The sequence below is a fragment of the Massilia sp. 01N410 genome (genome assembly GCF_056399665.1).
Window position 1 is genome coordinate 1 of record NZ_JBFTRV010000010.1, and the last position, 111,490, is coordinate 111,490.

A 111,490-nucleotide genomic window follows, 5' to 3' on the forward strand; every position below is an offset into this window, starting at 1 on the left:
ACAAGGCGCACTGGCTCGACTACCTCGGCTGCATGCTCGACTCCCGCAGCGTGCGCCGCTCGGCGCGCGAGATCGGCGTGGCCAGCGCGACCAGCTTTCGATGGCGTCACCGTTTCCTGGCCTTGAGCAAGGATGACCGCCCGCAACGACTGAGTGGCATCGCCGAAGCCGATGAGATGTATGTGCTCGAATCGCACAAGGGGTCCAGACATCTCGATCGTCCGCCACGAAGACGCGGCGGCAAGGCGACAAAGCGCGGGATCTCGAATGAACAAGTGTGCATCCTGGTGGCGCGCGATCGCAGCGGCCAGACCATCGATGCCGTGACCGGCAAGGGCAGCGTCAGCAAGCGGCAACTGGTGGAACACCTGGGGCCACGCCTGGCGCGCGACGTGCTGCTGGTGACCGATAGCCATGCGGCCTACCCGGCATTCGCGCGGGAGGTCGGGATTTCACATGAGGCCATCAATACGAGGGCCGGCGAAAGAAAGCGCGGTGCGCTTCACATCCAGAACGTGAACGCCTATCACAGCCGGATGCGCACCTGGCTGCTGCCGTTCCGCGGCGTCGCCAGCCGTTACCTGGGCCACTACTTCGGCTGGCGCTGGGCGCTGGATGGGCAGCGCATTGCCAGTCCAGATGCCTTTTTGAGAGCGGCGCTCGGCAGATTCAACACTTAGCGCGAACAGCGCCAAGTACTTAGACCAGCGACTCCCAGCTCGGCAAATCATGCTTCCTGCGCTGGTGGGCATAGTAGCCGGCCATCGACAAGCCGAAGAACAGCCCGGCACCGCAGGCGCTGAGCAGGGCCGAGGGCATCTCCGTGTTGTGGCGGGACCAGAATCCGACCCACATGACCAGGCCCCAGCCGACGGCGAACCAGCTGCCCGACAACAGGGCGGCGGCTGCGAAACCCATGAAATGCGGCGGCCGCACCTGCACCCCGCAGCGCCACAGCAGACGCATCAAGGGCGGCGCGTAGCTGCTGCATTCGATGCCGCTCTGTTCCAGCAACTCGATGGCCCTGTCTCGTCTTGCCTGGAATTCCATTCTTTCCCTCATCGAAAACGTTTCCCGATGATATCAGCCGACGATGGCCGGGAAATGCGTCAATTCTCACGCACGTATTTCGGCAAGGATCTTGTGCAGCTCTAATACGCAGTACCGGGCCCGGCAGAGAATCGCCGTAAAACCACGCTTCCCGGAGCTCGCATGGTCCTTACCCTCCTGGCCAGGCACTGGCTGGCGCGGCGCCACTATCCTCTACCGTCCTGGCTGGCCTGCGTCGCGCGCAGCCTGCGGGTGCTGCTGTTTCGGCACGCGCACCGGCAACTGCTGGCGCTGGACATCCATCGCCGCTACGTGGCCCTGGCGCACGACGACGTCTTCCACCACCTGAGCCACCGCCACTACCTGGCGAAAGGGCTGTCGCTGCGCCAGCGGGTGCATTGCGTACTCGCCCATTACCGTTTCGAAGAAGGCGCCTTCGACGCCGCCTACAAGCGCGCCGTCTACCGCAACGGCGGCCTGCTCCTGTGGCGGCATGCGGATGCGGCCGGCGGCGGGCGTTTCGAGATCCGGCTGGAGATGGCGCCGCGCCTGAGCGCGGAAGGCGACCTGACGATCGCCATGCGCGCCGGCGGTGTTTGCCTGCACCGCCTGTCCTTCAGCTGGGTCGAGGGCGCCTTCGCCGGGGTCGCCGCGCCCGTCGTCCCATTCATCGCACGCAACCAGGGCCACCGTCTCGATGCCGGCGCCGCCTTTGCCGCCTTCGAGCAGGCTTTTCCGCACAACTCGCCCGGCTTCTTCTGTTTCGCCGCCCTGCAGGGCATCGCGCTGGCCCTCGGCATGCGGCAGGCCGTGGCCGTCAAGGCCGCATGCCAGAGCGCCTGGAAGCCGGCCGACGCCAGGCATTTCGCGAACGCCTACGACGGCTTCTGGGAAAGCCTCGGCGGCGTGCCGATGGCGGGCCGGTGCTGGCGCATCGCCCTGCCCTTTTACCTCAAGCCGCTGTCCGGCGTGCCCGCCAGGCACCGCAAGCGGGCCGCGCTGCGGCGCGGGTGCTGGCAGGCGATCGAGCGGTCGGCGCGGCTGGCGCTGCAGCGGCACCTGGCCGGCAGCGCCGCGCACTGATCCTCAGGCAGCGAAGCCGCCGTCGATCAGCAGGTCGGCGCCGGTCACGAAGCCCGCTTCCGGGCCGGCCAGGTAGGCCACCATCGCCGCCACTTCGTCGGCATGGCCATGGCGCGGCAAGGCCATCAGGCCGTGCAGGCTCTCGGCGAACTCGCCTTCGGCCGGGTTCATGTCGGTGTCGATCGGACCCGGCTGCACATTGTTGACGGTGATCCCGCGCGGCCCGAGGTCGCGCGCCATCCCCTTGACCAATCCGGTGAGCGCCGACTTGCTCATCGCATAGGCGGCGCCGCCCGCGAACGGCATGCGCACGGCATTCGTGCTGCTGATGTTGATGATGCGCCCGCCATCCCGCATGTGGGCGGCGGCGGCCTTCGAGGCCACGAACACGGCGCGCACATTCACCGCCAGGGTCTGGTCGAAGTCGGCCAGCGAGAACTCTTCCACGGAACCCAGCCGCAGCACGCCGGCGCTGTTGACGAGGATGTCGAGGCGGCCGAAGTGGTCGGCGGCGCGGTCGATGGCGCGGGTCAGGGCGTCGGCATCGGCGGCGTCGGCGCGGATCGCGATCGCTTCGCCGCCGCCGGCTTCGATCTCCGCCACCAGGGCTTCGGCGGCGATGGCGGACGACTGGTAGCCGATCGCGACCCTGGCGCCTTCGCGGGCCAGGCGGCGCGCGGTGGCGGCGCCGATGCCGCGCGAACCGCCGTTGATGAAGGCAACCTGATTGTTCAGTCTGGAGTCCATGATGCTTTCCTTTCGTGTGGGTGCTTGGTGAGGAAAGTATGGTCCGGACCACTTGTTCCCGGTAGTCGGCAATCCGGTATTACACTTTCAACCATTGGTATAAGATGAAAGCATGCAAACCGATCTTTCCCCCCACCTCGACTGCTTCGTCGCCGCCGCCGACGAGGCCAGCTTTTCCGCCGCCGCCAGGCGCCTGGGCCTGACCCCGGCGGCCGTCAGCAAGAGCGTGGCGCGGCTCGAAGCCGGCGTCGGCGTGCGCCTGTTCCAGCGCAGCACGCGCAGCCTCAGCCTGACGGCGGAAGGCGAGCGGCTCTACCGCCAGGTGCGCCTGCCCTGGACCGAGATCGCCGATGCCCTGGCCGACCTGCGCCAGGACGCCGGCAAGCCGGCCGGCACCCTGAAGATCGCGATGGCGCCGGCGGTCGGCCGCATGTATTTCGTGCCGCTGCTGGAGGGCTTCCTGGAACGCTATCCGGACGTGGTGCCCGACCTGCATTTCGATAACCGCCAGGTCGACCTGATCGGTGAAGGCTTCGACGTCGCCATCGGCGGCGGCGTGGAACTGACGGACGCCCTGGTGGCGCGCGAACTGGCGCAGGCCAGGTCGGTGCTGGTGGCGGCGCCCGGCTATCTGCGGCGCTTCCCGGCGCCGGAAGAGCCGGAGCAGCTGTCGCGCCATCGCGGCCTGCTGCGGCGCGCGCTCGGGTCGGGCCGCCTGATGCCGTGGACCTTGAAGAGCGGTGCGGGACGGGAAGTCGTGGCGAACGTGCGGCCGGTTGCGGTGCTGGACGATCCGGAAGCGATCGCGCGCGCGGCCGCCATCGGCCTGGGCATCGCGATGCTGCCGATGCCGCATGCCCTGCCCTTGCTGGAGACCGGAGAACTGCTGCGGGTGCTGCCCGACTGGCACGGGCTGAACCGCCCGCTGGCCATCTACTACTCGAGCCGCAAGCTGCTGCCGGCCAAGGTGCGGGTCTTCGTGGAGTATGTGGTGGAAGCGTTCCGCACCGGCGGTGGCGCGGAACGCTTTTCAAGCCGCTGACCCGGTGTCAGGCCGCCTTTGCAGCCGCCTCGCCGGCTGCGCGCCGCTGCAGCACGAAGATCGGCTGCGCCCACTGCACGTCCTTCTTCTTCTTGCTGGTGATGAGGGTCAGGTCCGAAGGATCGTAGACGTCCGTGTTGTGGGTCAGCGGGGTCGTCATCAGGTACTGGGCGTCGGTGTTCTTCAGGAACTCGCCGACCAGCTGGATGTTGCGGATGTCCAGGTGGGCGAAGGGTTCGTCGATGAACACGAAGCCGCCCGAGCCCTCTTCCGACTTGAGCAAACCGATCAGCAGCACCAGCGACTTCATGACCTGCTGGCCGCCGGACGCTTCGCCGTCGTTCATGCCGATCTGGCCCTTGCCGTCGAACTTGAAGCGCACGTGCAGGCCGGCCTGGGCCAGCTGCAGGTCGTCGTTCTCCAGGCGCACCGGATCGACCGTGACCTCGATATTCGCCAGCTCGCCCAGCTCCCTGATGTTCTTCGAGTAGGTCTTGATCGTGTAACGCAGGCGCTCGATGTAGGCGCCGCGCGCATTGTCGGTGGCTTCGATCGCGCGGTTGTTCTGGTAGCGCCGCTCCTCGGTCTCGTTCTGGCGGTTCGACAGCTGGTCGTTCAGGCGCTCGTACTGGTCGATCACGGTCGGATCGTGTTCCCAGTCGCTGCGCGCCAGCGAGGTGTCGAGCGAACCCACGCGCAGCTTCACCTGGTGGGTGTTCTGGTGCGCGGCCACCAGGGCGGCGCGGCGTTCCGGCTGACGCCAGGCCTTCGGCACGTGGCGCCAGTTGCGGCGCAGCTCCAGCAGGGCGCGCGCATGATCGCTGCGCTGCTCGATCTGGCGGCGGTGGTTCAGGCGCATGCCGGCTTCCGCTTCCGACAGCGCCATGCGGGCGTTCTGCCACACGGTGTCGGCGCGGGTGCGGGTGACGGTCGCGTTCTTGGTCAGCACCTGCAGCTCGCCCAGGCGCGCGCCGACTTCCAGGCGCTCGGTCTTGAGCGGCTCGATGGCGCGCGTGGCTTCCTCGAACTCGGCCTGGCGCGCGCTCAGTTCCTTGACGGCGTCGACGCCGGCGATGCGCACGCGCAGCGCCGACACCTCGGTCGCCAGCTTGCTGATCTCCAGCGTCAGCTTGTCTTCCTGGGCCTCCAGGGCCGGCAGCGCTTTCTGGATCGCTTCCAGGCGCTGGGTCTTGCCGGCCGCGCCGAAGCGGTAGCGCGAGGGCTCAACAAATAACGAGCGCCCGCCGCGGCGTTCGCGGTGATACGCGTCCGGCGTGATCCACTCGTCGGCATCGCTCTTGAAGCCGGCGTCGACGGATTCGACGCGCTCGATGCGCTCGAGCTGGTCGATCAGCCAGGACGGCGCCTTCGAGCTGAAACGCACCACCGACAGCAGGGTGTCGTCCTTGACCACCGGCGCGCTGACGCAATCCGGCACGATGAAGTGGCGGTAGCGCTCCTTTTCGGCCAGCTTGTACGCCGCCGGCGCATCCTTGGCATTCTCCAGCAGCACCACCGAGGCGTAACCGCCCAGCACGCCCTCGACGGCGCCCTGCCATTTCGGGTCCGTCACTTCGACGATATCGGACAGCATCGCATGCCGGATGTTCGCGTCGTTCAGCGCGCGGCGCATCAGGCGCTGGGCTTCCGGTTCCGGCATCGAGCTCTTGCCCTGCAGGGCCGAGATGGTCGACAGCTCGCCGGCGATGCGTGCCGCCAGGTTGTCGCGCTCGGTCTTCTTCTTCGCCAGCTGCGCTTCTTTGGCTTCCAGCTGGGTGGTCACTTCGGCGATGTCGGCGCCGGAATCCGCGGCCAGCTTCTGCAGGCGCTCCTTCTGTTCCAGCAGGCTTTCCAGGGGTTTGAGCTTGCGGTTGACTTCCGTGAGGCGGCCGGCCAGGGTGTTCGCTTCCTGCTCCAGCTGCACTTCCTGCTGCTGGGCTTCGGTCAGCGCGCGCTGCTGGGCCGCCAGCGCGTGGCGCTTCTCGGCCAGCTGGCTGTCGGCCTGCATCAGCGGCTTCTTCGCTTCGCGCAGGGCGCGGCTGGTCTGGGCCGCCTTTTCGCGCGCCTCGTGGTATTCCAGGCTGGGCAGCGCTTCCTCGACCAGGGCGCGGCGTTCCTTGTTCAGGTCTTCCCACTGGTGATAATTCGCGACGCGCAGGCGCAGGCCTTCGAGGTTGATGCGCGAGGTTTCCAGCTCGGCCTCGAAGCGCTTCAGCTCCGTTTCGGTATCGCGCTGGTGGCGCTTGGCTTCGTCGTAGGCGTCCAGCACTTCCTTGTCGCCGAAGACCTGGAACACCAGGTCCAGCAGCTGGCGCGGCGAGTATTCGCACAGCTTATCGGTCTCGCCCTGCTCCAGCGCCAGCACCTTCGACATCGCCGGCGACAGGCCGGCCGAGGCCAGGCGCTTGCGGTAGTTCTCGACGCCCAGCCAGTCGCTGGCCTCGGTCACTTCCTCGATGTCGATATTCCCCGGCCGCATCAGGTACTGGCGCTTCCAGTCGCCGCCGTTCTTCTGCACCTGGCAGAACAGCGTGACTTCGTCGTCGCTGAAGAAGCCGCTGTGGCGGAACGGACGGTTCGACAGCTGGCGGCCGGACGGCTTGTTGTCGACCACGGCGCGGATCCAGGCGCTCTGCTGGCCCGAGTGGCGCGCATAGTGTTTATAGGTGCGGCCCATCGAGCAGTCGAGGCCGAACAGGGTGCGCAGCGCGTCGAGCAGCGTGGTCTTGCCGGAGCCGTTCTGGCCGGCGATGGTGATGATCTTGGCGTCCAGCGGGATGTTCTTGATCCGCTGCCAGTAGTCCCAGTGGACCAGCTCGAGAGATTTAATGTGGAACATGCGCTTTACTCCTGGGATTCGGGGGCGGCTTCGGCGGGAGCCTCGGCGGGAGCCTCGGCGGCGACAGGCTCCGCCGATGCGGCTTCCGTGGCACCCGCATCGTTGGCCGCTTCGCTGACCGGGCGGCGTACCGCCCTCAGCGGCGCGCGCTTGAACACCTCGGCCAGGGCGCCGTTGATGATGCGCTCCTTCAGCAGGTCGGTGTCCATCAGCAGGTCGAGCAGCGGGCCTTCGAGGATCACGTCGCCGCGGCGCTCGATGAAGCCGAGCTTCGACAGCAGGCCCAGGTTCATGTCCATGCGGGTCTTCTTGCCCAGCTTGTCGCCGAAGTCGGCCAGCAGCGCGGTGTAGGAGATGCCGATCGAGGTGTCCTCGGCGCGCGGGATCGGATTGTCCTTGTCGAACATGTCCGACTGGTCGACGTCGATGGCCTGGTGGGTCTCCTGGCGCTGGCGCTTGGGCAGGATGATCTGCGCCCACAGCACCACCAGCAGGGCCACGCCGTCGCGGGTCAGGCCGAAGTTATTGTTCTGCCAGATGTCCTTGGCGCCGAAGATCTTCGGCTCGACGTTGCGGTGCAGGGCCAGGGTGACGTGGTCGGCATACACGTTGTCGATCAGCTTCAGGCCGGATTCCAGCAGGCGCTTGTCGATCTCGGCGCGGAAGGTATCGTCGGACAGCGCGCGCTTGACCATCTTGTCGTCGCGGCGCAGGGTCTGGTGCGTGAGCAGCCGCGCAATCAGGATCTGTGCATCGTCATTCATCGTCTTTTCTGTCCAAATCTAGCTCAGTTTCCATAATCAAGGAGAGGGTCGCGAGCGACATCGCCGCCACGTGGGGGTCGTCCAGCTGGACCATTTCATCCTCGGAATTGAAGCGTACCGGCAGGCGCGCCAGTTCGGCGGTCCGGCCCTGCAGGCTGGCCTCGGCGGGGTCGCCCAGCAGCGGCAGCAGCGAGGCGCGGTAGGACGCCACCGCGAAGCTGGCCGGCAGCAGCGAATCCTGGATCGGTACGCTCTTCGGCGCGCCTTCGGCCATGACGGGGAAGTTGTCGAGGTTGGCGAAGTCGGCCAGGCGCTTGATCCAGTCGTCGAGCTCGCCCTGCATGGCCGGGTTGTCGTTGATGGTCAGCGGCGCGTCCTCGCCGCTCGGCAGGCCGCCCGGCGCCACGTTGACCGCGCGCTCCATCATCAGCTCGGTCTCGGCGACGTCGATCATCTCGGCCGGCGTGACGAACAGCGGCAGGACCGGACGCTCGATCGCGCCCTCGGCCAGGCTGGCCAGGTCGTCGTGGGCCAGCAGCCAGCGCTTGATGTCGGTGGTCGACAGGCCGGACTGGCCCAGGTGCACGCGCTGGCGCTCGATCTGGTTCAGGGCGCGCGAGAACATGCCCTGCATGTTCAGCAGCGAAGACTGGGCGCGGCCGATCGCCTGCGCCGCCTTGTGTGTGGCCGCATCCGCCTGCTCGCTCGAGGTGATCGCGCGCAGGATCGCCGAGCCCTTCTCGACCCAGTCGCAGGCCATGTGCCACTTCGCCTGCGAGGCGCGCAGGCGGAATTCGGAGCCGGAGGCGATCGCGTCGCGGAACTCCTCGTGCAGCTCGACCAGGCGGCCCAGCAGGTGCTTGAGCTGCTCGACGGTGACGCCGCCGACGGCCTGGGCGCCGGCCACCTGCGACAGCAGGAAACCCATCTCGGCCTCGTCCTCTTCCGGGCGGCCGAGCGCCAGCAGGGTGTCGAGGGCGGCCAGGACATTGCGCGCCAGCGGCGTGATGCGGTAGACCGCGGCCGGATTGTCCCAGGCCAGCAGGCCGTGCGAACGCAGGCGGCCCAGCACCGTCTCCAGGCTTTCCGGGATCAGGTAGGCGAACTTCTGGTTGATGTCGGCGCGCGAAAAGGCGGACTCGCCCGTTTCGGCGGCCAGCTCGCGCAGCACCAGCAGGCGCACGATCACGCCGTCCTGGCCGCCGTGGAACAGGGCCGTGAACGCCTGCAGCATGGGCTGGGCGCGCTTGAGGTGATAGACCTGCTCGATCTCGTCCGGCGCCACTCCCTCGTGGAAGTGGGCCTGCAAGGGATCCAGTTCGTCTTGCGCTATGGAATGGAGGTCGGCGGCGGCGGCGCCTGCCAGGTTGTCGATCATCGTAAGGCTTACCAGTTGCCGGTTTCGTAACGCGTGCGGCGGCCAAGGCGGCGTGCGCGGGGGCGTCAGTATAACAGTTCAAACGAGCAGTTAAGACCAAGCAACTTTTAAGAACTGGCTAATACGCAACGGAATGAAGGCAAAAATACCTTGCACTGAATGCAATATTTTGCTTTCGCACTATGGAGAACCGAGCCGCGCGCTCTTCATCTCTCAGCCGCCAGATAATGGCTATCATGACAACGATTGAAGGAGAAATGCCATGCAACGAACACTTGCCACCGCAGCCTTCACCCTGGCCGTCTGCCTGATGCAGCCCGCCGTGCTGGCCGCCCAGCCGAAGGAGCAGAACGGCGTCAGCTACATCAACGGCGGCGTCGGCCAGGACGAGCAGAACGCGATGCGCGCCCTGCGCGCCGACTACAACCTGCAACTGACTTTCGCCACCCGGCAGACCGGCGCCTACCGCTCCGACGTCCAGCTCGACATCACGGACGCCAGGGGAGGCAATGTGCTGAGCGTGGCGAATACCGGGCCGATGTTCTTTGCCAAACTGCCGCCCGGCGTGTATCACATCAGCGCCTCGGCCGAAGGCAAGACCTTCAAGCGCAGCGTGCGGATGGGGAATGCGCCGAAGGAGATCGTGTTGCACTGGGAGAATGATTCGCTGGAAGATCCGGGGGTGCAGGACTAGTTGTCGTCGCCCTGCGCCGTCAAATGGATTGGTTTACTTGCGAGTGATCTTCTCCAGCGTCTGCTCCACATAATCGCGGTCGTTGTCGACGAACTTCAACTTGACCGGATACCACTCCAGCGACGGCGCCAGCCAGATGTCGAGGGTCTGGTCCTTCGAGCCCGGCGGCGGTTCGCGCAGCACGTGGATGGTGTCGACCGTGCCGATGGCGGCGCCGGCCTGCACTTTTTCGCGGCCGATCACGCGGAAGGTCCAGGGATCGGCATCGTGGGGGCCGACCACGAAGAAGTCCCAGTCCGAGCCCGGCTTGAACTTGTCCTTGGCCGCACGCGCCACCCCGATCAGCTGCCACGAGATCGACACCCGGTCCTGCTCGCCGCCCTTGATCGGGTAGCTCTTCTTGCCGTCGCTGAAGCCGATGGTCCTGGCCTCGCGGTCGAAATTCGCCGTGACCGGGTCCTTGCGGAAGCGCTTGTCGTAGTACTCGTTCGGCGCAAGGCCGTAGCTGTCGATCGTGCCGGTGCTGCGGTTCTCGGTCAGCTTGCCCAGCAGGGCCACGCGCGAATCGGTGTTGATCGTGTACTTGCCGTCGCCCTGGCGCCAGCTCAGCGTGGCTTCGCCGTTCAGCGTGAAGCCGCGCTGGCGGGCGCTGATCGAGTACGACAGGTCGGCCGAGGGCGGCAGGTTAAAGGGACGCATCTGCGCCGGATGCTCGTCCGCCGCGGGCGCGCCCCGGGCCGTCATCGCCACCGCCAGCAGTCCACCCGCAGCGGCCAGTTTCCACATCTTGTTCATATCAGCTTCCTGAATTCTTCATCACGATTTTGTTCGCGGTCTGGGTCGTCACCGCCCCGCTCGCTTCGAGGTTACGGATCTGCACCGGAACCCAGCCGTAGTCGGGCGCCAGCCACAGGTCCAGGCGCGAGTTGTACGAGCCGGGCTTGGGTGGACGCGTCAGGTGCCAGGTGGCGATCCTGCCCATGCCCGTGTCGATCTGTTCCTGGCCGAGCACCACAAAGCTGAAAACGCTCGCATCGCGGTCTTCGCCGACAAGGATGTCGATATTTCCCGACAATTGCTGCGGATCGCCGCGCGCGATCGCGGCCAACTGCAGCGGCACGCTGGCCTTGTCCTGGGCGCCCCAGACCAGCGGATATGTTGCTTCCGACGCCGAAAAACTGAGCCTGCCGTCCTTGCGGTTGAAATGGGTGGCCGTCATCGACCGCCCGCGCCGCTTTTCCGTCATCAGGGTCGGCATGAAGCCTTCCTCGCCAACCGTACCTTCGCTGATCACGGTCAGCAGGTTCACGTGGGCGAACACCACCGTGATGCCGGCTTCGACACGGATCTTGTACGAGGTCGGCGTGATCGTCCACGACAGCTGGGAATCACCGTTCCATTGCGTGCCGTTGGCGTCGGTGCGCGCGACGTCCAGTTGGATCTCGGCGGCGGGCGGCAGGTCGACCTTGTAGTGACGCGCTTCAGGGGCGGGCTTGGGCGGCGCCGGTTCCGCTGCCGGCTGCGCCTGCGCGGCGGCCTGGGAGGATTGTACGTCGGCCGCGGCGGTCGGGGCGCTCCCCTGCCCGGCTGCAAGTACTCCGGCGGCGGCATCGGGCGCCGCTGCCTGCGCGCCATCGCCGGATCCGGGACCGGCCGCGGCGCCCTGGCCGGCCTCGTCCACCTCCACCGGCTCGGGCGGCAAGCGCGGCAGCGGCGGCGGTTCGAGCGCGGGCCGGAGAGGCAGCGGCAGCGGCTGGGGCGGCGGCGTGGCCGGCGTCTCCACCAGTTCCGCCACCACCAGCGGCGCCTCGCGCCGCACGCTGTCCCCGCGCGGCCGTCCGACCTGGGCGCTGAACCAGTCCAGCACGGCCAGGTGCAGCAGGACCGTGACCGCACCCAGCACGATTTTCCGGCGGCGGTTCGGGGCGAAAGCGAGGCTCATCCGGCTAGTGTAACGTCTATGAGCGCCATAAGTATTCTGATACGCTAGGAGCGCTCCACGTCCCGACCTCTAACAGGAGAAGACCACCATGCTGAAACCACCTGCAGCCAATATGCCCGGGATGACGGATACGCTGGACTTCGTCAAGAACCTCTGGGGTTCGATGAACCTTCCGGGCACGAACATGTCGGGCATGAGCGCGCCGCCGCTCTCGCCCGAGGACCTCGACAAGCGGATCGCCGACCTGAAGGCCGTCGAATCCTGGCTCAACATGAACCTCACCATGCTGCGCGGGACCATCCAGACCATGGAAGTGCAGCGCGCCACCCTGTCGACCCTCAAGACCATGGGCGCCTCGATGGCCGAGGCGATGCGCCAGTCGGGCGTGAGCGCCGAGAAGATGGCGGGCATGCCCTTCGCTTCTTTCTTCGGCCAGCCGGGGGCATCCGCGGCCGGGCATGCCGGCGGTGGCGGTTCGGCCCAGCCCGGTGCGGCTGCGCCGGCGCAGGACCCGGCCGCGGCCACGGGCATGCCGGCTGCGTTGGCGTGGTGGAATATGCTTCAGGAACAGTTCACTCAGGCAGTAGCGACGGCGATGGCGCCTGGCGATGGCGCCGCCAAGGCCGAGCCGCAGGGCGAGGCGCCGGCTGCGCCGTCATCGCAGACGGAACCCGCACCCGACGCAGCGCCGAACGGCAGTGGCCGTGCACGCGGCGGCAAGCCGAAGGCCGATAAACCCTAGGGTGGGCGCGGCCGGCGCAGGCACGCCGTGCCCACGCGAGCGCTAACGTAAGGCTGGTTTCACGCAGCTTCCTCCGCCGGCTGCGGCTGCAACTGCGCCAGCTGTTCCATCAGCTGCGCGAAGCGCTGCTGCCCCGGCAGCAGGTGGTCGACGTGGTGCAGCACCTCGTAGGCTTCGGCGGACAGCTTGTCGTCGTAGCCGTGCTGCTGCATGTGCGACAGCATGATCTGGGCCGTGTTGAACAGGATCCGCTGGTTGTTCGGCACCGCCTTGCGCGCGTTGCGCATCCACTCCACCGCTTCGGCCAGCTTGCCGGTCTTCCATAGCAGCACGCCCTGGTTCATCAGGTCCGCCGCTTCCTTCTTCGAGCTGCGGATCAGGTCCAGGCCCTCGTCGCCCATGCGCGCCTTCTCGAAGATCGCCTGCACTTCGTCCAGCAGCAGCGGGTTGTCGTGGTTATTGCGGATCACGTAGCACAGCAGCTCGGCCGGCGCATCCTTCACGCCCACCGCGAACAGCAGGGTCGCCAGTTCCAGGCAGGTGGCGGTGTCGGGGCGTTCGGCGCTCTGCTTCAGCATCTCTTCGAGCTCGTCGCCGGCCTTGCGCGCGCGCCGGTAGTCGCCGCTCTCGTGATAGACCAGGCCTTCGGTGATCTTCGTGCGCAGCAGCATGTCCGGATGCTCGTGGCCGAATTCGCGCTGGGCCGCCTGCAGCAGCTGCAGGGCTTCCTTCGGATCGTTCTTCTGGCCGCACACGCGCGCCAGGCCAAGGTAGGCGTCCGGCGTCTTCATGATCGAGTACTCGCCGATCGCGATGCACTTGCGGAAGGCCTTCTCGGCCATCTGCACATTGCCCAGCTTGAGCGCGATATTCCCCAGGTTGCGCTGGCGCGGCACCGAGTTCGGCGACAGCCTGGCGGCGCGCTCCAGGATCGCGCAGGCTTCCTCCGCCTTGCCCATGTTCTGGTAGGACGCGGCCAGCTGGTCGTAGGCGTCGATGTAGTAGCGGTTTTCCGCGATCACGCTCTGGAACATCTGGCGCGCCTGCTCGAACTCGCCGTTCGCCATGCGGATCTTGGCCAGGCCGGCGCGCGCCCACTGGTATTCGCGCTGTTCCAGCACCTGTTCGTAGACTTCGCGCGCCTTGGCCGGCTGGCCGCTCTTTTCCATCAGCCTGGCCTTCATGCGCAGCAGGTCGAGGGCGTGGATCTTGTCGTTCCCGATCTGGGCGTCGCACAGCCTGGCCGCGCGCAAATAATCCTTTTCCGCATACGCCTGGTCGATCATGCGGAACACCTGCTTCTTGTGCCACACGCGGTTCAGGCGGGTCAGCAGCACACCCTCGGTGATCGGCTTGATCAGGTAGGCGTCCGGCTGGTGCTCGGCCGCGCCCATCACCGATTCCACGCTCTTTTCGGCCGACACCATCAGCCACACGGTGCTCGGGTTGAGCAGGTTGCGCACCCGCGCTTCTTCCAGAACCTGCTGGCCGTTCTTGCCTTCGCCGAGGTTGTAATCGCACAGCACCACGTCGTAGCGGATGCGCGACAGCAGGCCCATCGCCTCGCCGCCGCTCGAGGCCTGGTCGATGTTCTTCGCGCCCAGGCTGCGCAGGCTCTCGCGCAGCAGCTGGCGCACGCCGACGAAGTCGTCGACCACCAGGTAGTTCTTGTCGGCCCAGTCGATCTGGTCGGCCGCGGCGGCGACAACGCCCGGATTCGCGAGGTTCATGGCAGTCTCAGGATGAAGCAGCCGCCGCCATAGGCCCCACCGTTCTCCAGGCGCAGGCTGCCGCGGCGGCCGCGGTGACGATGCATCTTCGCGACTTCGCTGGAAAAATACAGGCCCAGGCCGGCGCTGTTGGTCAGGAAGTTGACCCCGCTGCCCTGCTCGCGGGTCGCGATCGCGCCGGCTTTCAGCAGGGCCGGCGGGTAGCCGGGGCCATTGTCCTCGACGCGCAGTTCGAGCCAGCCGTCCAGCTCGCGGATCGCCAGGCGCACGGTGTCGCAGGTGTAGTGGATGGCGTTGTTGATCGCATGCGAGAGCACGCCGACCACCAGGTCTTCGTCGAAGTGCCAGATCAGGGCCGGGTCATAGTCGAGTTCCAGCCGGATGCCGCGCGACTTCAGCAGCACGCGCTCGATCGCCACCACCTGCTCGACCAGCTGGCCGAGCGCGAGCGGCTGCACGTCGAAGGGGTATTCCGGCTTGCCGACCTGCTTGTACAGGGCCAGCAACTGCATCAGGTTGTCGTTCAGGCGCTTGGTCTGGTACAGCATGTGCGCCATCTGCGGATAGGCCGATTCCGTCTTGGGGGACGCGTCGACGAGCAGGCGCTCCAGCGTGCCGGACAGGACGCTGATCGAGTTCTTCATGTCGTGCGCGGTCGATGCAAGGAACAGGAACAGGTCGTGCGAGTCGGGCGCGGGGGTCGGGTGGTCTGCCGTCAGGTCGTCCATCTCAACCTTTCAGATGTGAAATGTTGCTGGACGTTAATTATACCTTTAGTCGGTGTAATTACTTACAGGAAATCAACTCTCCTCGGCCTGTGGCCCCCGGCTGGTGCGGCGCGCGCGCAACACGAAACGGGCCGGATCGAGGGCGTCGACCAGCGCCGATTCCAGCGGCAGGGGCTCGCCTTCGAGCTGGGCGGCGAGCAGCTCGGCGGCCCAGCCGGCCCAGATCAGGCCGCGCGAGGCATAGCCCAGCAGCGCGTACAGGCCGGGGTGGCGCGGCACGTCGCGCAGGCGTTCGGTACTGCCGGCCGCGTCGAAGTCCGGCACGCGGCCGACCAGCGGCAGGCGGTCCGGGGCGATGCAGCGGAAGCCGACCCGGCCCTGCAGCGGCGCGCCCTGCGCCGCCTGCGGATCGGACAGCAGGCCGCGCAGGCGTTCCAGGTTTTCCTCGTGGCTGGCGGGCGAGAGTTCGGGATTGTCGTCGAGGTCGTAGGTGGCACCGGCGCTGACGACGCCGTTCGACGGCGGGGTCAGGTAGGCTTCGCGGCACAGCACCACCGGCAGGGCCGGCAGCATGTCCGCCGGCAGGTGGCTGACCTGGCCGCGCATGGTCGTCAGCGGCAGCGGCGCCGCATGCGGAAGCTGGATCGCGCCGGCGCCGTTGGCCAGGATCAGGTTGGGCGCGCGCGCCACCAAGGCGCCCTGCTCGTCATGCACCAGCCAGTGCCCGTCCTCGCGGGCAATGCGCACGCTGCCGACGCCAAAGCGCTGCTGCAGCCGTCCGCCGCAGGCCGCCAGCATGGCTTCGCAGACGCTGCCGGGCCGGGCCCAGCCGCCCTGGCGGAACAGCCAGCCGCCATCCGGTGCGGGCAAGCCCAGCAGGGCCTCGGCCTGCGGCTGCTCGAGCCATTCGGCAAAGCCGGCCGGCAACGCGCCGCTGGCGGCGATGGCGCGCTGCACCTCGGCGTGGCCGGGATCGCGCGCCAGCTGCAGCACGCCGCAGGCATCGCCTTCGATGCTGCGGCCGGGACCGATGCCGCCCAGGCGCTCCCAGTGGCGCAGCGCGTACAGGTAGGCGGCGCGGGTCAGGCGGGTCGGGATGTTGTCGTCGCGCGAGACCAGCGGCATGAAGATGCCGGCGCGGTTGCCGGAGGCTTCCATGGCGGGCTTCTCGTGGCGCTCGACCAGGGTCACTTCCCAGCCGCGCGCGCACAGGCGCTCGCAGGCGGCGGAGCCGGCGATGCCGGCGCCGAGCACGATGGCGCGCCGCTCCGGCGCCGGCGGCTGCGGCGGCCGCGGCTTGCGGCTGGCGAAGCGCGCCTTCTGCTTGCCGGCCAGCCGGTCCGCTTCGCTGCAGGGCTCGAACACGAAGCCCTGGACTTCCAGCGCGGCCACCTGCTCAGCCGTCAGGCCCTGGCCCAGCAGGCGGGCCTGGGGCGCGGCCACCCGCGCCAGCGCGCGCGCAAACTCCGCGCCGGCGTTCTCGAGGCCGTGCAGGCGGAACAGGTCGACCCGCGCCGCCAGCTGGCCGAGGGCCGTATCGATGGGGGCATTCAGCAGGTCCAGCGTCAGGCCGGGCTCGGGCTGGGGAATGCGGTGGAAGCCCGGCAGCAGGCAGTCGGGCTCGGATTGCGTGCACAGGGCGATCACGTGCAGGTGCGGCGAGCGGTGCGGATCGGTGCGCCAGACGTCGGCGAGCACCCGGAACGAGGCGCCGTCGCCATAGTCGCTGTCGAAGACCGTATAGTGCGCCTGGGTGCACCATGCATCCCGGTAGTCCATGTTCAGCTCCTGCCGTGGGCCCCGCTGCGTTGGCGGCACATGCAGCCGCGGTCGTGGTCGTCCACCATGCCGATCCCCTGCATGTAGGCGTAGACGATGGTCGAGCCGACGAACTTGAAGCCGCGCTTGCCGAGGTCCTTCGAAATGCGGTCGGACAGTTCGGTGCGCGCCGGCCGTGCGCCGTCCGGCCAGTCGTTGACGATCGCTTGATGGTCGACGAAGGTCCACAGGTAGCGGTCGAGCGTCAGCCCCTGCTCGCGCATGGCCAGGTAGGCCTTCGCATTGTTGATGGCGGCCGCGACCTTCAGGCGGTTGCGCACGATGCCGGGATTGGCCAGCAGCTCGGCCACCTTGGCGTCGTCGTAGCGGGCGATCTTGGCGGCGTCCCAGCCGTCGAAGGCGCTGCGGTAGCTGTCGCGCTTGTTCAGGATCGTCTCCCAGGACAGGCCGGCCTGCGCCCCTTCGAGATTCAGCATCTCGAACAGCGTGGTCTCGTCATGGCAGGGCACGCCCCACTCGTGATCGTGATAGGCGATGTAGCGCGGATTGGCCATATTGGCCCAGGTGCAGCGGGTGGTATCCATATCGGAAGTATAAACCCGGCGGACGCTCGATGAATGGGAAGCTGCCGGCGCCTGCTTGTATCAAAATGTCTACATTGAAACAGGAATTTCTTAAAGAATATGGAATTGTTAATTACAAACAGTTACCCTGTAGGATCTCTCCTACTTTAACCTCCGGACATGCACAGCCGTCGAGCCTACCTGCGGCAAACCATGAAGCAGGCGCGCCTGCAGAAGCGGCTGGCCGTGGCGGCCACGCTGGCTGCCGCCGGCTGCGCGCTCGTCCTGTTGCAACAGGACGCGCATCCGGAGCAGCGCCGCGCGGCAGCGCTCACGCCGGCCGTGCAGGCGGCGCCGGCGCCGTTGCGCGTTGCCGCCCAGGCCGCGCCGGCACCGGCGCGGCATGTGTATCCGTATTCGATCGTCCCCGGCGGCGTGACCAGCCGCACCGAGCTGGCTCGCGCCGTCCTCGCCGACAAGACCGTGGCCGCGCATTACGCGGGATTCGGCACCGACAAGGCGGAGCTGCGCACGGTGCCGAAGGCGCGCGCCGTGTACGTGTCCTACCGCAAGGGCGACCAGGTGTACTGGACCGCGAAGAAGGTGATGCTGGCCGAGGGCGAGGCCGTGCTGTCCGACGGCCGGAGCGATATCCGCGCACGCTGCGGCAACCGCATTTCGGACACGCCCCAGCTGCCGGTCGAGGTCAAGGGCCCGTCCGAGCAGGAACTCGATACCCCGGTCGAGCAAGCCCAGGCGGCCGGGGACGGCGCCCTGCGCGAGATCGCCTTCGATCCGGACGAGGACGGGGGTGAAGGCCAGTCCTTCGTGGCGCAATCCTTCGCGAACGGGGCCGGCCTGCTGACAGCCGCCCAGGCGCAGGCCCGCTTCGACCAGGCCGGCGTCGCCGGCGGCGGCGCGGGCTATCTCGATTCCCTGGCCGATACCGGGCGCAGGAATACCATGCTCGCCATGCTGGCGAATTCGGCTTCCGGCCTCGGCGGCAGGACACCGAACGGCGGCAACGGCGGCGTCGCTAACGGCGGCGCAGGGAACACGTCCGGCGGATCGACCAGCGGCGGCGGCATCGCGACCGGGGGTCTCGGCAGTCACAACACCGGCGATACCGCGCCGGCCGGTTCCGATGGCGAAAGCGCGGGCAGCGGCGGCGGCGGCGGCGGAGGCGGCGGCGGCGGAGGCACGGGCGGCTCCGGCGGCAAGCCGGCCGCGCCGCCCCCGGGTCCCGATCCGGTTACCGATCCACGTCCCGATCCGGGTTCCAATCCACTGCCGGGCCGCGACAATCCGCCCAAGGACCATCCCTTGCCCGAGCCGGGCAGCCTGTGGCTGAGCGGCATGGCCGGCGCTGCCCTTTTCCTGCAGCGCCGCCTGCACCGCCGTTCACGCTAGGCGCAGCCGCTTACCAGTAACAAAGGCAAGCCCGCCCACGCAATCGCCACCAGCGCCAGTATGGCCAGCAGCGCACACAGCGCCAGTGCCGCCATCGTCACCCCACCAATGATCAGGCGGACAGTGCCTGCTCCAGCCGCCTCACCCCGGCGCGGATCTGGGCCGGCGTGAAGGCCGAAAAGCCCAGCAGCATCCCCGGCGGCACCGCGCAGTCCGGGCCGGCGGCCGGGTTCACGTAGTAGGACAGGGACCGCACATCGACCCCGGCGGCGGATGCGCGGGCGACGGCTTCCTCCTCGCCGAGACCATTCATGAGTCCCACGCACAAATCCAGGCCGGCATCCGACGGACCGCAGGCCAGTAGCCCCCGCATGCGGCTGTCCAGCGCCTCCAGCATGGCGATGCGCCGCTCGCCGTAGGCATCGCGGGTGCGCCGGATATGGCGCGCGAAGTGTCCTTCCTGGATGAAGTCGGCCAGCACCGCCTGCGGCACGATGGGGCTGTGGCGGTCGACCACCGCCTTGGCGCGCGCCAGCGGCGCCGCCAGCGCCGGCGGCGCCACCACGTAGCCCAGGCGCAGTCCCGGAAACAGCACTTTCGACAGGGTGCCGACGTAGATCACGCAGTTCGCGCGGTCGAGGCCCTGCAGCGAGGCCAGCGGCGGGCCGGTATAGCGGTACTCGCTGTCGTAGTCGTCCTCGACGATCCAGGCGCGCTTGGCCTCGGCCCAGCGCAGCAGCTCCAGGCGCCGCGCCAGGCTCATGGTGGCGCCCAGCGGCAGCTGGTGCGAGGGAGTGGCGAAGGCCATGCGCGCATCCGGATAGCGGGCCGCGGCGTAGGCGACGTCCATGCCTTCGGCATCGACCGGCACCGGGCAGATCTTCGCGCCGGCCACCGCGAACGGCGCCAGCGCGCCCTGGTAGCCGGGCGACTCCAGCCAGACGCCCTCGCCCGGCGCCAGCAGCAGCTGGGCCAGCAGATACAGGGCCTGCTGCGAACCGTTGGTGATGACGATCTGCTCCGGCATGCAGCGCACCCCGCGCGAGGCTTTCAGGTAGGCGCACAGCAGTTCGCGCAGCGGCGGATGGCCGGCCGCGCCGCCATAGCCCAGCGGGACCTCGCGGCGGCGCCAGTGGCGCGCCTCGAGCTTGCGCCAGACCTCGAAGGGGAACAGGTCCAGGCCCGGCATGCTCATGCGGAAGGTGCGCAAGGGCCCGTCGTGGTGGCGTACGCGCGCCATCGCCGAGGCCATCGCTTCGCCCCGCGCGGACAGCGGCCGCACCAGCGGCGGCGCGGCGTCCGGCGACGCGCTCCGGCGTGCCGCCGCCGGCAGCGAGGCGCTCACGAACGTTCCCTTCCCCACCGCCCCTTCCAGGTAGCCCTCGGCCATCAGCTGCTCGTAGGCGGCCAGCACGGTCTGGCGCGAGACCTTCAATAGCCGGCCCAGTTCGCGGGTGGCGGGCAGCCGCACCGTGGGCTGTACCGCGCCGGACAGGATCGCTTCCTTCATCCGCAGATACAGCTGGCGGAACAGCGGCGTGGCCGCATCGCGCTCGAGCGGAATGGCGGCGAGGATGGCGTGGACGTGCATGGGCATCTCACAAAATTGGTACGCCCATCTTCGTCCTTATTGGTTATTTCGGCAAGCCACTTGCCATCCTAAGATGGAGGCATGAAAACATTCGACGCCAGCCTGTCCTGGGAACGCGGCGCCCAGGCCTTCACCGACCAGCGCTACAGCCGCGCGCATACCTGGACCTTCGACGGCGGCCTGTCGGTGCCTGCCTCGTCCTCGCCTTTGTCTGTGCCGCTGCCGATGTCCGATGCGGCCGCGGTCGATCCGGAAGAGGCGCTGGTGGCCGCCGCCAGCAGCTGCCACATGCTGTTCTTCCTGTCGCTGGCGGCAGCGCGCGGCCTGGTGGTCGACAGCTACCGCGACGATGCCACCGGCTTCCTCGGCAGCGACGAGCTGGGCCGGCTGGCAATGACCCGCATCGTGCTGCGCCCGCGCATCGCCTTCGCCGGCGGGCCGCCGGATGCCGCCGTGCTGGCCGCCCTGCACCACGAGGCGCACGCCCGCTGCTACATCGCCAGCTCGCTGCGCGGCGAGGTCGTGGTCGAGGGAGAAGGCTGATGTACCTGCCTTCCCACTTCCGCGAAGAGCGCATCGAGGTCCTGCACGGCCTGATCGACGCCCATCCGCTGGGCGCCCTGGTGCGCCTCGGCGAGGATGGCCTGGCCGCCGACCACATCCCCTTCGAGCTGGTGCCGGCATCCGGCGAAGCGCCCCGCGGCATCCTGCGCGCCCACGTGGCGCGCGCGAACCCGCTGTGGCGCCAGGACGGCGCGCCGGTGCTGGCGATCTTCCAGGGAGCATCCGGCTACGTCTCGCCCGAACTCTACGATGCGAAGGCCATCGACGGACGCGTGGTCCCGACCTGGAACTACGCGGTCGTGCATGCGCACGGGCGGCTGCGCACCATCGACGACACCGAATGGCTGCTGGCCCACATGCGCCGCATGACGCAGCGCCAGGAGCACCGGCAAGGCCGCGGCTGGGCCGTCGACGATGCGCCGCGCGACTATATCGACAAGCTGGTGCGGGCGACGGTCGGCATCGAGATCGTCATCGACGGCCTGCAGGGCAAGTGGAAAGCCAGCCAGAACCGCGGCGAAGAGGAGCGCATGCGCATCGCCCATGCGACCGGCATGGCGCCCTGAACATCCCAATCTTCACTGGACATTGCGGCGGATTGCAGCGCACAATGGGATGCACCTGGGAGCGAAGAGTCCATGTCCATACAAAGCCGCAATCATGTCCATGTCTCCGGCAAAGGCGCCTCCACCATGGTGTTCATCCACGGCTACGGCTGCGACCAGACCATGTGGCGCTTCCTGGCGCCGGCCTACGAGGACCGCTTCCGCGTGGTCACCTACGATCTGACCGGCTGCGGCCAGTCCGAGCTTTCCGCCTACGACCGCAGCAAGTACGGCAGCCTGCACGGCCACGCCGCCGACCTGCTGGAGATTGTCGACAGCGTCGCCGGCGGACCGGTGGTGATCGTCGGGCATTCGGTCGGCGCCACCATCGGCATGCTGGCCGCGATCGCCGCGCCGCAGCGCTTTGCCGCCCAGGTCATGGTCGGGCCCTCGCCCTGCTTCATCAACGACGGCGACTACGTGGGCGGCTTCAGCCGCTCCGACATCGACGAGCTGCTCGAAACCATGGACGCCAACTACCTCGGCTGGTCGCGCAGCGTGGCGCCGATGATCATGGGCGCGCCCAACCAGCCGCAGCTGCGCGACGAACTCACCGAGCGCTTCTGCCGCAACGATCCCGCGATCGCCCGCCACTTCGGCCGCGTCACCTTCCTCTCGGACCACCGCGCCGACGTCCCGCGCTCGACGGTGCCGGCCCTGATCCTGCAATGCAGCGACGACCTGATCGCACCGAGCGTGGTCGGCGACTGGCTGCATCGCCACCTGCCGGCCAGCACCCTGCGCGTGATCCGCAACGTCGGCCATTGCCCGCACATGAGCGCGCCCACCGAGAGTTCGCGCGCGATCGACGCCTTCCTCGCGCAGACCCTGCGCTGACGATGTGAATGCGAGCCTGCCCGGCGCCTAAAAACATCGTCCCCGCGAAGGCGGGGACGATGTTCACAAGCTATGGGGCGACGTTTGTGAAGATTACTTCCCAGCAGTCGTACCCGTCTTAGCCGTATTCATCTGCTCAGCCGACTTCAAATGCTGCGCCACCACCGGTTCGGTCTTCTCGACCAGGGCCTTCACTTCCGCATCCTTGGCCTTCTTGGCGTCGGCCATCAGCTTGGCGTGGACGGTCTTGTGGTCCTGCACCCCGGCCTGCTTCATGTAGGCCTTGTCGAAGTCGGCGCCGCTCATCTTTTCCAGCTTGGCGGCCATGGCCTTGTGCTTGGCGTCCGGTTCGCTCGGCAGGGTCACGCCGCGGGCGTCGGCCAGGGTTTTCACTTCGTTCAGGTTGGCGGTGTGATCGTCGATCATCTGCTGGCCGAAGGCTTTCACTTCGCTGCTCTGGCCCTTGCTCTGGGCCAGCTTGCCGCCCGCGACTTCGGCCATGTCGGCCATCGCGATGTCCTTGAGGATCTTCGTGTCGCCTGCGCTCAGTTTGGCGCCCGAAGCCGTCGCACCTGCGGCGCCGCTGGCGCCCGACGCGCTCATGCCGCTGCTGCTGGAACCCGAGGAATGCATGCCGGACGACTTCGAGGTCGAGCTGCTCGAGCTGCCCATGCTCTTGGTCGACTGCTTGGCGCGGTTTTCCATGCCGGTGCTGTTGCTGTTGTCCATCGTCCCTTCCTTGGTCGTCTTGCCGGCCTGGTTGGGATTGGTGGAGCTGGTGCCGGTCTGGGACGGGCTGGAGCCGACCGAGGTCTGGGCGTGGACGCCAACTGCGCCGAACATGGCTGCCACTGCCGACACGGCCAGCAGTCCCTTCAAGGTTTTATTCTTGTGCATGTCGTTCTCCTGATCTCTTATGGTGAAGTTTGACCCGTGTTCAAATGACAACGGTGGCACAAAGTGTATCGCCGTGCTTTACCGCACAGCGCGCGTTAGCCCATAGGAAATTTGCGATCAGCGGAAGCTGAGCGCCGCCGTCAGGTCGCCCGGCGGACGCGCCCCGCGCGACTCGAAGGCGGCGTTGCGTGCGGCCAGGCCTTCCAGCAGTGGCAGGCCGTGCAGGCGGGAGATGAAGCGCAGGACCGAGGTCGTGTCGTAGAAGTTGTGATCGACGGCGCCCTTCTTCGCGAACGGCGAGACGACGATGGCCGGAATGCGCGAACCCGGGCCCCAGCGGTCGCCCTTGGGCGGCGCCACGTGGTCCCACCAGCCGCCGTTCTCGTCGAAGGTGATGACCACCACCATATTGTTCCACTGCGGCGATTTCTTGAGGTGCTCGATCACGTTGGCGACGTGGGCGTCGCCCGATTCGATGTCCGAGTAGCCGGCATGCAGGTTCAGGTTGCCCTGCGGCTTGTAGAAGGCCACGGCAGGCAGGCGGCCGGCCACCGCGTCGGCGATGAACTTGTTCGATATCGGGCTGTCGCCCAGGCCGCCGTCGCGCAGGTGTTGTTCGCGCGCGGCCGTACCTGGCGCAAATTGCTTGAAGTAATTGAAGGGCTGATGATGGTGCTGGAAGTTCGGGCGCGAACCTTCGCCGCGGCCGTCCAGCGCCGCCTGCCAGGCGCCGCCGTACCAGGCCCAGCTGATGGAACGCCGGGACAGCAGGTCGCCGATCGTGTCGTAGCTTTGCGGCGGCAGCACCGAAGCATCCATCGGGTCGGCCGCGTTCGCATCGCCGCCCGGCGCCGGACGCACCCAGCTCGGCTGGTAAGGCGGGGCCATGGTGTTGACCGCATAGCCGTCCGGCGTGATGGCGCCATGGTTGACGAATTTCGGCTTGCCGTCCAAAGCCGACTTCGGCGAGTCCGGCGCCACCGCCAGGCGCATGCCCTGCGGACCGTCTTCGAGCACCGCGATCTTCTTCTTCGCCGGGGTCTCGGCGGCGTTGAAGAATTCCGGCGTGCGGCCGCTGATCAGGAACTGGTGGTTCAGGTAGGAACCGCCGAAGGCCGCCATGAAGAAGTTGTCGCACAGCGTGAACTCGCGCGCAATCTGAACCAGGCCCAGGTTCTTCGAGGTCTCGCCGTAATGGCCCATCACCATCGCGCCGCTGTCGCCCCAGGCGACGAAACCGTCGTTCTTGCCGCCGTTGATCTGCATCTGGTTGTGATAGAACTGGTGGGTCAGATCGCGCGTGACCAGCCCTTCCGGCAGCGGCTTGCCTTGCGCGTCGGCGAGTGCGAACGGCGCGTTGGGCAGGTGCTGGATATCGTCTTCCTTGATGATGTAATCCTTGCCGCCCAGGTTCTGGCGCGCCGGCACCATGCCGCCCCAGATCTTCGGCAGTTCCGGCAGCACCGAGCCGTCGCGGTCCTTCTGCGCGGTGGCGGACGCGGGCAGGCTGGCGAGGGGCTGGGCCAGGCCGGGGAAATCGGCGAACAGGTTGTTGAAGCTGCGGTTCTCGAGATAGATCACCACCACGTTCTTGACGTGTTCCTTCAGCTTGGCGTCGAGCGAGCCCTTGACGGGCTTGTGGGCCTTCGCCGTTTTCGTGGCCGCTTCGCTGGCGGCCGGCAGGGTGGTCGACAGGCCGACCGCAGCCGCCGCCTGGAAGATCTTGCGGCGCGAAGGATTGGCGGGCTGGCCGGCTTCCGGCTGCTCGTGGTCGTGATGCTTTTCTTGCACGGTTCTCTCCTGGACGGGCATCGGGTCGGCCCGCAAAAACACCGATTATGGGCGTTTTTTGCCAGGTGGAAAAGATCTCAGCGGCAATACCGACTATTGACGCGCGCGTGCCTCGACACGTTTCAGCAGCAGGCCGATCTCGTCGAGCACCAGCCAGGGGTCCTGTTCGTCGAACAGATGGGCCGTGTAGCGCATGCGCATGTGGCGGGTGTCGGTAGACACTTTCGCCAGCTCGAACTGGGCGGCGTCCCAGGTCGTGTTGAAGGCGTCGACGTCGTCGTAGCTCATCTTCGCCTGCCGGATATTCGTGTACGGCAGGCCGCGGCTGAGCACCGTCACCGGCAGGTCCAGCGTGCGGGCGCCGGCCAGGGCCTGTATCGCCTCGACGTAATCTTCGTGGGAATTCTTGTCCCGTTCCCAGCTGATGACCATGTCCATGATGCGCCAGCCGTCCGGCGACATCGTCCGCTTCATGGCCGGGTACCAGGATTCGTGCACGCTGTCGACGAAGACGATGCCCTTGACGGTATCCGGATGCGCCTGCACATAAGCGCGGGCGATCATGCCGCCGAAGGAGTGGGCGACCAGCACCACGTCGCGCCAGCCGCGCTCGCGGATCAGGCCGTCGAGCTCGTCCGTGAGCGCGCGCATGGGCCGGGGCGCGTTCTGCGGCGTGCTCTTGCCGACGCCGGCGCGGTCGTACAGGCAGACCCGGTAACCCGGCACCGAGAAATTGCGGAAGGTATTCTTGTAAGTCGCGTGGGCATCGAGTCCCATGCCGGCGATCAGCACCACCGTCTTGCCGCCTTCGCCGCGGCATTCCCAGGCCAGGCGGTTGGGGCCGACCTGGGCGAACTGTTCGCCCGGCGCTTCGGCGGCCACGGCATGCAGCGACAGGGTGAAAAGCAAGCCGGCCAGCAGTGTCTTCATCGACGATCCTTTCGCGCAAGAATTCTGTCGAATGTAAGACGCGGGTTGCAAGACGTCAATTCATCACGCATGAAGACCGGGAGGTCGATTGCGTCAAACGCCTGTCACATTCCAGGGCCAGAATACGCATCGCTCCTGGGAAAAGAGCACGGCGGCCCTGCCGCCCTACCGGCGCCGGCGGTCGGGAAATATACCGGCACCAATTCAACGTATCGTCTCAGAAGCCCGCCCGCGCGCGCAGCTTGCGGCGCACGTGCTTGCCGGCGCGCGGCAGGTTTTCCACGGCGCGCTCGGCCAGCACGCCTTCGATGAAGCCGAGCAGCGCAATCTCCTGCGGCACCCGTTCGCGCAACTGGGCGACCAGTTCGCGCGCGACCACGCCATCGTTCAGCAGCCCCAGCTCATCCTGCATGTCGGACAGCAGATCGTGGCGGCGCACTTCCTTCCTGCCGTGGCTGAGCGCTTCGAAGAACTCGCGCGCATAGCGCTCCTTCTTGGCGGCGATGCGCACCTTGTGCAGGGTTTCCGGGTGCTTCAGGTCGATCACGCGGGCACGCTTGCGCACGCGCGCGGCGGCATGCTGCACCAGGCGCGGCGCGGCCTTGCTCACCTTCTGTTCCAGCGCATCGGTCGGCGCATCCCCGGGGCGCGGATCGGCCTGGCGCCCGCTTTGCTTCCATCCCTGACCGGCAATCCACGCGCCCAGCCCCAGCATCAGGCCCGTATAGCGCGGGCTGCCGACCGCCGCGCGCACGCGGGCGCGATGCCGCTCCGCTTCTTCGCGCGCCGCCACCGCGACCCGCGCCAGCGCCGGCTTGTGTTCTTCCGGCAGTGGCAGGCCAGGCAGCAGCGATTCGATGAAGACGTCCCAGTTGCGGGCGTCGCCCAGCTCGCCCGCCAGCCATTCGACGTCGGCCGCCAGCGGCGCCGGCAGCTGCACCATGTCCTTCACCATCGCCATCGCCGCGCGCAGGCGGCGCAGGCCGACGCGCATCTGGTGCAGGCTCTCGACCTCGCCCGCCAGCAGGCCTTGCTCGTTGGCCTGCATCTGCGCCAGGCAGTTCTGCAGGATGCCGCCCAAGGCCTCGCCCAGGCTGGCCTTGCGCCTGAGCGCCACCGCGCTCGCCTTCACGGCGTGCGGCGTCAAGCCGCCAGCCAGCGCATAGCCGCGCTCGGCCTTGCTGACGTTCTCGATCCGCACCGGCACCGCCTCGTGCACCTGGCGCGCCAGGTCGTACAGGCGCGCGGGGTCGCCCTCCTTCATTTCGAGTTCCAGTTCGCGCACCGGCACCGTACGGTCGCCGCGCTGCAGCTCGCCGGTATCGAGGGCGCATTCGACCTGCACGCCATCGTCCAGTTCCAGCAACCAGGCGGCGCGCTTGACCTTGTTGACGAACACCGGTTCGAGCGCCAGCTCATGCCGGCCGAGCTGTTTGGCCAGGGCCGGCACGGCGTCGCGCAGCTGGCGCGCGAACAGCTCGCGGTCCGGCTCGGCCGACGGCACCTCGGCTTCCAGCTCGACGCGCCGGTGCAGGCCGGCGACCACCGTGCCGCCGCCCTTCAGCGTCTGCACGTGGCGCGTACCCTCGCTGCGCACCCGCAGTGCGAAACCGTGCTGCCACAGGGTGAAGTCGGCGGTGTCGAAATAGCGGTCGACGTGTTCGCGCTCTTCCGGCTTGTTGCCGCCCCGGGGGCGCAGCAGCGGGATCTTCCTGACCTGGCTGACGCTGGCGTTATCGAGGGCCAGCTTGATTTCGCATTCCATCGTTTGTCCTCCTGACAGCGTTACTGTAGCGCTTTCGGTGCGAGACGGGCACACCGGTCGCCCCGCCATGGCAACGGGCTCGCATGTCAGGAGGAGGTCAGACGGAGATTCCGGCAGGCAAGGAATGAAGGTCCAGGCGCCGGCCGGCCTTGACGATCTGGCTGGGCAGCTCGTGGCCCAGCAGTTCCTGCAGGCGCCGCGCAGCCTGCAGCAGCAGGGCCAGGTCGACGCCGGTATCGTAGCCCATCAGTTCAAGCGCGTGCACGATTTCCTCGGTGCAGACGTTGCCGGTGGCGCCCGGTGCGTAGGGGCAGCCGCCGATGCCGCCCAGCGACGCGTCGAAGCGCTCGGCGCCGGCATCGATCCCGGCCAGCACATTCGCCAGGCCCATCCCGCGCGTGTTATGGAAGTGCAGGGTCAGCTCGAGACCGGGCCAGCGTTCCCGCACTTTTCCGGTCAGTTCACGCACCTGGGTCGGATAGGCCATGCCGGTGGTATCGCACAGGGTGATGCCCTGCACCTGCAGCTCGTCGACGAAGCGCGCGCACCAGTCCAGTACCGCCTCCTGCGCCACTTCCCCTTCCATCGGGCAGCCGAAGCTGCAGGACAGCGAGATGTTGACGCGTACGCCATGCGCTTGCGCCAGCGCCGCCACGTCCCGCAAGCCGGCGAAGGACTGCGCGCGTGTCATGCGCAGGTTGCTCAGGTTGTGGCTTTCGCTGGCCGACATCACCAGGTTCATCTCGTCGACGCCGGCGGCGATGGCGCGTTCGGCGCCGCGCAGGTTGGGCACCAGGGCGCTGTAGACGACGCCAGGCCGACGGGCGATCCCCTCGAACACCTCGACCGCATCGGCCAGCACCGGCACCGCTTTCGGCGACACGAAGGAACTGGCTTCCAGTTTGGCCAGGCCGGTCTTCGAGAGCGCATCGGCCAGTGCGATCTTCTCTAGCGTCGGCACGAAGCGTGTTTCGGCCTGCAGGCCGTCGCGCAGGCCGACTTCCTGGATGTGGATGCGGCGTCCCTTGCCGCTCCACGCATTCATGTTCGCATTCATGCCACCACCTTGCGCTCGCGCAGCGCCGCGATCTGCTCTTCGGTGAGGCCGATCTCGCGCAATACCGCGTCGGTGTCCTCGCCCAGGCGCGGCGCGGCCGAACGCACCGCGCCCGGCGTGCCCATCAGCTTGGGCACGATGCCCGGCACCTCGACCTGGTAGCCCTCGCGCGTCTGCTGGGTCAGGATCATGTCGCGCGCACGGTAATGCGGGTCTTCGGCGATGTCCTGCGCGGTATAGACCTTGCCGGCCGGGACCCGGGCCCCATTCAGGACCTCGAGCACTTCGGCCACGCCGCGGGTCGCGGTCCAGACACCGATGGCGGCGTCGATCTCGGCCACCCTGGCGACGCGGCCGGCATTGTTCGCCAGGTCCGGCGCTTCGGCCAGGTCGGGGCGGCCGATCGCCGCCATCAGGCGCTTGAAGATGCTGTCGCCGTTGCCGGCCACGAGTACGTAGCCGTCATTGCAGCGGTAGGCGTTGGACGGGGCGATGCCCGGCAAGGCGCTGCCCGCCGCCTCGCGCACCGCGCCGAAGGCGCTGTATTCGGGGATCAGGCTTTCCATCACGTTGAACACGGCTTCGTGCAGGGCGACGTCGATCACCTGGCCGCGTCCGCCGTTGACCTTGCGGTGATACAGCGCGGTCAGCACGCCGATGGTGCCGTGCAGGGCGGCCAGGGTGTCGCCGATCGAAATCCCGCAGCGCACCGGCACGCGGCCCGGTTCGCCGGTCAGGTGGCGCAGGCCGCCCATCGCCTCGCCGATCGCGCCGAAGCCCGGCAAGTCGCGGTAGGGACCGGTCTGACCATAGCCGGAAATGCGCAGCATGACCAGGCCCGGATTCAGTTCGGACAGCACATCCCAGCCCATGCCCCAGCTTTCCAGGGTGCCGGGGCGGAAGTTCTCGACCAGCACGTCGGCCTCCGCGATCAGCTTGCGCGCGATCTCCTGCCCCTCTTCGCTGCGCAGGTCGAGCGCGAGCGAGCGCTTGTTGCGCGACTGGACCTGCCACCACACCGAGGTCCCGTCCTTCATCATGCGCCAGTTGCGCAGCGGGTCGCCGGCGCCCGGCGCCTCGATCTTGATCACGTCGGCGCCGAATTCCCCCAGCGTCTTGCCGGCGAAGGGCCCGGCGATCAGTTGTCCCATCTCGATCACGCGCACGCCCTTCAGCGCCTGGTCGGAAAAATTCGCGTGGATCATGTTCGATGCCGTCATGTGCTTGCCCCTTCAATGTTCGGATTGTTCGCGCCGGCGCAGCCGCTCGGGCATGCCGAAGGCCAGGATGGCCGCGCACACCAGGCTCAGGCCGGCGATCGCATACAGCGCCGGCGTGGTGCTGCCGGTGACGTCCTTGATGCGCCCGACCATCACCGGGCTGACGATGCCGCCCAGCTGGCCCAGCGTGTTGATCAGTGCGATGCCGCCCGCCGCGCCGGCGCCGCTCACCAGCTTGGGCGGCAAGGCCCAGAACGCCGGGATCGACGCTACCACGCCGGCGCCCATCACGGCCAGCGCCGCCAGCAGCAGGGCCGGCTGGTGGTCGAACAGGCCGGCGCAGCAGAAGCCGGCGGCGCCCAGCAGCACCAGGCCGATCACGAATTTTCGGCGCTCGCCGCTGGCGTCCGAGATCCGGCCGACCAGCACCATCGCGATCGCGCCGCACAGGTAGGGCACGGCGGTGAGCAGGCCGATCATGGTCGGGTTGGTGGTGCCGGCGCTGCGGATCATGTGCGGCGCCCAGAAATTCAGGCCGTAGGAACTCACCTGGATCAGAAAGTAGACCAGGCCCAGGGTCAGGAAACCGGGCGTCTTGAGCGCGCCCAGCAGCGAATGGCTGCCGATCTGGCGGTTCTGCTCGGCGATGCGCGCGGCCAGCAGGCTGCGCTCCTGGGGAGTGAGCCATTGCGCATCCTCGATCCTGTCCTTCAGCGACAGGAACACGACGGCGCCCAGCGCCACGCACGGCAGGCCGCCCACCAAAAACAGCCAATGCCAGCCGGCCATGCCCAGTGCGCCGTCCATGTGGCCCAGCACCAGGCCGGCGGCAGGCGCGCCGACCAGGCCGGAAAAGGTCGAGGCCAGGAACAGCATCGAGGTGATGCGGCCGCGGTAGGCGGCCGGGAACCACAGCGTCAGGAAATACAGCACGCCAGGCGCGAAGCCGGCCTCCATGACGCCGATGAGGAAGCGCAGCACATAGAACTGCCACTCGGTCTGTACCAGCGCCATCAGGGCGGTGGCGATGCCCCAGGACACCATGATGCGGGCGATCCAGCGGCGCGCCCCGACCTTGTACAGCATCATGTTGCTGGGCACCTCGAACAGGACGTAGCCGACCGAGAACAGGCCCGCGCCCAGGCCGTAGGCGGTGTCGGACAGCGACAGGCTGTTCTGCAGCGCGAACTTGGCGAAACTGATGTTGATGCGGTCGAAGAAGGCGAAGAGATAGCAGACCATGATCAGCGGCATGATGCGCCATGCCACTTTTGCCACGATCTGCGCTTCGCCCGGAACGGCCACGGAGGCCGCGCCGGCGGGGGCGGACAGGATTTTGCTCATGATGTCTCCGGATAGGGTGTCGTCGAATGACCCGGCGCGCTCATGCGGGATGGCGCGCTTTTGGTGTTGTGGGTCGATTCTGGCACTCCGGGTCCAAATGGCGGAATGACCAAGACGGGAACCCGGCTTTCGCGTTTCGCGAAAGCTCGAGCACTCAGCGTCCGGGCTGGGGCGCAGCGGCGAGGTGCTCGACCAGCATCCGCGCATGGCGCGGCAGGGTCTCCAGGTCGCGCACGCCAATCAAGAGCTGGCGCCGCGCCCATGCGTCCTGGAGCGGGATCTGGCGCAGGTTCAGTGAACGCACCAGCGCCCGCACCGCGTCCGCCGGCAGCACCGCCACGCCCAGCCCGGCGGCCACCATCTGGCACATGGCGTCGAAGCTGCGCACCTGGATCCGCAACTTGAGGCGCTGGCCCATGGCCTCGGTCTCGGCCTGCAGGCGCTGCGCCAGCGAGGTGCCCTGCGACAGGCTGACGAAGTCGAATTCGGCGGCTTCCTCGAAACGCAGCGAGCGCCGCCGCGCCAGCGCATGCCCGCTTGGTGCCACCAGCACCAGCCGGTCCTCCCGGTAGGGCATCAGCTGCAGGCCGAGGGCCGGGGTGCGGTCGGCAAAGATGCCGATATCGGCCCTGCCCTCGAGCACGCCGAGCACGATCTCGCCACTGTTGAGTTCCGCCAGTTCGATGCGGATCGCCGGCGTGGCGCGCGCAAAGGCGGCGATGTCGGCCGGCAGGAACTGGGTGATGGCCGAGGTATTCGCCCACAGGCGCGCCACGCCGACGATGCCGTTCGCGTGGTCGCGCAGCTCGGCCGCCAGCAAGTTGACGTCGCCGAGGATGCGCAGGGCATGGCGGGCCAGCGCCTCGCCGGCGGCGGTGATGGTGATACCGCGCGAATGCCGCTCCAGCAGCCCCGCGCCGACCGCCGCCTCGAGGTCGGAAATGCGCTTGCTGGCCGCCCCGACCGCCAGGTTGGCCAGCTGCGCGCCCTTGCTGATGCTGCCGGAGCGCACCACGTGCATGAACAGGGAAAGCGAGACGAGATCGAGGCGGTGCAGGTTCATGCCGACATGCTACACTGAACGCATGTTCAATCGATCCTTCCACCACGGAGTGTGTTACCGCAGGCCATAGAAGCCTGCCGATTGCATTGTCATATCCACAGATTCCATGGCCACAGCGAGAACCGTCTCCTGTGGCCTTTTTCATTTCCGGAGACCCGATGACACTCAAGCTGTACGACACCTGGGAGCGGCGCCTGCGTCCTTTCGACCCCCTCGAACCCGGCCGCGCCGGCCTGTACGCCTGCGGCCCGACGGTCTACGACTACGCCCACATCGGCAACCTGCGCACCTACCTGTTCGGCGACCTGCTCCGCCGCGTGCTGCAGCTGAACGGCATCGAGGTGAGGCACGTCGTCAACATCACCGACGTCGGCCACCTGACCTCGGACGCGGACCTGGGCGAGGACAAGATGGAAAAGGGCAGCCGGCGCACCGGCCGCAGCGCCTGGGACATCGCCGCCTTCTACACGGATGCCTTCCAGCGCGACCTGGAGCGCCTGCGCATCCTGCCGCCGACCGTCTGGGCGCGCGCCACCGACCACATCCCCGAGCAGATCGCCTTCATCCTGGACATCGAGCGGGCCGGCTTTACCTACCGTACCGCCGATGGCATCTATTTCGACACGACACGCCTGGAACGCTATGGTCACCTGGCCCGGCTCGACATCGCCGGACTGCAGGCAGGCCACCGCGTCGATCCGGGCGACAAGCGCTCGCCCACCGATTTCGCGCTGTGGAAGTTCAGCGGCGCCGAACAAAGGCAGATGGAATGGGACAGCCCCTGGGGCCGCGGCTTCCCTGGCTGGCACATCGAGTGCTCGGCGATGTCGACGCGCTACCTGGGCGCCCTGTTCGACATCCACATCGGCGGCGAAGACCACGTGCCGGTCCACCATTCGAACGAAATCGCCCAGCACGAGGCCTGCCACGGCCACCCGCCGGCGCGCTACTGGCTGCACGGCGCGTTTTTGCGGCTGCAAGACAGCGACAAGATGTCGAAGTCGGACGGCAGCTTCATCCGTCTCGATTCGCTGGTCGAGCGCGGCTTCGATCCCTTGGCCTATCGCTATCTTGCCCTGACCGCGCATTACCGCTCGAAGCTGGTGTTTTCGTGGACGGCGCTGGAGGCGGCGCAGACGGCGCTCGGGCGGCTGCGGCGGGCGTATGTCGAACTGCCTTCCGGTGGCGTGGCCGATCCCGCTTATCGCGAGCGCATGCTGGCTGAGCTGAACGACGACCTGAATACGCCGAGGGCACTGGCACTGGCATGGGAGGTATTGAAATCCGGGCTGCCGGGTGCGGTGCAGAAAGCGACGCTGGGCTGGCTGGACGAAGTGCTCGGGTTGGGATTGGATACCTGGCGGCCCGAGACGCACGCCGTGCCGGACGCGGTGCTGGCGCTGGTCGAAGCGCGCCGGCAAGCACGCCTCGATAAGCGCTGGGCCGATGCCGACGCCTTGCGGACCGCGATCGAGGACCAGGGTTTCGTTGTGCGCGACACGGCCGAGGGTTCCGTCGCGGCGCCGAAAACGGCCACTCTCCCGGTTACCGATTGATACGCCTCTTACAGACTCGCCGGCAGGATCTGCGGGCGCCGGATGACATACTGTACGTACGGATGCGCACAGAACTGTCCAGCTCAGCGCGCTAGCATTCGTCATCGATAGAACGGGAGGAAAATATGAAAATCGCACACCGACACATCGTCCGCATTGCCGCCGTGCTGGCCTTGACCGCCGCGTCCACCGGCGCATTCGCCCAGAGCGCGGAATACCGCCGCGGCTACGACGACGGTTACGCAGCAGGCCAGCGCGACGCCCGCAACGGTCCGGACGTCGCGGACGGTTCGATGTCCTGGGGACGCCTGCACATCGAGGAGGCCGAGTATGGCGTGCGCGACGCAAGCTGCAACGCGCGTCGCAGCGTGCGCGACCAGGTCGAGCGCAATCGCGGCTTCGTCATCGCCAACGACCAATTGTGCGGCGACCCGGCGCCGAACCAGAGGAAGCGCCTGCGCGTGATCTACCGTTGCGGCGACAGCGCACCGGCACGCGCCTACGCAAACCAAGGCGAAAGACTGCGCCTGAGCTGCAGCCGCTGAAGCCCCGCCGCTGAAGCCCATAGGCAGGGCTGCGGCGAAGCGGGCCGGCCTCGGCTTCAGGTTGATCCCAGGCGCGTAAAACCGTCGGCGCTCCAGTCTTCGCTGCCGACGCCGTGGTGCACACAGAACAGTCCTTCGGGATCGTATGCCGATTTTATGGCCCGCAATCTCGGATAGTTCTCGCCCCAGTACTCGCGTTGCCAGTCGCGGTTGAAGTAGTTGCTTTCCGAAACATAGGAACCCGAATGCGGCGCGATCCTGCGCAGTTCGGCGGCGGCCCGGTCGATGTCGCGGGCGTTCCTGCGGGCCGCCGCCAGGTCGATGGCGGGCCGCGCATAGCCCGGATAGGCGGGCGGCCTTTCTCCTTCGGCGATGATGAGCAGGGTGAATGCATCGGCGACCGCGGGATTGGTCGCGGTCTGCCGGGCCGCGGTACGGACCTCGGCCGGCGCGCCCGCCAGGCCCTTGCCGATGTGCAGCCGCAGCATCTGGTGGCGGCTCGCCGCGAACAGCGCGTCCGCGAGCGCCTGCCGTCGTTCCGCCTGCAACAGGGCCGCCGGCAGCCACAGCGAATCGTAACCGTGCAGGAAGACGCCAACCTCGCCCTGGTCGCCCTTCCCCCACACATGATGCCGCGGCGCGCCATCGCGCATGTCCCGCGAATAGGTTGATGCGCGCTTGGCCGGGTCCCACCAGCTGCGTGCCTCCCAGGCCCAGGCGCCGGGCGAGACGAGTTCGTAATCCCGCGGCGCCGCCCCGATCCAGTCGAAGAAGGGTTGCCATGCATCGCGCGTCTGCTCGGGACTGAGGCCCTGGCTGACCATGTCGATTTCCAGCACGTTGTCCGGCCTGAAGTGCACGTGTTCGCCCCAGTGCGGATTGAACAGGGTCTCGCGGTAGAAGTCGATGAAGCGGGCGATCAGGCGCGCGAAGGCGTCGTTCGAACGCGCCCTCACCTCGCCCCAGGCGCCGCCGAAGAAGCGCGGCAGTTCGTGGGTGCGCAGGGTGACCCGGGTGACCACGCCGAAGGTCCCGCCACCGCCGCCCTTGAGCGCCCAGAACAGGTCGGGATCCTTGCACGCGTTGACGACACGCACGCGGCCGTCGGCGGTGACGATTTCGGCTTCGAGCAGGCTGGAGGCCGCCGTGCCGAAGCCTTTCGAGAACGCATTGAAGCCGCCGCTCTGCACCAGGCCGGCCACGCCCACCGTGGTGCAGCTGCCGCCCTGGACGTAGCGGCCGCCTTCCGTCGTCACGGCGTGATACAGATCCATCCACATGGCGCCGGCGCCCGCGCTGACCGCCGGGACGGGGGCGGCATGGCCCGCACAGCCCTCGGCGACGAAGGCATCGTGCAGCGTGACCTGGTTCATCGCACGCGTCCAGATCAGTAGGGAATCGGGCGCGTTCGAGGTCCCCAGGTAGCTGTGGCCGCCGCCCTTGACCGCCAGGCGCAGCCGGTTCTTGCGCGCGAAGACGACGCCGGCGGCGACGTCCCCGGCATGGCGCGCTGCGATCGCATACGCGCTCGGCGCCGGCGTCCAGGCATCTAACCAGCCCGAGTTCTCGGTGCCGCCGGGCTGGTCGCCGATCCAGTAGGGGTTGCCGATGTTCTTGTGCGCATCGAGGCAGGCGGCGCCGTCCGGATCGGCCACGCAGCCTTGAAACAGCGCGTGAGCCTTGATCAGGTTGCCGCCTACGGCCTCGTTGAGCCTGGCCCAGCTGGCGGCGTTCGGCCATGCGGCGTCCAGGGGCCGTACGCGCCGATAGACGGCCTTGGCCGGCGCGCCGCCCGCCGATGCAGCGCTCAGGGTCGGCAGCGTCCCGGCGGCGGCCACTGCCAGCGACGACAGGAAATCTCTTCGTTTCAAGGGTGCCTCGCATTCGGATGGCGAATGCCGGCAAGCTTAGCGAAGGGATGTCCTCGGCGACAAAGCAATTGTGGCGAAGCGGGCGCCGCCTGGGGTGAACCGGATCCGGTTCACCGCGAGGATACGCTCAGTCGAACTTGCTGAAATCCGGCTTGCGCTTCTCGAAGAAGGCCGTGAACGCCTCCTTCGCCTCGGCGCCCACCAGCATCGCGCTGAAGCGCTCGTTCTCGGCCGCGATGGTTTCCTTGACCAGCGCCGCGCGCGAACGCTTCATCAGCGCCTTGGTGGTGCGGATCGAGGCGGCCGGCAGCTTGACCAGCTTGGCGGCCTGGCCCTGGGCGAATGCCAGCAGCTCGCCAGACGGCAGCACTTTCGCGACGATGCCCATTTCGAGGGCTTCCTGGGCCAGGAAGGCTTCGCCCAGCATCAGCTTCTCGGCGGCGCGGGTGTAGCCGGCCGCTTGCTGGACCAGCAGCGACGATGCGAATTCCGGGCACAGGCCCAACTGGCTGAAGGGCATCGAGAACTTGGCGGTGTCGGCGGCATAGACCAGGTCGCAGTGCATCAGCATGGTGGTGCCGATGCCGACGGCGGCGCCGCTGACTGCCGCGATTACCGGCTTGCTGCAGCCCTCCAGCGCCTGCATGAACTGGAAGACCGGGCGGGTTTCGGTCATCGCGCCTTCGCCGACGTTGTTGAGGAAGTCGTCGAGGTCGTTACCGGCGGTGAAGATCTCGGGCTTGCCGGTGATGAGGACGACGCGGATCTGCGCGTCGGTCTCGGCGGCGCGCAGGGCTTCGGCCATGGCGGTGTACATGGCGCCGGTGATGGCGTTCTTGCGCTCCGGGCGGTTGAATTCGATGGTCAGGATGCCGTTGGCGGTGGTGGTCTGGATGTCCATTCAGGAGGTCTCCGGTATTGTTTGTTCGCGTATTGCGCGGGCACGGCGTGCCCACCCTACGAAAAAAGGGTGGGGACGGTTTTCCGTGCCCACCCTCCTCGACTTGCTGCGTGTGGATTACACGCGCTCGATGATACCCGCAGCGCCCATGCCGGCGCCGACGCACATGGTGACCATGCCGTACTTCAGCTTGTTGCGGCGCAGGGCGTGGACCACGGTGGCGGCGCGGATGGCGCCGGTCGCGCCCAGCGGGTGGCCGAGGGCGATCGCGCCGCCCATCGGGTTGACCTTGCTGGTGTCCAGGTTCAGGTCGCGGATCACGGCCAGCGCCTGGGCGGCGAAGGCTTCGTTCAGCTCGATCCAGTCCAGCTGGTCCTGGGTGATACCTGCCGCCGCCAGGGCGGCCGGGATGGCGACCTTCGGGCCGATGCCCATGATCTCCGGCGGCACGCCGCGCACGGCAAAGGACGAGAACTTGGCCAGCGGCGTCAGGTTGTGCTCTTTCAGGATCTTCTCGCTGACGACGATCAGCGCACCGGCGCCGTCCGACATCTGCGACGAGGTCGCCGCGGTGACCGAGCCCTTGGCGGCGAACACCGGCTTCAGCTTGGCCATGCCTTCCATGCTGGCGTCGGCGCGCGGGCCTTCGTCCAGGTCGACGGTGCGGCGCTTGACGGTGATCTCGCCGGTCGCCAGGTTCGGCGTGCGGGTCACGATCTCGACCGGGGTGATCTCGTCCTTGAAGAAGCCTGCCTGCTGGGCGGCGATGGCCTTGCGGTGCGATTCCAGGCCGAAGGCGTCCTGGTCTTCGCGGCTCACCTTCCACTGCGCGGCGACCTTCTCGGCGGTCAGGCCCATGCCGTAGGCCAGGCCGACGTTCTCGTCGTCGAACACGCGCATATTGATCGACGGGTGGTGGCCCATCATCGGCACCATCGACATCGATTCGACGCCGCCGGCGATCATGACGTCGGCTTCACCGACGCGGATGCGGTCCGCAGCCATCGCCAGGGCGGTGATGCCCGAGGCGCAGTAGCGGTTGACGGTGACGCCGCCGACGGTGTTCGGCAGGCCGGCCATGACGACGGCCTGGCGCGCCACGTTGAAGCCCTGTTCCGCTTCCGGGAAGGAGCAGCCGACGATGGCGTCGACGATCAGGGCCGGGTCCAGGTTCGGCACGGCGGCCATGGCGCCCTTGATCGCGGCGATCAGCAGGTCGTCCGGACGGGTCTTGTTGAAGAAGCCGCGCGGCGCCTTGCCGATCGGGGTGCGGGTCGCTGCGACGATGTATGCGTCTTGAAGTTGTTTGCTCATGTCATTAAGTCCTTATGTCCGCTGACTAGGTTACGCACCGCTTAGTTCCGTACTGGTTTACCGGTCTGCATCATGCCCATGATGCGTTCCTGGGTCTTCGGATTGTTCAGCAGCGAGATGAAGGCTTTGCGCTCCATGTCCAGCAGCCACTGCTCGGAGACGTAGCTGCCCTGGTCGATGTCGCCGCCGGTGACGATCTCGGCGATGGTGTCGCCCAGGTGGTAGTCATAGGCCGAGATGAAGCCACCGTCGCGCATGTTGACCAGCTGGCCGCGGATGGTCGCCCAGCCGTAGCGGCCGGTGACCGGGACCGGGCGACGCAGCGGTGCACGGTAGCCGGCGTCGAACATCGAGCGCGCGGTGACTTTCGCCACGTGCAGCAGTTCGTAGGGGTTGAAGACGATGACGTCGTCTTCCTTCAGGTAGCCCATGGCCTTCGCTTCGAGGGCGGATTTCGATACCTGCGCGGTGGCCGCGTTGGTGAAGCCGGTCTTCAGGAATTGCAGGATGTCGTTGCCCTTGGCTTCGTTGGCGGCGCGTACAGCCGCTTCCTTCAGGCCGCCGCCGGCCGGCACCAGGCCGACGCCGACTTCGACCAGGCCGATATAGGACTCGATCGAGGCCACGCGCTTCGACGCGTGCAGCGCCATCTCGCAGCCGCCGCCCAGGGCCAGGCCGCTTACTGCCGCCACCACCGGGATGTTCGAATACTTCATGGCCATGAAGGTGTCCTGCAGCTCGCGCACGATCGGCTCCATCGCCTTCGCGCCGCCGGTCATGAAGGCCGGCAGGGCCGATTGCAGGTCGGCGCCGGCCGAGAAGGCGCCGCCTTCGGCTGCGTCGGTATTCCAGATCACCAGGCCCTTGTAGCCCTTCTCGGCCTCTTCCAGGCCGCGCTTGATGCCCTTGATGACGCCGTCGCCGATCACGTGCATCTTGGTCTTCAGCGAGATCACCAGCACTTCATCGTCCGAGTGCCACAGGCGTACCGAGTCGTCCTCGAACACGGTGGTGCCGGCAGTCTTCGGATCGACCGTGGTGCTGCCGACGACCGGCGCGCGGAATTGCTGGCGCTGGTAGACCGGCAGGTCCGATACCGGCACATAGGCGTTCTTCGAGACCGAGTAGGAACCCTCGGCGGTGTGCACGCCTTTCTCCGACACCGGGGCGCTGAACACCCAGGCCGGGAGCGGTGCGTTCGACAGGGCCTTGCCGGCCTCGATGTCTTCCTTCACCCACTGGGCGATGGTGTTCCAGCCGGCGGCCTGCCAGGTCTCGAACGGGCCGACACTCCAGCCGAAGCCCCAGCGCATCGCGAAGTCGACGTCGCGCGCGTTGTCGGCAATCGTATCCAGGTGGAAGGCGATGTAGTGGAACGCGTCGCGGAAGATCGCCCACAGGAACTGCGCCTGCGGGTTAGTCGATTCGCGCATCGCCTTGAATTTCTTGACCGGGTCCTTCTCTTTCAGGATGCGCGCGACGATGTCGGCCGCCTTGGCGCCGCTCGGCACGTATTCGCCGGTGGCGAAGTCCAGGCGCATGATGTCCTTGCCGACCTTTTTATAGAAGCCGGCGCCGGCCTTCTGGCCCAGCGCGCCCTTCTCGATCAGCTTGGACAGCACGGCCGGGGTCTGGTAGACGCTGAAGAAAGGATCGTCCTTCAGGTTGTCCTGCATGGTCTTGATCACGTGGCCCATGGTGTCCAGGCCGACCACGTCCGCGGTGCGGAAGGTGCCCGACTTGGCGCGCCCCAATTTTGCGCCGGTCAGGTCGTCGACCACGTCCACCGACAGGCCGAACTTCTCGGCTTCATGGATGGTGGCCAGCATGCCGAAGATGCCGACGCGGTTGGCGATGAAGTTCGGGGTGTCCTTGGCGCGCACCACGCCCTTGCCCAGGGTCGAGGTCAGGAAGGTTTCGAGCTGGTCGAGGATTGCCAAGCGGGTGGCCGCGGTCGGGATCAGCTCGACCAGGTGCATGTAGCGCGGCGGGTTGAAGAAGTGGACGCCGCAGAAGCGCGCCTTCAGGTTGTCGTCGAAGCCTTCGGCCAGCTTCTCGATCGACAGGCCCGAGGTGTTCGAGGCGAAGATGGCGTTGGCGCCGATGTGCGGCGCGACTTTTTTATACAGGTCGTGCTTCCAGTCCATGCGCTCGGCGATGGCTTCGATGATCAGGTCGCAGCCGGCCAGCACGTCGAGGTTGTCCTCGTAGTTGGCGACTTCGATCAGGGCCGCGTCTTCCTTGTTGCCCAGCGGAGCCGGCGACAGTTTTTTCAGGTTCTCGATGGCCTTCAGGACGATGCCGTTTTTATTTCCCTCTTTTGCCGGCAGGTCGAACAGCACGACCGGGACCTTGGCGTTGACGCAGTGCGCGGCAATCTGCGCGCCCATCACGCCGGCGCCCAGCACGGCGACTTTCTTGACGATGAAATTAGTCATCTCTCGTAATCCTTAGTTAGCGTCGTTCCCGCGAAGGCGGGAACCCAAGTTCGTCGATCTGCAGGCAAACTTGGGTCCCCACCTGCGCGGGGACGACGGGTCTATGTAGCGGGTGTACGCGTTGGTACGTGATGGTGTTACTTAGAACAGATCTGCATCCAGCGCCAGCAGGTTCGCCGAACCCGAACGCGCCTGACGGATCAGCATCGCGGTTTCCGGGTACAGGCGGCCGAAGTAGAAGCGCGCCGTTGCCAGCTTGGCTTCGTAGAACTTGTCGCTTGAATCCTTCTTCTCCAGTGCGATCTTCGCCATCTGCGCGAAGAAGTAGCTGAACACCAGGTGGCCGACCACGCGCAGGTAAGGCACGGCGGCGGCGCCGACTTCGTCCTGGTTCTGGAAGGCCTTCATGCCGATTTCCATGGTCAGCTTGGTGACCTTCTCGCCCAGTTCGCCCAGCGGGGTGACGAATTCGCTCAGCGACTCGTCCAGGCCGTTGTCTTCCACGAAGGCCTTGATCTTCTCGCCGAAGGCGCGCAGCTTGGCGCCGTTGTCCATCAGGATCTTACGGCCCAGCAGGTCCAGCGACTGGATGGTGTTGGTGCCTTCGTAGATCATGTTGATGCGGGCGTCGCGCACGTACTGCTCCATGCCCCACTCGCTGATGTAGCCGTGGCCGCCGTACACCTGCATCGCTTCCGAGGTGGCGATCCAGCCGTTGTCGGTGATGAATGCCTTGACGATCGGGGTCAGCAGCGCGACTTCGCCGGCGGCTTCCTTGCGCACTTCTTCGTCCGGATGGTTCAGTTCGCGGTCGATCTGCAGCGCCACGTAGGAGGTCAGCGCGCGCGCGCCTTCGGCATAGGCCTTCGCGGTCAGCAGCATGCGGCGCACGTCCGGGTGCACGATGATCGGGTCGGCCGGCTTGTCCGGTGCCTTCGGGCCCGACAGCGAACGCATCTGGATGCGGTCTTTCGCATACACCAGCGCGTTCTGGTAGGCGACTTCGGTCAGGCCCAGCGACTGCATGCCGACGCCCAGGCGGGCGGCGTTCATGAACACGAACATCGCGTTCAGGCCCTTGTGCGGCTGGCCGATCAGGGTGCCGACCGCGCCGTCCAGGTTCATCTGGCAGGTGGCGTTGCCGTGGATGCCCATCTTCTCTTCGATGGCGCCGCAGAAGATCGGGTTGCGCTCGCCCGGCTGGCCGTCGGCGTTCGGCAGGAATTTCGGCACCAGGAACAGCGAGATGCCCTTGCTGCCTTCCGGTGCGTCCGGCAGGCGCGCCAGCACCAGGTGGACGATGTTTTCCGACATGTCGTGCTCGCCGGCCGAGATGAAGATCTTCGAGCCGGTGATTTTATAGGTGCCGTCGGCTTGCGGCTCGGCCTTCGAGCGCAGCAGGCCCAGGTCGGTGCCGCAGTGGGCTTCGGTCAGGCACATGGTGCCGGTCCACTCGCCCGAGGCCAGCTTCGGCAGGTAGAACTTCTTCTGGTCTTCGGTGCCGTGCTCCTTCAGGCACTCGTAGGCGCCGTGCGACAGGCCCGGGTACATCGACCAGGCCTGGTTCGACGAGTTCAGCATCTCGTAGAAGGAGTTGTTCAGCGCCACCGGCAGGCCCTGGCCGCCGTATTCCGGATCGCAGGCCAGCGCGGCCCAGCCGCCTTCCACGTACTGCTTGTAGGCTTCCTTGAAGCCCTTCGGCGTGGTGACGGTCCTGGTCGCGGCGTCGTAGTGGCAGCCTTCGCGGTCGCCGGAGTGATTCAGGGGGAACAGCACTTCCTGCGTGAACTTCGCGCCTTCTTCGAGCACCTGGTTGATGATGTCGGCGTCGATCTCCTGGTACGCCGGCAGGCTCTTGAACTCTTCGGCGACGTTCAGGAATTCATGCAGAACGAACTGCATATCCCGGATTGGCGCGACGTACTGACCCATGTTGTTCTCCTGACGAAGGTAATGATTGGTGTGTGGTGATTACTTTGCGGGATTGCGGTAGTTCTCGATCAGGCGCGCGAAGCCGCGATGAGCGCGGTCGGGGGCGCCGGGAATGCGCAGGAAGCGGGCATCGTGGTGCACCGCCAGCACCAGACCGTACATCTCGTACACCAGCTGCTGGGGGTCGGTGTCGGCCTTCAGGTCGCCGCAGTCGACGGCCTGCCGGGCGCAGCGTACCAGGGCGTTCTGCCAGATCTGCACCATGCCGACCAGCTCGTCGCGGATCGGTCCCGGACGGTCGTCGTACTCGACGGCGCCGCTGATATAGATGCAGCCCGACGCGATCTCGACCGAGACGCGCTTGAGCCAGTGCTTGAACATCGCCTCCAGGCGCGGCAGGCCTCGCGGCTCCTTCACGCTGGGGAAGAAGATTTCCTGTTCGAAGCGGCGGTGATAAAGTTTCAGCACTTCGATCTGCAGGTCTTCCCGCGAACCGAAGTGGGCGAACACGCCCGATTTGCTCATGTTCATGCGATCGGCCAGCAGGCCGATCGTGAGGCCCTCGAGGCCGTCGCGGCTGGCGAGTTCGAGCGCAACGTCGAGAATCGCTGCACGCGTCATCTCGCCCTTGCGCATGACCATGGATTTGGCTGAAGTATTGATACGATGCTCCCAGTGGATCGAGAAAAATCCGAACGCTCGTACTATTATCTACCAGCCTTGAAATGTCAAACGGGAAGTTTAGAGGCGCGGTTCTAGTAGGGTGGGCGCGGCCGGCGTGGACACGAAGTGTGCACCCTACGAGTCACCGGCCCGTTCGATCGCCCGGCGGTCGCGCTTGGTCGGCCTTCCCTTGATCGTGCTGCTGGGCTCGGGGAACAGGCGACGCGCTTCCTGGTCGTTCGCGCGCTTCTGGATGCTGACCTCCGTTTCGCGGTAGAGCGCCTGCGCAACCGGGGCCGGGCCGCGGGTGCCGGACAGGCCCTGCACGATGACTTCCCAGCGGGTCGAACCGTTGTCAATGAGGAGCTTGTCGCCTACTTTCACGGCGCGCGCCGGCTTGACGTTCTCGGCGTTGATCTTGATCCGTCCACGGTCGACCGCTTCCGCCGCCAGCGAGCGCGTCTTGAAGAAGCGCGCCGCCCACAGCCATTTGTCGATCCGTACGTTCTCGTTTTCGCTCATAAATCCGGGTGTCTGTTCAGGCATAGCCGATCGTAAAGATCCGCATCGTCAGTTTATACAAAAGATAGGCCATTTCATGGCCGGTGCGGCGCACCCAACCAAGTTGCCTCAAATCATCGAGCCCGACCGGCACACCTTCGGCGATGCCGCGCTCGATCTGCTTCGCCATGCTGGAGGCGAAGGCGGCGTCGCGCACCACCACATTGGCTTCCTGGTTCACGAACAGCGACAGGGCATCGCAATTGCTCGATCCCACGGTGGCCCAGTCGTGGTCGACCACCGCCACCTTGGCGTGCAGCTGGGTCCGGCGGTACTCGACGATGCGCACCCCGGCCGCCAGCAGCTGCGGATAGAAGGACCCCGCCACCGCGTCCTGCATGCGGAATTCGCCGACGCCGATCAGGAGGCAGACGTCGACCCCGCGCCGCGCGGCCTGGGCCAGCGCCTGGCGGAACTTGAGCCCCGGCGCGAAGTACGGCGTGGCCATCAGCACGCGCTTGCGGGCGCGGCCGATCGCCTGCAGGTAGGCGCGCTGGATGGTGCGGCGATTGCGCAGGTTGTCGCGCACCACGAAGCCGGCGCGCATCGGATGCTCGCCCAGCCCCGGCGCCTGCTTGCGGGTTTCCTTGAACAGGTGGTAGCGGTGCTTGATGTTCAGGTGGCCGGCGCGGGTCCACTGGGCCTGGGATTCGCGGTGGATGCGCTCCACCAGCGGGCCGCGCACGCGCACCGCGAAATCCCAGCGCGGCGCCGGCAGCGGCTCGTAGGGTGCGTAGTCGCACAGCGAATCGTCGTTGGTATTGATGCCGCCCACGAAAGCCGTCTGGCCGTCGATCACGACGATCTTGCGGTGGCTGCGCGCCACGCCGCGCCGGAACCAGGGGTTGAACATGCGGTAGTGCACGCAGTGTTTGGCGAATTCCTCGCCGAGGCGGCAGGCGACCCGGCGCCCGGTCCCGAACCAGTCGACCAGCACCCGCACCTTGACGTCGCGCTTGGCGGCGCGGATCAGGGCGTCGGTGACGGCGCGCGCGGTGTCGTCCTCGGCGTAGATATAGGTCTCGTAGAGGACCTCGTGCTTCGCGGAATCGATCGCGGCCAGCAACTCCCTGAAATAGTTGCCGCCGCTTTCCAACAGTCTGACGTCGTTGTTGCCGACGTAGGAAACCGTTCGCATGGGCGGACTAGGCCAGGCTCAGGTTGGCAACGATGGGCGCGTGGTCCGACAGGCGCGCCCATTGCGGCCCGTGCAGGACTTCCGCCTGCTCGACCTTGAAGCCGCGTACATAGATGCGGTCGAGACGGAACCAGGGCAAGGCCGCCGGAAAGGTCCGCGCCGGCACCAGGCTGCGCTCGCGGTCGCGGACCTTGCGCACCAGCTCGCCGATCCGCGAGGAACGCCGCTCCAGTTCGTCGAACACCTCGACCACGCCCAGCTTCATGCGCAGGCAATCGCTGAGGGTATTGCGCCAGTCGTTGAAGTCGCCGGCGATGATGACCGGTTCGCCGTTCGGCGCCGACTCGTTGATGGCATTGATCAGGGCATCGGTCTGGCGCCGGCGGCTGCCTTCGAACAGGCCCAGATGGACGACATAGCAGTGCACCTTGCAGTCCGGCGTGTCCAGCACGCAATGCAGGATGCCGCGCTGCTCGTAGGCGTGATCGGAAACGTCGTGGTTATGCTGGTTGGCGATCGGGAAGCAGGACAGCAGCGCATTGCCGTGGTGGCCGTGATCGTAGACCGCGTTCATGCCATAGGCGGCATGCAGGGATTCGCCGGCGAAGAACTCGTGCTGGGCAGTGTCCGGCCAGTGGTGGTGAGGGCTGCGTACCTTTTCGCCATAGCGCGCCTGGTAGCGGTCGTGCCGGCCCTGCACTTCCTGCAGGAACACGACATCCGCACCAAAGGTACCGATGGCTTTTTTCAGCGCCAGTACGCGCGGCGTACTGCGGAAGGACGAAACGCCTTTGTGGATGTTGTAGGTCGCAACACGAATTTTCATGGGAACATTTTAACCCCATCATTCCGTGTTCTTCTGGACAGAGCGCCAATCGTGCGGCGCATCAGATTCGGCAGTGGATGCCTGGGCGGGACGCCATTCCCGGGGCACGCCGGGAATGGCCAAGGGATCAGATGCTCATTGCCGGCAGGAAGTGCTCAGCCGGTGCATTATTGTTTGATTCGCTGCTTTCACGGCGAATCGGGTTGGTGCGCAGCGGGCCTGTCAAGAGCAGACCGTTCAGCAATTCGATGCACAGATAATCTTCGTCGACGCTGACATCTTTTACTTTCTGCTCGTGCTTGCGTTCGCTCATAGTTCCTCCCAGTATCCTTGTTGGACTTGCAAAAACAAAAACTCGCCAATGGCGATTTATTGACCTTAGTCAAATCGTTTCACCCTGTCAAACGAACTAATCTATTGTGTTATCTCATCATTTCCGAATTAAATTCTGAAAACCCTATGAAACTGTAGGTTACAACTGACAGACGCGTAGGAGTTTTACTCATCAATTTTTTTATGTATGCACGTCGCTGTGACGCACATCCAACACCCTGTCGAGCACTTGTTTCTCGAGTGCACCAAAAGCCGCGCTGCCGCGTGCGCGAGGGCGCGCCAGCCCGACCGGCAAGTCCATCGCCAGCCGTCCCTGTTCCACAAGAAGGATGCGGTCGGCCAGCACCACGGCCTCCTGCACGTCGTGGGTCACCAGCACTGCCGTGAAGCCGCGCACCAGCGCCGTGGTCGAGCTGTCCAGCCGGTACGGCAGCACCGCCACCAGCGTTGAACAGCACGATTGCGGTCGCCATCTTTATGCAATACGCATAAAGATGGACTCAGCAAGCGCCAGGATCAGGAGGGAAATGCCGCGGCAACTGCAGGATCGCTTCCGCGTTCGAGCTCGAGAAGCAGCGGTCGGCGGCCTCCAGCAGCGGCAGCCAGGCGTAGTGCAGATGCTCGCGCGGCGCCAGGACGATCGGGATGTCGCGCGGCACGCAGACGGAGAAGACGTGCTCGGTATTGTGCGTTATGCCGGGTGCATAACGGTGGCGCCAGGTCTGGTAGATCTCGTAGACGTTGGACAGGTGCCAGTCCTGCAGCTTGATCCGTTCGCCATCGGCGACGATGCCGGTTTCCTCGAACAGTTCGCGGGCGGCGGTTTCCAGGAGGGGTTCGTCGACGCGGTCGAGGGAACCGGTGACGGATTGCCAGAAGCCGGGCCGGTCGGCGCGTTCGATCAGCAGGACCTCGAGGTCGGCGGTGTGGATGACGACGAGGACGGATTCGGGGATTTTGTGGGGCATGACGCTATTGTAGGGTGGGCTCGCCGTGCCCACCCTACGATGCTTTAAGCGACCTTCGGCTGCTCGTTACGCAGACGGATATGCAGCTCTTTCAGCTGCTTCTCGTCGACTTCCGACGGCGCGTTGGTCAGCAGGTCCTGGGCGCGCTGGGTCTTCGGGAAGGCGATCACGTCGCGGATCGAGGTCGAGCCGGTCATCAGGGTGATCAGGCGGTCCAGGCCGAAGGCCAGGCCACCGTGAGGCGGCGCGCCGTACTGCAGGGCGTCCAGCAGGAAGCCGAACTTCAGCTGGGCTTCTTCGGCGTCGATCTTCAGGGCACGGAACACTTTGCTCTGGACTTCTTCGCGGTGGATACGGATCGAGCCGCCGCCCAGTTCCCAGCCGTTCAGGACCATGTCGTAGGCCTTGGCGATGCAGGCGCCCGGGTTCGATTCCAGCATGTCCTCGTGGCCGTCCTTCGGCGCGGTGAACGGGTGGTGGGTCGCGGTCCAGCGGTTCGCTTCGTCGTCGTACTCGAACATCGGGAAGTCGATCACCCACAGCGGCGACCAGACGTCGTCGAACAGGCCAGCCTTCTTGCCGAATTCCGAGTGGCCGATCTTCACGCGCAGCGCGCCCATGGCGTCGTTGACGACCTTGGCCTTGTCGGCGCCGAAGAAGATCAGGTCGCCGTCTTCGGCGCCGGTCAGTTCGAGCACTTGCGCCAGCACTTCGTCCGACAGGTTTTTCACGATCGGCGACTGCAGGCCATCGCGGCCCTTGGCCTTCTCGTTGACCTTGATGTAGGCCAGGCCCTTGGCGCCGTAGATGGCGACGAATTGGGTGTAGGCGTCGATTTCCGAACGCGGCATCGAACCGCCCTGCGGCACGCGCAGGCCGACCACGCGGCCGCCCGTCATGTTGGCGGCGCTGTTGAAGACCTTGAACTCGACGGTCTTCATCAGTTCGGTCAGTTCGGTGAACTGCAGCTTGACGCGCATGTCCGGCTTGTCCGAACCGTAGGAGCCCATGGCGGTAGCGAAGTCCATCACCGGGAACGGGTTCGGCAGGTCGATGCCGGCGGCGTTCTTGAAGACCACGCGCATCATGTCTTCGAACAGGTCACGGATTTCCTGCTCGGTCAGGAAGGAGGTCTCGCAGTCGATCTGGGTGAATTCCGGCTGGCGGTCGGCGCGCAGGTCTTCGTCGCGGAAGCACTTGGTGATCTGGTAGTAGCGGTCGAAGTTGGCGACCATCAGCAGCTGCTTGAACAGCTGCGGCGACTGCGGCAGCGCGAAGAAAGTGCCCGGGTTGACGCGCGACGGCACCAGGTAGTCGCGGGCGCCTTCCGGGGTCGACTTGCCCAGCATCGGGGTTTCGATGTCGATGAAGCCCAGGTTGTCCAGGTACTTGCGGACTTCCATCGACACCTTGTAGCGCAGGCGCAGGTTGTGCTGCATCTGGTCGCGGCGCAGGTCGAGCACGCGGTGGGTCAGGCGGGTGGTTTCCGACAGGTTGTCGTCGTCCAGCTGGAACGGCACCGGCACCGAGGCGTTCAGCACTTCCAGTTGGGTGGTGTTGATCTCGATCTTGCCCGACTTCAGGTTGGCGTTGGCGGTGCCCTCCAGGCGGTTCACGACGGTGCCGGTGATGCGCAGGCAGTACTCGTTGCGCACGTGCTCGGCGCCCTTGAAGACGTCGGCATTGTCGGGGTGGCAGACAACCTGCACCAGGCCTTCACGGTCGCGCAGGTCGATGAAGATGACCCCGCCGTGGTCGCGGCGGCGGTGCACCCAGCCGCACAGGCTGACGGTTTGGCCCAGCAGCTCTTCGGTCACGAGGCCGCAGTAGTTGGTACGCATGGAGGACATAGTTTTTCGATCCAGGTTGGTTATTCGGTGCCTGCTGCCAGGCGTTTGATTTCTTGAGAATCCTTGACGGCGGCGGCGGTGTCGGCATCGCCGGCAGTGGCCGGCGCCACGACGCCCATCGACACGATGTACTTCAGGGCCGCGTCGACCGTCATGTCCAGTTCGACCACCCGGCTGCGTTCCATCATCAGGAAGAAGCCCGAGGTCGGGTTCGGGGTGGTCGGCACGTACACGCTCACGTAGTCGCCCACCAGGTGGTTCTTCACGTCGCCGCCCGGCACCCCGGTCAGGAAGGCGATCGTATAGGAGTTCTCGTGCGGGTACGGGATCAGCACGGCCTTGCGGAAGGCGTTGCCCGAGGACGAGAACAGGGTGTCGGACACCTGCTTGACGCTGCCGTAGATCGAGTTGACGACCGGGATGCGGTTCAGCAGGCGCTCCCACAGTCGCACGAACCATTTGCCGACCAGGTTATTGGTCAGCACGCCGGTCAGGAACACGATCGCCAGCGTGATGATCGCGCCCAGGCCCGGGATATAGGTGCGCGGCTGCCACTCGCTCGGCACCAGCACGAGCGACTGGTCGAGCGTGCTGATCACGAAATTGAGCACCCAGGCTGTAATCGCCAGGGGAACCAGGACCAGCGCGCCGGTGATGAAATATTTACGCATCGGAACTCGTCGACGCGGGCGCGGCGCTGGCGGTGCTGCCGCTCTCGCTGCTGGTGGTGGAACCGGAACCGGCGCTGGCGCTGGCGCCGCTGTCGGCACTGCCGGTCGCGGGTGCCGCGCCGGTCGCCGGCGCGCTGCCACCGCGGAAGTCGGTCACATACCAGCCGGTTCCTTTAAGCTGGAAACCGGCGGCGGTGACTTGCTTCTTGAACGATGACTTGCCACACGACGGGCAGACGCTCAGCACCGGATCCGAAATCTTTTGCAGTACATCCTTGGCAAAACCGCATTCATCGCAGCGGTAGGCGTAAATCGGCATCTGAATACTCCGCAAAAATCATCAAAACCCTGAATTATAAAGCTTTTGCGGAAGGTTTTGCCCGTTGGCGCCACCGCCGGGGCGAATGAATACGCTTGCAACTTGATGCTATCTGGCAACAGTGTTGTTTTTATTCCGCACGATCGATGAGTTGCGTTTGCCGAACATCAACTTACCTGTTTAAATAGCACTCCTTAGTTGCTAAGAAACAGAAGTTTGCGCGACTGGCTCTGCCGTCGCCGCCAAGCCATAAAAGAACGACTTCAAATCGGGGCCCTCTGCGGGCCCTTTTCTTTTCCTGAGCTAATGACGCGTTCCTCACCTCCCCGCCCCGGCCGCCGTCCCAAGATCGAGGGCGGCAAGGAAACCGCTCCCGTGATCCTCGACGCCGCCGAAAAACTGTTCTCGGTACATGGCTTCCATGGCGTCACGGTGCGCGCCGTCGCCGTCGAATGCGGGGTCGACTCGGCCCTGGTCCATTATTACTTCGGCACCAAGCAGGAATTGTTCGATGCCGTGTTCGCGCGCCGCGCCGGCCCGATCAACCAGGACCGCATGGAGGCGATGGCCCGCTACGAGGAAGCGCACGGCGATCGCATGACGGTCGAAGGCGTCGCTTCGGCCTTCCTGATGCCCCTGCTCGACCGGGCGCGCCACGCCGATCCGGGCTGGAAGAATTATTTCGCCCTGCTCGCCCTGGTCAACAGCTCGCGCGGCTGGGGCGCGGACACCATGACCAGCCACTTCGACCCGGTGGTGCGGCGCTTCATCGGCCTGCTGCAGCGGGTGCTGCCGCAGGCCGGCATCGACGACCTGTTCTACAGCTACCAGTTCCTCACCGGCGCCCTGACCCTGACCCTGGGCGCCACCGGCCGCCTGGACCAGCTGTCCGAAGGCCATGCCTCCTCGTCCGACATGGATGCGATCGCGCCGCGCATGATTGCGTATTGCGCGGCCGGCTTCCGCGCCGTGTGCAAGCACTAGACGCTCAGCGCCTGCGCCACACCAGCCAGCGCTCCTTGCCGGCAAAGACAGGAATCGATTCAAGCACGTCCTGGTCCACCACGCAGTCGAAATGCGGCGTCAACAGCGCGTCCAGCTGCGCGCGGGCGATGCCGAAGGGCGGGCCCTTGGGCGCATCGCCGAAGAAGAAGTAACCGGCCAGCAGGCCGCCGGGCGGCAGCAGCGCCGCCCAGCGCCTGGCGACGTCCGGCCAGCGCGCCCGCGGCAGCGCGCACAGGAAGGCCTGTTCATAGACCAGGTCGAGCGGACGCGGCGGAACATAGTCGAAGAAATCGGCCTGCACGATGTGGCCGGCCCACTGCCCCGCCAGGCTTTTGGCGCGGGCGACGGCGGCGGCCGAGAAGTCGATCGCGGTGGCGTCCCAGCCCGCTTCCAGCATCAGCGCCAGTTCGTAGCCGGAACCGCAGCCCGGCGCCAGCGCGGACATGGGCTTGTTCGCCTGCGCCACGAAGGCGCGCAGTTCGGCCGGCGCGCCGCCGCGGTCCCAGGGCGTGAACTGCTTGTCGAAGCGCTCGTCCCAGAATGCGGGCGCGAGCGGGTCGCGGCTGGAAAAGTCGGGCATGGCCTCAGGGATGAACGAAATGCACGGCGGCCAGGCCGATCACCGCGATGCTGGTGACGCAGGCCAGCGCGGCCAGCAGGCGGTTGGTGCGGCGCTGGTTCTCCACCAGCTTGTACATCAGGTCGCCCATGTCGAGGTCGCTGTGCGCGCGCTTGTGCAGCACCTGGTGCATCAGGCGCGGGAACTGCGGCAGCAGCTTGGCGTACTGCGGCGCCTCGACGCGCAGGCGCTCGAGCATGCCGCGCCAGCCGACCTGCTCGGCCATCCAGCGCTCCAGGTAAGGTTTCGCCGTCTTCCACAGGTCGAGCTCCGGATCGAGCTGGCGCCCCAGGCCTTCGATGTTCAGCATGGTCTTCTGCAGCAGCACCAGCTGCGGCTGCACCTCGACGTTGAAGCGGCGCGAGGTCTGGAACAGGCGCAGCAGCACCTGGCCGAAGGAGATGTCCTTCAGCGGGCGGTCGAAGATCGGCTCGCAAGTGGCGCGCACCGCGGCTTCCAGTTCGTCGACGCGGGTGTCGCGCGGCGCCCAGCCGGATTCGATGTGGGCCTCGGCCACGCGCTTGTAGTCGCGGCGGAAGAAGGCCAGGAAGTTCTGCGACAGGTAATCCTTGTCGAAGTCGTTCAGGGTGCCGACGATGCCGAAGTCGAGCGCGATGTAGCGTCCGAAGGTCGCCTCTTCCACCGACACCAGGATGTTCCCGGGGTGCATGTCGGCGTGGAAGAAACCGTCGCGGAAGACCTGGGTGAAGAAGATCTCGACGCCGTCGCGCGACAGCTTTTTCAGGTCGACGCCGGCGGCGATCAGGCGGTCGGTCTGCGAGATCGGGATGCCGTTCATGCGCTCCATCACGATCACGCTGCTGGAGCAGTAATCCCAGTACATCTCCGGAACCATCAGCAGGGTCGAGTTGGCGAAATTGCGGCGCAGCTGGCTGGCCTGGGCGGCTTCGCGCATCAGGTCGAGCTCGTCGTGCAGGTACTTGTCGAATTCGGCGACCACTTCGCGCGGCTTCAGGCGCCGGCTGTCCGGCCACACCTTCTCGATCAGGCCGGCCGCCATCTGCATCAGGGCCAGGTCTTCGTCGATGGTCGACTTCATTCCGGGCCGCAGCACCTTCACCGCCACTTCCTTGCCGTCCTTGAGGGTGGCGAAGTGGACCTGGGCGATCGAGGCCGAGGCCACCGGGGTGCGCTCGAAGGTGGCGAACAGCTCGCTCGGGGGCGCGCCGAGCGAGCGCGTGATCTGGGCGATGGCGAGGTCGGAATCGAAAGGCGGCACGCGGTCCTGCAGCAGCGACAGCTCGGCCACGATATCCGGCGGCATCAGGTCGGGACGGGTCGACAGCACCTGGCCGAACTTCACGAAGATCGGGCCCAGCTCTTCCAGCGCCAGGCGCAGGCGGATCGCGCGGGGCGAGGTGATGCGGCGCCAGAAGAACACCGAGTTGATGAAGCGGGCGGTACGCGGCACGTCCAGGCCGGACATCGCAATTTCGTCGAGACCGTATCTTGTGAAAACCGTCAGGATCTTGAGGAGGCGCAGGAATTTCAGAATCATCAGCTATCCGTTGGCGGGCGCTGCGCCCGCTGTTGTTCCAGTGTCTGTTCGAGTTTCTGCTCCAGCCTGGCGATCCGCTTGGCCGAGCGCTCGACGTCGTCGCGCAGGCGGTTCACCTCATCGGCGAAGGCGTCGACGCTGCTCGGGCGGATCAGGACGCGGCGCTCTTCCAGCAGGAATTCGGCGACGTTCTCGGCCAGCCGGCGTGCGCTGCCCGTGGCATGCGAGACGGCCGCGCGCGCGCCGCCCGCCAGCCGGTTCGCCGCGATCGGCCCGAACAGGCGGTCGAGATCGTGCTCGGCATCCCAGCGCAGCCCTTTCGAGAGCTGGGAGATGGTGTTGGCGAATTCCGCGTCACCCTCGATGCGCACATAGGAAAACGCGCGGTCGCGGTTCTGCAGGATCAGCGGCAGGTCGCCCGGCTTGACGTGGATGGTCACGTCGGGCACATCGTCGCCGCCGGCCACCTCCAGCATGCCGTCCCTGGCCACGCGCATGCACAGGCGCAGGTGGCCCATGTCGATGCAGGCAAGCTTGCCGGCCCGGCGCATCAGGGTGTCGCGCGCCCAGGCTTCCTGGGCCAGCAGGTGGTTGATGGTCGCTACGCTTAAGAAAGTAGGAGTCGATGACATTGAAGCTTGCGTTAAAAAAAAACCGCCCTGTGTTGGGCGGTTTCGATCTTACCAGTTCGCCGAGGCACAAACCCGGCAGCACAGATCGTTATGGCAAAAAATCTTGCAAAAATGATCTTACGTGATCTGTTGAATGCCCGCCAGGACCCAACCGCCATTGCCGTTCAGCGGCTTGGCCAGGTTCCACACCTCGACGTAAGGTTCGGCCTGGGCGCCCGGGGCGTTGCGGATCATGCCGTCGAACTGCACGCTGGCCAGGTAATCGCGCTCCGTGGTCTCGATGCCCAGCAGCTGGGCGTCGATCGAGACGACCTCGGTATAGTCCTGCTTGCCGCCGCGCTCCTGGATCTGCAGCTGCAGCTCGGCGAACACCTCGGGCGCGGTGAATTCGCGCAGGTCGGCGACGTCGCCACGGTCCCAGGCGGCCTGCATGCGGATGAACGACGCTTTCGCATGGCGCAGGAAGGCCTCGGTGTCGAAGCCGGCCGGCACGCCCCACTGCTCGTGCGCGGCCTGCTTGTTCAGCGACACGTTCGAAGTCGGCTGGTTATAGCCGCCCGAATAAGCCTGGTTCGCGTTCGGCTGCCAGCCCTGGTTCAGGCCGGAACCGATTTCCGGGGTGGCCGAGGCCGAAGCCGGCACCGGGTTCTGGTTAAAGCCCGAGAACGGCGGATTGGCCGGGGTGTCCTTGCGGCGGAACATGCGCACGATGAACATCACGGCGAACACCAGCAGCAGGATCATCAGGATCGAGGACAGCGCGCTGGCCATGGCCCCGCCGATGCCGAAGTGCGAGAACAGCGCGCCCAGGCCCAGGCCCAGCAGGGCGCCGCCCAGTACGCCCTTCCACATGCTCGGACGCTTTTGCGGAATCGGTTGCGGCGCCATCGGGGCCGGCGCCGGACGCTGGTAGCCCGGCTGCTGCGCGGGAGACGGCGCCGGCGCGGGCGCGGGCGCACGCATCCGGCTGACCGACGACGACTGCCGGCCGAAGGAACGGCCGCCACCCACCGGACGTGCGAACGCATCGGCGACGAAGGACAGTGCGGTCACCGCGATCATCGTGCTGGCCAAGAATTTCTTCATCGTGGACACCTCAAAGTTTGATGCCGGTGTGCAGTGCGGCCACACCAGCCGTCAGGTTGTAATACTGCACGCGTTCCAGGCCCACGCTTTCCATCATCGACTTCAGCGTTTCCTGGTCCGGATGCATGCGGATCGACTCGGCCAGGTAGCGGTAGCTCTCGGCATCGTTGGCGATGCGCTGGCCCAGCCACGGCAGCACCGAGAACGAATAGACGTCGTACGGCTTCTGCAGCGGCGCGGCCACCTTCGAAAACTCCAGCACCAGCAGCTTGCCGCCGGGCTTCAGCACGCGGCGCATTTCCGCCAGCGCCTGGTCCTTGTGCGTCATGTTGCGCAGGCCGAAGGCCACGCTGACCCGGTCGAAGTAGTTGTCCGGGAACGGCAGTTTCTCTGCGTCACACAGCAAGGTGGGGGTGACTAGACCTTTATTCAATAGACGATCGCGGCCGACGCGCAGCATCGACTCGTTGATGTCGGTGAGCCAGACCTCGCCGCTCGGGCCCGCCTGCTTGGCGAAGGCCTTGGACAGGTCGCCGGTGCCGCCGGCGATGTCGAGCACCTTGAAGCCGGGACGGATGCCCGCCTGGGCGATGGTGAAGGTCTTCCAGATGCGGTGCAGGCCGCCGGACATCAGGTCGTTCATCACGTCATACTTGGACGCGACCGAGTGGAATACCTTGGCGACTTCATGGACCTTCTCTTCTTCGGAGACGGTCTTGTAGCCGAAATGGGTGGTGTTGGTCATATCGTTTGCCTTTTGATCTTGTCGCATTATACAAGCGGCATGCGGACCGACGCCTATGGATGTGCGAAGGCCACATTCCTGCGCGTGTGAGTGTCCGCTTCGGCGTCGAAAACATCTCCCGGCACAAGCATTTTTCCCGTCTGGAATGATTTTGAACATCACTGTCGTAAAATTCACGACATCGTTTCAATCGTGCAGCACTTTCTTAAAATTTTGCTTATAGTGATTCAGCTTTGTTAACTCCACATGGCGGAGACCAGCGGAGACGGGCAAAGTTTTAGACAAAATCCTTTTGAGAGAGAAATAACATGGCGACTGGCACTGTGAAATGGTTCAACGATTCCAAAGGCTTCGGCTTCATCAAACCGGATGATGGCGGCGACGACCTGTTCGCGCATTTTTCGGCGATCAATGTGGCCGGCTTCAAATCGCTGGCGGAGAACCAGCGCGTCAGCTTCGAAATCACCACCGGCCCGAAGGGCAAGCAAGCTGCGAACATCCAGCCCCAGGCATGATTGCCGACCAGCCGGCCCGACCGGCTCCATAAAAAGCGCCGTGCGGTTTCGCCGGCGCTTTTTTCGTTTACCTTGGGCCCGGCCTCACCTACATTGACTGTCTGGAGTGACTTCTCTGGAGCTCGATATGGCCATCACCAATGCAGCCGCCGGCACCAATGTCCACGAAATCGCCGACGGCGTTTATCGCATCAATACCCCGGTCAATCTCGTACCGGGCGGCTTCTCCTTCAACCAATACCTGGTCGTCGACGATCAACCGCTTCTTTTTCACACCGGGCCAAGAAAGATGTTCCCGCTGGTCTGGGAAGCCGTGGAAAGCGTCATGCCGGTGAGCCATCTGCGCTTCATCGCCCTGTCGCATTTCGAAGCGGACGAGTGCGGTTCCCTGAATGAATGGCTGGGCGTTGCGCCCGAGGCCGCCCCCTTGTGCAGCCGGGTTGCGGCAATGGTGTCGGTGAACGATTTTGCGGACCGGCCAGCCCTGGCCATGGCCGACGGCGCCGAGCTCAGCCTGGGAAAACGCTCGGTCAAATGGCTCGATGCGCCACATCTGCCTCACGGCTGGGAAACAGGCTTCCTGATGGATACCCGAACCAAAACGCTGTTTTGCGGCGACCTGTTCACCCAGGGCGGCCTTGGCGAGGCCGCCCTGACCAGCGACGACATCCTGGAGAACAGCGAAGCGTTCCGGAAACCGATGGATTATTTCTCGCACTCGACCCATACCAGGGAATTGATCGAGCACCTGGCATCCGAATCGCCCGGCACCCTGGCGTGCATGCACGGCAGTGCCTGGAGGGGCGACGGCGCAAGGCTGCTGCGCGCCCTCGGCGAACGGCTGGTCAGCGCTTAGCTTAGTGATGGTGGCCGCAGGCATGCGGCTTGGATTGCGCGCCCGGCAGCACGGTGCCCGGCGCACGGCCGCTGTCGCCCTCGAAGCCGGCAGAGTGCAGGCGCTGCAGGTAGTCCTGCCACAGCGCCGCCTCTTCCTTGCCCAGCTTGTACAGGTAGTCCCAGGTATAGATGCCGGACTGGTGGCCGTCGGTGAACAGCGGCTTGATGGCATAGTTACCGACCGGCTCGACGCCTTCGATACCGACATCGCGCTTGCCGACCTGCAGCACTTCCTGGCCGGGCCCGTGGCCCTTCACTTCGGCCGAGGGCGAGTAGACGCGCATCAGCTCGAAGGGGATGGAGAAGGCGGCGCCGTCGTCGAAGGCGATTTCCAGGATTTTGGATTGCTGGCGGATGGTCAGGTTGGTGGGGGTGGGCATGATCGAAAGCTAGCGATGAATGTTGGCCGATGAGCCGTCATTCCGGCGAAGGCGGGAACGAGGGTGCGTAGGGTAAGGATTGGCGCTATTTTATCGGTTTGCGAATTTTCGCTTGATCGCTTCCGCCAACTGGGGAACCAGGGCCCGCCTCTGCGCCAGCACGTCCGCAGGAGTCTCGCGCACCGCCTGGGCCCAAACCGGCGCCGGAAAATGCGCATCGTCCGCATAACGCGGAATCACATGCCAGTGCAAATGCGGCACCACATTGCCCAGGCTGGCAACGTTGACCTTCAGCGGCTGCATCACCTCGCGCACGGCCTGCTCCAGCTTCCACACCGCCTCGTTCAGCAGCAGGCGGTCCGCGTCAGGCAGGTCGCTCACTTCGCGCACATGCTCGTTCCAGATCACGCGGGCGAAGCCTGGGTAGTTGGGCTCGTTCGCCAGGATCACCGAGAACTTGTCGTTGGCGACCACCTTGGACGAAGCCGCCAGTTCGCACAGCTCGCAGCCGGCTTGCCTCGTCATACCAGCACCCTTTCGATACCGCCGTTGTTCGCATTCGCCACGTAGTTCGGCATCCAGTTCTCGCCCAGCAGATGCCGCGCCATCTCGACCACGATGTAGTCGGCGGTCGTGCCCGAGTCGTCGTTGTAGCGCGACAGGCCCTGCAGGCAGGACGGGCAGCTGGTCAGGATCTTGACGTCGCCGCTGAAGCCGTCGGCGCGCAGCTTGTCGGCGCCCTTCTCCATCTCTTCTTCCTTCCTGAAGCGGACCTGGGTCGCGATGTCCGGGCGAGAAACGGCAAAAGTACCGGACTCGCCGCAGCAGCGATCGTTCTTCTCGATCTTCACGTTGTCCGCGGTCTGCACCAGCGCGTTCACGGTCTTCATCGAATCCTGCAGCTTCATCGGCGTGTGGCAGGGGTCGTGGTACATGTAGCGGGTACCGGTCACGCCTTCCAGCCTGACGCCCTTCTCCAGCAGGTACTCATGGATGTCCATGATGCGGCAGCCCGGGAAGATCTTCTCGAACTCGTAGGTCGCGAGCTGGTCGTAGCAGGTGCCGCAGGAGACCAGCACGGTCTTGATGTCGAGGTAGTTCAGGGTATTCGCCATGCGGTGGAACAGCACGCGGTTATCCGTCATCATCTTGTCGGCCTTGTCGTACTGGCCGGCGCCGCGCTGCGGATAGCCGCAGCACAGATAGCCCGGCGGCAGCACGGTCTGCACGCCGACTTCCCACAGCATCGCCTGGGTCGCCAGGCCCACCTGCGAGAACAGGCGCTCGGAGCCGCAGCCCGGGAAGTAGAACACGGCCTCGGTGTCGGCGTTGGTCACCTTCGGATTGCGGATGATGGGGATGACCTTGTCGTCCTCGATGTCCAGGAGTGCCCGCGCCGTCTTCTTCGGCAGGTTGCCCGGCATCTTCTTGTTCACGAAGTGGATCACCTGCTCGCGCACCGGCGCCTTGCCGGTGGTCGGCGGCGGCGCCTTGGTCTGCTCCTTCGCCACCGCCTTCAGCACGCTGGCGCCGAGGCGCTGGGCCTTGTAGCCCAGGTCGACCATGGCCTTGCGGGTCAGGTTGATGGTGGTCGGGTCGGTCGCGTTCAGGAAGAACATGGCGGCGCGGTTGGCCGGCTTGAAGCTGCGCTTGTCCATCTTGCGCAGCAGGTTACGCATGTTCATCGAAACGTCGCCGAAGTCGATGTTGACCGGGCACGGCGTCACGCACTTGTGGCACACGGTGCAGTGGTCGGAGACGTCCTCGAACTCTTCCCAGTGGCGGATCGACACGCCGCGGCGGGTCTGCTCCTCGTACAGGAAGGCTTCGATCAGGGCCGAGGTCGCGAGGATCTTGTCGCGCGGTGAGTACAGCAGGTTCGATTGCGGCACGTGGGTCGTGCAGACCGGCTTGCACTTCCCGCAGCGCAGGCAGTCCTTGATGCTGTTGGCGATCTCGCCGATGTCGCTCTGCTGCATGATCAGCGACTCGTGACCCATCAGGCCGAAGGACGGCGTATAGGCATTGCGCAGGTCGGCGTAGGCGGTGTCGGTATTCAGCAGCTTGCCCTTGTTGAAGCGGCCTTCCGGATCGACCCGCTTTTTATACTCGCGGAAGTCGTGGATCTCTTCGTCGGTCAGGAACTCGAGCTTGGTGATGCCGATGCCGTGCTCGCCCGAGATCACGCCGTCCAGGGAGCGCGCCAGCTTCATGATGCGCTCGACGGCCTTGTGCGCATCCTGCAGCATCGCGTAGTCGTCCGAGTTCACCGGCAGGTTGGTGTGGACGTTGCCGTCGCCGGCGTGCATGTGCAGTGCCACGAAGACCCGCGAACGAAGCACGCGTTTATGGATCGCAGTAGCCTCATCAAGGATCGGTTTATACGCCGCGCCGTTGAAGATCTGGCGCAGCGGCGCGCGGATGTCGTTCTTCCACGAGACGCGCACCGTGTGGTCCTGCACCACGTCGAACAAGGTCGCCTGCGGCTGGCCCGATACGCGGCGCTCGAAGGTGTCAATGAAACCGTCGAGGCCGAATTCGGCCAGCTTCGGCAGCACGTCCCACAAAGGATGGTCCAGGTTGGCCAGCAGCCAGCCCCAGCGCGCAGCGGTCTTCGCCAGCAGCTCGTCGGCCTGCTGCGGACGGTCGCCCAGGATCTCTTCCTTCGACACGCCTTCGCCGGTGGCATCGTCGGCCTTGCTCACTTCCAGCTGGCCGGAGGTGAACAGGGCGTGCAGTTCCTCGACCAGCTGCAGCTTGTTCTTGATGGACAGCTCGATGTTGATGCGCTCGATGCCGTCGGTGTACTCGCCCATGCGGTTCAGCGGGATCACCACGTCTTCGTTGATCTTGAAGGCGTTGGTGTGGCGCGCGATGGCCGCGGTACGGGCGCGGTCCAGCCAGAACTTCTTGCGCGCTTCCGCGCTGACGGCAATGAAGCCCTCGCCCACGCGGGTATTCGCGATGCGCACCACTTCGGAGGCCGCCTGCGCGACCGCGTTCTCGTCGTCGCCGACGATGTCGCCGAACAGCGCCATCTTCGGCAGCGTGCCGCGCTTGGATTTGGTCGCGTAGCCGACCGCGCGCAGGTAGCGCTCGTCCAGGTGCTCCAGGCCCGCCAGGCGCAGGGTTTCGAATTCCGGCTTGCCGTTCTTCGGCAGGCTGTCCAGGTAATCCTTGATCTCGACGATCGAGGGGATCGCATCGCGCGCCTGGCCGAAGAATTCCAGCGCCACGGTGCGCGTGAACTTCGGCATCTTGTGCAGGATCCAGCGGCCCGAGGTGATCAAGCCGTCCGTGCCCTCTTTCTGGATGCCCGGCAGGCCGGCCAGGAATTTGTCGGTCACGTCCTTGCCCAGGCCTTCCTTGCGGAAGCGGCGGCCTTCGATGGCCAATAGCTCTGTGCGGAACGGCGCGCTCCTCGAGGCGCCCTTCTCCGACGGATGCGTCCACTCCAGCCTGAAGGTCGCGACCGGGGCGTCGTGGATCTTGCCGAGGTTGTGGTCGATGCGGGTCACGTCCAGCCAGTCGCCGTTCGGGTCGACCATGCGCCAGGAAGCGAGATTGTCGAGAGCCGTCCCCCACAGCACGGCCTTCTTGCCGCCCGCATTCATGGCGATGTTCCCGCCGATGCAGGAAGCGTGGGCCGAGGTCGGATCGACCGCGAACACGAAGCCGGCCTTCTCGGCCGCCTGCGAGACGCGCTGGGTCACTACCCCCGCGCCGGTATGGATGGTCGCGTATTCGCGGTCCACGCCCGGCAGGCGGCTCATCTCGACTTCGCCCATGCCGATCAGCTTTTCGGTGTTGATCACCGCCGACATCGGGCTCAGGGGAATCGCACCGCCGGTATAGCCGGTGCCGCCGCCGCGCGGGATGATGGTCAGCCCGAGCTCGATGCAGCCTTTCACCAGGCCGGCCATCTCGTCTTCGGAATCAGGCAGCAGGACCAGGAAGGGATACTCGACGCGCCAGTCGGTGGCGTCGGTCACGTGCGAGGTGCGGTGCATGCCGTCGAAGCGGATGTTGCGCTTGTCCGTGTAGCGGCCCAGCACGGCTCTAGCTCGCTTGCGCAGGTCGTACATGTCGCTGAATTCGCGGCCGAAGTCGTCGACCGCCTTGCGGGCCGCGGCCAGCAACTGCTCGACGGCGCTGCTGCGGGCGGCGGCGGTGGCCGCATCGGCATTGTCGCCAGCATCCACGGTCAGGCGGCGCTTGTCGACTTCGGCCAGGCGGTGATGCAGGGCCTCGATCAGCTTGGCGCGCCGCTTCGGGTTGTCCAGCATGTCGTCCTGCAGATAGGGATTGCGGCGCACCACCCAGATGTCGCCCAGCACTTCGTACAGCATGCGCGCGGAACGGCCGGTCTGGCGCGCGCCGCGCAGCTCGTCAAGCAGCCGCCACGAGGATTCGCCCAGCAGCCGGATCACGATCTCGCGATCGGAAAATGAGGTGTAGTTGTAGGGAATTTCACGCAGGCGGGCCGGTGCGTTTTCTTCGAGCAGGGCGTGGATATTGGCTGGTGCGTTCATGGTGGATCGGCTAACGAACTGACGCGTAGTGGACAGTCATTCTAGCTTATTGCGATGCACCATGCTGGGTAACGAATGATTTTTACAATCCGGTTTTAGCACAAACGTCGGAAAAATCGTTACCAGTGCAAATTTTCGATGCACAAAAACGTGTTTTTGCACCGAAAACTCGGCAATCCGAACATGGTGGCATCTTATCCACGAAGCGTGGCTTCATCCTTGTTCCACGCCCGGTAGCGCCGGGTCAGGCGCATGCTGCGCAACTGGTCGAGCACCACGGTGAAAAGCGGGCTGTAGGCGGCGGCCCCCGCACCGCCCCGGCCCAGCGCATGCAGGCGCCGCCGCACCAGCGCCATCCGCGCCAGGCTGGCCAGCACCTTGTCCTTCCAGTCGACCGCCGGCATGGCCGCCACCGGCTCGCGCCCGTCCCGCCACTGGCGCGGCAGGTCGGGGATGGCCGCCAGCGCCGTCGCCATGCCGACGATGGCGACGCCGCCGTGCAGCACCTGTTCGGCGACTTCACGGCGCGCGATGCCGCCGGTCGTCATCAGCGGCATCGCCGCAACCGCCGCCAGGTCCTTGGCGAATTCCAGGAAATAGGCTTCGCGGGCGAGCGTGCGGCCATCCGCGGTGCGGCCCTGCATCGCCGGGCTCTCGTAGCTCCCGCCCGACAGCTCGACCAGGTCGACCTGTTCGCGATTCAGCATGGCCAGCACCTGGCGTGCGTCGTCCTCGGAAAAGCCGTCGCGCTGGAAGTCGGCCGAATTCAGCTTGACCGCGACGCAGAAGCCCGGCGCCACGCGGGAACGCACTGCCCGCACGACCTCCAGCAGCAGGCGCGCGCGATTGGCCAGGCTGCCGCCCCAGGCATCCTCCCGCCGGTTGCTCAGTGGCGACAGGAATTGCGAGATCAGGTAGCCATGCGCCGCATGGATCTGCACGCCGCCGAAGCCCGCCTGTTCGGCCGCATGGGCGGTCGCGGCAAAGCGTTCGATGACCTCCGCGATATCGTCTTCCCGCATCGCGACCGGCTGCGCAAACAGCTTGCTGTGCTTGCCCAGGTCCAGCGCCACCGCCGACGGCGCCCAGGCCTGTCCTCCCATGTTCGCCAGCACCTGGCGGCCCGGATGGCTGATCTGCATCCAGACCTGGGCGCCATGCGCGCGCGCCGCCCGGGCCCAGTCAGTGAAGGGCGCCAGCGGCGTGCCCGCTTCGAGCGCGATGGTGCCCGGACCGGTGAGCGCACGCCGGTCGACCATCACGTTGCCGGTGATGATCAGGCCGGTTCCGCCCTCGGCCCAGCGCTGGTAAAGGCGCTGGATGGCGGGCCCCGGCAACTGGCCGGCAGCGGCCAGGGTCTCTTCCATGGCGGCCTTGGCCAGGCGGTTGGGGACGATGGCGCCGTTCGGCAGGGTCAGCGGGGTAAACAACATGGGATGGCCTCGATTCGATGTGGATGAGGTATCCTAAGCTTGAAGTCAACTTCAAGGTCAAGCGCAAAATGAAAATCGGCGAACTGGCGGAACGCAGCGGGGTTCCGGCCTCCACCATCCGCTACTACGAGAAGGAAGGATTGTTGCCGAAGGTGCAGCGTGGGGCGAATGGGTATCGGGACTACCAGGACGGCGCGCTGGAGCGCCTGGACCTGATCCAGCTCGGCCAGAACCTCGGCTTTTCGCTGAATGCGATCCGGACGGTGGTGGCGCTGCACGGCGATGCGCTCAAGGATGCGCTGCTAGGCAAGCTGGAAGCGCGGCTGGAAGAGATCGACCGCCTGAGCGCCATCCTGGCCGCCCAGCGCAGTTCGGTGCTCGAAGCGAAGGAACGGGTGCAGGCGGCCGTGGCCAGCGGCGATTGCCGGGTGCAGGCGGCCTGGGAAATCACCCGAACACCCGGCCCGTCATCTCCCCCAGCCACTTCCACCACCCGTCCGGCACGTACAGCAAAGTCACGGTCATGAAGATATAGCGCCCGAACTTGCCGATCGCCATGTACATCACGCTGGACCAGAACGGCAGGTGCAGCCAGCCGGCCAGGGTGCACAGCGGATCGCCGATGCCGGGCACCCAGGACAGCAGCATGGTCTTGGAGCCGTAGCGCGCCAGCCAGTGGAACCAGCGCGACTTGCGCTCCTTGGCGAAGGCGACCTTGGCGCGGTAGCCGATCCAGTAGTCGACCATGCCGCCCAGCGTGTTGCCGAGGGTGGCGACCAGGATCACCGGCCAGAACATGGCGGGGTTGGCCTTCACCACCGCGAACACGGCCGGTTCCGAGCCCAGCGGCAACAGGGTGGCCGAGACGAAGGCGATCAGGAAGACGGAAGTCAGGCCGACGGTTGGCACAGCAAGGACTTTCAGCAGCCAGAGGACGGCGGACTCGATCATGGGTGGGGTTGAATGAAGAGCAGGATAGGTCCATTATAATGAGGAAAAACCCACCGCCACGACACGGTAGGCCCCGCTCCATCCCGCGCCGCCCGCCGTACTGCACGCCTCGGTTATCCGCCTTGCAAGACAGTCCTGATGTCGCCTCCGGAATCCACTATCACATCCGCCATGACTACCGACTACCTCAAGAAAATCCTGACCGCGCGCGTCTATGACGTGGCCCAAGAAACCCCGCTCGAACTCGCGCCGACGCTGTCCCAGCGCATCGGCAACCGCATCTATTTCAAGCGCGAAGACATGCAGAGCGTGTTCAGCTTCAAGCTGCGCGGGGCCTACAACAAGATGGCGCACCTGCCGCTCGAGCAGCTCAAGCGCGGCGTGATCTGCGCCTCGGCCGGCAACCATGCCCAGGGCGTGGCGCTGTCGGCGAGCCGCCTCGGCTGCCGTGCGCTGGTCGTGATGCCGACCACCACGCCGCCGGTGAAGATCAACGCCGTCAAGGAACGCGGCGGCGCCAACGTCGAAATCGTGCTGCACGGCGACTCCTATACCGACGCCTACAACCACGCCCTGCTGCTCGAGCGCGAGCAGCAGCTGACCTTCGTGCACCCCTTCGACGATCCGGACGTGATCGCCGGCCAGGGCACGATCGGCATGGAGATCCTGCGCCAGCACTCCGGCCCGATCCATGCGATCTTCGTGGCGATCGGCGGCGGCGGCCTGATCTCCGGCGTCGGCGCCTATGTGAAAGCGGTGCGCCCGGACATCAAGGTGATCGGCGTGCAGACCGTCGATTCCGATGCGATGGCGAAGAGCCTGAAGGCCGGCGAACGCGTCACCCTGCCCGACGTCGGCCTGTTCTCGGACGGCACCGCGGTGCGCCTGGTGGGCGAGGAAACCTTCCGCATCGCCAAGGAAGTGGTCGACGAGATCGTGATCGTCGATACCGACGCGATCTGCGCCGCGATCCAGGACGTGTTCCAGGATACCCGCAGCATCCTCGAGCCGGCCGGCGCGCTGGCCGTGGCCGGCGCCAAGGCCTATGTCGAGCGCTCGCTGCTGACCCGCAATCCGGTCAAGAACGAGACCCTGGTGGCGGTGGCCTGCGGCGCCAACATGAATTTCGACCGCCTGCGCTTCGTGGCCGAGCGCGCCGAAATCGGCGAGGACCGCGAAGCCGTGTTCGCCGTCACCATTCCCGAGCAGCGCGGCAGCTTCAAGCGCTTCTGCGCCCTGGTCGGCCCGCGCAACGTCACCGAGTTCAATTACCGGATCAGCGACGAGCGCGAAGCCCACATCTTCGTGGGCGTGCAGATCGGCAGCCGCAGCGAATCCGGCATGCTGGCCCGCACCTTCGAGGAGCACGGTTTCCGCACCCTCGACCTCACCCACGACGAGCTGGCCAAGCTGCACATCCGCCACCTGGTCGGCGGCAAGAGCGCGCTGGCGCACGACGAACTGCTGTACCGCTTCGAATTTCCGGAGCGTCCGGGCGCGCTGATGCGTTTCCTGGACAGCATGGCGCCGAACTGGAATATCTCGCTGTTCCACTATCGCAACCAGGGTGGCGACGTCGGGCGCATCCTGGTCGGGCTGCAGGTGCCTTCGGGGGAGATGGATGAGTTCCGGCAATTCCTGGCTAGTCTGGGGTATCGCCACTGGGATGAAACCAACAATCCCGTCTACAAGCTGTTCTTGTGATTGCGGCGTGGGCACAGGGTGTCCACGCGTAATTCAGCGCAGTAATTGGCATAAAGGTGTACGATACGCGGCTTTGCCGACGCGGCGATCCCGCGTCAAGTCCCGCACCTCGAGACTGAATATGACCAATACCCCTGATCAATCGCCGCTCGGTAAGACCTCGGCCTACCAGACCCAGTACGCGCCCGAGCTGCTGTTTCCCATTCCGCGCAAGCAGAAGCGTGACGAGCTCGGCCTGAAAGGTACGCTGCCCTTCTTCGGCGTCGACATCTGGAACGCCTATGAGCTGTCGTGGCTGAACATGCGCGGCAAGCCGCAGGTGGCGATCGCGACCATCACGGCCCCCGCCGATTCGCCCAATATCGTCGAATCGAAGTCTTTCAAGTTATACCTCAACTCCTTCAACCAGACCCGCCTGGCGAATACGGACGCCCTGCTGGCCCTGCTGCGCGAAGACCTGTCGACTGCCTTCGGCGCGCAGGTAGCCGTGACGCTCACCCAGCCGGAAGACTTCGGCAAGCTCAAGATGGGCGAGCTGGAAGGCGTGCTGCTGGACCGCCTCGACATCGAGGTCGACAATTACAGCCCGGCACCGGAACTGCTCAAGGCCAGGCACGACGAAGCCGCGGTCGAAGAGACGCTGGTATCCCACCTGCTGAAGTCGAACTGCCTGGTCACGGGCCAGCCGGACTGGGGCACCGTGCAGATCCATTACGCCGGTCCGCAGATCGACCAGGAAAGCCTGCTGCGCTACCTGATCGGCTTCCGCGAGCACAACGAATTTCACGAGCAATGTGTCGAGCGCATCTTCACCGACATCCTGCGCCAGTGTAAGCCGCACAAGCTGGCGGTCTACGCCCGCTACACGCGGCGCGGCGGGCTCGACATCAATCCCTGGCGCGCGAATTTCAGCGCCGGCAAGGCGCCCAATCTGCGCACCGCCCGGCAGTAGAAAAATCCAGGCATTGTCCCCATCTAGTGTTCGTTTCCAACGACAGAACCGTGGCATCAAAGCGACGTCAATCGTTTCGCAGTGACGAAGCGCAGACTGGGCATGCTGGCAAGTTTCGGCTAGAAAATACGGAAGATGGGTCTGAAATTCGCCTTTCAATTCGAGAAATTTGAAATTTCGTAGCGGATATTGCGTGTAGATACAAAACGATTGCGCGCGATCAAACCGATGTTTGGCCACAGGGATAAAACAGCCAGTCGTACAGACGCGAAATCGAATGTCATGGCCATGAAACAGGCCTATAATTCCCGCTCGCAAGAACCTGGGTGTACCGCAACAGAAGCGTGTTATGACTAATCTAAGCAAAATCCTCTCGCTCGAAAACGTTCAGCTCGATCTGGAAGTGTCGAGCAAGAAGCGCGCCTTTGAACAGGCCGGCCTGATCTTCGAGAACAACTGCGGCATCGCCCGCTCGACGGTCTCGGACAACCTGTTCGCGCGCGAACGCCTCGGTTCGACCGGTCTCGGTCATGGCGTGGCCGTGCCGCATGGCCGCATCAAGGGCAGCAAGAGCCTGAAGTCGCCGCTGGCCGCCTTCGTCCGCCTGGCCGAGCCGATTCCTTTCGAATCGCCGGACGGCCAGCCGGTCAGCCTGCTGTTCTTCCTCCTGATCCCGGACCACGTGACCCAGCAGCACCTGGAAATCCTGTCCGAAATCGCCGAACTGTTCTCCGACGAAGCCGTGCGTACCGCGCTGGCCACCGATCCGGACCCGCGCTCGGTGCATGAACGCATTATCAACTGGCAACCGAGCCTGCAGGCACTGGGTTAGAATAAGGCCATGCTCCAGACTCCGCTGACCATCCAGAGGCTGTACGACGACAATCGCGATAGCCTGCAACTTGGCTGGTTCGCGGGCTTCCCCGGCGGCGAGCGCCTGATCTCGGGCGACGCCGTCTCGGCCGCCGACCAGGTTGGCCACCTGAACCTGATCCACCCGGGCCGCATCCAGGTGTTCGGGCACCAGGAACTGAATTACTACCAGCGTCTCAAGTCGGGCTCGCGTAGCCACATGATCGGCGAAATGATCGCGGGCGGCCCGCCGGCCCTGATCATCGCCCAGGGCCTGGACACCCCGCCGGACATCCTCGCCATCTGCGACGAGCAGAACATTCCGCTGTTCTCGACCCCGCTGCCGGCCGCCCAGGTCATCGACTTCCTGCGGGTCTATTTATCGAAGAAACTGGCGCAGCGCGTCATCATGCACGGCGTGTTCATGGACGTGCTGGGCGTGGGCGTGCTGATCACCGGCGATTCCGGCCTCGGCAAGAGCGAGCTGGGCCTGGAACTGATCTCGCGTTCGCACGGCCTGGTGGCCGACGACGCGGTCGAATTCTCGCGCATCGCCCCGAACATGATCGAGGGCCGCTGCCCGCCGCTGCTGCAGAACCTGCTCGAAGTGCGCGGCCTGGGCCTGCTGGACATCAAGGCGATCTTCGGCGAGACCGCCGTGCGCCGCAAGATGCGGCTGAAGTTGATCGTGCATCTGGTCAAGCGCGGCGCGCTGGACGAGGAAGTCGAGCGACTGCCCTTCCACTTCCCGACCGAGGACGTGCTCGGCCTGCCGATCCGCAAGGTCGTGATTCCCGTCGCGGCCGGCCGCAACATCGCGGTGCTGCTGGAAGCCGCGGTGCGCAATACCATCCTGCAGCTGCGCGGTATCGATACGCTGCAGGAGTTCATGGAACGTCAACGCCAGGCGATGAGCGGCGATTAGGTTCTAAGTTACCACCATCGCAACTGGCCTGGCCACTGGCGACAAGGTCTTACCGTTGCGGTATGATGGACACATGCGAATCGTTCTCATCACCGGTATCTCGGGTTCCGGCAAGTCGGTAGCCCTCAATGTTCTCGAAGACGCAGGCTACTACTGCGTCGACAACCTGCCCCCCGCCCTGCTGCCTTTGCTGGTCGAGACAGTCAATGGCGCCGACAGCAAGTGCGTCGCCGTCGCCGTCGACGCCCGCAGCGCCGAGTCGCTGGCGGAACTGCCGGCCACGGTCCGCGCGCTGCGCGAGCAAGGGCATGACGTCAAGGTGATGTACCTGACTGCCAGCACCCATTCGCTGGTGGCCCGCTTTTCCGAGACCCGCCGCAGCCATCCGCTGTCGCACGAGCTGCGCCCGGGCGAGAACCCGGCTTCGCGCCGCACGCTGATCGAATGCATCTCGGAAGAGCGCGACCGCCTGGGAGCGATCGAGAAGCTGGGCCATGTGATCGACACCTCGGAAATGTCGGCGAACAAACTGCGCGCCTGGGTCAAGGAACTGGCCGAGATCGAATTCGCGAAGCTGACCCTGTATTTCGAATCCTTCGCCTTCAAGCGCGGCGTGCCGCTGGACGCCGACTTCGTGTTCGACGTGCGCGCCGTGCCGAATCCCTACTACGACCTGACCTTGCGACCGCTCACCGGCAAGGACGCGCCCGTCATCGCCTTCCTCGACGCCCAGCCCCAGGCCGTCGAAATGCTGGCCGACATCCGCGCCTTCGTGGCCAAATGGCTGCCCTCGTTCAAGACCGACAACCGCAGCTACCTGACGGTGGCGGTCGGCTGCACGGGCGGACAGCACCGCTCCGTGTACATGGCGGAACGGCTGGCGGCTTACTTCGGCGAATCCGAACGGGTGGTTGTGCGGCATCGCGAGCAGCACTGATAGCCGAACCGGGATCCCCGCCTCCGCGGGGACGACGAGCTAACACTCACACCAACCCGGTCGCGTAAAACACCCCAATCACAAAGAACACCGCCAGCGTCTTGATGACGGTAATCGCGAAGATCTCGCGATACGACTCGCGGTGCGTCAGCCCGGTCACCGCCAGCAGGGTGATCACGGCGCCGTTGTGCGGCAGCGTGTCCATGCCGCCGCTGGCCATCGCCACCACGCGGTGCAGGACTTCCATCGGAATGTGGGCCGCTTCGGCGCCCTTGATGAACAGGTCGGACATCGCGGCCAGCGCGATGCTCATGCCGCCCGAGGCCGAGCCGGTGATGCCGGCCAGCGAGCTGACCGACACCGCCGCATTCACCAGCGGGTTCGGAATCCCCTTCAGGGCATCGCTGACGACGATGAAGCCCGGCAGTGCGGCGATCACGCCGCCGAAACCGTATTCGGACGCGGTATTCATCGCCGCCAGCAGGGCGCCGCCGACGGCTTCCTTCGAACCGCTGGCAAAGCGCTGGCTGACGCGGCGGAAGGCGGTCGCGAGCACCAGCAGGATGCCGAGCAGCAGCGCGGCTTCGACCGACCAGATCGCCAGCACGCTCTTGACCGTGGCCGTCACCGGCGTGTGCACGCCCGGCAGCACGTCGGGCGGCACCGTATAGGCGCCGGCGCCGTACCAGACCGGGATCATCTTGGTGAACGCGAAGTTGGCCACGCCCACCAGCACCAGCGGCAGCACCGCGATCAGCGGATGCGGCAGCGCTTCCCGGTTCGCCTCCGCCTCGGGCACATCGGCGTGCGCGCCATAGCCCTCGCCTTTCGCCATCGCGGCGCGGCGGCGCCATTCCAGGTAGGCCAGGCCGACCACGATGATGAACACCGAACCGATGGTGCCCAGCACGGGCGCGGCCCAGCCGGTGGTCTTGAAGAAGGTGGTCGGGATGATGTTCTGGATCTGCGGCGTGCCCGGCAGCGAATCCATGGTGAACGAGAAGGCGCCCAGTGCGATCGCGCCCGGCATCAGGCGCTTCGGAATATTGCTCTGACGGTAGAGCTCAGCCGCAAACGGATACACGGCGAACACCACCACGAACAGCGACACGCCGCCATAGGTCAGCAGCGCGCACACGGCGACGATCACGGCGTTCGCGCGCGAGCGGCCGATGTAGCGGATCGCCGCCTGCACGATGGATTTCGAGAAACCGGACATCTCGATGACCTTGCCGAACACGGCGCCCAGCATGAAGACCGGGAAGTAGAGCTTGACGAAGCCGACCATCTTTTCCATGAAGATGCCGGAAAAGACCGGCGCCACGGCGGACGGGTCGGTGAACAGGACCGCGCCGAGGGCGGCGATCGGTGCGAACAGGATGACGCTATAGCCGCGGTAGGCGGCCACCATCAGGAAGGCCAGTGCGGCCAGGACGATCAGAAACGACAAATTGGACTCCTCTATTGTTGTGCTTGGCTATGCCATTATTTCATTGCCTGATGAAATCATCGCATAAATTCGTGCTTATGCTGCAACGCATTATCGGCAGGCGAAAAAAAACCCGGCGGATGCCGGGGCGGCGGAGCGGGCGCCGCTTATGCCAGGTGGCGCAACGGATGCGCATGCGCCGGCCACACCGGCTCGAAGAAGCGCGCCACCATCTCCGGCGTGACGGCATCCAGCGCGGGCGGGTTCCACTTCGGCGCATTGTCCTTGTCGATCACCAGCGCGCGCACGCCTTCCAGCACTTCGCCGTGTTCGAAGTTGCGGCGCACCAGCGAGCGCTCCATGCGCAGGCAGGCGGCCACGTCCATCGTGGCGCCGCGCACCAGCATCTCGCGCGTCACGCACATCATCAGCGGCGAGCGCTGGCGCATCGCGGCCAGGGCCTTCTGCGCGAATGGGGTGTCATCGCCCTCCAGCGAGACCATCACGGCCTGTACCGAGTCGGCGCCAAAGTGCCTGTCGACCAGCGCGCGTTGCGCTTCGAGTTCGCTGGCGCCGGCCTGCTGCGCGAACGGCGCGGCGAAGGCGCGGATCGCATCGGCCAGCTGCTTGCCCGGCGTCGCAGCGATCAGCGCATGCAGTGCCGGCAGTTCGGCGCCCGGCACGAACACGTCGGCCAGGCCGACGTAGAGCGCATCGGCGGCGCCGATGGTCAGCCCCGTCAGTCCCAGATGCATGCCGAGCGCGCCCGGCGCATGCGACAGGAAGTGGCTGCCGCCGACGTCCGGGAACAGGCCGATGTTCACCTCGGGCATGGCCATCTTCGTGCGTTCGGTCACGATGCGCAGGCCGGTCTCGGGCCCGCCCTGGGCGATACCCATGCCGCCGCCCATGACCACGCCGTCCATCAACGAGATATAGGGTTTCGGATAGAAGTGGATCAGGTGGTTCAGCGCGTATTCTTCGGTAAAGAAGTCTTCCAGCAGGGCACTGCCTCCAGTGGGCGTAGCGCGCCCGGCCTGGTGGAAGAAGCGGATGTCGCCGCCTGCGCACAGGGCTTTCTCGCTGCTGCTCTTGATAACGACGGCGTCGACGTTCGAATCGTCGCGCCAGGCCAGCAGGGTCTCCGTCAGTGCGCGCACCATCTCCAGCGACAGCGAGTTCAGGGCCTTGGGACGGTCGAGGGTAATGATGCCGGTGCCGCTGGCAACGCGGGTCTGCACGTATTCGCTCATGTTCTTTTATTTATTGAAATGGAAAACGGCATTGTAGCGCGGCCCGGAAAACGAAAAGGGCGCCAGATGCGCCCTTCCTTGCTTGTGCTGCGCCAGCGGAAGGATCACGCTGTAGCGGCAGCTTCTCCTCCATCGTTGGGTATGCGCTTGAGCGGTGTACTACTGTGATCCTGCAGCATCTGCTTGTACTTCTGCACCTGCCGGTCGAGCCGGTCCATCAGCATGTCGATCGCGGCGTACAAGTCGTGCGCGGCGCTGGCGACGTGAACGATCTTGCCGGCGAGGCGCAAGTTGATCTCGGCCTTCTGGCGTTTTTCTTTCTCGGTGAGATTGTCAATGCAGAGGATGACGTGGGAGTCGATCACTTGATCGAAATGGCGGGTGATGCGTTCGAGCTTGTTCTGTACGTATTCACGGATTGCCGGGGTTACATCGAGATGATGTCCGCTGATAGTGAGATTCATACACACTCCTTTGATGATGCGCTGCCTGTCGTACGCGCATACCACGCACCAGGGCAGCGTTGTTGCAAGAAGCTTGCTGCAAGAGCTTGCTGAAAGAGCTTGCTACAGAGATTTACGGAGGCTGACGGGAGGGATCTTCAGCGCCTCGCGGTATTTCGCTACCGTGCGGCGTGCGATAACCATTCCCTGTTCCCCTAGCATCTCCGCGATCTTGCTGTCGGATAAAGGGTTTTTGGGGTCTTCTGCTCCTGTGAGTTGTACGATGAGAGCCCGGATCGCGGTCGAGGAGGCTTCTCCTCCTGCCTCGGTCGCGACGTGACTCCCGAAAAAGTACTTCAACTCGAACATGCCGTGCGGCGTCAGCATGTATTTCTGAGTTGTGACACGAGAAATTGTGCTCTCGTGTAGACCTAGTGTATCAGCTATCTCACGTAAAACAAGGGGCCGCATGGCAACGGCGCCATGGGAGAAAAAGTTCCGCTGGCGCTCCACGATTGCTTGAGCTACCCGAAGGATAGTATCGAAGCGCTGGCGCATGTTTTTGATGAGCCATTTTGCTTCCTGCAACTGCGCCGCCAGCTGGGATTCCGATTTTCCCTGCTTCATCAAGGTGGCATACAGGCTGTTCACGCGCAGGCGCGGCATCACCTCGGGATTCAGCTGCACGCTCCAGCCGTCCTTCGCGCGGCGCACGATTACGTCCGGCACCACGAAGTCGGAAACGTCGGAAGCGAAGGCCGCGCCCGGATGCGGATTGCAATGGCGGATCACGGCCTGGGCTTCGCGCAGGTCTTCGTCGTCGCAGTCGAGGGCTTTCTTGAGCTTGTTGAATTCGCGCTGCGCGAACCAGGTCAGGTAGCGTTCGACGATGGTCAGCGCCATGCGCCGCGTGACCAGCGGCACGCCCGGCATGCGGCGGATCTGCAGCGCCAGGCATTCGGCGGCGCTGCGCGCGCCCACGCCGGGCGGGTCCATGCTTTGCACCAGCGCCAGCGCGGTGCGCAACTCCTCGAATTCCACTTCGAGTTCGGCCGGGAGGCGCGCATGCAGCTCGTCCAGGGTTTCTTCGAGGTAGCCGTTGTCGTCGAGGGTGTCGACGACGATCTCGACCAGCGCGCAATCGCGCGGCGACATGCAGGTCAGGCGTACCTGCTCCATCAAGTGTTCGCGCAGCGAGACCGGGCTGGCTTCCAGCTGCGGGCGGCCGTCCTCTTCCTCGCCGCCGCTGCCGCTGCCGGAACGGCCAGAATCGCCCCAGTCCATGTCGTGCTCGGCGCCGCCGGCATCGCCGTTGTCGCTGTCGCCGCCTTCGGCTTCGGCGCCACCGCCGCCATTGCCCTCCTCGCCCTGGCTGGACGAGGGCGGCGAGTCGGGCGTGGTGGAGGTCGACGCGCCGTTGTTGATCGCGCCGTCGGCCAGCAGGCGCACCGAGTGGTCGAGCGGATCGTCGAGGCGTTCGAGCAGCGGGTTGTCGCTGAGGACCTGTTCAATCTCCTGGTGCAGCTCGAGAGTGGACAGCTGCAGCAGCCGGATCGACTGCTGGAGTTGCGGTGTCAGCGCAAGGTGCTGTGAGGTCTTGAGTTGCAGCGTCTGTTTCATGACTACATCCGGAAATGTTCACCCAGGTAGACGCGGCGAACCGATTCATTGGCGATGATGTCGTCCGGGCGTCCCGACGCCAGCACCGCGCCCTGGTTGATGATGTAGGCACGGTCGCAGATGCCGAGCGTCTCGCGCACGTTGTGGTCGGTTATCAGGACGCCGATGCCGCGCTCCTTCAGGAAGCGCACGATGCGCTGGATCTCGATCACCGCGATCGGATCGACGCCGGCAAACGGCTCGTCCAGCAGCACGAAGCGCGGGTTGGTGGCGAGGGCGCGCGCAATCTCCACGCGGCGCCGTTCGCCGCCCGACAGCGACAGCGCCGGGTTCTCGCGCAGCTTCTCGATCTGCAGCTCGGCCAGCAGCTCGTTGAGGCGCTCCTCGATGCGGTTCTTGCCCAGCGGCTTGCCGTCCTCGCGCTGCAGTTCCAGCACGGCGCGGATGTTCTCCTCCACCGTCAGCTTGCGGAACACCGAGGCTTCCTGCGGCAGGTAGGACAGGCCCAGCATGGCGCGCCGGTGGATCGGCAGGCTGGTGATGTCGGTGCCGTTGATGACAATGGCGCCGGCGTCGGCCGGCACCAGGCCCACGATCATGTAGAACGAGGTCGTCTTGCCGGCGCCGTTCGGGCCGAGCAGGCCCACCACCTCGCCGCAGGCGACCTGCAGCGAAACGTCGCGCACCACCAGGCGCTTGCCGTAGCTTTTCTGCAGCCCCTTGGCCACCAGGGTGCTGCCGCCGCTCGCGATGGCGGCGGCGTCTGCGTGTACATCCATCATTGCTTTCCTGCTTCCGGTTGCCCGGCCGACGCAGTGCGGCGCGGATAAAAAGTAAAACTGGCGCGGGCCTTGCCGGGCCTGTCGACGCCGCTCGGGTCGTTCAGGTTCAGCAGGACTTCCTTGCGCGCATCGTAGGCGATGAATTCGCCGCCCATTTCACGCATCACGTTGCTGCCTTCCAGCTGCCTGATGGCGGCGTTCGAACTGAACTTGACGACCTCGGTGCGCTCGTCGTACTCGATGCGCTCGGCCTGGCCTTCGTCCCACTGCTCGGGGCCGCTGTCGCGCTTCTGGCGGAACGACGCCGGCTTGCCGGGCGCCGCGACCAGGACGATGGTCTTGTAACCGTCCGGCGCTTCCTTGATCTCGGCACGCTCGGCCTTCAGCAGCATGGTGCCGCGGGTGGCGGTCACGCCGCCGGTCAGGACCACGGTTTGCGTGACCTGGTCCAGGGTCCCGTTGCCCCCGACCACCTTCAGCGGCTTGAGCGCATCCGCCCGCTCCGCCTGCGCCAGCGGCGCCAGCAACAGCGCGGCAGCGGCAAGGACGGCCTTCATTTACTGCTTCCCTGCCGGCGCCGCCGGCGTGGTCGCGGGAGCCGCCGCCGGCGCGGTACGGCGCGGCGCGATGATGATGGTGCCGCGTCCGCCGCCCGGCTTGCTTTCGCCGCTGGTGTCGTTGAACACGTTGGCCTGCTCGGTGCGGTTGTCGTAGGAGATGAACGGGCCGTTCACCTCGCTGGTCATGCGCTTGCCCTCGAGCTGCTTGACGACCGCGTTCGAGAACAGCTTGACCAGCTCGGTGCGCTCGTCGTATTCGATGCGCTGGGCCTGGCCTTCGACCCACAGGTCGGGGCCGCCGTCACGCTTCTGGCGGAAGGTCGCGGGCTGGCCCGGCGCGGCGGTCAGGGTCACCGCCATATAGCCTTCCGGCGATTCCGTGAGCACGGCCTTGTCGGCCTTGATCGTCAGGGTGCCGCGGGTCAGCACGACGTTGCCGGTGAAGGTGCGGGTCTGGGTGACCTCGTCGATGTGCGCGTTGTTGAAATCGATCTTGGCCTGCTTGAGAGAATCCGCACGCTCCGCCGAGGCGGTCAGGCTTGCCAGCGACAGCGCGGCGACAGCGAGTATTTTTTTCATTGTTTTCCTTTCGGCGGGAAGATGAGTTCTCCGCGGCCGCCCAGCGTCACCTGCTGTGTGGCGTTGTTGGCGACCATGCCGACGCCGGTGACCGAGGCGGCGCCGAGCGTCATCTGGATCGGCTTGTCGGTCTTCGAGATTTCCTCGTCCGGCAGCACGGTCAGCGCCTCGGTGCGGATGCGCATCGGCTTCGAGGTGGCGTTGCCGGGACGCGAGATGTCGACATTGCCGATCAGGTCGATCTGGTTCTGGTCCTGGTTGACGTTGGCGGTGTTCGCCGTCATCGTCATGTGCGGCCGGTCGGTGCTCATGCTCTGCACGACCGGCTTGTCGATCACCGAGGTGTTGTTGGCCGGGCGGTGGGTCAGGCGCTCGCCCGAGATCACGTAGCGCGGCTGGCCGGCTTCCGACATCCGCACGAAGCTGAAGTTGTCGATGATGTAGTCCGGATCGTCGCCCACGTCGACGCGGTGCGCTTCGCCTTCGCCGCGCATCACCTGCACCAGCCAGAAGCTGCCGAAGGCGAAGAACACGGCCGCCAGCATCAATGCCAGCAGACGCCAGCGGTGCGCGGTGCGCTTGTTGACGTAGGTCGTGGTCGCCATGGCTTGCGAAGGATTATCCAAAGTACGGTGCCAATGCCTGTTCGTAGGTTCCCTGGGCGCGCATCACCATGTCGCAGACTTCGCGCACGGCGCCGCGTCCGCCCGCATTCTTCGTCACGTAGTGGGCGCGGTACTGCACTTCCGGATGGCCGCTCGGCACCGTGACGGCAAAGCCGACGCGGGTGAACAGCGGCAGGTCGATCACGTCGTCGCCGATGTAGCCGCACTGCTCGGCCGTCACGCCGGTCTTTTCCAGCAGCTCGGCAAAGGCCAGGCGCTTGTCGTGCTGGCCCTGGAACACGTGGGTGATCCCGAGGTCGGCGGCGCGCTTGACCACGATCGGCGAATTGCGCGCGCTGATGATGGCGGTCTGCACGCCGGTGCGGTTCAGCAGCTGGATGCCGAGGCCGTCCAGCACGAAGAAGGTCTTGGTGATCTCGCCGTTGGCGTCATAGGTCAGGCTGCCGTCGGTGAGGACACCGTCGACGTCGAAGATCATGACCTTCACGCGCGCGGCACGCTGCAGATGTTCCAGCTGGGTCACCATCAGATCACCTTGGCGCGGGTCAGGTCGTGGATGTGGAGGGCGCCGACCAGCATGCCGTCGGCGTCGGTCACCAGCATCTGGTTGATGCGGAATTCCTCCATCACGGCAACGGCGTCGACCGCCAGCTGCTCGGGATGGATGCGGCGCGGATTCGCGTGCATGACGTCCTGGATCGTCAGCCTGCTGAAGTCATGGGTCTTCTCGAACAGGCGGCGCAGGTCGCCGTCGGTGAACACGCCGACCGGGCGGCCGGCGTCGTCGACGATGGCGGTCATGCCCATGCCCTTCTGCGAGATTTCCAGCAGGGCCTCGGTCAGCGGAGCATTCGGCTTCACTTTCGGCACCGCGTCGCCGCTGCGCATCACGTCGCGCACGTGGGTCAGCAGCTTGCGGCCGAGGGCGCCGCCCGGGTGCGACAGGGCGAAGTCTTCCGACTTGAAGCCGCGCAGCTCCAGCAGCGCGACGGCGAGGGCATCGCCCAGCGCCAGGGTGACGGTGGTGGACGCGGTCGGCGCCAGGTTCAGCGGGCAGGCTTCCTTGTCGACCGAGACGTCGAGGTGGACGTCGGCAACCTGGGCCAGGCGCGAGCCCGGCTTGCCGGTCATGGCGATCACGGGCACGCGCATGCGCTTGACGGCCGGAATCACGACCGCCAGCTCGGCGCTTTCGCCGGAATACGAGATCGCGACCAGCACGTCCTGCGGCGTGACCATGCCGAGGTCGCCGTGGGCGGCTTCGGCCGGGTGCAGGAACAGGGCCGGGGTGCCGGTCGAGGCCAGGGTCGCGGCGATCTTGCGGCCAATGTGACCCGACTTGCCGATGCCCGAGACGACCACGCGGCCCTTGCAGGCCAGCATCAGGGCCACAGCTTGCGCAACGGCAGGCTTCAGGCTGTCGTCCTGGCCGAGACGCGCGCTCAGCTTGCGGATCGCTTCGCCTTCGATGTCCAGGGTCTCGCGCGCCAGCTCCAGAGCGCGCTTTGCCTGGGCCTCGTCAAAACTTGTCAACATTATTTTTTCATCGGTTACACTCATGGTGGAAGTATATCCGAATTGCGAAAGCAAAAAACTTGCCAGACGTAACAGAGCGCACATATTTACGGGATCGTGACCACACCCCAGCATGACATCAGGCCTTGAATTAACTCTTCTGCTGCTGGGCAGCGCCGTTCTTGGCGTGGTTGCGTTCCGGATGCTCCACCTCCCCCCGATGCTGGGTTACCTGGCCGTCGGCGTCCTGATCGGCCCCCACGCCCTGCAACTGGCCGACAACGGTCCCAGCACCCATGCCCTGGCCGAATTCGGCGTGGTGTTCCTGATGTTCTCGATCGGCCTCGAATTCTCGCTGGCCCAGCTCAAGGCGATGCGGCGCATCGTGTTCGGGCTCGGGCTGGCCCAGGTCTCGCTGACCATCCTGATCACGGTGCTGGCCTCGCTGCTGGCCCCGCGCCTGCCGGCGCCGTTCAACACCGGCTGGCAGGCCGCGCTGGCGCTCGGCGGCGCGCTGGCGATGTCCTCCACCGCGATCGTCTCCAAGCTGCTGACCGAACGCCTCGAGCTCGAGAGCGAGCATGGGCGGCGCATCATCGGGATCCTGCTGTTCCAGGATCTGGCCGTGGTGCCGCTGCTGATCCTGATTCCCTCGCTGGCGCGGCCGGCCGAGGAACTGGCGATGAACCTGGCCTGGGCCGCGCTGAAGGCCGCCGCCGTGCTGGCCCTGCTGCTGTTCTTCGGCCAGAAGCTGATGCGCAAATGGTTCACCATCGTCGCCAAGCGCCGCTCGCAGGAACTGTTCATGCTGAACCTGCTGCTGGTGACGCTGGGCGCGGCCTGGATCACCGAGCGCGCCGGCCTCTCCCTGGCCCTCGGGGCTTTCGTGGCCGGCATGCTGATCTCCGAGACCCAGTATAAGCACCAGGTGGAAGAGGACATCAAGCCCTTCCGCGACGTGCTGCTCGGCCTGTTCTTCATCAGCATCGGCATGCTGCTCAACCTCGAGCTGGTGCTGGCCAACTGGTGGCTGGTGCTGGCCATGCTGGCGATTCCGGTGCTGCTCAAGTTCGCCCTGATCGGGGCGCTGGCCAAGGCCTTCGGCTCCTCCGACGGGGTGGCGATGCGCACCGGCCTGGCCCTGGCCCAGGCCGGCGAATTCGGCTTCGTGCTGCTGAACCTGGCCTCCGGCTCGAAGCTGATCGATCCCTTCCTGATCCAGCTGGTGCTGGCGGCGATGGTGCTGTCGATGCTGCTGGCCCCCTTCATGATCGCCAACAGCGACAAGATCGTGATGAAGATGGCGTCCAACGAATGGATGCTGCAGTCGCTGCAGCTGACCCAGATCGCCAGCCGCACGATGGCGGCGCAGAAGCACGTGATCATCGCCGGTTTCGGCCGCAGCGGGCAGAGCCTGGCTACTCTCTTGTCGGAGGAAAAGCTGCCCTGGTATGCGCTCGACCTCGATCCCGAGCGGGTCCAGGAAGCGCGCGCGGCCGGCGCCAACGTCTCCTACGGCGACTGCTCGCGGCGCGAATCGCTGATCGCGGCCGGCATCAACCGCGCCAGCGCGCTGGTGATCACCTTCGCCGATACGCGCCTGGCGCTCAAGGTGCTGCACCTGGTGCACGAACTGGCGCCCAAGCTGCCGGTGATCGTGCGCGCCCACGACGACACCGAATTCGACGTCCTCAAGCGCGCCGGCGCCACCGAGGTGGTGCCGGAGGCGCTGGAATCGAGCCTGATGCTGGCCTCGCACGCGCTGGTGGTGATGGGGGTGCCGCTGCGGCGCGTGGTGCACCGCGTGCAGGCCGCGCGCGACGAACGCTATTCCTCGCTGCGCGGCTTTTTCCACGGCGCCAGCGACGTCAGCGACGATCCGGAGCACAGCTACGTGCGCCTGCACTCGGTGGTGCTGGCCGAGGATGCCGGCGCGGTCGGCCGCTGCATCGGCGACCTGGGCTTCGACGAAGTCGGCGCCGAGGTGACGGCGGTCCGGCGCGGCAACCAGCGGATCGAGCCCGAAGACGATACCGAGCTGCGCGCCGGCGACGTGGTGGTGCTGCGCGGGACCGGGACGGCGGTCAACCGCGCCGAGGGCCGGCTTTTACGGTAGAGTGGGCTCGCCGAGCCCGCCCTACGCGGCGCTGACTACCTGATTGCGGCCGTTCTGCTTGGCCTGATACAGCGCCTGGTCGGCTTGCGCCACCAGCGCCGAGGCCACGTCCTCGATGGGATCGTCGCCCTCGGCATCGTCCAGCGCCGCCACGCCGATCGACACCGTCACCGGCAAGGCCTCCCCTTCCGCCAGCAGGAAATCCTGGCCGGCCACGCCGGCGCGGATCCGCTGCGCCACCAGCTTCGCGCTCTCGAGGTCGGCGTCGATCAGCAGCACCACGAATTCCTCGCCGCCGAAGCGGCCCAGCGTGTCGGACATGCGCAGCTCGTCCTTGATGCGCGACGCCACTTCGCGCAGCACGTCGTCGCCGGCCTGGTGGCCGTGGGTGTCGTTGACCTGCTTGAAGTGGTCGACGTCGATGTACATACAGGCGATGCTGTAGCCCTGGCGGCGCGCACGGCCGACCTCCTCGGCCAGGCGGCGGTCCATGTAGCGGCGGTTGTAGACGCCCGTCAGCGCATCGGTCAGGCCGATGTACTTCAGCATCTCGTTGCTGATCACGTTCTCCAGGCAGATGGCGATGATCGACCCCATGTGCTCGACGAAGTCGGTGCCCAGCAGCGGCGTGAAGCGGCTCGGGTCGCGGCTGCCCAGGTTCAGGCAGCCGATCAGGCGCTTGTTGCGCAGCAGCGGCACCAGCGCGACGCTGGCCAGGCCGGCCGGCGGATGGGGGAAGGCGCTCGCGTGGCTGACCGGGTGGTAGGGCACCAGCCGCGGCCGCGGCGGATGGCCGGGCTCGAAGTCGAAGCCCAGCTCTTCGGGATGTTCGTGGAACAGCAGGTTGGGCAGGCTGTCGAAGTCCACGCCCAGCTTGTGCATCACGGTAAAGATGTCGGCGCCGCTGTCGACCAGCGACAAGGTCACGATGTCGAGGCTGGACACGATCGGCAGCTGGCGGAAGATGGTGGCGACCAGCTCCTGGAAGCTACCCGCGCCCACGAGCTCGAGATCGAAGGCCTGGTGGCGCATCATGATCGCGTGGTTGCTCTCGGCCTGGTCGATCAGGCTGGCGAGCTGCCTGCGCAGCGCGGCGTTCTCGGCCATCAGTTCGCGCACACTGGCGCCCTGCTGCTCGTGCATGGACATTCCTTTCCGCAATTAGCCCTAACATTACGCCAACTCGGCCGTATTGCAAATGGGCGCCACGAAAACGTTGTCAGAATGCGAGTTCGGCCGTCAAGTCCTGGTTCACGCGCAGCACGCTGCCGGCGCCTGCGGAAACGATGCAGTTCATGCCAAAACAGATCCCGCCGTCGAGTTTCGGATTGGCGCGGTAGGTCTGCAGGATGTCGAGCGGATCGGGGCCGGGCACGCCGGTGCCCTGGTCGATCGACGGAATCGGGCAGCGCGCGCAGGGTTTCACCGGACGGATCTCGGCCGCGCCGGTGCTGAGGAAGGCCGTGTAGTCCTCTTCGTAGGCTTCCAGTCCCGCCACCACCAGGTTGGGCCGGAAGCGGTCCATCGGCAGGGCCGCGCGTCCGGCCGCGCGCAGGCGGAGGTTCAGGTCGTCGAGCGAGGACTGGCCGATCAGCAGCAGCGGATAGCCGTCGGCGAAGCGGGTCTGCGAAGGCAGGCCGCCGGTCCACTTGACGCTGGTCGGGCGCACCACGTCCTGGCGGAAGCGCACCAGGCGCAGGTGTTCGCGCGCGCCGAGGGCTTCGGTGAACCAGCCGGCGGCGACGTCGCCGCAGTCGGCCGCGCGGACGGCGTCGTCCCAGATCTGCACGTGGCGGACAGGTTCGTCATGCCAGGCGAGCGGCAGCAGCAGGTCGCCCATGCCGGGGCTGCTCACGCGCAGGTTGCCGCCGTCGGGACGCGGCCGGATCAGCGCCATGCGCGGGAATTCGCGCTGGGTCAGGAACTGGCCGGACTCCGTGACCAGCATCCATTCGCGGTCGTGCACGCCATGCGCGGCGAGGCCGGTTTCGAGGAGAGTGGCTTCCCGCACCGACATGCCGGCGCAGGATTTGATCGGGTAGAGGAGCAGCTGGGACAGGGTGGGCATTGCGGCGCTTGAATCGACTTCAGGGCCGCATAGTATCGCACCAAAGCCTGCCGGCTTCAGGACTTTTGCCGGAATGCCGACGCCAGGACCGGGCCGTCGAAGCCGGGTGCATCGCTGCCGTAGAGGGCGTAACGGTACAGCACGGCGGAATAGATGCCGGTCAGCGTGGCGTGCATCAGCACGCAGCCCAAGAAGGCCAGCAGGACGATGGCGGCGAACACGCCCACCGCCACCGGCCCGGCGGCAAGCTTCGCCAACAGCATGGCCAGCACGACGGCGCCGGCCAGCAGGCAGAGGTACAGCAGGCTGAAGGCGACGTTCAGGCCGACCTGGCCGGCCACGTTCTCGCCCCAGCTCCGCTTGAGCAGGGCCGTGCTCTCGGAGATCGAATCGAGCGCGCCGCGGTCGCTGGTGGCGATCACCGGCACGACCAGGAAGGTGGCGACCGCCCAGCCGGCGCCGAGCAGGCCGGCGATGAGGCGGCCGATGAAGCCGACCCGCTCCTGGATGGCGCGCAGGATCACGCCGATGGTGGCGGAAATGACCGCATAGCCGAAGATCGTGCCGATGCGGCTGTTGGCGATGCGCAGGCCGTCGCCCAGGGTCGGGCTGCCGCCTTCGAGCCGCATCACGACCGCGCCCACCAGCGCCGTGTTGAAGTAGAAGATGACGAAGTACTGGACCACGTAGAACAGGAAGGCCGTCGAATACAGGCCGCCCTTGCTGATGCCGTCGATCGAGTCCAGGCCGAGCAGCGGCAGCGCGAAGGCGAGCAGCACCAGGAACAGGGCGAGGCCGGAAATGATGGGGAACAGCATCAGGTGCTTGTCCTGCCTGAGCACCTGGGCGCTGGCGCCGACGAGGCGGAAACTGCGGCTGAGACGGTCGAACATGGTTTTTCTCCTCGGTGAGTTAGCGGGCGGGGTAGTCGCGCCACGGGGCCAGCTTCTGCGTTACAAAGGCCAGCCATCGGTCGTCGGGATTCGGCCTGCCGCCGGCCAGCTCGATCTTCTCGAAGCTGCGCCAGGTCGGCTGCAGCCCGAGAAACACGAGATAGGTGTTGCCGACCACGAAACCAGGGCGCAGGACGCAGTCGGAGCCGTTGATGGTGCGGCCTCCGCCACGCTTCCAGAACGCGGGGTCCCAGTGGTTGTTGAAACTGCTGTCCTTGTTGTTGAAGCCTTCGGGGCCGCCGATCACGGTGAATACCTGCCGGCCCGTCCCCCTCAGCTGCTCCAGCGTCTGGAAGCGGTATTCGACCAGGTAATCGCCCAGTGGCGTGGCGCCGATCGCCTGCGCGACAGCCACATCCCCCGCCATCAGGACTTGCTCGTCGGGTGTGACGATCTGTCCGGCCGGCGGTACACGGCATGCCTCGGATGCCGCCGCGTGCAGGGCCAGCAGCGTGAACGCAAGGCTGCGAATGGTCGTCATCTTTTTCATCGTGCGAAGCTTAGCAGGACGGATGGCGCAGAAATGCGCGCATTCTCACGGGCGATACGCACGTTCGATGCGACCACATTGCCATTGTCCCAAAACCCACGTACACTCCGCCCGTCGCCTTTTCATGAGGCGGCAACAACGCTAGGGGTCCTGCGCCATCAACCGCGCGGGTGAGAAATACCCTCCGAACCTGATCTGGATAATGCCAGCGAAGGGAAGCTACAGAGTCCGCGTACGCCCTCGTGCTACGTTTCTTTGCACTCCTCCGCTGGATCGCCGATCTTCAGTGATACAAGGAGTGCACTTGAACGCCGATCCGAAATTCCTGTCCGCCAGCGCCACGGTCGATGCCGCGGCCGTGACGCCTCTTCCCAACTCGCACAAGGTCTACGTGGCCGGCTCGCGCCCCGACATCCGGGTGCCGATGCGCGAGATCCACCAGTCGCCTACACCGGCATCCTTTGGCGCGGAGCCGAATCCGCCGGTCTGGGTCTACGACACCTCAGGGCCCTACACCGACCCCGAGGCGCGCATCGACATCCGCTCCGGCCTGCCCTGCCCGCGCTCCGGATGGATCCGCGAGCGTGGCGACACCGTCGAACTGGCCGGTCCCAGCTCGCGCTATGGCCAGGAGCGCCTGCGCGATCCGAAGCTGGCCGAACTGCGCTTCGACCTGCAGCGCAAACCGCGCCGCTCGGCCGGCGGCCGCAACGTCACCCAGATGCACTATGCGCGCAAGGGGATCGTCACGCCGGAGATGGAATTCGCCGCCATCCGCGAGAACCTGCGGCGCCAGGAATACCTGCGCAGCCTCGAAGCCGCCGGTCCGACCGGGAAGAAAATGGCCGCCCTGCTGGGGCGCCAGCATCCGGGCCAGTCCTTCGGCGCTTCCATTCCCGCCGTGATCACGCCCGAATTCGTGCGCGACGAGATCGCCCGCGGGCGCGCCATCCTGCCGGCCAATATCAACCACCCGGAATCCGAGCCGATGATCATCGGCCGCAACTTCCTCGTGAAGATCAATGCGAATATCGGCAACTCCGCCGTCACCTCTTCCATCGGCGAGGAAGTCGAGAAGATGACCTGGGCGATCCGCTGGGGCGGCGACACGGTGATGGACCTCTCGACCGGCAAGCACATCCACGAGACGCGCGAATGGATCATCCGCAACAGCCCGGTCCCGATCGGCACCGTGCCGCTCTACCAGGCGCTGGAAAAGGTGAACGGCAAGGCCGAGGAACTCACCTGGGAAATCTACCGCGACACCCTGATCGAACAGGCCGAGCAAGGCGTCGACTACTTCACCATCCACGCCGGCGTGCGCCTGCCCTTCATTCCGATGACGGCGGACCGGCTGACCGGCATCGTCTCGCGCGGCGGCTCGATCATGGCCAAGTGGTGCCTGGCCCACCACAAGGAATCCTTCCTCTACACCCGCTTCGAAGAGATCTGCGAGATCATGAAGGCCTACGACGTCGCCTTCAGCCTCGGCGACGGCCTGCGCCCCGGCTCCATCTACGACGCCAACGACGAAGCCCAGCTGGCCGAGCTGCGCACCCTGGGCGAACTCACGCAGCTGGCCTGGAAGCACGACGTGCAGACCATGATCGAGGGACCGGGCCACGTGCCGCTGCACCTGATCAAGGAGAACATGGACCTGCAACTGGAACAGTGCCATGAAGCGCCCTTCTACACCCTCGGCCCGCTGACCACCGACATCGCTCCCGGCTACGACCACATCACCTCGGGCATCGGCGCCGCCAACATCGGCTGGTACGGCACCGCCATGCTGTGCTACGTGACCCCGAAAGAGCACCTGGGCCTGCCCGACAAGGACGACGTCAAGGACGGCATCATCACTTACAAGATCGCGGCGCATGCGGCCGACCTGGCGAAGGGCCACCCGGGCGCGCAGATCCGCGACAACGCCTTGTCGAAGGCGCGCTTCGAATTCCGCTGGGAAGACCAGTTCAACCTCGGCCTCGATCCGGACAAGGCGCGCGCCTTCCACGACGAGACGCTGCCGAAGGACTCCGCCAAGGTGGCCCACTTCTGCTCGATGTGCGGGCCGCATTTCTGCTCGATGAAGATCACCCAGGAAGTGCGCGACTATGCGGCCGGCGGCATGCAGGAGAAGGCGGTCGAGTTCATGCGCAAGGGCGCCGAGCTTTATCTCAAGAACTGAGCACAAGGAGTAGCGATGCTGGAGATAGAACTGAACGGCGCCCCGCACGTACTGCCAGGCGCACCCAGCCTGCACGAACTGGTCGACATGCTCGAGCTGTCCGGCCAGGCGCTGGCAATGGCGGTCAACCACCGCGTGGTGCCGCGCGAGCAGTGGCGCACGACCCTGCTGCAGCCGCGCGACCAGGTGGACGTGGTGCGCGCCATCGGCGGCGGCTGAAACTTTACGGAATCGGAGAACACATGAACCAGACCAAGGACCGGCCGCTCGTCATCGCCGGCAAGGAATACAACTCGCGCCTGCTGGTCGGCAGCGGCAAATACCGCGACCTGGAGCAGACCGCGGCGGCCACCGCGGCCGCGGGCGCCGAGATCATCACGGTGGCGATCCGCCGCGTGAACATCGGCCAGGATCCGCATGCGCCCAACCTGCTCGACGCGGTGCCGCCCTCGCGCTACACCATCCTGCCGAACACCGCCGGCTGCTACACGGCGAAGGATGCCGTGTACACGCTGCAGCTGGCGCGCGAACTGCTGAACGGGCACAAGCTCGTGAAACTCGAAGTGCTGGGTGACGAGAAGACCCTGTTCCCCAACATGCCCGAAACCCTGCGCGCCGCCGAGGAGCTGGTGCGCGACGGCTTCGACGTGATGGTCTACTGCAGCGACGACCCGATCCAGGCGCGCATGCTGGAGGACATCGGCTGTGTGGCGGTGATGCCGCTGGCCTCCCTGATCGGCTCCGGCATGGGCATCCTGAATCCCTGGAACCTCTCGCTCATCATCGAGCAGGCCAAGGTGCCGGTGCTGGTCGATGCCGGCGTCGGCACGGCTTCCGACGCCACGGTGGCGATGGAGCTGGGCTGCGACGGCGTGCTGATGAACAGCGCCATCGCGCTGGCCCAGGACCCGGTGCGCATGGCGCGCGCGATGCGGCTCGCGGTGGAGGCCGGCCGCGAAGCGTATCTGGCGGGCCGGATGCCGCGCCGTTTCGCGGCTTCGCCCTCGTCGCCGATGGCGGGACGGCTCATTGGAGTCAAATGAGATGAAACCCTGCGTGCTGGTGTTTTCCGGTCTCGACCCCTCGGGCGGGGCCGGCATCCAGGCCGACATCGAGGCGATTGCGGCCCAGGGTGCGCATGCGCTGCCCATCGTCACGGCGCTCACGGTGCAGGACAACGAGCGGGTGTTCGAGGTGGCGCCGGTGGACGCCGGCCTGCTGACGCGCCAGGCCGTGCTGCTGGCCGACACCATGCCGATCCGCGCGGTCAAGCTGGGCATTCCGGGCAATCTCGAGAATGCCGAAGCCATCGCCGGCATCGTCCTGTTGCTGCGCGCCCGTCAGCCGGCGCTGCCGGTGGTGCTCGACCCGGTGCTGGCCAGCGGCCACGGCGATGCCCTCGCGCGTGGAAATGCGCTGGCGGCGCTGGCGCCGCTGCTGGCGGTGGCGACGGTTGCCACGCCCAACCTGCCGGAAGCGGCGGCGCTGGCGCTGTCCGGCTGTCCGCACGTCCTCGTCACCGGCGGCCATGACGATGGAGACGAGGTCGTCAACCGCTGGCACAGCCGCGACGGCATGCGCGAATGGCGCTGGCCGCGCCTGCCCGGCGAATTCCACGGCAGCGGCTGCACCCTGGCCTCCAGCCTGGCTGCCCGCCTGGCGCTGGGCGACGCCATGGCCCAGGCCCTCGAGCGCGCCCAGCGCTGCTGCAACCAGTCGCTGGCGGATTCCTATGCGATCGCCCCCGGCCAGCGCATTCCGCGCCGTATCGAACATCGAGGAGCATGAAGTGACAATGAAAACACTGAAAGGACTGTATCTGGTGACGCCCGACTGGATCGATACCGGGCGCCTGCTGGAGGCGACGCAGCGCGCACTGGAAGGCGGCGCCGCGCTGGTCCAGTACCGCAACAAGAAGGCAAGCGAGGCGCTGCGCGAGGAACAGGCGGCCGCCCTGCTCGCCCTGTGCCGCCGGCATGGCGTGCCGCTGGTGATCAACGATCATCTGGAGCTGTGCCTGCGCCTGGATGCCGACGGCGTGCACGTCGGCGGCACCGACGCGCCGGTGGCCGCCGTGCGCGCGGCGCTCGGGCCGGGCAGGATCGTCGGCGCTTCCTGCTATGGCCAGTTTCCGCTGGCTCTGGCGGCGCAGGAGGCGGGCGCCAGCTATGTGGCCTTCGGCGGCTTCTATCCGTCGAAGGTGAAGGTGTACGAGGTGAGCACGCCGCCGGACATCGTCGTCGGCGCCAGGGCGCGGCTGGCGGTGCCGGTGGTGGTGATCGGCGGGATGACGGCGGAGAATGCGCGGCCGCTGGTGGCGCGCGGGGCGGATATGGTGGCGGCGATCAGCAGCGTGTACCTGGCGGAGGATCCGGCTGCGGCTGTGCGGGAGTTCGCGAACCTGTTCATAGGGTGGGCGCGGCCTGCGTAGGCACCCCGTGCCCACCCTGCATTATCAAGCCTTGGCCAGCTTGAACTGGGTCAGCTCGCCGGTCAGGTAACCCACCGCCGCACCGAACTTGTCCTTGTAGTTCGCGCGGATCAGCGGATCCAGCGTGGTCTTCACGTTGGCGTGGATGCCGCCCCAGTCGCCGGCGTGCTGGAAGTTGCTCATGATGTAGGTCCAGCCGTTGATGTCGTCGACCGCGTGCAGGCCGGTCGACTCGCCGCCGGCCGGCACCGACAGCAGGCGCGAGAGCTGCTTGGTGTCGATGTTGTAGGCCCACAGGTAGTTGTTGACGTGCTGGCTGCTGTCCTCGCCGATGAACAGGGTGCGCATCTTTTCCGAGAACTTCAGGTTGTCCGGATTCGCGACCTTGTTCGGGTTGGCGGTATTGCCCAGTGCGTCGGCGGCGATGTCTTCGCCCACCAGCAGGGCCTTGGTGTCGGCCGGCATCCACTCGCTGTTGATGGCGTTGCCCGCGGTATCCTTCTGGCCGCCCTTCAGGCTCAGCATCATGACGGCGCCGGCAACGATCGCTTTCGGGATCGAGACGCCGTTGCCCGGCACGTTCAGTGCATTACCGGCCACCATCGAGCTCTGGCAGTTCTGCAGGGCCGAGTAGGCGATCTTGTCCTTCAGGTTGACGGTCGTGCCTTCCATCTTGGTGAAGCCCATCGAAGCGCCGACCAGCGCGGCGTAGCGGTGGGTCTCGAGGAAGGCGGCGGCCTTTTCCATGCCCGGCTTCAGCTTGAGCCACTCGATGCGGCCGTTGGCGGCAACCTTGGTGTAGCTGGCATCCTGCGGATCGCTGCTCTTGACGTCCATGATGTCGGTCGGCTTGAGCGAGGCGGCCAGCGAGCGGATCTCGTCGCTGGTGGCGGAACCCAGCTTGATCCAGCTGAGCGGCGCGGCGGCGGCGGCCGGATCCAGCGAGAAGCCGGCGCCCACCTTGGCCACGTACAGGGTGCCCGAGGACAGGTCTTTTTCCTTGTCGGCGACGAACACGAAGTAGCCGCTGTTGGTGGCGTCGTCGCCCATGATCACGGTGCGGTTGTCGCCCAGCACCTGCACCAGCTCGTGCGAGATACGGCCCATGCAGTAATGCTTCCTGATGCTGCCGGTGCCGTCGGCATTGACGGTCACTTCCGGCAGGTGGCCGTAGTTGTAGGGGTTGGCGCGGGTCTCGTCGCCGTACAGGTTCTTGCTGAAGCCCTTGAACTGGGCATCGGTGGCGGCGGTGAAGGCGTTCGGCTCGTACTCCTCGCTCGACAGGTGGGTGCCCCAGGGCGACAGGCTGGCGCCGCAGGTGATCCACAGGCCGTTCACGCCCGAGGTGTCGACGTTGTGGTATTTCACCAGGCTCAGCTTGCCATTGGCCGGGTCCTGGTCCAGGGTCAGCACGGCGATCGGCGACGGCAGCTTGCCGTACATGTCGCTGGTGCCGTCCTGGGCCCAGGTGGTGTATTCGAACTGCACCACGGCGAACACGGTATTGCCCTTCACGCCCGCCACTTTCGCATTCGGGACCGTCAGCAGCGAGGTGCCGTCCGGCGAGTCCGAGAAGAACTGGCGTTCCTTGCCGGCCACGGTGGTGTCGACGATCGGGCGGTTAGCGATGTCGTAGTAGCCGCCGGCCAGGATGGTGCCGCCGCTGCCGTTCGGGACCATGTCGCCGGTGATGAAGAAGGGCTTATACGACAGCTTGAAATCGAGCTTGCTGCTGTCGCTGAAGCTGACCGTCATGGTCGAGGCGACCGAGGTGGTGGCCATCGCGGCGGCATCAAGCAGGGTCGGCGCATTCATCGAGCCGAACGAGACGCTGGACAGGGTCACGGCCGGCGGCGTGGTCTGGCCCGGGGTGGTCGGCGCCGTGGTCACCGGGCCGTCGTCACCGCCACCGCAGCCGGCAAGCATGGCGCCCACGGTGCCGGCGCCGATCGGCAGCATCGGGGTTGCGCCGAGAAGGCGCAGCAGGCGGCGGCGGGACAGGTCGGTATTCGCATTCATACGTCAACACTCCAGGATCAGGTCATTGGGACCGCGCCGATGGCACGGAGAACGCTGGGCAGGATAGTGGAGACGTATGTCAGGAAGATGACGGAAATTTAACGGTTCTGTGACACGCGCAGCCAGGCCGCGTAACAGCGTTTTCCGTTCGCTCTTCAAACTTGTAAGTATTCGCAACAGAAACGCATTTACCATCTGCCGCCAATTTGCAGCGATACCCCTGCCAACTTCACTCATCTTTCCGATCATAAACACATGCATATCTGACTTTTCAGTCATTTATATGCACACGGGTAACAGTTTCTTACCAACTCGACAGTTTTTAAAAAGAAACAAGCTGCTATCGTTTTTCACGCCGCGATGCCCGCTGCATCCCGGCAAAGTGAAAACCAAAACAAAAGGAAGAACGATGAAAAAGACGATTTTCGCAGTGCTCGCAGGGTTCCTCGCCATGGGCGCCGCCCAGGCCCAGTCCACCGCCAATGACGCGCCGCGCACCTACCTGGGCATCGGCGTGGGCGCCGTCAAGGATTCCATCACCGGCGACCACAAGCGCAGCACCACGATCTTCGGCGGCTACGAGTTCGACCAGAACTGGGCCGTCGAGGGCGGCTACAGCTACCTGGGCAAGAGCGGCTTCTATGTGCCGCTGGAGAACGATATTTACCACGTCGGCGTGAAGAGCCAGAGCTTCTACGCGGCCGCCAAATACACCTTCCCGCTGACCGAGCGCACCGCGATGTACGGCAAGCTCGGCCTGGCCCATACCGAGGCCAAGTACTCGAGCCCGTTCAAGGGATGGAACTTCAAGGACAACACCAACGGCGTGTATGCCGCGGTGGGCGTGCAGACCAGATTGACCGAGAACGTGTCCCTGTTCGCCGAATACGAGCGTAACGGCAAGCAGCTGCGCAACGGCGCGGACAACAAGGTCTTCAGCGCCGGCGTGAAGTACGGTTTCTAAGCCGCCGCGACATTCAGCGCGTCGAGGGAGGCGACCAGGTCCGTAAAGCGCTGGCCCTGCACCGCCACATGGCTACGCAGCAGGTCGGCCGCCTTCTGGCCGTCACCCTCGATGATCGCATTCACCACCGCATCGTGCTCGCTGAACGAGTGCTTCATGCGGTCGCGCACCCTGAGCTGCAGGCGCCGGTAAGGACGGAGCCGGCGCGACAGGGCGCCCGCCTGTTCCGCCAGAAAATGGTTGTGGCTGCCCGCAAAGATCGTCTGGTGGAACACCTCGTTGCGGTAGTAGTACTCGTCCGGGTCGCGCGCCTCGTAGGCGCTGCTGCAGGCCCGGTGCGCTTCCAGCAGCTTGCCGTGCTCGGCGGCCGACATGCGCCGCGCCGCCAGGCGTGCGCACATGGCTTCCAGCTCGGCCATCACCTCGAACATCTCCACGATCTGATGCGGCGACACCGTCGCCACCACCGCCCCGCGGCGCGGACGGATCTGCACCAGTCCCGCCGACGCCAGCTGGATCAGGGCTTCGCGGATCGGGGTACGCGACGCCCCGAATTCGGTGGCCAGTTCCGTCTCATCCAGATGCTGTCCGGGGAGTAATTTCCCGGTGGCGATCTTCTCTTCAATCTGTTCGCGTAGCCGATCAGAGAGCTTTTTCATGGTGCTGCTTCCCGCTCAAAAAAATCATAGTAACCCGATTGACATTGTATTTTTTCTACGTCATCTTGTATACACAAACAAAAAACTTGCATGCACCAGCATGTGTTCCCGTGAAGAGAACTGAGGAGATAGACATGGTATCAATCAAGCGACGCAGCACCCTGGGCGCCCTGGCACTCGGCATGAGCATGGTCCTGGCCGCATTGCCGGCATCGGCCCAGAACACGGTCATCAAGATTTCGCACCAGTTCCCCGGCGGGACCATCGACAAGGGCGATTTCCGTGACCGCCTGGTGCGCATGTTTGCCGCCGAGGTCGAAAAACGCACCAAGGGCAGCGTCAAGTTCGAGATCTACCCCGGCTCGTCGCTGATGAAGACCAATGCCCAGTTCTCCGCGATGCGCAAGGGCGCGCTCGACATGTCGCTGGTGCCGCTGTCGTACGCCGGCGGCGAGGTCCCCGAGACCAATATCGGCCTGATGCCCGGCCTGGTGACCTCCTACGAGCAGAGCGCCGCATGGAAAAATGCCGCGGTCGGCAAGGAACTCACGAAGATCCTCGCCGACAAGGGCGTGGTGATGGTCAGCTGGATCTGGCAGGCCGGCGGCATGGCATCGCGCGGCAAGCCGATCGTCGAGCCGGAAGACGCGAAGGGCATGAAGATCCGCGGCGGCTCGCGCGAGATGGACCTGATCCTGAAGGAAGCCGGCGCCGCCGTCGTGACCCTGCCGTCGAACGAAATCTATGCCGGCATGCAGACCGGCGCCATGGATGCGGCACTGACCTCCTCGACCTCGCTGATCTCGTTCCGCCTGGAAGAAGTATCGAAGGCGCTCACCACCGGCCGCGGCAAGTCCTACTGGTTCATGCTGGAGCCGCTGATGATGTCGAAGGCCGCCTTCGACCGCCTGAGCAAGGAACAGCAGGCCGTCATCCTGCAGGTCGGCGCCGAAATGGAAGCCTTCGCGCTGAAGGCCGCCAAGGAAGACGATGAAGAAGTGGCCAAGGTGTTCGCCAAGGCCGGCGCCAAGACCGTCGACCTGAGCGACGCCACCGTCAAGAAATGGCAGGACATCGCCCGCCGTACCGCCTGGAAGGACTTCGCCGCCAAGAACCCCAACACCGCCAAGCTGCTGCAGCTCGCCGAACAGGTGAAGTGATGAGTGCCCACGGTTACGAGGCCCAGGCGCCGCAAGCACCTGCGCTGCCCTCGCACCGCGGGGTGGCCACCCTGGCGGTGTTCCTCAACAGGGTCAACCACCTGCTGCTGGTGATCTCCATGCTTGCCATGATCCTCACCGCGCTGGTGCTGAGCTACTCGGTGGTGATGCGCTACTTCTTCAAGGTCGCCACCGACTGGCAGGACGAGGCCGCGGTCTTCATGCTGGTCGGCGCCACTTTCTTCTGCGCCGCCTACGTGCAGTCCTTCCGCGGTCACATCGGCATCGAAGCGCTGGCCGGCCTGCTGCCGGCGAGGGTGAACCGGGTCCGCCTGATCCTGGTGGACCTGCTGTCCTTCCTGTTCTGCGCCTTCTTTTCCTGGAAATCGTGGACCCTGTTCCACGAAGCCCTGGTCGAAGGCCAGACCACCTCGTCGACCTTGGCGCCGCCGCTGTGGATCCCGTACTCGCTGATGGCGTTCGGGATGACCTTGCTGACGCTGCAGATCCTGGTCCAGCTGATCGGCCGCCTCACCGAAAAGGAATAAACCCATGAGCGCACTTTCCCTCGGCGTCGGCTACGCCGCCGCCACGCTCGTCGTCATGTTTTCGGGCATGCCGATCGCCTTCGCGCTGGGCGCGGTCGCCACCGTGTTCATGTATTTCTTCATGCCGGCTTCCTCGCTCGACACGATCACCCAGAACGTGTACGAGGAAATGGCATCGATCACGCTGCTGTCGATCCCGCTCTTCATCATGAAGGGCGCGGCGATCGGCAAGTCGCCGGCCGGGCGCGACCTGTACTCGGCCATCCACGCCTGGCTGAACAAGGTGCCCGGCGGCCTCGGCATCGCCAACGTGTTCGCCTGCGCGCTGTTCGCCGCCATGGCCGGCTCCTCGCCCGCCACCTGCTCGGCGATCGGCTCGGCCGGCATTCCGGAAATGCGCAAGCGCGGCTATTCGCCCGGTTTCGCGGCCGGCATCATCGCCGCCGGCGGCACCCTCGGGATCCTGCTGCCGCCGTCGATCACGATGATCCTGTACGCGGTGGCCGCCGAGCAGTCGCTGGGCCGCCTGTTCCTGGCCGGTATCGGCCCCGGCCTGATGCTGGTCCTGCTGTTCGCCGGCTATGCCGTGCACCGGGCGCGCAAGGAATACCGCCTGGCCCATGAGCTCTACCAGCGCGGCGGCGAGAAGTCGGCCTACCTGGACGCCCACACCTACACGCTGGCGGAAAAGGTCGAGATGCTGCCGCGCGTGCTGCCCTTCCTGGTGCTGCTGACCGGCGTGATGATCGCGCTGTACGGCGGCTATGCGACGCCGTCGGAAACCGCCGGCCTGGGCGCCCTGCTGGCCATCGTGCTGATGGCCGTCGTGTACGGCATCTGGCGGCCGAAGGAACTCGGGCCGATCCTGAGTTCGACGATCAAGGAGTCGACCATGCTCCTCATGATCATCGGCATGTCCCTGCTCTACTCCTACGTGATGAGCTACCTGCACATCAGCCAGTCGGCGGCGCAGTGGGTGGTCGGGCTGCACCTGTCGAAATGGGTGCTGTTGTCGGTGATCCTGCTGATGGTGATCGTGTTCGGCTTCTTCCTGCCGCCGGTATCGATCATCCTGATGACCGCGCCCATCATCCTGCCGCCGCTGCGCGAAGCCGGCTTCGACCTGATCTGGTTCGGCGTGGTGATGACCATCGTGATGGAGATGGGCCTGATCCACCCGCCGGTGGGCCTGAACATCTTCGTCATCAAGAACATCGCGCCCGACATCCCGCTGTCCGACGTGATCTGGGGTGTGATGCCCTTCGTGGTGCTGATGTTCGTGGCGGTGATCCTGCTGTGCGTGTTCCCGCAGATCTCGACCACCCTGCCCGACATGATCATGGGAGCGCGCTAGATGGGTAACAAGGAAAGAAGCTGGGACCGCCAGCGCGCCAACCGCGAGCGGCGCCTGGCGCGCGCGCGCGGGCAGCTGGGCGCCGGCCTGCAAGGCAAGATCGTCGACACCGGCCTGGCGCGCGAACTGCTGCACCAGCTGATCGAATGCGGCGACCGCGTCTGCCTGGAAGGGAACAACCAGAAGCAGGCCGACTTCCTGGCCAGGACCCTGGCCGCGCTCGACCCCGGCCGCGTCAATAACTTGCACATGCTGCAGTCGGTGCTGGCCCTGCCCGAGCACCTGGACGTGTTCGACAAGGGCATCGCCGCGCGCGTCGACTTCTCGTTTTCCGGACCGCAGGCCGGCCGCCTCGCCAAGCTGGTTTCAAACGGGAAGATCAACATCGGCGCGATCCATACCTACCTGGAGCTGTTCGGCCGCTACTTCATCGACCTGACGCCGCAGGTGGCGCTGGTGGCGGCCCAGGCGGCCGACCGCCACGGCAACCTGTACACCGGCCCGAACACCGAGGACACGCCGGCCATCGTCGAAGCCACCGCCTTCAAGAGCGGCATCGTGATCGCCCAGGTGAACGAGATCGTCGACGTGCTGCCGCGCGTCGACATCCCGGCCGACTGGGTCGACTTCGCGGTGGCGGCGCCGACCCCGCACTACATCGAGCCGCTGTTCACGCGCGACCCGGCATTGATCTCCGAGATCCAGGTCCTGATGGCGATGATGGCCATCAAGGGCATCTATGCCGAGTACCAGGTCGAGCGCCTGAACCACGGCATCGGCTTCGACACCGCCGCCATCGAACTGCTGCTGCCGACCTATGCGGCCTCGCTGGGCCTGAAGGGCAAGATCGGCCGCAACTGGGCGCTGAACCCGCACCCGGCCCTGATTCCCGCGATCGAGGCCGGCTTCGTCGAGACCGTGCACTCCTTCGGCTCCGAGCTCGGCATGGAAGACTATGTGCGCTCGCGTCCCGACGTGTTCTTCGTCGGCCCGGACGGCAGCATGCGCAGCAACCGCGCCTTCTCCCAGGTGGCCGGTCACTACGCCTGCGACATGTTCATCGGCTCGACCCTGCAGATCGACCTGCAGGGCAACTCGTCGACGGCGACCCTGGGCCGCATCTCCGGCTTCGGCGGCGCGCCGAACATGGGTGCCGACGCGCGCGGCCGCCGTCACGCCAGCCCGGCCTGGCTGAAGGCCGGCGAACAGGCGCGGCGCGGCACGCCAGCCATCCCGCGTGGCCGAAAGCTGGTGGTGCAGATGGTCGAGACCTTCCGCGAGCACATGCAGCCGGCCTTCGTCGAAACCCTCGATGCCTGGCAGTTGGCCGAGCAGGCCAGGATGGCGATCCCGCCGGTGATGATCTACGGCGACGACGTCACCCACATCCTGACAGAAGAAGGCATCGCCAACCTGCTGCTGTGCCGTACCGACGAGGAGCGCGAACAGGCGATCCGCGGCGTGGCCGGCTACACGCCGGTCGGGCTGGCGCGCGACCGGCGCATGGTGGAAAACCTGCGCGACCGCGGCATCGTCCAGCGTCCCGAGGACCTCGGCATCGACAAGCGGCTCGCCACGCGCGACCTGCTGGCGGCCAGGAACATGAAGGACCTGGTGCGGGCATCCCACGGCCTGTACAAGCCGCCCAAACAGTTCAGGAACTGGTAATCATGGAAACCCTACGATTCAATTTCAACGGCGGCCAACGCCGGATCATTGGTGCCCGCCTGGTGGGCGTGGTCGGCTCCGGCAACCTGGAGATCCTGATCGAGCGCCAGCCGCTGGACGGCGCCTGCGCGATCGAGATCAGCACCGCCGCCCACGGCTTCGGTCCGATCTGGGAAGCGGTGGTGCGTGACTTCCACCAGCGCTGGCAGCTGGCCGACGTGCGCGTGTCCATCAACGACATGGGCGCGACCCCGGCGGTGGTCAGCCTGCGGCTCGACCAGGCGGCCGAATCCATCACAGGAGAGGCCTCATGAGCAGCTACCAGGAAGCCACCGCGCGCCAGCGCATCGCCGGCATGCTGGATGAAGGCAGCTTTACGGAATTCCTGCCGCCGCAGCTGCGCGTGGTGAGTCCTCACCTGCACCAGCTCGATGCGCCGGTGTCCTTCGACGATGGCGTGGTGGTCGGCAAGGGCAGTATCCAGGGCAGGCAGGTGTTCATCGCCGCCCAGGAAGGCGGCTTCATGGGCGGCGCGGTCGGCGAAGTCCATGGCGCCAAGCTGGTGGGCATGCTGCGCCGCGCCGTCGACGAAAGCGCCGGCGCCGTGCTGCTGCTGCTGGAGACCGGCGGCGTGCGCCTGCACGAAGCGAACGCCGGCCTGATCGCCGTATCGGAAGTCATGCGCGCCGTGCTCGACACCCGCGCCGCCGGTATTCCGGTGATCGCCCTGGTGGGCGGCTCGAACGGCTGCTTCGGCGGCATGGGCATCGTGGCCCGCTGCACCAACGGTGTCGTGATCTCCGAAGAAAGCCGGCTGGCGATGTCGGGGCCGGAAGTCATCGAGACCGCCGGCGGCGTCGAGGAATTCGACGCCCGCGACCGCGCCCTGGTCTGGCGCGTCACCGGCGGCAAGCACCGCTACCTGATCGGCGACGCCCAGGCCATCGTGGCCGACGACGTCGCGGCCTTCCGCGATGCGGCGCTGCGGCTGGCCGATGCGGCGCGCGGCGCGGGGACCGGGCTGACGCTCGAAGCGCTGGAAGCCGAGCAGCGCATGCTCGGCAGCCGCCTCGATCGCTTCGGCAAGCTCGACGATCCACTGGAGATCTGGGAAGACCTCGGCATCGGCGAGCCGCAATCGGTGCCGCTGCTGGAAATCGACGCATTCCGCGAACTGGCCGATGGCCACCGTGAAGGAGCCGCACCATGAACTGGCAACAAGTGGCGGACGCCCTGTTCCCGCAGGGCCACCGCATCGTCGAAGGCGACTGCTTCCTGAGCGGCGAAGCCCAGGTGGACGGAAAGACGGTGACCGTGATCGGCACCACCGGGCACACGCCGATCGGCGTCGAGATCGCGCTGGCGCAGGCCAGTGCCATCCTCGACACGGTCAGGCGCCATCCCGGCCGGGCGATCGTGATCCTGGTCGACACCGAAGGCCAGCGCCTGCGCCGCCGCGACGAGATGTTGGGCATTAACAGCTACATGGCCCACCTGGGCAAATGCGTCGAGCTGGCGCGGCGGAGCGGCCACCGCATCGTCGGCCTGGTGTACGACCAGGCGCTGTCGGGCGGCTTCATCACCAGCGGCCTGATCGCCGATGCCTGCTATGCCCTGCCCGAGGCCACCATCCGCGTGATGGGCCTGCCGGCCATGGCGCGCATCACCAAGGTGCCGCTCGAACGGCTGGAAGCGCTGGCCCAGGACAACCCGGTGTTCGCGCCCGGTGCGGAAAACTACCTGCGCATGGGCGGCGTGGCAGGGATCTGGCACGAGAACCTGGCGGCCGCGCTGGAGGATGCGCTGGCCCAGGCCGGTCCGGAAGACCGTCGCGCCGAACTCGGGCTGGAACGCGGCGGCCGCAAGCTGGCCTTCACGGTCGCGCAGGCGGTACGCACGGGATCCGATGTACAGGCGGCATGACCTGGTCTGGCTGACGCCGCAGGGCTGGGCGTCGGCCCTGGGCGGCCTGGACGGCGCGGCGCGCGAGCTGGCCCTCGGCTGGCAGGCGCGCGGCTTGCCGGCCGTGGTGCGCCGGCTCGAGCCGGACACGCCGCCCGGCCTGCTCTGCCTGGGCATTCCCGCCCCGCCCGATCCGCACAGCGGCCGGAAGGTCAGGCTCGGCTTTGCCGTCGAACGCAGCGAAGTCGCGGCAACGCGGGGCGCGCTGGCGCTGGACGAAGCCGAGGCGCCGGCCGCCTGGCAGCCAGGCCTGCGCAACCTGCGCATCGCACTGCGCGCCGCGGGCGTGGACTGCCGGGTGTTCGGCTCGATGGCGATGCAGACGCTGACCGGCGATTGCTATCTCGGCGCCGGTTCGGACATCGACCTGCTGCTGCGTCCCCTCGACGAGGCCCAGCTCGAGACCGGCCTGGCGCTGCTGGCGCGCCATGCGCAAAGCCTGCCGCTGGACGGCGAGATCGAATTCCCCTTCGGTCATGCGGTGTCCTGGAAAGAATGGCTGGGCACTGACACGCAGGAGGCCGGCAAACTCGATCGCGTGCTGGCCAAGCACCTGAATTCCGTGGCGCTGCTGCGACGCGACGCCCTGCTCGCCCAGTTCGGCACGGACGGTGGCCGTCATGGCTGAGGCCTGCCTGCGCGAGCGCGGCCACGCGGCCGCCGATGCCGACGATGCCGCCGCGGCCGGCGCCATCGTCGCGCGCCACGCGGTGCGCAGCCTGTACCAGGAACTCGCGCTGTATCCCAAGCCCGGCCTGGTGTCGCTGGTGGATACCGGCAGCCACGACGACATGGATGCCTCGACCTTCGTACGCAGCCTGTTCTCGCTGCGCCGCTACTTCCTCGACATCGCGCTGGCCGGCACCAGGCGAAGCGGATTCGAGACCCTGCGCGGGCTCGGCATCGAAGCGGAGCGGCGCATGCTGCTTGCCACCGGCGGCATCAACACGCATCGCGGGGCGATCTTTTCGCTCGGCCTGCTGTGCGCGGCGGCCGGGCGTGCGGCGTCCTCGTCCTGGCAGCCGGAGGTGCTGCGCGCCACGCTGGCGGACTGCTGGGGTGAAGCGCTGGCCGGCCACCAGGGCCCTGCCGCATCGAACGGTGCGCTGGTCCGCAGCCGTCATGCGGCGCCGGGCGCGCGCGAACAGGCGGCGGCCGGTTTCCCCGCGATTTTCGAACTGGCCCTGCCCACCCTGCGCCGTACGCTGGCGGCCGGACGCGGCCTGCGCTGCGCCCGCATCGACACCCTGTTCACGCTGATGGCCGAGCTGTCCGATACGAACGTGTACCACCGCGGCGGCGCGGAAGGGGCGCGCGTCGTGCGCGATACCTCGCTGCGTTTCCTGGAGCGCGGCGGCACCGCGGCCGACGACTGGGAGCGGGACGCCATGGCGGCGCACCGCCGCTTCGTCGCGCACCGGCTGTCGCCCGGCGGCGCGGCCGACCTGCTGGCCGCGACCTGTTTCGTGCACTCCCTGGCTACCGAGGGAGTGCCCTGACGATGCGGCTGGCCATCCTGTGCCCCGGTCAGGGCGCGCAAAGCCCGGCGATGTTCGACCTCGCAAGCGGCGATCCGACAGCCTTCGGCCAGGCCGAAGGCTGGCTGCGCGATGCGGACGGTCCGGTGGCGCAGACCCCGCTGCCGGCGCTGCTCGCCCATCCCTCGACCATGTTCGACAACCGCTGCGCGCAGCCGCTGGTGGTGGCCGCCACCCTGATGGCCTGGACCATGCTGGCCGAACGCCTGCCGCGTCCTGCCCTGGTGACCGGCTACAGCGTCGGCGAAATCAGCGCCTATGCGGTGGCCGGCGCCCTGCCGCTGGAGCGGGCGGTCGCCATCGCCTCGCGGCGCGCCGCGATCATGAGCGAAGCGGCGGCGAGCGCCGGCGAACAGGGCATGGCAGCGGTGTCCGGCATCGCCTCCCGGGCCGCCCTGGACCTCGTGGCGCAAGCCGGCTGCGAAGCGGCCATCGACACGCCCGGTGCCCTGGTCGCCGGCGGCGTGCGCGCCAACCTGGACCGGCTGGCGGCGCTCGCGCCTTCGATGGGCGCCACGTATAAACCTTTGCCGATCACGGTCGCGTCGCATACCAGCCTGCTGGCGAGCGCAGTCGATCCGCTGCGCAGCCTGCTGCGGGACGATGCCGCCGCCCCTGCCCTGCCGCTGCTGGCGGGCGTGAACGCGTCCACCGTGCACGACGCCGCCCAGGCGGCCGAGCTGCTGGCGCTGCAGACGGCGACCACGATCCGCTGGACCGAGTGCCTGGACGCCCTGCTCGAGGCACGCATCGACGTCGCCCTGGAACTGGGTCCCGGCAACGCACTGTCGCGCATGCTGCGCGAACGGCATCCGCAGATCGCCTGCCGCTCGGTGGCGGATTTCCGCAGCGTGAAAGGCATCGCGGCCTGGGTCGCGGCCCAGGCCTGAGGCCAGGCGCTAGAACTGGTGGCGCAAGCCAACCATCACGCCCTTGCGGGCCGCGTGGCCGAGCCCAAGGACCGGTCCCGAGCCCCAGTATTCGGTCTCTCGGCCCACCGCGCCGTCGTGCGCATCGTTCACATCCGCTTCCAGGAACAGGCTGGTGCGCCTGGACAGCGCATAGTCGGCCACGGCGGCGAACACATTCGTGCGCCCGCTGCCGAGAAGGATCGGCGCCGCCTGGAACTGGGTCGTCACGCCGCCGCTCTGGACGTAGCGGTAAAAGGCGCCCGACAGGTGCAGGGCCGGCGTGAGCTGGTAGCCCAGGCCGATGTAGGAGATGAGGAAGCGCGCATCGCCGGCGCTTTCGTGGCGCCCCATCCGACCGACATAGGTGGTCGCCTTGCCGGCGGCCCAGGACGCGCCCAGAGTGTAGTTGCTGATCGTATTGCCACCTTCCGATGACGCACGGCGCTCGTCGTAGGCCGCGCCCAGCCCGAGGCCGTCCTTCGAATACATGATGCCGCCGCCGAAGGTCGAACCGCGCGTGCCGCCGCCCGTCTGCTCGCCCGCCCCGTAGTCGAGCTGCAGGCTGACCGGGCCGACGCTGCGCTTGTAGATGACGCTGTTGTCGATGCGGTAGCCCTGCATGAAGATGTCGCCGCCCGTGTAGTAGGGATCGGACCAGTAGTTGCCCCAGCTCTGGTCGAGCGGATTGAAGGACCAGCCGACGTTGTTCACGGCGTTGTACTGGCGGCCGAAGGTCAGGCTGCCCCAGGAACCGCTCAGGCCCACGAAGGCCTGCCTGCCGAACAGGATGCCGTATTCCGGCTGGCCGGTATCGGTGCCGAAGCCGCTCTCGAGCTGGAAAATGGCCTTGTTGCCGCCGCCGAGGTCTTCGGTCCCCGAGATGCCCAGGCGGCTGCCGCCGATCCCGCTGGCCACCACTTCGGTCTTGTTGCCGCCCTTGCCGTCGATGTTCGAGGTATATCGCAACGCCGAGCTGATCACGCCGTACACCGTCACGCCCGACTCGGCGGCTATCGCCAGCGGCGCCAGCGGCATCAGCATGCCTGCGCCCAGGCACACGACGGCCGCCCGCTTCCACGAACCTGCATTTGTCATCATTGTCTCCTCCATGGCGTCTCTCGCTCTTTTTCGAGGGGCTTATAGGTCCAGCACCAGCTTGCCGCTGCGGGCGCGCGACACGCAGATCATCATGGTCTGCTGGGCGTCCTTTTCGGCATTGCTGAGGTATTGGTCGAGGTGTTCGGCTTCGCCTTCGAGGATGCGGGTCTCGCAGGTCCCGCACACGCCCTCGCGGCACAGGCATTCCACCTGTACGGCCTTGTCCCGTTCGATCGCCTTCAGGATCGATTCGCCGGCGCCCACTTCGACGGTCTTGCCGGATTTCGCCAGCACCACCGTGAAAGCACCGTCGTTCGCGGACGTGGAAGCCGCAAACTGCTCCCAGTGCACTCTTCCGGGATCGACCCCGGCCGCCTGCGCCGCCTTGCGCACCGCCTCGATCAGCCCCGCCGGGCCGCAGACGTAGACGTGCGCGCCTTCGGCCAGGCCGCCGAACAGGCCGCCCAGGTCGAGCTGCTGGCCGAGGCGGTCGACGTAGAAGCGGACCTTGCCCGAGGACTGTCCGGCCAGTTCTTCCAGCTCCTCGCTGAAGGCGCCATGCTCGGGCCCGCGGAAGGCGTAGTGCAGCTCGTGGGAGCCGCCGCGCCGGCCCAGCTCGTGCATCTGCGACATGAAGGGCGTGATGCCGATGCCGCCCGCGATCAGCACGTGATGCCGCGCCTCGTCCGACAGCGCGAACAGATTGTTCGGCGTGGTGATGTCGAGCAGGTCGCCCTCCTTCACGCGGTCGTGAAGGAAGGCCGAGCCGCCTTTCGACGGCGTCTCGCGGCGCACCCCGATCTGGTAGGCGCCCAGGGCTTCCGGTGAACTCATCAGCGAATAGGCATTGCTGTAGCGCCGGTCGCCGTCACGCATCTGCACGATGACGTGGCTGCCGCCGGTGAACGCGGGCAGCGTGCCGCCGTCGGCGGCTTCGAGGGTGAAACGCTTGATCAGCGGGGTGACGGTGTCGATACGCGCCACCCTGACCGGGATGGTCCGATATGAATTTTCCATTGCTGCGATCTCGTCTTTCCTCCGCTACGCCTGGACGGCCATGCAGAGGTACTTCATTTCCATATAGTCTTCGATGCCGTAGCGCGAGCCTTCGCGGCCGAGCCCCGACTGTTTCACGCCGCCGAAGGGCGCGACTTCGTTCGAGATCAGGCCGGTGTTGATGCCGACCATGCCATATTCGAGCTGCTCCGCCACGCGCCAGGCGCGGCCGATGTCCCGGCTGTAGAAGTAGGCGGCGAGCCCGTAGATGGTGTCGTTGGCCATGCGCACGACCTCGTCCTCGGAACGGAAGCGCACGATCGGCGCCACCGGTCCGAACACCTCCTCGTCGAGGATGCGCATGCCGGGCGCGACTTCCGTCAGCACCGTCGGCGCATAGAAGCCGGGGCCGGCGGCATGCATGGCGCCGCCGACCGCCACCCGGGCGCCCTTGCCGACCGCATCGGCCACCAGCTCGGCCACCTTGTCGATCGCCTTGCCGCTGATGAGCGGGCCGATCTCGGACGCGGCGTCGAAGCCGCTCCCGACGCGCAGCTGCGCGACCCTGGCCGAGAAGCGCTCGACGAAGCGTTCGTAGACGGCGTCGTGCACGTAGAGGCGGTTGACGCAGACGCAGGTCTGGCCGGCGTTGCGGTACTTGGCCTGCAGCGCGCCGTCGACGGCGGCGTCGATGTCGGCATCCTCGAACACGATGAAGGGTGCATTGCCGCCCAGTTCGAGCGAGACCTTCTTGACGGTGGCGGCGCATTGCTGCGCCAAGAGGCGTCCGACCGGCGTCGAGCCGGTGAAGGACAGCTTGCGCACCAGCGGGTGGCCGGTGAGCTGGCTGCCGATGGCGACGGCATCGCCGGTGACGACGTTCAGCACGCCGGCTGGAATGCCGGCCCGCAGCGCGAGTTCGGCCAGCGCCAGCGCGCTGAACGGCGTCTCGTTGGCGGGCTTGACGACCATGGTGCAGCCGGCGGCCAGCGCCGGCCCGGCCTTGCGGGCGATCATCGCGGCCGGGAAGTTCCACGGCGTGATGGCGGCGCACACGCCGATCGGCTCGCGCACCACCAGCAGGCGCTTGTCGGCGCTCGGCGAAGGGATCACGTCGCCGTAGACGCGCTTGCCTTCCTCGGCAAACCACTCGATGAAGGAGGCGGCGTAGCGGATCTCGCCGCGCGCCTCGTGCAGGGGCTTGCCCTGCTCCCAGGTCATGATGGCGGCCAGGTCGTCTTCATGCCGCAGGACCAGTTCGTACCATGCGCGCAGCAGCGCCGCGCGTTCCTTCGCGGTGCGGGCGCGCCAGGCCGGCAGGGCGGCGTGGGCGGCTTCGATCGCCGCCACTGTCTCGGCCTCGCCCATGCAGGGCACGGTCCCGATGCGTCCGGCGCCGGCCGGATCGAACACCTGCACGGTGGCGCCGTTGGCCGCGTCGCGCCATTCGCCGCCGATGCAGGCCTGCTGGCGCAACAGGGTCTCGTCGTTCAGGCGCGGTGCGCCTTCCAGGTGGCCGCGCTCATTCATCGCCGTACTCGTTCGCCATCTTGCGGTGGAAGTGGACGATGCCGTGCTCGCTGATGCCGCTGCGTTCGCGGTCGACCATGATGCGGCCCTGGCCGCGATAGCCGCGCGACTTCAGGCCGCGCTGCACGCTTTCGACCAGGTTCAGGTCTTCCGGGCGGAATACGTTGCGGTACCACTCGACCAGCTTGGTCTGCTCCTCGGTCAGCTCCTTGTTGAGGAAGTAGATGTCGTAGTGCTGCAGCGTGACTTCGGTGCTGACCGGCAGCTCGTAGATGACGGTCATGAAGTCGGCGCCCGGCGGCACGTTGAACATGGTGCAGGGCCAGGCCCAGAAGCCGGCGAAGCTCGGGTCCTTGATCGACGGGTCGAGCTTGAACGATTTTTCCGAGGACTTGGCCAGGCCGAACTGCAGGGTCCAGTTACCGTGCAGGGTGTGGACGTATTTGTCGACCTGCACGGAGTCGGAAAAGCCCGGGTGGGCCGGTCCGCAGTGATAGCACTCCATGTAGTTGTCGACGATGCTCTTCCAGTTGGCCGCCGTCTCGGTGACGAAGCGGGCGCCCAGCTGCAGCTGGTCGATCACCGGGCAGGCGGCGCGCAGACGGCTTTCCAGGCCGGGTAGCTGCTGTTCCACGGTGCCGGCCTCGGGATCCATGTTGACGAAGACGAAGCCGGCATACTCTTCGACCTTGACCGGCACCAGGCTGGACTTGTCCTTGTCGAAGTTCGGCACGTTGTCGCAGTTGCGCGCATGGGCCAGCTCGCCGTCCAGCTTGAAGGTCCAGGCGTGATACGGACAGGTGATCACGTTGCGCGCCCGGCCGCTGCCGCTCAGCAGCTGGTGGCCGCGGTGCGGGCAGACGTTGTAGAAAGCGCGCAGCACGCCGTCGCGGTCGCGCAGCACCACGATGTTCTCACCGATCACCTCGCGGGTGATGTAGTCGTTCTTCTCCGCCAGCTCGCTGCGGTGGGCGACGCAGATCCAGCTGTGGGCGAAGATCTTTTCCTTCTCGTACTCGAAGACGGCAGGGTCGGTGTAGCAGGACGCCGGCAGCGTCCAGGCGTTTTCGGTATCGGCGCAGAATTCGGCCGGCAGCTTGACGGTTTGATTCATTGTATCCTCACATTTAACAGGTAACCGCTGGTTAACATAACGGTAAAAAAATATAAAAAGAATTCGACGTGCCGGGTGCGGGGCGACGGTGCCGGGGAACTCACTCCGCGATCGCGGCCTGCTTGCTGCCGGCGTCCCGGTCCGGCGATGCAGGCTTCGCATGCGGCGGCGGCATCGTGGACGACTCGATCAGGTGGGCCGGTATATTGCCGTAGTCCTGGCTCAGCCAGCGGAACAGGCCGAACAGCTTAATGGCGAGGATGGCCAGGAAGGGAATCGCGGTCAGCACCACGGCGGTCTTCATGGTCTCCAGCGATGCCTTGGTGAACAGCATGGCCAGCGGCACCAGGGTCAGCATCACGCACCAGAACACGCGGCTGGTCGGCGTCGGATCCTCGCCTTCGCGCAGGTTGCGGGTGGTGGTGGCGGCCACTGCGTAGGCGACGGCGTCGACGTGGGCGGCCAGGAAGACGACCATGATGGCCAGGTAGACGCCGAGGAAGAACTGACCGGCCGGCATGGCGTTCAGCAGAATCTGGACCGCCTCCTCGCCGCCGTGTTCCTTCAGGATGCGCGGGACGTCGATGGCGCCCGACAGGAACTGGTGCATGCTGTAGCTTTCGAGGGCGCCGAAGAAGAACCAGCATCCGACGCTGCCGCCCAGCAGGAGGGCCATGATCACTTCGCGGATCTTGCGGCCCTTCGACACGCGGGCGACGAACATCGCGACGCCGGGCGAATACGAGACCCACCAGAGCCAGTAGAACACGGTCCAGCTGCGGCTGAAGGAACCGTCGCCGGCCGGGTCGGTGAAGAGGCTCATGTGCACATAGTCCTGCAGCATGCGCCCCAAACCGTTCACGATGTTATTACCGGTGAACTGGGTCGGACCGATCACGAACACCACCGCGGCCAGCAGCAGCGCGCCCCAGCAGACCATATGGCTCAGGCGCTGCATGCCGCCGTCGATGCCCACGTAGGCGCTCAGCGAGAACAGGATCGACACGCCGACGATGATGACCAGCTGGGTGGTGAAGGTATCGGGCACGCCGGTCAGGCTCGCCAGGCCGCGCGTCAGGGTCGATGCGGTCAGCGCGATCGAGACGGTGAGTGCGCCGAACATCGTCAGCAGGAAGATCAGGTCGACCACCCGCCCGACCGGGCCGGAAGCGCGGAAGCCCGTGATGGCCTCGACGATGGAAGCCAGGTTCAGCCCCTTGTTCTTGCGGACGTGGAAGTGGTAGGCCATGGCCAGCGACGGCAGCGCATAGATCGCCCACGCACTCAGGCCCCAGTGGAAGAAGGAGTAGCTGATGCTGTACTCCAGCGCGTCGCGGCTGCCGCTGGCGATGTTCAGGCCCGGCGTCTGGTAGTAGTAGACCCACTCCATCACGCCCCAGTACATGGTGGACGAACCCATGCCGGCGCAGATGAACATGAAGATCCAGGAGAGGGTCGAATATTCCGGCTTGTCTTCGCCCAGCCGCACGTTGCCGTACTTGCTGAACGCGAGGGCCAGGCAGGCCAGCACGCAGCCGAAGGCGAGTACCTGGACCAGCGCCCCGAAGGAACGCGTCGACCATTCGAAGAGGTGGGAAGCGGTGGCGGCTGCCTGGGCAGGCCATTCCGCCAGGGCGACGACGGTCACCAGCACGGCCGCGATGGTGCAGCCGGTCAGAAACCCGTCGCTGCGTAGCGAGGTGTTTTTCATACTGTCTCCTCCTGTGCGCTCGCACATGGATTATTTATTTGTTCCGCATGTCTGGTCCAGTACTGGCACTCATCTGCGGAGTTATGTAAACTACTGGTTTACGGTAAAACTATGGTTTACGAATTCATTCTAGGGAATTTGCGAGCCGTGTACAAGCAGAATTTGCGAGTTTTTTACGCACCGGGTCGCTGAGCTATACTTTCGAACGGCACCTTGCCATACCGCCAACTTGGATCGATTTATGACAGAAAACAGTTTTGCGTTCCGCCTCAAGGAGCTGCTCGAACATAAGAACCTGACCTTGCAGGCAGTCGCGACTGTGTTAGGCGTGTCCCGACCGGCGGTGCACAAGTGGACCAAAGGCGGCGAGATCGATTACGAGAAGCTGCGCAAGCTGGCCGCCTTCCTGGGCGTGAACTGGGTCTGGCTGCGCTACGGCGAACAGGCGCAGCACGAAATGGAAAGCGCGACGACGGTCGACCTGCCGATGACCGACGTGCGCCGCCGCTACACCGCCGAGGTGGTGGCCAACGAAGCGCGCATGAAGCTGGCCCAGGAAGGTGCCCGCATCGTGACCTGGGAATGGGACCTCATCACCGACGACGTCAAGTACTCGTCGAACGTGGAGTCGGTCTACGGCTGGCAGGTCGAGAGCAACGAAACCTTCTATACCCACGTGCACCCGGACGACATCCCGATGATGCAGCGGATCTACGAGGAGTCGATCCGTCTCGGCAGCCCGCACGAATTCGATTTCCGCCTGATCCAGCCCGACGGCACCGTCCGCTGGATCAGCTCCCGCGCCACGCCGGTGCGCGAGTTCGACGGAAGAGTCATCAAGTTCGTCGGCATCAGCATGGAGAACACCGCGCAAAAGCTGGTCGAGCAGTCCTTGCGCGAAGAACGGGCGCGCTGCCGCGCGGTGCTCGAGCTGAGTGCCGGTTGCATGGCCCTGCTGGATGCGGACCTGCGCTGCGAGTCCGTCAACGATGCGCTGGCGGCCTGGCTCGGCTGGCCGAAGGCGGAACTGGAAGGCGAAGCCTTGCTGAAGCTGTTCACGGACGGCGGCGCGCGCCTGCGGCGCAGTGCGCGCGCCAAGTCGCCCTCTCCCTTCGAGACCGTCCTGCAGGACAGCCGCGGCGAAGCGCTGCCGGCGCAAGTGCGCGTGACTGCCGGACGGCGCGACGATGGCGGGCCGGCCTGGGTGGTCGTCGCGATCCAGCCCTTATAAACTCAAGACGCGTTCAGCCATTCTTCCAGAAAGGCGACGCAAACCCGCACATTGGCCGTCGTTCCCAGCCGCGCCGGATAGATGGCCCAGACGTCGGCTTCCTGCGCGTAGTCCGGCAGCACCCTCGCCAGGCGCCCATCGTCCAGGCTGCGGCCGACGTCCCAGATCGAGCGCAGGATGATGCCGTGGCCGTCGATCGCCCACTGGTGTACCAGTTCGCCGTTATTGGTCGAGAGCGCCCCCTTGACGCGCACGGTTTCCTCGCCGGCCGGCCCGCTCAGCTTCCAGCGGCCGAAGTCCTGGTCGCGCTCGCGGATCACGATGCACTGGTGCTGCGCCAGCTCGGCCAGCTGCCGCGGCATGCCGTGGCGCTCGAGATAGGCCGGCGCGGCGCACAGCACGCGCTGGTTCCTGGCGATGCGGCGCGCGATCAGGTGCGGCTCCTGCACCTGTCCCACCCGGATGTCGAGGTGGAAGCCTTCGGCGATCAGGTCGATCGGCCGGTCCAGCAGTTCGAGCTGCACTTCCAGCTCGGGATACTTGCGGGCCAGCGCGGAGACAGCCTGGCCGACGCGGTTGCGCCCGAATCCGGAACTGGTACACAGGCGCAGCAGCCCGCGCGGCGTACTCCCCTTCTGCGAGATGGCCTCGCCCAGCTGGTCGACGTCTTCCTGGATCCGCAGCGCCCACTGGTGGACCACAGTGCCATGGTCGGTCAGGGCCAGCGTGCGCGTGGTCCGGTGCAGCAGGCGCACCCCGAGGGTCTGTTCCAGCACCGCGATGCGCTTGCTGACGAAGGCATTCGAGACCCCGAGCTCAGCCGCCGTCGCGGAAAAGCTGTGCTTCCTGACGACGGTACAGAAAAGCTTGAGGTCTTCCAGCAGGGAACGGCTGGCATGGAGATCTGGGCGCATGGGAAGAGGAAGCATCGGCAAGATTATTTACGTTTCGTGTCTTTTCGATTCACGAATCTACCGATTATATGCCTGAACGTATTCGATATGATGTTAGCCAACGTCAACCCATGTTCAAGGAATCACCATGAAGAAGCAGAAGATTGCAGTCATCGCCGGCGACGGCATCGGCAACGAAGTGATGCCGGAAGGCCTGCGCGTACTGGAAGCCGCCGCCGCCCGCTTCGGCCTCGACCTCGAATTCACGACCATGGCCTGGGCCAACTGCGACTACTACCTCGAGCATGGCCAGATGATGCCGGACGACTGGCGCCAGCAGCTCGAAGGCTTCGACGCCATCTATTTCGGCGCCGCCGGCATGCCCAACCTGGTCCCCGACCATATCTCCCTGTGGGGCTCGCTGCTGAAGTTCCGCCGCGAATTCGACCAGTACGTCAACCTGCGCCCGGTGCGCCTGATGCCCGGCGTACCGAGCCCGCTGGCCAACCGCAAGCCCGGCGACATCGACTTTTATGTGGTGCGCGAAAACACCGAGGGCGAATACTCTTCCGTGGGCGGCAAGATGTTCGAAGGCACCGACCGCGAATTCGTGGTGCAGGACGCCGTATTCACCCGCAAGGGCACGGACCGCATCCTGAAGTACGCCTTCGACCTGGCCCAGAGCCGTCCGAAAAAACACCTGACCTCCGCCACCAAGTCGAACGGCATCTCGATCAGCATGCCCTACTGGGACCAGCGGGTCGAAGCGATGGCCGAATCCTATCCGGACGTGAAGTGGGACAAGTACCACATCGACATCCTGTGCGCCCGCTTCGTGCTGTCGCCGGAACGCTTCGACGTCGTGGTCGCCTCCAACCTGTTCGGCGACATCCTGTCGGACCTGGGCCCGGCCTGCACCGGCACCATCGGCATCGCACCGTCGGCCAACCTGAACCCGGACCGCAGCTTCCCCTCGCTGTTCGAGCCGGTGCACGGTTCCGCGCCCGACATCTACGGCAAGAACATCGCCAATCCGATCGGCATGATCTGGTCCGGCGCCATGATGCTGGAATTCCTCGGCAACGGCGATGAACGTTACCAAGCGGCGAACGACGCCATCATGAAGGCGATCGAGCTGGTGCTGGCGCAGGGGCCGAAGACGCCGGATCTGGGTGGGTCGGCGAATACGACGGAGGTTGGGAAGGCGATTGCTGCGGCGATTTGAGCGTTCGTTTTTGCCAAATGGAAAAAAAAGCCGCATGGGTATGCGGCTTTTTCTTTGGTGTGGGGGCTTGCTTAGACGTTGAACAGGAAGTTCAGCACATCGCCATCCTTGACCACATATTCCTTGCCCTCGGC

The 111,490-nt window shown here is 66.1% G+C and carries 106 protein-coding genes, 1 pseudogene and 1 riboswitch (1 of these 108 cut by a window edge); of the genes and pseudogenes, 39 read left to right on the forward strand and 68 right to left on the reverse strand.

The window, feature by feature from the left end:
* On the forward strand, window positions 1–680 hold a 680-nt coding region (locus AC1DOP_RS14720), incomplete at its 5' end, for an IS1595 family transposase (protein ID WP_477251939.1).
* A gap of 19 nt (window positions 681–699) precedes the next feature.
* Here the strand turns inward: AC1DOP_RS14720 and AC1DOP_RS14725 are convergent.
* Window positions 700–1,062: a DUF6404 family protein gene (locus AC1DOP_RS14725; protein WP_477251941.1), complete on the reverse strand. Its 363-nt coding sequence runs from the start codon at window positions 1,060–1,062 to the stop codon at window positions 700–702.
* Between the two features lie 150 nt (window positions 1,063–1,212).
* Here AC1DOP_RS14725 and AC1DOP_RS14730 point away from each other — a divergent pair, with 150 nt between their 5' ends.
* A complete protein-coding gene (locus AC1DOP_RS14730) occupies window positions 1,213–2,133 on the forward strand; it encodes a DUF535 family protein (RefSeq protein ID WP_477251943.1) in 921 nt (306 codons plus the stop codon).
* A gap of 3 nt (window positions 2,134–2,136) precedes the next feature.
* On the opposite strand, the gene AC1DOP_RS14735 is transcribed toward AC1DOP_RS14730, so the two are convergent.
* Entirely contained in the window at window positions 2,137–2,880 is a 744-nt protein-coding gene (locus AC1DOP_RS14735; RefSeq protein WP_477251945.1) for an SDR family oxidoreductase, read from the reverse strand.
* 112 nt (window positions 2,881–2,992) lie between these two features.
* On the opposite strand from AC1DOP_RS14735, the gene AC1DOP_RS14740 reads away from it, so the two are divergent.
* Window positions 2,993–3,922: a LysR family transcriptional regulator gene (locus tag AC1DOP_RS14740; RefSeq protein ID WP_477251947.1), complete on the forward strand. Its 930-nt coding sequence runs from the start codon at window positions 2,993–2,995 to the stop codon at window positions 3,920–3,922.
* A 7-nt stretch (window positions 3,923–3,929) separates the two neighbouring features.
* Here AC1DOP_RS14740 and AC1DOP_RS14745 read toward each other — a convergent pair whose 3' ends face one another.
* Genes AC1DOP_RS14745 through AC1DOP_RS14755 form a run of 3 tightly spaced genes read right to left on the reverse strand, consistent with a single transcriptional unit; the run spans window position 3,930 to window position 8,903 of the window.
* On the reverse strand, window positions 3,930–6,761 hold the full coding sequence (locus tag AC1DOP_RS14745) for an ATP-binding protein (protein WP_441934996.1): 2,832 nt from the start codon (window positions 6,759–6,761) through the stop codon (window positions 3,930–3,932).
* Window positions 6,762–6,766: 5 nt separating this feature from the next.
* On the reverse strand, window positions 6,767–7,525 hold the full coding sequence (locus AC1DOP_RS14750; RefSeq protein ID WP_477251949.1) for a hypothetical protein: 759 nt from the start codon (window positions 7,523–7,525) through the stop codon (window positions 6,767–6,769).
* Window positions 7,518–8,903, reverse strand: coding sequence for a hypothetical protein (locus AC1DOP_RS14755; protein WP_477251951.1), 1,386 nt, complete (start codon window positions 8,901–8,903; stop codon window positions 7,518–7,520). The genes AC1DOP_RS14750 and AC1DOP_RS14755 overlap by 8 nt, the downstream gene beginning before the upstream one ends.
* 262 nt (window positions 8,904–9,165) lie before the next feature.
* On the opposite strand from AC1DOP_RS14755, the gene AC1DOP_RS14760 reads away from it, so the two are divergent.
* Window positions 9,166–9,597 (forward strand): hypothetical protein, encoded by a 432-nt coding sequence (locus AC1DOP_RS14760; protein WP_477251953.1) that lies wholly within the window; start codon window positions 9,166–9,168, stop codon window positions 9,595–9,597.
* 33 nt (window positions 9,598–9,630) lie between these two features.
* Here the strand turns inward: AC1DOP_RS14760 and AC1DOP_RS14765 are convergent, their stop codons facing one another.
* Both AC1DOP_RS14765 and AC1DOP_RS14770 read right to left on the reverse strand, forming a co-directional pair.
* On the reverse strand, window positions 9,631–10,392 hold the full coding sequence (locus AC1DOP_RS14765) for a DUF3108 domain-containing protein (RefSeq protein ID WP_477251955.1): 762 nt from the start codon (window positions 10,390–10,392) through the stop codon (window positions 9,631–9,633).
* Window position 10,393: 1 nt separating this feature from the next.
* Window positions 10,394–11,539: a DUF3108 domain-containing protein gene (locus AC1DOP_RS14770; RefSeq protein ID WP_477251957.1), complete on the reverse strand. Its 1,146-nt coding sequence runs from the start codon at window positions 11,537–11,539 to the stop codon at window positions 10,394–10,396.
* 88 nt (window positions 11,540–11,627) lie between these two features.
* On the opposite strand from AC1DOP_RS14770, the gene AC1DOP_RS14775 reads away from it, so the two are divergent.
* Window positions 11,628–12,281, forward strand: coding sequence for a PhaM family polyhydroxyalkanoate granule multifunctional regulatory protein (locus tag AC1DOP_RS14775; protein WP_477251959.1), 654 nt, complete (start codon window positions 11,628–11,630; stop codon window positions 12,279–12,281).
* Between the two features lie 59 nt (window positions 12,282–12,340).
* On the opposite strand, the gene AC1DOP_RS14780 is transcribed toward AC1DOP_RS14775, so the two are convergent.
* From AC1DOP_RS14780 to AC1DOP_RS14795, 4 genes are all read right to left on the reverse strand, one after another.
* Entirely contained in the window at window positions 12,341–14,011 is a 1,671-nt protein-coding gene (locus AC1DOP_RS14780; protein WP_477251961.1) for a tetratricopeptide repeat protein, read from the reverse strand.
* Window positions 14,008–14,739 carry a sensor histidine kinase gene (locus tag AC1DOP_RS14785; protein ID WP_477251963.1) on the reverse strand — a complete coding sequence of 244 codons (732 nt, stop codon included), beginning with the start codon at window positions 14,737–14,739 and terminating at the stop codon, window positions 14,008–14,010. Before AC1DOP_RS14785 ends, AC1DOP_RS14780 begins: the two co-directional genes overlap by 4 nt.
* Window positions 14,740–14,811: 72 nt before the next feature.
* Window positions 14,812–16,518 (reverse strand): FAD-dependent 5-carboxymethylaminomethyl-2-thiouridine(34) oxidoreductase MnmC1, encoded by a 1,707-nt coding sequence (mnmC1, locus tag AC1DOP_RS14790; RefSeq protein ID WP_477251965.1) that lies wholly within the window; start codon window positions 16,516–16,518, stop codon window positions 14,812–14,814.
* A 2-nt stretch (window positions 16,519–16,520) separates the two neighbouring features.
* Window positions 16,521–17,102 carry a DNA-3-methyladenine glycosylase I gene (locus AC1DOP_RS14795; protein WP_441934986.1) on the reverse strand — a complete coding sequence of 194 codons (582 nt, stop codon included), beginning with the start codon at window positions 17,100–17,102 and terminating at the stop codon, window positions 16,521–16,523.
* 159 nt (window positions 17,103–17,261) lie between these two features.
* On the opposite strand from AC1DOP_RS14795, the gene AC1DOP_RS14800 reads away from it, so the two are divergent.
* A complete protein-coding gene (locus AC1DOP_RS14800; RefSeq protein ID WP_477251968.1) occupies window positions 17,262–18,491 on the forward strand; it encodes a hypothetical protein in 1,230 nt (409 codons plus the stop codon).
* Between the two features lie 112 nt (window positions 18,492–18,603).
* Here AC1DOP_RS14800 and pdxR read toward each other — a convergent pair whose 3' ends face one another.
* Window positions 18,604–20,082 (reverse strand): MocR-like pyridoxine biosynthesis transcription factor PdxR, encoded by a 1,479-nt coding sequence (gene pdxR, locus AC1DOP_RS14805; RefSeq protein ID WP_477251970.1) that lies wholly within the window; start codon window positions 20,080–20,082, stop codon window positions 18,604–18,606.
* A gap of 81 nt (window positions 20,083–20,163) precedes the next feature.
* Between pdxR and AC1DOP_RS14810 the strand changes: the two genes are divergently transcribed.
* The 3 genes from AC1DOP_RS14810 (at window position 20,164) to AC1DOP_RS14820 (ending at window position 22,088) form a co-directional block, all read left to right on the forward strand.
* Complete coding sequence (locus tag AC1DOP_RS14810; protein ID WP_477251972.1) at window positions 20,164–20,625, forward strand: OsmC family protein; 462 nt, start codon at window positions 20,164–20,166, stop codon at window positions 20,623–20,625.
* A complete protein-coding gene (locus tag AC1DOP_RS14815; RefSeq protein ID WP_441934982.1) occupies window positions 20,625–21,212 on the forward strand; it encodes an FMN-binding negative transcriptional regulator in 588 nt (195 codons plus the stop codon). Before AC1DOP_RS14810 ends, AC1DOP_RS14815 begins: the two co-directional genes overlap by 1 nt.
* A 72-nt stretch (window positions 21,213–21,284) precedes the next feature.
* The gene (locus AC1DOP_RS14820) at window positions 21,285–22,088 is read left to right on the forward strand and encodes an alpha/beta fold hydrolase (RefSeq protein WP_441934981.1); all 804 of its coding nucleotides are present in this window, start codon (window positions 21,285–21,287) and stop codon (window positions 22,086–22,088) included.
* 93 nt (window positions 22,089–22,181) lie between these two features.
* Here AC1DOP_RS14820 and AC1DOP_RS14825 read toward each other — a convergent pair whose 3' ends face one another.
* The 8 genes from AC1DOP_RS14825 to AC1DOP_RS14860 all read right to left on the reverse strand — a co-directional run bounded on the left by AC1DOP_RS14825 (window position 22,182) and on the right by AC1DOP_RS14860 (window position 32,155).
* A complete protein-coding gene (locus AC1DOP_RS14825) occupies window positions 22,182–22,985 on the reverse strand; it encodes a DUF4142 domain-containing protein (RefSeq protein ID WP_441934980.1) in 804 nt (267 codons plus the stop codon).
* Between the two features lie 117 nt (window positions 22,986–23,102).
* A complete protein-coding gene (locus tag AC1DOP_RS14830; protein ID WP_441934979.1) occupies window positions 23,103–24,797 on the reverse strand; it encodes an acid phosphatase in 1,695 nt (564 codons plus the stop codon).
* 72 nt (window positions 24,798–24,869) lie between these two features.
* Window positions 24,870–25,706: an alpha/beta fold hydrolase gene (locus AC1DOP_RS14835; protein ID WP_441934978.1), complete on the reverse strand. Its 837-nt coding sequence runs from the start codon at window positions 25,704–25,706 to the stop codon at window positions 24,870–24,872.
* 217 nt (window positions 25,707–25,923) lie between these two features.
* A complete protein-coding gene (locus tag AC1DOP_RS14840; protein WP_477251976.1) occupies window positions 25,924–27,471 on the reverse strand; it encodes a CYTH and CHAD domain-containing protein in 1,548 nt (515 codons plus the stop codon).
* A gap of 97 nt (window positions 27,472–27,568) precedes the next feature.
* Window positions 27,569–28,528, reverse strand: coding sequence for a hydroxymethylglutaryl-CoA lyase (locus tag AC1DOP_RS14845; protein WP_441934976.1), 960 nt, complete (start codon window positions 28,526–28,528; stop codon window positions 27,569–27,571).
* Window positions 28,525–29,748, reverse strand: coding sequence for a CaiB/BaiF CoA transferase family protein (locus AC1DOP_RS14850; protein WP_441934975.1), 1,224 nt, complete (start codon window positions 29,746–29,748; stop codon window positions 28,525–28,527). Before AC1DOP_RS14850 ends, AC1DOP_RS14845 begins: the two co-directional genes overlap by 4 nt.
* A 12-nt stretch (window positions 29,749–29,760) precedes the next feature.
* Window positions 29,761–31,092: an MFS transporter gene (locus AC1DOP_RS14855; RefSeq protein WP_477251979.1), complete on the reverse strand. Its 1,332-nt coding sequence runs from the start codon at window positions 31,090–31,092 to the stop codon at window positions 29,761–29,763.
* Window positions 31,093–31,246: 154 nt separating this feature from the next.
* On the reverse strand, window positions 31,247–32,155 hold the full coding sequence (locus tag AC1DOP_RS14860) for a LysR family transcriptional regulator (protein WP_477251981.1): 909 nt from the start codon (window positions 32,153–32,155) through the stop codon (window positions 31,247–31,249).
* Window positions 32,156–32,313: 158 nt separating this feature from the next.
* Here AC1DOP_RS14860 and cysS point away from each other — a divergent pair, with 158 nt between their 5' ends.
* Window positions 32,314–33,711, forward strand: coding sequence for a cysteine--tRNA ligase (gene cysS / locus AC1DOP_RS14865; protein WP_477251983.1), 1,398 nt, complete (start codon window positions 32,314–32,316; stop codon window positions 33,709–33,711).
* Between the two features lie 125 nt (window positions 33,712–33,836).
* Window positions 33,837–34,256, forward strand: coding sequence for a hypothetical protein (locus tag AC1DOP_RS14870; RefSeq protein ID WP_441934971.1), 420 nt, complete (start codon window positions 33,837–33,839; stop codon window positions 34,254–34,256).
* A gap of 56 nt (window positions 34,257–34,312) precedes the next feature.
* Here the strand turns inward: AC1DOP_RS14870 and AC1DOP_RS14875 are convergent, their stop codons facing one another.
* The 15 genes and pseudogenes from AC1DOP_RS14875 to AC1DOP_RS14945 form a co-directional block, all read right to left on the reverse strand.
* A complete protein-coding gene (locus AC1DOP_RS14875) occupies window positions 34,313–36,127 on the reverse strand; it encodes an FAD-binding oxidoreductase (protein WP_477251986.1) in 1,815 nt (604 codons plus the stop codon).
* Between the two features lie 127 nt (window positions 36,128–36,254).
* The gene (locus tag AC1DOP_RS14880) at window positions 36,255–37,028 is read right to left on the reverse strand and encodes an enoyl-CoA hydratase (protein WP_477251988.1); all 774 of its coding nucleotides are present in this window, start codon (window positions 37,026–37,028) and stop codon (window positions 36,255–36,257) included.
* A gap of 117 nt (window positions 37,029–37,145) precedes the next feature.
* Window positions 37,146–38,342, reverse strand: a complete 1,197-nt coding sequence (locus AC1DOP_RS14885; RefSeq protein ID WP_441934968.1) for an acetyl-CoA C-acyltransferase — start codon at window positions 38,340–38,342, stop codon at window positions 37,146–37,148.
* Between the two features lie 41 nt (window positions 38,343–38,383).
* Window positions 38,384–40,780 (reverse strand): 3-hydroxyacyl-CoA dehydrogenase/enoyl-CoA hydratase family protein, encoded by a 2,397-nt coding sequence (locus tag AC1DOP_RS14890; protein ID WP_477251990.1) that lies wholly within the window; start codon window positions 40,778–40,780, stop codon window positions 38,384–38,386.
* A 141-nt stretch (window positions 40,781–40,921) separates the two neighbouring features.
* Window positions 40,922–42,712, reverse strand: coding sequence for an acyl-CoA dehydrogenase C-terminal domain-containing protein (locus tag AC1DOP_RS14895; RefSeq protein ID WP_441934966.1), 1,791 nt, complete (start codon window positions 42,710–42,712; stop codon window positions 40,922–40,924).
* Between the two features lie 39 nt (window positions 42,713–42,751).
* Window positions 42,752–43,348 (reverse strand): TetR/AcrR family transcriptional regulator, encoded by a 597-nt coding sequence (locus AC1DOP_RS14900; RefSeq protein WP_441935120.1) that lies wholly within the window; start codon window positions 43,346–43,348, stop codon window positions 42,752–42,754.
* A gap of 162 nt (window positions 43,349–43,510) precedes the next feature.
* The gene (locus AC1DOP_RS14905) at window positions 43,511–43,897 is read right to left on the reverse strand and encodes an RNA-binding S4 domain-containing protein (RefSeq protein WP_441934965.1); all 387 of its coding nucleotides are present in this window, start codon (window positions 43,895–43,897) and stop codon (window positions 43,511–43,513) included.
* A gap of 16 nt (window positions 43,898–43,913) precedes the next feature.
* Window positions 43,914–45,074 carry a cardiolipin synthase ClsB gene (clsB, locus tag AC1DOP_RS14910; protein WP_441934964.1) on the reverse strand — a complete coding sequence of 387 codons (1,161 nt, stop codon included), beginning with the start codon at window positions 45,072–45,074 and terminating at the stop codon, window positions 43,914–43,916.
* A 7-nt stretch (window positions 45,075–45,081) separates the two neighbouring features.
* Window positions 45,082–45,900 carry an endonuclease/exonuclease/phosphatase family protein gene (locus tag AC1DOP_RS14915; RefSeq protein ID WP_441934963.1) on the reverse strand — a complete coding sequence of 273 codons (819 nt, stop codon included), beginning with the start codon at window positions 45,898–45,900 and terminating at the stop codon, window positions 45,082–45,084.
* Between the two features lie 127 nt (window positions 45,901–46,027).
* Window positions 46,028–46,213 carry a hypothetical protein gene (locus AC1DOP_RS14920; RefSeq protein WP_441934962.1) on the reverse strand — a complete coding sequence of 62 codons (186 nt, stop codon included), beginning with the start codon at window positions 46,211–46,213 and terminating at the stop codon, window positions 46,028–46,030.
* 201 nt (window positions 46,214–46,414) lie between these two features.
* A pseudogene (locus tag AC1DOP_RS14925) lies at window positions 46,415–46,621 on the reverse strand (ATP-binding cassette domain-containing protein); the annotation flags it as partial.
* Window positions 46,622–46,733: 112 nt separating this feature from the next.
* On the reverse strand, window positions 46,734–47,201 hold the full coding sequence (gene nudB, locus AC1DOP_RS14930) for a dihydroneopterin triphosphate diphosphatase (RefSeq protein WP_477251994.1): 468 nt from the start codon (window positions 47,199–47,201) through the stop codon (window positions 46,734–46,736).
* 44 nt (window positions 47,202–47,245) lie between these two features.
* Window positions 47,246–49,051, reverse strand: a complete 1,806-nt coding sequence (gene aspS / locus AC1DOP_RS14935) for an aspartate--tRNA ligase (protein WP_441934960.1) — start codon at window positions 49,049–49,051, stop codon at window positions 47,246–47,248.
* 20 nt (window positions 49,052–49,071) lie between these two features.
* On the reverse strand, window positions 49,072–49,722 hold the full coding sequence (locus AC1DOP_RS14940) for a DUF502 domain-containing protein (RefSeq protein WP_441934959.1): 651 nt from the start codon (window positions 49,720–49,722) through the stop codon (window positions 49,072–49,074).
* The gene (locus tag AC1DOP_RS14945; RefSeq protein ID WP_441934958.1) at window positions 49,715–50,041 is read right to left on the reverse strand and encodes an FmdB family zinc ribbon protein; all 327 of its coding nucleotides are present in this window, start codon (window positions 50,039–50,041) and stop codon (window positions 49,715–49,717) included. Before AC1DOP_RS14945 ends, AC1DOP_RS14940 begins: the two co-directional genes overlap by 8 nt.
* 306 nt (window positions 50,042–50,347) lie before the next feature.
* Here AC1DOP_RS14945 and AC1DOP_RS14950 point away from each other — a divergent pair, with 306 nt between their 5' ends.
* Complete coding sequence (locus AC1DOP_RS14950; RefSeq protein WP_441934957.1) at window positions 50,348–51,025, forward strand: TetR/AcrR family transcriptional regulator; 678 nt, start codon at window positions 50,348–50,350, stop codon at window positions 51,023–51,025.
* A 4-nt stretch (window positions 51,026–51,029) separates the two neighbouring features.
* On the opposite strand, the gene AC1DOP_RS14955 is transcribed toward AC1DOP_RS14950, so the two are convergent.
* The 5 genes from AC1DOP_RS14955 to ubiE all read right to left on the reverse strand — a co-directional run bounded on the left by AC1DOP_RS14955 (window position 51,030) and on the right by ubiE (window position 55,647).
* Window positions 51,030–51,626: a methyltransferase gene (locus tag AC1DOP_RS14955; protein ID WP_441934956.1), complete on the reverse strand. Its 597-nt coding sequence runs from the start codon at window positions 51,624–51,626 to the stop codon at window positions 51,030–51,032.
* 4 nt (window positions 51,627–51,630) lie between these two features.
* Entirely contained in the window at window positions 51,631–53,184 is a 1,554-nt protein-coding gene (gene ubiB / locus AC1DOP_RS14960) for a ubiquinone biosynthesis regulatory protein kinase UbiB (RefSeq protein WP_441934955.1), read from the reverse strand.
* Entirely contained in the window at window positions 53,184–53,816 is a 633-nt protein-coding gene (locus AC1DOP_RS14965) for a ubiquinone biosynthesis accessory factor UbiJ (protein WP_477251997.1), read from the reverse strand. Before AC1DOP_RS14965 ends, ubiB begins: the two co-directional genes overlap by 1 nt.
* 117 nt (window positions 53,817–53,933) lie before the next feature.
* On the reverse strand, window positions 53,934–54,902 hold the full coding sequence (locus AC1DOP_RS14970; RefSeq protein ID WP_441934953.1) for a Tim44 domain-containing protein: 969 nt from the start codon (window positions 54,900–54,902) through the stop codon (window positions 53,934–53,936).
* 10 nt (window positions 54,903–54,912) lie between these two features.
* Window positions 54,913–55,647: a bifunctional demethylmenaquinone methyltransferase/2-methoxy-6-polyprenyl-1,4-benzoquinol methylase UbiE gene (gene ubiE, locus AC1DOP_RS14975; RefSeq protein ID WP_441934952.1), complete on the reverse strand. Its 735-nt coding sequence runs from the start codon at window positions 55,645–55,647 to the stop codon at window positions 54,913–54,915.
* A 308-nt stretch (window positions 55,648–55,955) separates the two neighbouring features.
* On the opposite strand from ubiE, the gene AC1DOP_RS14980 reads away from it, so the two are divergent.
* On the forward strand, window positions 55,956–56,162 hold the full coding sequence (locus tag AC1DOP_RS14980; RefSeq protein ID WP_441934951.1) for a cold-shock protein: 207 nt from the start codon (window positions 55,956–55,958) through the stop codon (window positions 56,160–56,162).
* A gap of 127 nt (window positions 56,163–56,289) precedes the next feature.
* Window positions 56,290–57,018 carry an oxygen-binding di-iron domain-containing protein gene (locus tag AC1DOP_RS14985; RefSeq protein ID WP_477252000.1) on the forward strand — a complete coding sequence of 243 codons (729 nt, stop codon included), beginning with the start codon at window positions 56,290–56,292 and terminating at the stop codon, window positions 57,016–57,018.
* Between the two features lies 1 nt (window position 57,019).
* Here AC1DOP_RS14985 and AC1DOP_RS14990 read toward each other — a convergent pair whose 3' ends face one another.
* From AC1DOP_RS14990 to AC1DOP_RS15005, 4 genes are all read right to left on the reverse strand, one after another.
* Complete coding sequence (locus tag AC1DOP_RS14990; RefSeq protein ID WP_441934949.1) at window positions 57,020–57,439, reverse strand: gamma-butyrobetaine hydroxylase family protein; 420 nt, start codon at window positions 57,437–57,439, stop codon at window positions 57,020–57,022.
* A gap of 90 nt (window positions 57,440–57,529) precedes the next feature.
* Window positions 57,530–57,964: an HIT family protein gene (locus AC1DOP_RS14995; RefSeq protein ID WP_477252003.1), complete on the reverse strand. Its 435-nt coding sequence runs from the start codon at window positions 57,962–57,964 to the stop codon at window positions 57,530–57,532.
* Window positions 57,961–61,971, reverse strand: a complete 4,011-nt coding sequence (locus AC1DOP_RS15000; protein WP_477252005.1) for a DUF3683 domain-containing protein — start codon at window positions 61,969–61,971, stop codon at window positions 57,961–57,963. Before AC1DOP_RS15000 ends, AC1DOP_RS14995 begins: the two co-directional genes overlap by 4 nt.
* 194 nt (window positions 61,972–62,165) lie before the next feature.
* A complete protein-coding gene (locus tag AC1DOP_RS15005; RefSeq protein ID WP_477252007.1) occupies window positions 62,166–63,404 on the reverse strand; it encodes an NADH:flavin oxidoreductase/NADH oxidase family protein in 1,239 nt (412 codons plus the stop codon).
* Window positions 63,405–63,472: 68 nt separating this feature from the next.
* On the opposite strand from AC1DOP_RS15005, the gene AC1DOP_RS15010 reads away from it, so the two are divergent.
* Window positions 63,473–63,931 carry a MerR family transcriptional regulator gene (locus AC1DOP_RS15010; RefSeq protein WP_477252009.1) on the forward strand — a complete coding sequence of 153 codons (459 nt, stop codon included), beginning with the start codon at window positions 63,473–63,475 and terminating at the stop codon, window positions 63,929–63,931.
* Here the strand turns inward: AC1DOP_RS15010 and AC1DOP_RS15015 are convergent.
* On the reverse strand, window positions 63,852–64,355 hold the full coding sequence (locus AC1DOP_RS15015) for a YqaA family protein (RefSeq protein WP_477252011.1): 504 nt from the start codon (window positions 64,353–64,355) through the stop codon (window positions 63,852–63,854). The genes AC1DOP_RS15010 and AC1DOP_RS15015 overlap by 80 nt on opposite strands.
* A 138-nt stretch (window positions 64,356–64,493) precedes the next feature.
* On the opposite strand from AC1DOP_RS15015, the gene ilvA reads away from it, so the two are divergent.
* The 5 genes from ilvA to rapZ all read left to right on the forward strand — a co-directional run bounded on the left by ilvA (window position 64,494) and on the right by rapZ (window position 69,725).
* Window positions 64,494–66,059 carry a threonine ammonia-lyase, biosynthetic gene (gene ilvA, locus AC1DOP_RS15020; protein ID WP_441934938.1) on the forward strand — a complete coding sequence of 522 codons (1,566 nt, stop codon included), beginning with the start codon at window positions 64,494–64,496 and terminating at the stop codon, window positions 66,057–66,059.
* Window positions 66,060–66,180: 121 nt separating this feature from the next.
* Window positions 66,181–67,011 carry an NADPH-dependent 7-cyano-7-deazaguanine reductase QueF gene (gene queF, locus AC1DOP_RS15025; protein ID WP_477252013.1) on the forward strand — a complete coding sequence of 277 codons (831 nt, stop codon included), beginning with the start codon at window positions 66,181–66,183 and terminating at the stop codon, window positions 67,009–67,011.
* 349 nt (window positions 67,012–67,360) lie between these two features.
* A complete protein-coding gene (locus AC1DOP_RS15030; RefSeq protein WP_258843953.1) occupies window positions 67,361–67,843 on the forward strand; it encodes a PTS sugar transporter subunit IIA in 483 nt (160 codons plus the stop codon).
* A gap of 9 nt (window positions 67,844–67,852) precedes the next feature.
* A complete protein-coding gene (hprK, locus tag AC1DOP_RS15035) occupies window positions 67,853–68,788 on the forward strand; it encodes an HPr(Ser) kinase/phosphatase (RefSeq protein WP_258843954.1) in 936 nt (311 codons plus the stop codon).
* A 73-nt stretch (window positions 68,789–68,861) separates the two neighbouring features.
* Window positions 68,862–69,725: an RNase adapter RapZ gene (gene rapZ / locus AC1DOP_RS15040; protein ID WP_441934936.1), complete on the forward strand. Its 864-nt coding sequence runs from the start codon at window positions 68,862–68,864 to the stop codon at window positions 69,723–69,725.
* 46 nt (window positions 69,726–69,771) lie between these two features.
* Here rapZ and AC1DOP_RS15045 read toward each other — a convergent pair whose 3' ends face one another.
* The 10 genes from AC1DOP_RS15045 to AC1DOP_RS15090 all read right to left on the reverse strand — a co-directional run bounded on the left by AC1DOP_RS15045 (window position 69,772) and on the right by AC1DOP_RS15090 (window position 78,577).
* Window positions 69,772–71,175, reverse strand: a complete 1,404-nt coding sequence (locus tag AC1DOP_RS15045) for a GntP family permease (RefSeq protein ID WP_477252017.1) — start codon at window positions 71,173–71,175, stop codon at window positions 69,772–69,774.
* Between the two features lie 146 nt (window positions 71,176–71,321).
* Window positions 71,322–72,407 carry an enoyl-CoA hydratase/isomerase family protein gene (locus tag AC1DOP_RS15050; protein ID WP_477252019.1) on the reverse strand — a complete coding sequence of 362 codons (1,086 nt, stop codon included), beginning with the start codon at window positions 72,405–72,407 and terminating at the stop codon, window positions 71,322–71,324.
* 104 nt (window positions 72,408–72,511) lie between these two features.
* Window positions 72,512–72,871: a ribosome hibernation-promoting factor, HPF/YfiA family gene (gene hpf / locus AC1DOP_RS15055; protein ID WP_441934933.1), complete on the reverse strand. Its 360-nt coding sequence runs from the start codon at window positions 72,869–72,871 to the stop codon at window positions 72,512–72,514.
* 102 nt (window positions 72,872–72,973) lie between these two features.
* Complete coding sequence (locus AC1DOP_RS15060; RefSeq protein WP_441934932.1) at window positions 72,974–74,470, reverse strand: RNA polymerase factor sigma-54; 1,497 nt, start codon at window positions 74,468–74,470, stop codon at window positions 72,974–72,976.
* 2 nt (window positions 74,471–74,472) lie between these two features.
* On the reverse strand, window positions 74,473–75,249 hold the full coding sequence (gene lptB / locus AC1DOP_RS15065) for an LPS export ABC transporter ATP-binding protein (RefSeq protein ID WP_441934931.1): 777 nt from the start codon (window positions 75,247–75,249) through the stop codon (window positions 74,473–74,475).
* The gene (lptA, locus tag AC1DOP_RS15070; protein WP_441934930.1) at window positions 75,249–75,809 is read right to left on the reverse strand and encodes a lipopolysaccharide transport periplasmic protein LptA; all 561 of its coding nucleotides are present in this window, start codon (window positions 75,807–75,809) and stop codon (window positions 75,249–75,251) included. Before lptA (AC1DOP_RS15070) ends, lptB begins: the two co-directional genes overlap by 1 nt.
* The gene (lptA, locus tag AC1DOP_RS15075) at window positions 75,810–76,391 is read right to left on the reverse strand and encodes a lipopolysaccharide transport periplasmic protein LptA (protein WP_441934929.1); all 582 of its coding nucleotides are present in this window, start codon (window positions 76,389–76,391) and stop codon (window positions 75,810–75,812) included.
* Entirely contained in the window at window positions 76,388–76,996 is a 609-nt protein-coding gene (gene lptC, locus AC1DOP_RS15080) for an LPS export ABC transporter periplasmic protein LptC (protein ID WP_441934928.1), read from the reverse strand. The genes lptA (AC1DOP_RS15075) and lptC overlap by 4 nt, the downstream gene beginning before the upstream one ends.
* Window positions 76,997–77,009: 13 nt before the next feature.
* Complete coding sequence (locus AC1DOP_RS15085; RefSeq protein WP_441934927.1) at window positions 77,010–77,543, reverse strand: KdsC family phosphatase; 534 nt, start codon at window positions 77,541–77,543, stop codon at window positions 77,010–77,012.
* Window positions 77,543–78,577, reverse strand: coding sequence for a KpsF/GutQ family sugar-phosphate isomerase (locus AC1DOP_RS15090; protein WP_441934926.1), 1,035 nt, complete (start codon window positions 78,575–78,577; stop codon window positions 77,543–77,545). The genes AC1DOP_RS15085 and AC1DOP_RS15090 overlap by 1 nt, the downstream gene beginning before the upstream one ends.
* Before the next feature lie 88 nt (window positions 78,578–78,665).
* Between AC1DOP_RS15090 and AC1DOP_RS15095 the strand changes: the two genes are divergently transcribed.
* Complete coding sequence (locus AC1DOP_RS15095) at window positions 78,666–80,648, forward strand: monovalent cation:proton antiporter family protein (protein WP_441934925.1); 1,983 nt, start codon at window positions 78,666–78,668, stop codon at window positions 80,646–80,648.
* Between the two features lie 21 nt (window positions 80,649–80,669).
* Here AC1DOP_RS15095 and AC1DOP_RS15100 read toward each other — a convergent pair whose 3' ends face one another.
* The 4 genes from AC1DOP_RS15100 to AC1DOP_RS15115 all read right to left on the reverse strand — a co-directional run bounded on the left by AC1DOP_RS15100 (window position 80,670) and on the right by AC1DOP_RS15115 (window position 84,159).
* Window positions 80,670–81,791 (reverse strand): GGDEF domain-containing protein, encoded by a 1,122-nt coding sequence (locus AC1DOP_RS15100; RefSeq protein ID WP_441934924.1) that lies wholly within the window; start codon window positions 81,789–81,791, stop codon window positions 80,670–80,672.
* Between the two features lie 76 nt (window positions 81,792–81,867).
* The gene (locus AC1DOP_RS15105) at window positions 81,868–82,716 is read right to left on the reverse strand and encodes an MOSC domain-containing protein (RefSeq protein WP_477252025.1); all 849 of its coding nucleotides are present in this window, start codon (window positions 82,714–82,716) and stop codon (window positions 81,868–81,870) included.
* Window positions 82,717–82,772: 56 nt separating this feature from the next.
* Complete coding sequence (locus AC1DOP_RS15110) at window positions 82,773–83,609, reverse strand: DUF6159 family protein (protein ID WP_477252027.1); 837 nt, start codon at window positions 83,607–83,609, stop codon at window positions 82,773–82,775.
* 19 nt (window positions 83,610–83,628) lie between these two features.
* A complete protein-coding gene (locus AC1DOP_RS15115) occupies window positions 83,629–84,159 on the reverse strand; it encodes a hypothetical protein (RefSeq protein ID WP_477252029.1) in 531 nt (176 codons plus the stop codon).
* 133 nt (window positions 84,160–84,292) lie between these two features.
* Window positions 84,293–84,393, forward strand: a riboswitch (TPP riboswitch).
* A gap of 70 nt (window positions 84,394–84,463) precedes the next feature.
* Here AC1DOP_RS15115 and thiC point away from each other — a divergent pair.
* From thiC to thiE, 5 genes are read left to right on the forward strand one after another with little or no spacing between them, the layout of a single operon-like run.
* Window positions 84,464–86,344, forward strand: a complete 1,881-nt coding sequence (gene thiC, locus AC1DOP_RS15120) for a phosphomethylpyrimidine synthase ThiC (RefSeq protein ID WP_477252031.1) — start codon at window positions 84,464–84,466, stop codon at window positions 86,342–86,344.
* A 15-nt stretch (window positions 86,345–86,359) separates the two neighbouring features.
* Window positions 86,360–86,563: a sulfur carrier protein ThiS gene (gene thiS, locus AC1DOP_RS15125; protein WP_477252033.1), complete on the forward strand. Its 204-nt coding sequence runs from the start codon at window positions 86,360–86,362 to the stop codon at window positions 86,561–86,563.
* A gap of 23 nt (window positions 86,564–86,586) precedes the next feature.
* Entirely contained in the window at window positions 86,587–87,387 is an 801-nt protein-coding gene (locus AC1DOP_RS15130; RefSeq protein WP_441934918.1) for a thiazole synthase, read from the forward strand.
* Window position 87,388: 1 nt separating this feature from the next.
* A complete protein-coding gene (gene thiD / locus AC1DOP_RS15135; protein WP_477252036.1) occupies window positions 87,389–88,132 on the forward strand; it encodes a bifunctional hydroxymethylpyrimidine kinase/phosphomethylpyrimidine kinase in 744 nt (247 codons plus the stop codon).
* 16 nt (window positions 88,133–88,148) lie between these two features.
* Window positions 88,149–88,775: a thiamine phosphate synthase gene (gene thiE / locus AC1DOP_RS15140; protein WP_441935119.1), complete on the forward strand. Its 627-nt coding sequence runs from the start codon at window positions 88,149–88,151 to the stop codon at window positions 88,773–88,775.
* 24 nt (window positions 88,776–88,799) lie between these two features.
* Here thiE and AC1DOP_RS15145 read toward each other — a convergent pair whose 3' ends face one another.
* Window positions 88,800–90,794, reverse strand: a complete 1,995-nt coding sequence (locus AC1DOP_RS15145) for a PhoX family protein (protein ID WP_477252038.1) — start codon at window positions 90,792–90,794, stop codon at window positions 88,800–88,802.
* Between the two features lie 409 nt (window positions 90,795–91,203).
* Here AC1DOP_RS15145 and AC1DOP_RS15150 point away from each other — a divergent pair, with 409 nt between their 5' ends.
* Window positions 91,204–91,758, forward strand: coding sequence for a porin family protein (locus AC1DOP_RS15150; RefSeq protein ID WP_477252040.1), 555 nt, complete (start codon window positions 91,204–91,206; stop codon window positions 91,756–91,758).
* Here the strand turns inward: AC1DOP_RS15150 and AC1DOP_RS15155 are convergent.
* Window positions 91,755–92,417: a GntR family transcriptional regulator gene (locus tag AC1DOP_RS15155; RefSeq protein WP_441934914.1), complete on the reverse strand. Its 663-nt coding sequence runs from the start codon at window positions 92,415–92,417 to the stop codon at window positions 91,755–91,757. The genes AC1DOP_RS15150 and AC1DOP_RS15155 overlap by 4 nt on opposite strands.
* Before the next feature lie 134 nt (window positions 92,418–92,551).
* On the opposite strand from AC1DOP_RS15155, the gene AC1DOP_RS15160 reads away from it, so the two are divergent.
* From AC1DOP_RS15160 to AC1DOP_RS15205, 10 genes are read left to right on the forward strand one after another with little or no spacing between them, the layout of a single operon-like run.
* Window positions 92,552–93,577, forward strand: a complete 1,026-nt coding sequence (locus AC1DOP_RS15160; RefSeq protein ID WP_477252043.1) for a TRAP transporter substrate-binding protein — start codon at window positions 92,552–92,554, stop codon at window positions 93,575–93,577.
* On the forward strand, window positions 93,577–94,125 hold the full coding sequence (locus tag AC1DOP_RS15165) for a TRAP transporter small permease (protein ID WP_441934912.1): 549 nt from the start codon (window positions 93,577–93,579) through the stop codon (window positions 94,123–94,125). The genes AC1DOP_RS15160 and AC1DOP_RS15165 overlap by 1 nt, the downstream gene beginning before the upstream one ends.
* Before the next feature lie 4 nt (window positions 94,126–94,129).
* A complete protein-coding gene (locus AC1DOP_RS15170) occupies window positions 94,130–95,479 on the forward strand; it encodes a TRAP transporter large permease (RefSeq protein WP_441934911.1) in 1,350 nt (449 codons plus the stop codon).
* Window positions 95,480–97,147, forward strand: coding sequence for a malonate decarboxylase subunit alpha (mdcA, locus tag AC1DOP_RS15175; protein WP_477252045.1), 1,668 nt, complete (start codon window positions 95,480–95,482; stop codon window positions 97,145–97,147).
* A gap of 2 nt (window positions 97,148–97,149) precedes the next feature.
* A complete protein-coding gene (mdcC, locus tag AC1DOP_RS15180) occupies window positions 97,150–97,461 on the forward strand; it encodes a malonate decarboxylase acyl carrier protein (RefSeq protein WP_441934909.1) in 312 nt (103 codons plus the stop codon).
* Window positions 97,458–98,357, forward strand: a complete 900-nt coding sequence (locus tag AC1DOP_RS15185; RefSeq protein WP_477252048.1) for a biotin-independent malonate decarboxylase subunit beta — start codon at window positions 97,458–97,460, stop codon at window positions 98,355–98,357. The genes mdcC and AC1DOP_RS15185 overlap by 4 nt, the downstream gene beginning before the upstream one ends.
* Window positions 98,354–99,070: a biotin-independent malonate decarboxylase subunit gamma gene (mdcE, locus tag AC1DOP_RS15190; RefSeq protein WP_477252050.1), complete on the forward strand. Its 717-nt coding sequence runs from the start codon at window positions 98,354–98,356 to the stop codon at window positions 99,068–99,070. Before AC1DOP_RS15185 ends, mdcE begins: the two co-directional genes overlap by 4 nt.
* Window positions 99,054–99,737 (forward strand): malonate decarboxylase holo-[acyl-carrier-protein] synthase, encoded by a 684-nt coding sequence (mdcG, locus tag AC1DOP_RS15195; protein ID WP_441934906.1) that lies wholly within the window; start codon window positions 99,054–99,056, stop codon window positions 99,735–99,737. The genes mdcE and mdcG overlap by 17 nt, the downstream gene beginning before the upstream one ends.
* The gene (gene mdcB / locus AC1DOP_RS15200) at window positions 99,730–100,608 is read left to right on the forward strand and encodes a triphosphoribosyl-dephospho-CoA synthase MdcB (protein WP_477252052.1); all 879 of its coding nucleotides are present in this window, start codon (window positions 99,730–99,732) and stop codon (window positions 100,606–100,608) included. The genes mdcG and mdcB overlap by 8 nt, the downstream gene beginning before the upstream one ends.
* A gap of 2 nt (window positions 100,609–100,610) precedes the next feature.
* A complete protein-coding gene (locus AC1DOP_RS15205; RefSeq protein ID WP_477252054.1) occupies window positions 100,611–101,537 on the forward strand; it encodes an ACP S-malonyltransferase in 927 nt (308 codons plus the stop codon).
* Between the two features lie 9 nt (window positions 101,538–101,546).
* Here the strand turns inward: AC1DOP_RS15205 and AC1DOP_RS15210 are convergent, their stop codons facing one another.
* From AC1DOP_RS15210 to AC1DOP_RS15230, 5 genes are all read right to left on the reverse strand, one after another.
* A complete protein-coding gene (locus AC1DOP_RS15210) occupies window positions 101,547–102,656 on the reverse strand; it encodes a porin (protein WP_441934903.1) in 1,110 nt (369 codons plus the stop codon).
* A gap of 39 nt (window positions 102,657–102,695) precedes the next feature.
* Window positions 102,696–103,673 (reverse strand): PDR/VanB family oxidoreductase, encoded by a 978-nt coding sequence (locus tag AC1DOP_RS15215; RefSeq protein ID WP_477252057.1) that lies wholly within the window; start codon window positions 103,671–103,673, stop codon window positions 102,696–102,698.
* A gap of 24 nt (window positions 103,674–103,697) precedes the next feature.
* Window positions 103,698–105,182 (reverse strand): NAD-dependent succinate-semialdehyde dehydrogenase, encoded by a 1,485-nt coding sequence (locus AC1DOP_RS15220; protein ID WP_441934901.1) that lies wholly within the window; start codon window positions 105,180–105,182, stop codon window positions 103,698–103,700.
* A complete protein-coding gene (locus AC1DOP_RS15225) occupies window positions 105,175–106,296 on the reverse strand; it encodes an aromatic ring-hydroxylating oxygenase subunit alpha (RefSeq protein ID WP_441934900.1) in 1,122 nt (373 codons plus the stop codon). Before AC1DOP_RS15225 ends, AC1DOP_RS15220 begins: the two co-directional genes overlap by 8 nt.
* A gap of 100 nt (window positions 106,297–106,396) precedes the next feature.
* Window positions 106,397–108,007, reverse strand: coding sequence for a BCCT family transporter (locus AC1DOP_RS15230; RefSeq protein ID WP_441934899.1), 1,611 nt, complete (start codon window positions 108,005–108,007; stop codon window positions 106,397–106,399).
* 241 nt (window positions 108,008–108,248) lie between these two features.
* Between AC1DOP_RS15230 and AC1DOP_RS15235 the strand changes: the two genes are divergently transcribed.
* Window positions 108,249–109,238 carry a PAS domain-containing protein gene (locus tag AC1DOP_RS15235; protein WP_441934898.1) on the forward strand — a complete coding sequence of 330 codons (990 nt, stop codon included), beginning with the start codon at window positions 108,249–108,251 and terminating at the stop codon, window positions 109,236–109,238.
* Between the two features lie 2 nt (window positions 109,239–109,240).
* Here the strand turns inward: AC1DOP_RS15235 and AC1DOP_RS15240 are convergent, their stop codons facing one another.
* A complete protein-coding gene (locus AC1DOP_RS15240; RefSeq protein WP_441934897.1) occupies window positions 109,241–110,152 on the reverse strand; it encodes a LysR family transcriptional regulator in 912 nt (303 codons plus the stop codon).
* Window positions 110,153–110,279: 127 nt separating this feature from the next.
* Here AC1DOP_RS15240 and AC1DOP_RS15245 point away from each other — a divergent pair, with 127 nt between their 5' ends.
* On the forward strand, window positions 110,280–111,356 hold the full coding sequence (locus AC1DOP_RS15245; RefSeq protein ID WP_477252061.1) for a tartrate dehydrogenase: 1,077 nt from the start codon (window positions 110,280–110,282) through the stop codon (window positions 111,354–111,356).
* Between the two features lie 71 nt (window positions 111,357–111,427).
* Here the strand turns inward: AC1DOP_RS15245 and ychF are convergent, their stop codons facing one another.
* On the reverse strand, window positions 111,428–111,490 hold the 3' end of the coding sequence (gene ychF / locus AC1DOP_RS15250) for a redox-regulated ATPase YchF (RefSeq protein WP_441934895.1). It continues 1,029 nt past the right edge of the window; the window shows 63 of its 1,092 coding nt (coding positions 1,030–1,092); its start codon lies off the right edge, out of view; its stop codon occupies window positions 111,428–111,430.

Coding starts and splice junctions, on each gene's coding strand:
- AC1DOP_RS14725 (WP_477251941.1), bottom strand. CDS start 1,062: ATGAGGGAAAGAATGGAATTCCAGGCAAGACGAGACAGGGCCATCGAG.
- AC1DOP_RS14730 (WP_477251943.1), top strand. CDS start 1,213: ATGGTCCTTACCCTCCTGGCCAGGCACTGGCTGGCGCGGCGCCACTAT.
- AC1DOP_RS14735 (WP_477251945.1), bottom strand. CDS start 2,880: ATGGACTCCAGACTGAACAATCAGGTTGCCTTCATCAACGGCGGTTCG.
- AC1DOP_RS14740 (WP_477251947.1), top strand. CDS start 2,993: ATGCAAACCGATCTTTCCCCCCACCTCGACTGCTTCGTCGCCGCCGCC.
- AC1DOP_RS14745 (WP_441934996.1), bottom strand. CDS start 6,761: ATGTTCCACATTAAATCTCTCGAGCTGGTCCACTGGGACTACTGGCAG.
- AC1DOP_RS14750 (WP_477251949.1), bottom strand. CDS start 7,525: ATGAATGACGATGCACAGATCCTGATTGCGCGGCTGCTCACGCACCAG.
- AC1DOP_RS14755 (WP_477251951.1), bottom strand. CDS start 8,903: ATGATCGACAACCTGGCAGGCGCCGCCGCCGCCGACCTCCATTCCATA.
- AC1DOP_RS14760 (WP_477251953.1), top strand. CDS start 9,166: ATGCAACGAACACTTGCCACCGCAGCCTTCACCCTGGCCGTCTGCCTG.
- AC1DOP_RS14765 (WP_477251955.1), bottom strand. CDS start 10,392: ATGAACAAGATGTGGAAACTGGCCGCTGCGGGTGGACTGCTGGCGGTG.
- AC1DOP_RS14770 (WP_477251957.1), bottom strand. CDS start 11,539: ATGAGCCTCGCTTTCGCCCCGAACCGCCGCCGGAAAATCGTGCTGGGT.
- AC1DOP_RS14775 (WP_477251959.1), top strand. CDS start 11,628: ATGCTGAAACCACCTGCAGCCAATATGCCCGGGATGACGGATACGCTG.
- AC1DOP_RS14780 (WP_477251961.1), bottom strand. CDS start 14,011: ATGAACCTCGCGAATCCGGGCGTTGTCGCCGCCGCGGCCGACCAGATC.
- AC1DOP_RS14785 (WP_477251963.1), bottom strand. CDS start 14,739: ATGGACGACCTGACGGCAGACCACCCGACCCCCGCGCCCGACTCGCAC.
- mnmC1 (WP_477251965.1), bottom strand. CDS start 16,518: ATGGACTACCGGGATGCATGGTGCACCCAGGCGCACTATACGGTCTTC.
- AC1DOP_RS14795 (WP_441934986.1), bottom strand. CDS start 17,102: ATGGATACCACCCGCTGCACCTGGGCCAATATGGCCAATCCGCGCTAC.
- AC1DOP_RS14800 (WP_477251968.1), top strand. CDS start 17,262: ATGCACAGCCGTCGAGCCTACCTGCGGCAAACCATGAAGCAGGCGCGC.
- pdxR (WP_477251970.1), bottom strand. CDS start 20,082: ATGCACGTCCACGCCATCCTCGCCGCCATTCCGCTCGAGCGCGATGCG.
- AC1DOP_RS14810 (WP_477251972.1), top strand. CDS start 20,164: ATGAAAACATTCGACGCCAGCCTGTCCTGGGAACGCGGCGCCCAGGCC.
- AC1DOP_RS14815 (WP_441934982.1), top strand. CDS start 20,625: ATGTACCTGCCTTCCCACTTCCGCGAAGAGCGCATCGAGGTCCTGCAC.
- AC1DOP_RS14820 (WP_441934981.1), top strand. CDS start 21,285: ATGTCCATACAAAGCCGCAATCATGTCCATGTCTCCGGCAAAGGCGCC.
- AC1DOP_RS14825 (WP_441934980.1), bottom strand. CDS start 22,985: ATGCACAAGAATAAAACCTTGAAGGGACTGCTGGCCGTGTCGGCAGTG.
- AC1DOP_RS14830 (WP_441934979.1), bottom strand. CDS start 24,797: ATGCCCGTCCAGGAGAGAACCGTGCAAGAAAAGCATCACGACCACGAG.
- AC1DOP_RS14835 (WP_441934978.1), bottom strand. CDS start 25,706: ATGAAGACACTGCTGGCCGGCTTGCTTTTCACCCTGTCGCTGCATGCC.
- AC1DOP_RS14840 (WP_477251976.1), bottom strand. CDS start 27,471: ATGGAATGCGAAATCAAGCTGGCCCTCGATAACGCCAGCGTCAGCCAG.
- AC1DOP_RS14845 (WP_441934976.1), bottom strand. CDS start 28,528: ATGAATGCGAACATGAATGCGTGGAGCGGCAAGGGACGCCGCATCCAC.
- AC1DOP_RS14850 (WP_441934975.1), bottom strand. CDS start 29,748: ATGACGGCATCGAACATGATCCACGCGAATTTTTCCGACCAGGCGCTG.
- AC1DOP_RS14855 (WP_477251979.1), bottom strand. CDS start 31,092: ATGAGCAAAATCCTGTCCGCCCCCGCCGGCGCGGCCTCCGTGGCCGTT.
- AC1DOP_RS14860 (WP_477251981.1), bottom strand. CDS start 32,155: ATGAACCTGCACCGCCTCGATCTCGTCTCGCTTTCCCTGTTCATGCAC.
- cysS (WP_477251983.1), top strand. CDS start 32,314: ATGACACTCAAGCTGTACGACACCTGGGAGCGGCGCCTGCGTCCTTTC.
- AC1DOP_RS14870 (WP_441934971.1), top strand. CDS start 33,837: ATGAAAATCGCACACCGACACATCGTCCGCATTGCCGCCGTGCTGGCC.
- AC1DOP_RS14880 (WP_477251988.1), bottom strand. CDS start 37,028: ATGGACATCCAGACCACCACCGCCAACGGCATCCTGACCATCGAATTC.
- AC1DOP_RS14885 (WP_441934968.1), bottom strand. CDS start 38,342: ATGAGCAAACAACTTCAAGACGCATACATCGTCGCAGCGACCCGCACC.
- AC1DOP_RS14890 (WP_477251990.1), bottom strand. CDS start 40,780: ATGACTAATTTCATCGTCAAGAAAGTCGCCGTGCTGGGCGCCGGCGTG.
- AC1DOP_RS14895 (WP_441934966.1), bottom strand. CDS start 42,712: ATGGGTCAGTACGTCGCGCCAATCCGGGATATGCAGTTCGTTCTGCAT.
- AC1DOP_RS14900 (WP_441935120.1), bottom strand. CDS start 43,348: ATGCGCAAGGGCGAGATGACGCGTGCAGCGATTCTCGACGTTGCGCTC.
- AC1DOP_RS14905 (WP_441934965.1), bottom strand. CDS start 43,897: ATGAGCGAAAACGAGAACGTACGGATCGACAAATGGCTGTGGGCGGCG.
- clsB (WP_441934964.1), bottom strand. CDS start 45,074: ATGCGAACGGTTTCCTACGTCGGCAACAACGACGTCAGACTGTTGGAA.
- AC1DOP_RS14915 (WP_441934963.1), bottom strand. CDS start 45,900: ATGAAAATTCGTGTTGCGACCTACAACATCCACAAAGGCGTTTCGTCC.
- AC1DOP_RS14920 (WP_441934962.1), bottom strand. CDS start 46,213: ATGAGCGAACGCAAGCACGAGCAGAAAGTAAAAGATGTCAGCGTCGAC.
- nudB (WP_477251994.1), bottom strand. CDS start 47,201: ATGCCCCACAAAATCCCCGAATCCGTCCTCGTCGTCATCCACACCGCC.
- aspS (WP_441934960.1), bottom strand. CDS start 49,051: ATGTCCTCCATGCGTACCAACTACTGCGGCCTCGTGACCGAAGAGCTG.
- AC1DOP_RS14940 (WP_441934959.1), bottom strand. CDS start 49,722: ATGCGTAAATATTTCATCACCGGCGCGCTGGTCCTGGTTCCCCTGGCG.
- AC1DOP_RS14945 (WP_441934958.1), bottom strand. CDS start 50,041: ATGCCGATTTACGCCTACCGCTGCGATGAATGCGGTTTTGCCAAGGAT.
- AC1DOP_RS14950 (WP_441934957.1), top strand. CDS start 50,348: ATGACGCGTTCCTCACCTCCCCGCCCCGGCCGCCGTCCCAAGATCGAG.
- AC1DOP_RS14955 (WP_441934956.1), bottom strand. CDS start 51,626: ATGCCCGACTTTTCCAGCCGCGACCCGCTCGCGCCCGCATTCTGGGAC.
- ubiB (WP_441934955.1), bottom strand. CDS start 53,184: ATGATTCTGAAATTCCTGCGCCTCCTCAAGATCCTGACGGTTTTCACA.
- AC1DOP_RS14965 (WP_477251997.1), bottom strand. CDS start 53,816: ATGTCATCGACTCCTACTTTCTTAAGCGTAGCGACCATCAACCACCTG.
- AC1DOP_RS14970 (WP_441934953.1), bottom strand. CDS start 54,902: ATGAAGAAATTCTTGGCCAGCACGATGATCGCGGTGACCGCACTGTCC.
- ubiE (WP_441934952.1), bottom strand. CDS start 55,647: ATGACCAACACCACCCATTTCGGCTACAAGACCGTCTCCGAAGAAGAG.
- AC1DOP_RS14980 (WP_441934951.1), top strand. CDS start 55,956: ATGGCGACTGGCACTGTGAAATGGTTCAACGATTCCAAAGGCTTCGGC.
- AC1DOP_RS14985 (WP_477252000.1), top strand. CDS start 56,290: ATGGCCATCACCAATGCAGCCGCCGGCACCAATGTCCACGAAATCGCC.
- AC1DOP_RS14990 (WP_441934949.1), bottom strand. CDS start 57,439: ATGCCCACCCCCACCAACCTGACCATCCGCCAGCAATCCAAAATCCTG.
- AC1DOP_RS14995 (WP_477252003.1), bottom strand. CDS start 57,964: ATGACGAGGCAAGCCGGCTGCGAGCTGTGCGAACTGGCGGCTTCGTCC.
- AC1DOP_RS15000 (WP_477252005.1), bottom strand. CDS start 61,971: ATGAACGCACCAGCCAATATCCACGCCCTGCTCGAAGAAAACGCACCG.
- AC1DOP_RS15005 (WP_477252007.1), bottom strand. CDS start 63,404: ATGTTGTTTACCCCGCTGACCCTGCCGAACGGCGCCATCGTCCCCAAC.
- AC1DOP_RS15010 (WP_477252009.1), top strand. CDS start 63,473: ATGAAAATCGGCGAACTGGCGGAACGCAGCGGGGTTCCGGCCTCCACC.
- AC1DOP_RS15015 (WP_477252011.1), bottom strand. CDS start 64,355: ATGATCGAGTCCGCCGTCCTCTGGCTGCTGAAAGTCCTTGCTGTGCCA.
- ilvA (WP_441934938.1), top strand. CDS start 64,494: ATGTCGCCTCCGGAATCCACTATCACATCCGCCATGACTACCGACTAC.
- queF (WP_477252013.1), top strand. CDS start 66,181: ATGACCAATACCCCTGATCAATCGCCGCTCGGTAAGACCTCGGCCTAC.
- AC1DOP_RS15030 (WP_258843953.1), top strand. CDS start 67,361: ATGACTAATCTAAGCAAAATCCTCTCGCTCGAAAACGTTCAGCTCGAT.
- hprK (WP_258843954.1), top strand. CDS start 67,853: ATGCTCCAGACTCCGCTGACCATCCAGAGGCTGTACGACGACAATCGC.
- rapZ (WP_441934936.1), top strand. CDS start 68,862: ATGCGAATCGTTCTCATCACCGGTATCTCGGGTTCCGGCAAGTCGGTA.
- AC1DOP_RS15050 (WP_477252019.1), bottom strand. CDS start 72,407: ATGAGCGAATACGTGCAGACCCGCGTTGCCAGCGGCACCGGCATCATT.
- hpf (WP_441934933.1), bottom strand. CDS start 72,871: ATGAATCTCACTATCAGCGGACATCATCTCGATGTAACCCCGGCAATC.
- AC1DOP_RS15060 (WP_441934932.1), bottom strand. CDS start 74,470: ATGAAACAGACGCTGCAACTCAAGACCTCACAGCACCTTGCGCTGACA.
- lptB (WP_441934931.1), bottom strand. CDS start 75,249: ATGGATGTACACGCAGACGCCGCCGCCATCGCGAGCGGCGGCAGCACC.
- lptA (WP_441934930.1), bottom strand. CDS start 75,809: ATGAAGGCCGTCCTTGCCGCTGCCGCGCTGTTGCTGGCGCCGCTGGCG.
- lptA (WP_441934929.1), bottom strand. CDS start 76,391: ATGAAAAAAATACTCGCTGTCGCCGCGCTGTCGCTGGCAAGCCTGACC.
- lptC (WP_441934928.1), bottom strand. CDS start 76,996: ATGGCGACCACGACCTACGTCAACAAGCGCACCGCGCACCGCTGGCGT.
- AC1DOP_RS15085 (WP_441934927.1), bottom strand. CDS start 77,543: ATGGTGACCCAGCTGGAACATCTGCAGCGTGCCGCGCGCGTGAAGGTC.
- AC1DOP_RS15090 (WP_441934926.1), bottom strand. CDS start 78,577: ATGAGTGTAACCGATGAAAAAATAATGTTGACAAGTTTTGACGAGGCC.
- AC1DOP_RS15095 (WP_441934925.1), top strand. CDS start 78,666: ATGACATCAGGCCTTGAATTAACTCTTCTGCTGCTGGGCAGCGCCGTT.
- AC1DOP_RS15100 (WP_441934924.1), bottom strand. CDS start 81,791: ATGCACGAGCAGCAGGGCGCCAGTGTGCGCGAACTGATGGCCGAGAAC.
- AC1DOP_RS15105 (WP_477252025.1), bottom strand. CDS start 82,716: ATGCCCACCCTGTCCCAGCTGCTCCTCTACCCGATCAAATCCTGCGCC.
- AC1DOP_RS15110 (WP_477252027.1), bottom strand. CDS start 83,609: ATGTTCGACCGTCTCAGCCGCAGTTTCCGCCTCGTCGGCGCCAGCGCC.
- AC1DOP_RS15115 (WP_477252029.1), bottom strand. CDS start 84,159: ATGAAAAAGATGACGACCATTCGCAGCCTTGCGTTCACGCTGCTGGCC.
- thiS (WP_477252033.1), top strand. CDS start 86,360: ATGCTGGAGATAGAACTGAACGGCGCCCCGCACGTACTGCCAGGCGCA.
- AC1DOP_RS15130 (WP_441934918.1), top strand. CDS start 86,587: ATGAACCAGACCAAGGACCGGCCGCTCGTCATCGCCGGCAAGGAATAC.
- thiD (WP_477252036.1), top strand. CDS start 87,389: ATGAAACCCTGCGTGCTGGTGTTTTCCGGTCTCGACCCCTCGGGCGGG.
- AC1DOP_RS15145 (WP_477252038.1), bottom strand. CDS start 90,794: ATGAATGCGAATACCGACCTGTCCCGCCGCCGCCTGCTGCGCCTTCTC.
- AC1DOP_RS15150 (WP_477252040.1), top strand. CDS start 91,204: ATGAAAAAGACGATTTTCGCAGTGCTCGCAGGGTTCCTCGCCATGGGC.
- AC1DOP_RS15155 (WP_441934914.1), bottom strand. CDS start 92,417: ATGAAAAAGCTCTCTGATCGGCTACGCGAACAGATTGAAGAGAAGATC.
- AC1DOP_RS15160 (WP_477252043.1), top strand. CDS start 92,552: ATGGTATCAATCAAGCGACGCAGCACCCTGGGCGCCCTGGCACTCGGC.
- AC1DOP_RS15165 (WP_441934912.1), top strand. CDS start 93,577: ATGAGTGCCCACGGTTACGAGGCCCAGGCGCCGCAAGCACCTGCGCTG.
- AC1DOP_RS15170 (WP_441934911.1), top strand. CDS start 94,130: ATGAGCGCACTTTCCCTCGGCGTCGGCTACGCCGCCGCCACGCTCGTC.
- mdcA (WP_477252045.1), top strand. CDS start 95,480: ATGGGTAACAAGGAAAGAAGCTGGGACCGCCAGCGCGCCAACCGCGAG.
- mdcC (WP_441934909.1), top strand. CDS start 97,150: ATGGAAACCCTACGATTCAATTTCAACGGCGGCCAACGCCGGATCATT.
- AC1DOP_RS15185 (WP_477252048.1), top strand. CDS start 97,458: ATGAGCAGCTACCAGGAAGCCACCGCGCGCCAGCGCATCGCCGGCATG.
- mdcE (WP_477252050.1), top strand. CDS start 98,354: ATGAACTGGCAACAAGTGGCGGACGCCCTGTTCCCGCAGGGCCACCGC.
- mdcG (WP_441934906.1), top strand. CDS start 99,054: ATGTACAGGCGGCATGACCTGGTCTGGCTGACGCCGCAGGGCTGGGCG.
- mdcB (WP_477252052.1), top strand. CDS start 99,730: ATGGCTGAGGCCTGCCTGCGCGAGCGCGGCCACGCGGCCGCCGATGCC.
- AC1DOP_RS15205 (WP_477252054.1), top strand. CDS start 100,611: ATGCGGCTGGCCATCCTGTGCCCCGGTCAGGGCGCGCAAAGCCCGGCG.
- AC1DOP_RS15210 (WP_441934903.1), bottom strand. CDS start 102,656: ATGATGACAAATGCAGGTTCGTGGAAGCGGGCGGCCGTCGTGTGCCTG.
- AC1DOP_RS15215 (WP_477252057.1), bottom strand. CDS start 103,673: ATGGAAAATTCATATCGGACCATCCCGGTCAGGGTGGCGCGTATCGAC.
- AC1DOP_RS15220 (WP_441934901.1), bottom strand. CDS start 105,182: ATGAATGAGCGCGGCCACCTGGAAGGCGCACCGCGCCTGAACGACGAG.
- AC1DOP_RS15225 (WP_441934900.1), bottom strand. CDS start 106,296: ATGAATCAAACCGTCAAGCTGCCGGCCGAATTCTGCGCCGATACCGAA.
- AC1DOP_RS15230 (WP_441934899.1), bottom strand. CDS start 108,007: ATGAAAAACACCTCGCTACGCAGCGACGGGTTTCTGACCGGCTGCACC.
- AC1DOP_RS15235 (WP_441934898.1), top strand. CDS start 108,249: ATGACAGAAAACAGTTTTGCGTTCCGCCTCAAGGAGCTGCTCGAACAT.
- AC1DOP_RS15240 (WP_441934897.1), bottom strand. CDS start 110,152: ATGCGCCCAGATCTCCATGCCAGCCGTTCCCTGCTGGAAGACCTCAAG.
- AC1DOP_RS15245 (WP_477252061.1), top strand. CDS start 110,280: ATGAAGAAGCAGAAGATTGCAGTCATCGCCGGCGACGGCATCGGCAAC.